Consider the following 91512-nt stretch of genomic DNA (forward strand, 5'->3'; position numbering starts at 1 on the left):
GGCCTGAAACATCTGGCCGATCAGCTGCATCGCGAAATCCTTGAACGCCAGCGTCGGCCCGTGGAACAATTCCAGCAGGTAATGATTGCTGTCCACCTGCACCAAAGGCGCGCGGGCGGCATGACCGAAACCGGCATAGGCGCGGCTGATCAGATCGCGGAACTGTGCATCGGTAAAGGTGTCGCCGATAAAGGGTCGCATCACGTCGAAAGCGACGTCTTCGTAAGATTTGCCCGCCATTGCCGCGATCTGGGCATGCGACAGGGTCGGGATGTCCTCGGGCACATAAAGCCCGCCGTCACGCGCCAGACCTGTCAGCATTGCCTGTTCAAAGGTCAGCACGGGCGCCGTGCCACGGGTCGAGATATAGCGCATGATCAGGCGTCCTTTGGCCGAAGAGTGCGGAGGATCAGGAAAAGGGACATAACGGCCCAGACGATGGCCAGCAAGAACCATGTGACGGCATAAGCAAAGTGGTCGTTCTTGATATCGGCGGTTGCGACAGGCAGCGCCGTCAGGCGCGGGTCGGCGGGGGTGGTCGCGGTGGCGACGACCATCACCGGCAGGCTGTCCATTGCTGCGGCCATCGTATCTACATTACGGGCGAACCAGATATTTGCGGGCAGGTCGGGGTCCGGCGTGCTGCTGGTCTGGTCATCGGGCCACACCAGGGTGCCGGTGACCTGCATCGGTGCCAGCAATGGCGCGGCGGCCTTGGCCTCCAGAGGCAACAGCCCCTGATCCAACAGAATCGTCAGACCGTCATCCGTCGCGAACCGTGAAATGACCCGGTAGCCGGTCCCTGCCGCAGTGCCGGACACCAGCACATGCAGCTCCTCGCCCGTGGGGGTGCCCGACAGGGTCACGCGGGTGTATTCATCCGCAGCCTCGGTCACATCAGGGGTGAAATGTTGAGGATCGGCGTCCAGTCGCGCGTTGATATTGGCAAGGATGTCTTGTTTCCACGCCAGCCTGTCGATTTGCCACAGCCCCAGCCAGAGCAGTACGCCACAGCCAGCCACACCGAGCAGCACGGGAAAGATGATCTTGCGCAGCATATCACGCCTTTGATGGAAAAAACGCGCGGGGATGCCGCGCGCTTGATTGTTTGGGGTGGGTCGGGGTGAACCCTGGCTTACGCGCCCCAGATATAGATGGCCGCGAACAGAAACAGCCAGACCACATCGACAAAGTGCCAGTACCAGATCGCAGCTTCGAAACCGACATGCTTTTCCGGTGTGAAATGGCCCCGTTCAGCCCGCAACAGGCAAATCAGCAAGAAGATCGCCCCAATGACAACATGTGCGCCATGAAAACCTGTCGCCATGAAGAAGTTCGCATAATGAATCTCGCCACCAAAGGTGTAGCCGTCCTGCGTCACGAGGATCCAGTATTCATAGGCTTGGAATGCCGTAAAGATCGCCCCGAAGATAATCGACAGTACCAGACCCAGTTTCAGATCCTTGCGGTTATTTTCATGGACCAGCGCGTGATGCGCCCAGGTCGCAGCACAGCCAGAGATCAGCAAAAGCAATGTGTTGATCAGCGGCAGCCCAAATGGATCAATCGCATAGATTTCCGGCTTGATGTATTCGGTGCCCATGTAGGTTTCCATCGGATACATCTGATGCTTGAAGAACGACCAGAACCAGGCCGCAAAGAACATCACCTCGGACATGATGAACATGATAAAGCCATAGCGCAGACCGATCCGCACCACGGGGGTGTGATCGCCTGCTTGGCTTTCGGCAACCACGTCGGACCACCATGCAAACATGACGTAAAGCACGGCAATCAGACCCATCAGGAAGACCCATGGACCCGATTCATGCATCCACAGAACAGAGCCAAACAACATCACGAAGGCCCCTAGCCCCCCAATGAAAGGCCAGATCGAAGGTGGCAGAATATGGTAATCGTGGTTTTTCGTATGCGCCATCTGGTGCGTTCCCTATCGGCTATCTTCAGTAAGTCTCTATGGCGTCTTGCGACGCCGGTGTCAAAGCTGTCGCGTCGGCCGAAGCCTGCATGTAATCGGACGGCAGGTCGATCTCGAAAAAGGTATAGCTCAGCGTGATCGTATGCACATATTGACCTTCGCGGTCATCGACGATGTCGGGATGCACGAAGAACGACACCGGCATCAGCACCGTTTCACCCGGCGCCAGCACCTGCTGGGTAAAGCAGAAACACTCGATCTTGTCGAAAAATCCACCCGCCTCATAAGGCGTCACGTTATAGGATGCCTGCCCTGCAATAGGAACGTCCAACGGGTTATGCGCCTCGTAGAACACCAATGCGGTTTCGCCGATGCGCAATTCGACTTCGCGCTGCACCGGCTTGAAGGTCCAGGGCATGTCGCGGGCAAGCGAGCCGTCAAAGCGCACCTTGATCGTTTCGTCCAGAATAATATCGCTGTCGCCTGCGGCAACGCTTGTTGTCCCGCCAAAGCCGGTGACACGGCAGAACCAATCATAAAACGGCACCGATGCCCATGCCAGCGCCCCCATGACGACGACAAGCGCCGTGGCCTGCGCGGCGCTGCGGTGAATACCTTTCAGGCGCGGGAACAAAGTCACTGGCCAACCTCCGTCTCAGGCACCAGTTGCGGACGCGGCGCGTGGTCAAAGGTTTCAAACTGACGGATATTGTCCAGCTGCAAAACCTTGACCACAGTCAATCCAAAAACGATGGCGATAAAGCCCACCAGCAGCAGACCGACACCGGCATTGCGCCCTTTGCGGCGCGTATGCAGTTCGTGTTCGACGCGGATTACCATGACCAGCCTCCTAAACCGTAAAGCCGCAACGCAGCCTCGACCAACAATGCGCCAAAATGCGCGAACAGATAGTAAAGAGAGACTTTGAAAACCTTGATCTCGACTGCGTGTTTGTCGGCCTCGCAGGCGGCATCGTCGCGCTGCCAGATGTCATAAGCGCCTTTCAGGAACCAAACATTCATCACCACGGCGACCGCCATGTAGAACGGCCCACCAATCGACGTCAGCCCCAGGCCCAGCGCCACCGGCACCAGCAACAGCGTGTAAACAAGCACATGCCGCCGTGTCACATCGCGCCCATGGGTTTCAGTCAGCATTGGCACACCGGCACGGCCATAGTCAGATTTCACAAACAGCGCGAGCGCCCAGAAATGCGGCGGCGTCCACATGAAGATCAGCGCGAACATCAAAAGCGATTCGATGCTCACCCCACCCGTGGCAACCGCCCATCCGATCATCGGCGGGAAAGCACCCGCTGCGCCACCGATGACGATGTTCTGCGGCGTCGCGCGTTTCAGCCACATCGAATAGACAACCAGATAGAAAAAGATCGTGAAGGCCAACAAGCCGGCGGCCAGAAAATTCGTCGCCAGCCCCAGCAGCACGATGGCGAACCCCGACAGCGCTGCACCAATTCCCAGCGCCTCGCCCGGTGCAACGCGCCCCGATGGGATGGGCCGGCCTACCGTGCGTTTCATCACGGCGTCGATATCGGCGTCCCACCACATGTTCAGCGCCCCTGACGCCCCTGCCCCGACAGCGATGCACAGGATCGCGACGAACCCAATGAACGGATGCACCGGCACCGGCGCGACCAGCAGCCCCACAAGGGCCGTGAACACGACCAGCGACATGACCCGCGGCTTGAGCAGGGCAAAGTAATCGCCCATGCCCGCCTCGTGGCCCGCCTTTTGGGTCGTGTGGTCGTTGGCGCTGAAATCAGTCATTGGCAGTCTGTCCTTGCAAAGTGCGGTACAATCACGCTGATGGCGGATCCGTCAGGTGAAAGGTGACCCGCCCGTCGATCAGGACAAGCCCTTCTCGTCGGCCAACCATGCGTCATATGTTTCCTGGCTGACCACTTTGACGGTGATAGGCATATAAGCATGTGCCTGACCGCAAAGCTCCGAACATTGGCCAAAGTAGATGCCCTCACGTTCCGCAGCGAACCAAAGTTCCGCCAGACGGCCAGGGATACCATCTTGCTTGACGCCAAATGCGGGGACAGTCCAGGAATGGATCACATCGGCCGCAGTCACCTGCATCACGACGGTGGCACCGACCGGCACAACAACGGCTGTATCAGTCGCCAGCAGATATTGGTCTTGCGTATAGCCAAACTGTTCCAGCTCTTCGCGGTTCAACAAAAAGCTCTCAAAGCTGACATCTTCGTCTACATATTCATAGCCCCAGTACCACTGGTAGCCCGTCACCTTGATGGTGATATCCGCCTCGGGGATTTCCTGTTGCTTGAACAGGATCGGCAGCGAAAAAGCACCGATGAACACAAGGATGACGATCGGCACCACGGTCCATGCGACTTCGAGCGGGGAATTATGTGTGAACCCTGCAGGGTTCGGGTTGCGGCGGGCATTGTAGCGCATGATGACATAGATCAGCAGGCCGGTCACAAAAACGGTGATCACCGTGATGATGACCAGCAGCATGGAATCAAGCCACACGACATCGCGTGCCAGTTCAGTCGCCGATGGCTGGAAACCCATCCCGCCGGGCAGCGGCTGGCCCACGATTTCGAGGTCCTGGCCAATGTTTTGTTGTGCCATCGCCGTGCTGCCTGCCAGAACCAGACCCAGCGTGGTCCAGACAGAGGTTGCAAAGGTGTTCAGTCGCATGTTGTACCCTAACTTCATAAAGCCTCGCGGCCCCGATCCCCGGTCAGTCCGCTCGGGCTACGGGCGGAATCCCATTGTCTTGATGCGCCCATGTCCCATATCCTGACGCACAACTCAAGAACTGCTGTTGCGGCAAACAGACGCTTTTGTCCCTGAATGTTGCCGCCAAAGGATATTGCTATGACCGCCACCCCTTTTCGCCCGTTCGAAACCCATCTGGATCAGGCGCGCGCGCTTGTTTTGCTGCGCGCGGCAACGGCGGGGGCTGATGATGGCGAATTGTTCATCGAAAGGCGCAAGTCTGAAATGCTGTCGCTGGATGACGGGCGCATCAAGACAGCCAGCTTTGATGCTTCCGAAGGATTCGGGCTGCGCGCCGTGCGCGGCGAGACCGCAGGCTATGCCCATGCAACCACGATCGACGAGCACGCATTGCACCGCGCCGTCTCGACAGCGCGGCTGGCAGTGGGCGATGGCGGCGGGGTGATGGCGGATGCACCAGCAGGCACCAACGCCAAGCTTTACAGTGATGATGATCCGATGCTGCAGGCCAGCTTTCCCGCCAAAATCGACGTTTTACGCGAAATTGACGCCTTTGCCCGCGCGCTTGATGCGCGTGTCGTGCAGGTGTCGGCCAGCCTTGGTGCTTCGCATCAAGAGGTGGTGATCCTGCGCCCCGAAGGTACGCTGGTTACCGATACCCGCCCGATGTCGCGCATCAATATCAGTGTGATCGTGGAACAGAACGGCAAGCGCGAAAGCGGCGGCATGGGCGGCGGCGGGCGCACCGGCCTGATCGGGCTGATCAGCCGCGACCATTGGGAACCGATCCTGCGCGAGGCGTTGCGCATCGCGTTGGTGAACCTTGACGCTGAACCTGCGCCTGCAGGGGTCATGGATGTTGTGCTTGGCCCCGGCTGGCCCGGTATCTTGCTGCACGAAGCCATCGGACACGGGCTTGAGGGTGATTTCAACCGCAAGGGAACCAGCGCCTTTGCCGGGCTGATGGGCCAGCAGATCGCGGCCAAGGGCGTGACCGTGCTGGATGACGGCACGATCCCCGACCGGCGCGGATCAATCACCGTCGACGACGAAGGCACGCCCAGCGCGCGCAATGTCTTGATCGAGGATGGCGTGTTGGTCGGCTATATGCAGGACCGCCAGAACGCCCGCCTGATGGGGGTTGCGCCCACCGGCAACGGACGGCGCGAAAGTTTCGCCCATACACCGATGCCGCGCATGACCAACACCTATATGCTGGCAGGCGACGCCAGCCCTGAAAGCCTTGTTTCGGAATTGAAAGACGGGATTTATGCGGTGGGTTTCGGCGGCGGTCAGGTCGATATCACCAACGGCAAGTTCGTGTTTTCCTGCACCGAAGCCTATCGCGTGAAAAACGGGATCATCGGCGCGCCGGTGAAAGGGGCCACGCTGATCGGCGACGGGGCGACCGCCTTGCAGCGGATCAGGGGGGTCGGCAATGATCTGGCGCTTGACCCCGGCATCGGCAATTGCGGCAAAGCTGGTCAATGGGTGCCAGTGGGCGTGGGCCAGCCCAGCCTGCTGATCGGCGGTCTGACCGTCGGTGGCGCGGCGGCCTGATGCGGGCCGATTCGGGTAAGCGCATGTTCAGGGCCGCAGTGCATGCGGCCCGCTGCATGTCAAAAAAACATTTAAATCAGATATTTAAAAGAATATCGGCTGGGGGCGCGATACGATTCACGGGTTATTAATTGCAAAGGCGTACCCCTTGGTCAGCAATAGGCGGAGCAAGGGATGACCCAACCGATTAAATCTTCCATCCCCCCCCGACACCCCCCCACCACGGAAGAGGATGTGATCAGCCATCTTCGCCTATTGCGATCCCGCCGCGTCGGCCCCGCCACCTATCGGCGCATGCTGGCCGAATATGGCACGGCCACCAACGCGCTGCATGCGTTGCCCGATGTCGCCCGCGCCGCCGGTGTCGCGGGTTACGAGATTTGCCCGATCGGTGTCATTCGCGCCGAATTGCAGGCCGCAAAGGCCGCGGGCGCGCGCCTGTTATGGGACAATGACGCACTTTATCCTGCGGCCTTGCGTGATATGCCTGATGCGCCAGCGTTTTTATGGTGTCTGGGGCAGACAGAATTGTTGACCCGCCCGATGATCGCCCTTGTCGGCGCGCGCAACGCGTCATCGCTGGGCACTCGCATGGCGCGCAAGCTGGCAAATGATCTGGCTGATGCGGGCTATGTCGTTGTGTCCGGCCTCGCACGTGGCATCGACACGGCGGCACATCTGGGCGCGCTGGCGGGTGGCACCGTGGCGGTGCAGGCCGGTGGCGTCGATGTGATCTATCCGGTCGAAAACACCCAGCTGGCCCATGACATTGCCAAACAGGGGCTGCGGATCGCGGAAATGCCGATGGGGCTGCAACCGCAGGCGCGGCATTTTCCGGCGCGCAACAGGATCATTTCAGGAATAGCGCAAGCCGTTGTCGTGGTCGAGGCTGCGGCGAAATCAGGCAGCCTGATCACCGCGCGCAATGCGCTGGATCAGGCGCGCGATGTGCTGGCGGTGCCGGGCCATCCGTTCGATGCCCGCGCGGCAGGCTGCAACATGCTGCTGCGCGACGGCGCGACATTGGTGCGATCCGCCGATGACGTGATCGAGGCGTTGGCATACAAACCGGTTATTACAACACCTGTCCCGCGACAGGCGCCGCAGGCCCGCCCTGCGCTGCGCAATATTGCAGCGCTGCACGCGATGATCCTGCAGCGACTTGGCCCTGCCCCCGTCGCCGAAGACCAGCTGTTGCGCGACCTTGCAGTGTCTGCCACCGACGTGGGCCCCGCCCTTGTCGATCTGGAGCTTGATGGCAAGATCACGCGACAGGCCGGTGGGTTGCTGGCACGCGCGGTGTAGCGACAGGACTTTCTGGCCTCCGCCGGGGATACTTCGGCTCTGAAGATGGGCGGAAATTTCGTGTCATTGACATTCACGTCGTCGTCGCCACATCTTGCGCCACTTGAACAAAGCCGCGCAGATAAAGGATTCCCATGCCCGTCGTCGTTGTCGAATCCCCCGCAAAAGCCAAGAAAATCAACGAATATCTTGGCAAGGGCTATATTGTTCTGGCGTCCTACGGCCATGTTCGCGATCTGCCGCCAAAGGATGGGTCGGTGCTTCCTGACGACGATTTCGACATGAAATGGGAAATCGCGACCGACAGCAAAAAGCACATCAAGGCCATCGTGGACGCGCTAAAAACCGACAATGAACTGATCCTTGCCACCGACCCCGACCGCGAGGGGGAAGCGATTTCATGGCACCTGACCGAAGCACTGACCGAGAAGAAAGCGATCCGCAAGGACACGCCCGTCAGCCGTGTGGTGTTCAACGCGATCACGAAAACCGCTATTCTTGAGGCGATGAAAAACCCCCGGCAGGTCGATGCGCCCTTGGTCGAGGCTTATCTTGCGCGCCGCGCTTTGGATTACCTTGTCGGGTTCAACCTGTCGCCCGTTTTGTGGCGCAAACTGCCCGGTGCGAAATCGGCTGGCCGCGTGCAATCGGTTTGCCTGCGCCTGATCGTCGAGCGCGAGATGGAGATCGAGGCATTTCGCAATCAGGAATACTGGACCGTCAAGGCCCAGCTGCAATCGCCGCGCGGCCAGATGTTCGAGGCGCGCCTGACCGCACTGGCGGGCAAGAAGCTTGATAAATTCGATCTGGGCAATGCCACGCAGGCCGAATTGGCGGTGCAGGCGGTCACTTCGCGCGATCTGAAAATCACATCGGTGGAGGCAAAACCCGCCATCCGCAACCCCAGCCCGCCCTTCATGACATCAACCCTGCAACAAGAGGCCAGCCGCAAATATGGCATGGGTGCCAAGCAAACGATGAGCGTGGCCCAGCGTTTGTACGAATCCGGTCTGATCACTTATATGCGGACCGACGGGATCGACATGGCGCCAGAGGCCGTGACCGGCGCGCGCGACGCGATCAAGGCGAAATTTGGCGCGCAGTACCTGCCCGATCAGCCGCGCATCTATAAAAACAAGGCCAAGAACGCCCAAGAAGCGCATGAATGTATCCGCCCCACCGACATGATGGTTGGTGCCGATCAGGCCGATATCAAGGATGTCGACCAGCGCAAGCTATATGACCTGATCTATAAACGCACGCTGGCCAGCCAGATGGCGGCGGCACAGCTGGAACGGACGGTCGTTGACGTGGCAAGCGCCGATGGGCAGGTGATCCTGCGCGCGAATGGGCAGGTCATGGTGTTCGACGGTTTCATCGCAATCTACGAAGAAGGCCGCGACGATACTGCCGATGACGACGACAAACGCCTGCCACAGCTTGCGCAAGGCGAAAAGGTCGTGAAGCAATCGGTCGATCCAGAGCAGCATTTCACCCAGCCTCCCCCTCGCTATACCGAGGCGACGTTAGTCAAGCGGATGGAAGAATTGGGCATCGGGCGGCCATCGACCTACGCCTCGATCGTGACCACGATTCAGGATCGCGGCTATGTCGAAAAGGACAAAAACCGCCTGATCCCGCAGGACAAGGGCCGATTGGTCACCGCCTTTTTGATGAATTATTTCCAGAAATACATCGGTTATGATTTTACCGCCGATCTGGAAAACCAGCTCGACGAGGTAAGCGCGGGCAACGCCGATTACAAAAAGGTACTGGACCGGTTCTGGCGCGATTTTTCCGCCGCCATCGGCGAAACCGCTGATCTGCGTATTGGTGAAGTGCTTGACAAGATCAACGAGGTGCTGGAACCGCATCTGTTTCCGCCCACCGCCGATGGCACCGATCCGCGCCTTTGCCCCAATTGTGGTGCAGGCCGCTTGTCGATGCGCACGGCGCGGTCGGGTGGTGCGTTCATCGGCTGTTCGAATTACCCCGAATGCCGCTATACTCGCCCCTTTGGCCCACCTGATCCAGAGGCTGAAAAATCCGCGATCCCGCCCGATGGCAAATTGCTGGGGCATGACGCGGGCGATGAAATCCGCATCTTCAAAGGGCGTTTCGGCCCTTATGTACAGCGTGGCGCCACATCCGAGGCCAACCCCAAACCCGACCGCACCGGCGTGCCCGAAGGCTGGCCTGCGGAAGAGGTCGATCTTGAACAGGCGCTGCGCCTGCTGCAACTGCCCCGCCAGATCGGGCTACACCCCGAAGATGGCATCATGGTCTGGGCAAATATCGGGCGGTATGGTCCTTATCTCAAACATGCGGCCAGCACGTCCGACAAGGGCGGCACCAATGCCAATCTGGACGGGATCGACGAGGTTTGGACCGTGGGCATGAACCGCGCCGTGCAATTGCTGGCCGAAAAGGTCGCCTCGCGCGGCGGGCGTGGCAAGGCCGCGGCCCCGATCCGCGAACTGGGCGACCATCCGCAGGCGGGTGGTGCGGTCAATATCTATGACGGCAAATACGGCCCTTATGTGAAATGGGACAAGATCAACGCGACGATCCCCGACACGATCACGCCCGATGACCTGACACTGGCGCAAGCCATCGACCTGATCGACGAACGTGCCGCCAAGGCCGGAAAAAAGAAGCCGTCGGCAAAGAAGCCTGCGGCGAAAAAACCTGCCGCCAAGAAACCTGCCGCGAAAAAGCCTGCACCAAAGAAAGCAGCAACCAAGTAACGGTGCTGCAGCGCGGCGATTGACTTTGCGCGGGGACCGCGACAGTTTTGCGCGAATGGCTAAGGGGAGCAGCATGAAAAAGATCTACGGCTCGGCACAAGAAGCGTTGGACGGGCTTTTGTTCGACGGCATGTTCATCGCGGCGGGAGGGTTCGGTCTGTGTGGCATTCCCGAACTGCTGCTGGCGGCGATCAAGGACGCAGGCACCAAGGACCTGACTTTCGCGTCCAACAACGCGGGTGTCGATGATTTCGGCATCGGCATCCTGTTACAGACCCGGCAGGTGAAAAAAATGATCTCGTCCTATGTTGGCGAAAATGCCGAATTCATGCGCCAGTATCTGTCGGGTGAGCTGGAGCTGGAATTCAACCCACAAGGCACGTTGGCCGAACGGATGCGCGCCGGTGGCTGCGGTATCCCCGGATTCTACACGAAAACCGGCGTCGGGACCGTGATCGCGGACGGCAAGGAACACAAGGATTTCAACGGCCAGACCTATATCCTGGAACATGGCATTGTTACCGACCTGTCCATCGTCAAGGCGTGGAAAGCGGATGAAACCGGAAATCTGGTGTTCCGCAAGACTGCGCGCAATTTCAATCCGCCGGCCGCAATGTGCGGCAAAATCTGTGTCGTCGAGGTTGAAGAAATCGTGCCGACCGGCAGCCTGGACCCCGATCACATTCATCTGCCCGGGATCTATGTGCACCGGATCATCGCAGGCACCCACGAAAAACGCATCGAACAGCGCACCACGCGCAAGCGGGAGGACGCATAATGGCCGAACAGATCAAAGGCTGGGATCGCAACCAGATGGCCGCCCGCGCGGCGGAAGAATTGCAAGACGGCTGGTATGTGAACCTTGGCATCGGCATCCCGACGCTTGTCGCCAATTATGTCGGTGACAAGGATATCACGCTACAATCGGAAAACGGGATGCTGGGAATGGGCCCCTTCCCGTTTGAAGGTGACGAAGACCCAGACCTGATCAATGCGGGCAAGCAAACGATAACGGAATTGGGCCGCACGGCCTATTTCGATTCTGCGACATCCTTTGGCATGATCCGTGGTGGCAAGATCGCAGCAGCGATCCTTGGCGCGATGGAAGTGGCGGAAAACGGCGATCTGGCGAACTGGATGATCCCCGGCAAGCTGGTCAAGGGCATGGGTGGCGCGATGGATCTGGTCGCCGGTGTCGGCCGCGTGATCGTGGTGATGGATCACACCAACAAACACGGCGAATCGAAGGTGCTGAAAAGCTGCACCCTGCCCTTGACTGGCAAGGGCGTGGTGGACCGGATCATCACCAATCTGGGTGTGCTCGATGTCGTCGAAGGTGGCTTGCGGATTGTCGCATGCGCCGACAATGTCACCGAGGCTGAATTGCGCGCCGCGACCGAGGCGACGATCGTCTGACATTATTGGGTAGCCCCGCAACAAGGCCCTACCGGATCATCCGGTAGGGCTTTTTTTATTGCAGAGCGTTGACGTTGAACACGCAGCCATCGGTGATCAGGTCAGGCGGCGTCTGGCACAGCCCCTTGGCGACCTGCCACGCCGCCAGCACCTTTGGCACATAATCCATCGTTTCTGCGAACGGTGGCACGCCTTGGTAACGCTGCACATTGCCTTCGCCCGCGTTGTAGCCAGCCAGCACCAACACCGGATCATTGCCGAACCGGTCCAGAAGCCAACCAAGATAGGCAACGCCACCCTTGATGTTCTGGGCTGCATCCATGCTGTCGCTGACGCCAAAGCGGGCGGCGGTTGTAGGCATCAACTGCATCAGCCCCTGCGCGCCTGCGGTGCTGACAACGTCAGTGCGCCCGGCGCTTTCGATGGCGATAACCGCCAGCACCAAGGCGGGCGACACATCGGTGCCGACCGTTTCGCGCAGGATATGCACCCCCTGCGCTGCGGCGATATTCTGCAAGGCTTGCAACCGTGGCGCAGGCATATGCTGTCCGGTCGGGGGATTGTTGATCCGGTTGATCGCCAGTTCCAGCCGCGCTGGGCTTGAACCGGTCAATGATGATGGGACATTATCCCAGAACCAGCCAAAACCCGATTGTGTCCGCGGTGATGCGGCGATAGCCGACACCGGTTCAGCGCGTGGCGCGGCATAGACAGGACCGCGACGGGGGGCATCGGGATCAATCTGCACCGTGATCCGGCCTGTCGTCTGACCCGCCGCCGGCACGCCGACCCGTTTAAAGGTAAAATCCGGCTGCAGACGCTCGACCTGCGCGAAAACTGTTGTCGCGCTCAAGAGCGCGAACGCGGCTGCAAAAGCCACCCTGATAAGATACATGGACTGTCCTGATCGACATTCTCGTTCATCGAAACATGGCAGAAACCGGTGAAAATGCCACAATCTTGTACAAAAATCGCGATTTTTCCTGTGGGTTGCGGGCCTTTTGGCAACTGGCGTTAGTGAATATGAATATTTGTTAATATTTTCTTTCTATATTTTTCAAAGACTTGCGGGCATTTTCTTGGCACCAGATGCAACAAAGCCCGAAACGCGCGAATATTGCCAAACTCCCGCCCCAATCATCCAACTTAATGGTGAAATCCAAGACGGACCGTGACGCCCAGGGGTTGTCACCATCCCCGGCGAGGAACGGCCAGACCATCAACGATACCCCAGGAGGATCATCAATGCTTAACTTCATCAAGACTTTCCACAAAGACGAAGACGGTGCTGTCACCGTCGATTTCGTGGTTCTGACCGCGGCAATCGTGCTGCTGGGTATCGCTGTCGGCACAGCGATCAGCGGCGGCGCCGGCCAATTGTCGAACAGGATCACAAACGATCTGGTCAACCAAGTCTGATAATAACGGCAGGCGACGTGCAAACGTATGGGCTGCGCTGACCAAAAGGCGCAACCCATACACCACAAATCCGCGGTGGTTAGACCGCCTGTCGCATCTAGGCCCATTCGGGCGCGAAAATGGCTCACAAAACACAGCCAGCAAGACTGATCCCATGTCTGATGACCAAACGGAAGGCTGATGAATGAAAAGCATCTTGCAAACGTTTCACACTGACGAATCCGGTGCAATCACCGTTGATTGGGTCACCCTCTCAGCCGCTGTCGTGGCGCTTATGTTCTTGATCATGTCGACAATTGGTGGCGCGGCCGAAGGTCATGCAACGTGGCTGCAAACCACCATGGCAAACATGATGTAATCGCCGCTGGCGATATCTTCATCACATATTTGCACCGTGGTCTTTTCAATCGCATCGCCGCGACAGGTCACACTGGGCGGGACACACACCATGGTGTGTAACGACATGCCAAGTTGATCAATGTGACTAAGTTACATCCACAAGATTGCGTGATTAACGTTTTAATCGCCTTTTGCTTGCAAAGCGGACAACCCATATTGTAAGTGGCCATGCGATAAAGTCGCATTGGTGCGCGCGGGTCACGGCCATGGCAGACCGTCACACGTGAACGGGCGCGAAACTCTATTCAAGGTTTGCATCATGCGCGCAGTTTTTGGTCTGGTCCTTCTGGTTGGCATGGGGCTGGCAGGTTTTGCCGTCTATATGGTGAACCAATATATGGCGACACAAACCGCCCAGCTTGACCGCGCGCGCCAGATCGCGGCGCAGGCTCTTGTCACCGTGGACGTCTATGTCACAACGCGATCGGTCACTTATGGTGAATATCTGACAGCGGATGATGTCCGTCTTGTCCCTTATCCGCGCGATTATTTGCCCGAAGGCACCTTTGCCACAGAACAGAGCCTGTTCCCGCAGGGGACACAGACGCCGCGCGTCGTTGTCCTGCCGATGATCGCAAATGAACTGGTCCTGACAACCAAAGTGTCCGAACCGGGGGCCAGCCGTGGTCTGACCGCCCTTGTCGAACCGGGCTTTCGGGCGTTTCCCGTCGAAGGGCGCGTGGCGGCCGGTTTCGGCATCCTGCGACCCGATGACAGAATTGACGTTTATTGGACCGGCAGATTGCGGGACGGCCGCGAGGTGACGAACCTGATCAAATCCGGCCTGCAGATCATCGCCGTGCTGGGCGATGCAGGCAACCGCGGCGGACCACAAAGCGTTGTGGTTCAGGTGACCCCAGAAGAAGTGGCCCTGTTGACGCAGGCGCAGAACAGCGGACAATTGACCCTTGCGCTGGTGGGCACTGGCGATTTGTCAGAAACCGGCCCCGTCACAATCGACAATTCCGCGTTGACTGGCGAGCAGGATATTGTCGCCGCCCCCACCCCCGTGGTCGAAGAGGCGCGACGCTGTTTCGTGACCCAGCGCAGCGGCACACAGAGCGTCCAAGTTGAAATCGAGTGTTCTGAGTGACGCGTTGATGCCAGAATCCGACCGCGATTCATGCCGGAGCAGGGTGCATTCTTTATCGGTAATTAATTTTTGCGACATCCGCTATATTGATCAAGATCACCGAAATTAACAGTTTCGGCACGACATGTAGACATAAACGCCGAATAAACGCATGACGTGTATTACTATAAAAATACACAACTTTTGCGCGATATACACATTCGGTTTGCCCTCCAAAGCACTGATTATTGCAATAAATGCAACCTTAGCGCATGTTCACCGCATCAAGGGCACCAAGACCCATTTCAATGAGGCGTGATCGGAGAGGCAGGTCACTTATGAATTATGACAGATTTCTGAAGGCCGCATTGGCGGGCGTTGCGTTGTCGATGACAGCGGCAGCACCAGCCATGGCGCAGGACAGCACGTTGCGCGTATTGCGCGGTGCCGCATCCAACGCATTGGATGTTCCCATGAACCGGGCCGTCGTCGTCGAAAGCGATGTCCCCTTTACCGAATTGTCGATCGCCAATCCCGGCATCGCGGATATTTCGTCCCTGTCCGATCGCACGATCTATGTGTTGGGCAAGGAACCTGGCCGGACCACGCTGACGCTTTTGAGTGCCGATGGCCGGTTGATCACCAATGTCGAGGTGCATGTCTCGCCTGACATGGCGGAATTCAAGGAACGGCTGACGCAGATCCTGCCCGGCGAAAATATCGAGGTCAGGACCGCCAATGACGGCATCGTTCTGTCCGGCACGGTCAGTTCAACCGCACGGCTGGACCGTGCGCTGGATCTTGCGCAGCGTTATGCGCCAGATCGGGTATCGAACCTGATGTCGGTCGGTGGCACGCAGCAGGTCATGCTCAAGGTCCGCTTTGCCGAAATGCAAAGGTCGGTCAGCAAGGCGCTGTCGTCGTCGCTGTCGTTGAACGGTACGTCTTTGCAGAACGGCCGGAATATCCGCGGCGGAAGCAACACAACCGTTGGCCAAGCAGGCATCACGAATACGTTGAACAATATTGTTCCAACGGCCAACGACAACAACGGCGCATTCCTGTTCGGTTTTGGCGCCGGTGGCGTCGAGGTGGGCGTGCTGTTGGAAGCACTTGAATCGCGTGGCGTTGTACGGTCGCTGGCGGAACCGAACCTGACCGCGCTCAGCGGGCAGCAGGCCACCTTTCTGGCGGGCGGCGAATATCCGGTGCCTGTGTCGAGCGAAGACGGTGCGATCAGCGTCGAGTACAAACCTTTCGGCGTCGAGCTGAACTTTACGCCACGGGTGGTGGATGGCGATGTCATCAACCTCGAACTTCTGGCAGCGGTATCGGCGATTGACCCCTCAAACAGCTTTTCGGCAAACGGTTTCGAAATCAGCGCCTTCAGTCGCCGCGAAACATCGACCACGGTCGAAATGCGCGACGGTGAAAGCTTTGCTATCGCGGGTCTGTTGTCGGATGACTTTACCGACCTTAGCGGTCAGGTGCCATGGATTGGCGACGTGCCGATCCTGGGTGCCCTGTTCCGCAGCGCCGAATATGCCCGTCGTCAGACTGAATTGGTCATTATCGTAACGCCGCATCTTGTTTCACCGACACGCGGTACCGCACTTGCCCTTCCGACAGACCGAGTGCGGCCGCCCAGCGAACAAGACCTGTTCCTGTTCGGTCGGGTGACTGCGGCCAGCGCGCCGACACGCGGTGGCGCAGGCGAAGTAGCGCGGCAGGACTTCATGGGGTCCTACGGCTACGTCATGGATGAATGAGTGGAGCGCAACAATGAAACGCTATATGAGCACTGCGCTTGTCGCAGCAACACTGTCCGCCTGCGGCCCATCCGGCCCGACATCCTCGTCCTTCTTTACGGAGGCCGGATCAGAAATTGATCAAGGCGATTTTGGCAATGCCACGATGAACAACGCCTTGGTGCAGACGCGCCAGCAGGATTACACCATCAACCTTGCCCGCCGGTTCAATACCGAGGTCGATGCGATGGTGAATTTCGAATTTGATTCGGCCATTCTGGACAGCCTGGCCCAAGCGACGCTGCGTCAGCAGGCTGATTGGATCCGGCAATTCCCCGAAGTCCGCTTCAAGGTATTTGGCCATACCGACCTTGTCGGTTCGGCAGAATACAACCGCAACCTTGGCCTGCGCCGCGCACAGGCTGTTGTGGGCTATCTGTCCACCCAGGGCATCAGCCGCGACCGTCTGGAAGCTGTCGTGTCCTTTGGCGCGACGCAGCCGTTGATCCCCACACCGGAACCCGAACGTCGCAACAGACGCACCGTGACCGAAGTATCGGGCTTTGTCGAAACCAGCCCGCTGTTGCTGAACGGCAAATACGCTGACGTGATCTTTCGCGAATATGTCTCAAGTGCTGAGCCCAACACGACGGTGCAAGACACCACGATCACGACCGGGAGCGGCGGCTAAGTCCGCAGATCATTGTTTACGCCAGCTATGTCTGGCGTAAACACTCTTCGGGATTTGGCAAGATCGTCGCAAAATTTCGTACAATGACGCTGTTTCGGCCCCATTCTCGACACGATTTCCCGCCATATTTATGAACGCGATGATATCGCCACCTGCCCTGCCCGCACGGCGGGTTGCGGGGGCCGTACATCATGCAGTCGGGACATCTGCAAAAATTGACCAAGGACGACCTTTATGACAACCAGCCCCGCCGTGCAGAATGACCCATCCCCGATCGTTGCCTGCACGATCAGTCGGGATGTGCAAATTTTCGATCTGCTGATTGAAGACATGGAATCGGCGCTGGGTGATTCATGGGGCAACCTGAGCTTCGAAGATGCGGCCGCGTTTCTGGCGCAACCTGACGCCCGGGCGCTGCAATTCGTCACCATCGCGCTGGATGCACAGGACGAAGACAACCTGCAACAAGTCTCTGACATTATCACCGCTGCCAAGGCCGCACGGATCAAGGTAATCCTGATCGCCGAAGACCTGACACCCGCTGCCCTGCACAGGCTGCTGCGGATAGGGGGCGACGAATTCGTCCCCTATCCGCTGCCCGAAAACGAACTGGCCCGCGCAATCGAACGTGTGCTGACCATCGACGATACGGCGCAGTTTTCGCCAACAGGCACGCAGTTCAAGGCGACCGGCACCAAATCGGGCGTTGTCATTCCGATCCACGGTCTGGCCGGGGGTACGGGGGCCACGATGATGGCTGTGAACCTGGCTTGGGAATTGGCCAATATCGACCCCAAAGACCCGCCAAAGGTCTGCCTGATAGATCTCGATTTCCAGTTCGGCACAGCATCGACCTACCTTGATCTGCCACGGCGCGAAGCTGTGCTGGAAATGCTGACCGATACAGCGGCGATGGATGCGGAAAGCTTTATGCAGGCGCTGCTCACCTATGGTGACAAACTGCATGTGCTGACCGCGCCGACCGATATGATCCCGCTGGACATGATTTCACCCGCCGACATCACCCGCGTGATCGAAATGGCGCGGATGAATTTCGATTATGTCGTCATCGACATGCCGTCCACGATGGTGGAATGGTCCCAGACCGTGCTGGAGGCCGCGCATGTCTATTTCGCGATGATCGAGCTTGAAATGCGCTCGGCGCAGAACACGCTGCGGCTGAAACGTGCGCTGCAATCCGAGGAACTGCCGTTTGAAAAGATCCGCTTCATCCTGAACCGCGCCCCCGGTTTTACCGACCTGAACGGCAAAAGCCGGGTCAAACGTCTGGCGGAAAGTTTGGGTATCTCGGTCGAGGTGCTGATGCCTGACGGCGGCAAGGCCGTCATGCAAAGCGCCGATCACGGCACGCCGCTGGCCGAAAGCAATCCAAAGAACCCCCTGCGCAAAGAAATCATGAAACTTGCAAAGTCGGTACATGAGGTCAACGTGACCGCGACCGCCGACGCCAAAGCATAAAGGCGATCCATGTTTTCAAAATACAAGAAACCAGGCGTTCCTGTTGCCGGTGTCACGCAAACGACAGGGCAGCGGGCCGTTGCATCAGCGCCCAATCCCGATAGCCCCTCGCTGATGAAAGCCATGCCGCAGCGCAGGCCAGCCGATGCAGGCCCCGCCGACAAGGACAAGCGCCGAAAGGACCGGTTGCAGGAACTCAAGCTCGACCTGCATAAATCACTGTTGGAAAACCTGAACCTTGCCGCGCTGGAAACCGCGACGGAACAGGAGTTGCGCACCGAAATCAACGCAATCGCCAATGAAACCCTAGAGGAAATGGGTGTCGTCCTCAGCCGTGAAGAACGCCAGACCCTCAGTCAGGATCTGTTTTTCGAGGTGACGGGCCTTGGCCCGCTGGAAACCTTGCTCAAGGATGACACGATCAATGATATTCTGGTCAATGGCCCGCAGCAGATTTTCGTTGAGCGCAACGGCAAGCTGGAACTGACCGATGTCACGTTCAAGGACGAACGCCACCTGTTGCGTATCATCGACAAGATCGTGTCGGCCGTTGGGCGCCGCGTCGATGAAAGCAACCCCTACGTCGATGCCCGCCTTGCAGACGGGTCGCGTTTCAACGCGATGGTGCCGCCGATTGCGGTGGACGGATCGCTGGTTTCGATCCGCAAATTCAAGAAAGACAAGCTGGGCGTCGATGATCTTGTGCGCTTTGGCGCCTTTACCGAGGAAATGGCCGCCTATCTGCAGGCCGCTGTTTCCACCCGGTTGAACATCATTGTGTCGGGCGGGACGGGGTCGGGCAAAACCACGACGCTGAACGCGCTGTCTGGCTTTATCGATGATGCCGAACGCATCCTGACGATTGAAGACACCGCCGAATTGCAGCTGCAACAAACCCATGTGGGCCGTATGGAAAGCCGCCCACCCAATGTCGAAGGCAAGGGCGGCGTGTCGCAGCGCGATTGTTTGAAAAACGCCCTGCGGATGCGCCCTGACCGGATTATCGTCGGCGAAACCCGCGGCGAAGAAGTCATCGACATGTTGCAGGCGATGAACACCGGCCATGACGGGTCGATGACGACGATCCACGCCAACTCTGCCCGCGACGGGGTCAGCCGGTTGGAAAACATGATCGCCATGGCCGGGATCGACATGCCGATCAAGGCGATGCGCAGCCAGATCGCATCGGCTGTGAACCTGATCGTGCAGGCATCGCGTCTGCAAGACGGATCGCGCCGCATGACCTCGATCACGGAAATCACCGGCATGGAAGGCGATGTGATCTCGATGCAGGAAATCTTCCGCTATCAGCGCGTCGGCCTGACCCCCGACAACAAGATCATTGGCCATTTTACCGCGACAGGCGTGCGCAGCCACTTTTCCGAACGGTTCAAATTGTGGGGCTATGACCTGCCGCCCGCCATCTTTGAACCGATGGTCGCGGAGTAGACCAGATCATGTCCATTGAACCCATCATATATATCCTGATCTTTGTCGCTGTGCTGGCGCTTGTCCAAGGCGCCTATCTTGTGATTTTCGGCAAGTCGATCAGCATGGATGGCAAGGTCAACCGCCGTCTTGAGATGCTCGACAAGGGTGGCAACCGCGAACAGGTGCTGGACCAACTCCGCAAGGAGATGACACAGCACATGAAATCGCAAAGCATCCCGATCTATTCATTGCTTGCGACCAAGGCGCAAAAAGCGAATATCGCTTTCTCGCCCACACAGATCATGATGGTGATGGCCGTGGTCAGCGTCGCTGCGTTTTTGATGTTGACGCTTTTCACGCAAGTGGCTCCGCCGGTGCGGATTCTGATCAGCGTGCTGATGGGCGTCGGTGGCGTCTATCTTTGGATCAGCCGCAAGGCGACCCAACGGATCAACCTGATTTCCGAACAATTGCCAGATGCGGTGGACCTGATGGTGCGGTCGCTGCGCGTGGGCCACCCGTTTTCAAGCGCGATCAACATCGCCGCCAAGGAAGTCCCCGATCCGCTGGGTACAGAGATCGGCATCATCGCCGATGAAACCGCATATGGGCGCGACATGGGCGAAACGCTCAAGGCGATGGCGGAACGGCTCGACAATCAGGATTTGCGCTTTTTGGCCGTGGCGGTGACGATCCAGCAATCTTCGGGCGGCAATCTTGCAGAAATCCTCGATGGTCTGTCCAAGGTGATCCGTGCGCGGTTCCGCCTGTTCCGCCGCGTCAAAGCCATTACCGCCGAGGCGAAATGGTCCGGCAACCTGCTCTCGGCTTTCCCGATCCTTGCACTGATCGGCATCAATCTGGTGCAACCAAATTATTTTGATGATGTGATGGAAAGCCCGATGTTCATCCCGGCCTGTTTCGTTGTTGCGGCGTTCTTGGTGCTGAACCTGATCGTGATGCGCGCGCTGACCAATATCAAAGTCTGAGAGACGCCGCATGCAAGCCATTCAAACCTTGATCATCGACATTCTTGGCCCGTTCGGCCCCTTGATGGTTATCGGGCTTGTTGGGTTTTTCATGATCCTGCTGACCTTGCCAGTTGTGTTCAGGCGCAAACAAGACCCGCTTGACCGGCTCAAGGCCGCGAACCGGCCGACCAACAAGACCGAAAGACTACGCGCAGCATCCAGCAAAGACACGCTAGAAAAGTATTCAAACTTTCTGGAGCCGCAGAACGCCGCAGAATATTCCGCGGTCAAGCTCAAGCTGCTGCAATCAGGATACCGCAGCAAGAATGCCGTTCGTATTTACCATTTCGTGCAATTTGCATTGGGGATCACCGGCCTGTTCGGCGGCGGCATCTATTCCTTGATCGAAATGGCGCAACGTACGGTCAATACGCAAGAACTGATCATGATGATCCTCGTGCCAGGCGGCATCGGCTATATGTTTCCCAAATACTGGGTCACCCGCCGTGTCGAGGTGCGCAAAGAGGCCATTATCAACGCCTTTCCGGATTCGCTTGACCTGATGCTTGTCTGCGTCGAAGCGGGGCAATCGCTGGACCAGTCGATCCTGCGTGTATCGAACGAATTGCGCACCGGCTTTCCTGAACTGGCCGAAGAATTCGAGATCGTCAGTCAAGAAGCCAAGGCCGGCAAGGACAAGACCACCGTTCTCAAGGATATGGCCGAACGTTGCGGCGTGCCGGATATTTCCAGCTTTGTGACGGTGATGGTACAATCGGCGCAATTTGGCACATCCATCTCGGATGCGCTGCGCGTCTATGCGTCGGAAATGCGCGACAAGCGCGTGATGCGCGCCGAAGAGGCCGCCAACAAGCTGCCGACCAAGATGACGCTGGCCACGATGATGCTGACCGTGCCACCGCTGATGGCGATCCTGATCGGACCGTCGATCTATGCCATCACAACAAGCCTTGGATAGAGGCTGAACCGGCGATGGGCATTCATCAGACCATGCTGACTGTTGCAGTCATCGCGCTGGCCGCCTGCAACGCGGGCGACCTGAACCAATCCAGCGATGGCACTTTTGCGCCGGGTGCTGTCGGGCTTGGCAATATCGACGGGCTGATCGTTGGCCATAGGCTGATGACGGCCGGTGAATTCGATCTGGCGCTGAAAGCCTATCATCGCGCCGCCGCCCAGCAAGGATTGAACGTGGATACGATGTCAGCAATCGGGTCGGCGAACCTTAATCTGGGGCGGCTTGGTCAGGCGGAACACTGGCTCCAACGGGCCGTCGCAGAAGACCCGACCTTTCCGCCCGCATGGAACAATCTGGGCGTTGCCCTGATGGAACGCGGCCAAGTCGGCGAAGCAAGCGAGGCTTTCCGTCGCGCCTTTGCTGCAGATAACGGCAATTCCGACGAAATACGCGAGAACTTGCGCTTGTCTCTCGCAAATCTTGCGGAAGCTGACGAAAATTTCGCAAAAGACGTTCAAAATTTCAGTCTGATCCGACGTGGTGCAGGTGACTTTGTATTGATGTCGGATCTCTAAGCAGAGCAGCAAGAGGACGCAGAAACATGCGCCATCCAGTTTTCATACCGCTTTTTGCGACACTCATCATCTTGTCCGCCTGTGACAGGTCCGGCGAAGCCGATTTGGAACAGGCGCTGCGCGACATCAATGTCGTTGATGAAACTAACCTCAACGACGTGATGCTGACGGTCGGCGACCCGGACGAGGCCGTCAACTACTTTGCCAACGCCAATGCTAGCGATCCCGGCCGCATTGATCTGCAACGCGGGCTTGCGCTGTCCTTGATCCGCGCGCGCCGCGTAACCGAGGCCGTCGCGGCCTGGCAGACCGTCACAGCACATCCTGACGCCACGGATCATGACCGCCTCAACCTTGCCGATGCCTATATCCGCGGCAATCTGTGGGACGAAGCAGCGGCGACGCTGAACACAATTCCGCCGACCTTTGAAAACTTTGAACGCTACCGCCTGGAAGCAATGGTCGCTGACAGCCGCCAGCAATGGGACAAGGCCGACAGTTTCTATGAAACCGCCGTCGGCCTGACCACGCGGCCCGCCCCAGTCTACAATAACTGGGGGTTTTCCAAACTGACGCGCGGCGATTACCCTGCCGCCGAACGGCTGTTTTCCGATGCCTTGCGGTTCAATCCAGCCTTGTTCACCGCCAAGAACAACCTGGTTCTGGCGCGCGGTGCGCAACGCAATTACACACTGCCCGTCGTGACAATGACACAGGTCGAACGCGCGCAATTGCTGCACACAATGGCGCTAACCGCGATCAAGCAAAATGACGTCACGATTGGCAAATCGCTGTTGAATGACGCGATCAACACCCATCCGCAATATTTCGACGCCGCCGTGCGCGCGCTTGAGGCGCTCGAAAACAATGCAGTGAACTGATCCGATGGGACTGACCGCCAGCGCCGCTCTGTGGTTTTTGCCCGCCGTCGTCCCGATTGCGATCTATGTCGCATGGAGCGACCTGCGGCAGATGAAAATCCCCAATGTCGCAGTCTATGCGCTGGTGATCAGCTTTGCCGTGCTGGGCCTGATCGCCCTGCCGTTTGGCCAATACCTGTGGCATTGGCTGCATCTGCCGGTCATGCTCGTGATCGGGTTCATTCTGAACATGGCGCGCGTTCTTGGTGCGGGTGATGCAAAATTCACCGCCGCGGCCGCACCATTCATTGCCACCACGGATCTGCCTTTGGTTTTGCCCTTGTTCGCAGCCTGTCTGCTGGCCGGTCTTGTCACGCATCGGCTGGTAAAGATCAGCCCCCTGCGCCGGTTGGTGCCACATTGGCAAAGCTGGTCCGAAACCCGCAGGTTCCCGATGGGATTTCCGCTGGCGATGACGCTGGTGTTTTATCTGTCGCTGGTCGCGGTCTATCGTTGAAACTTTGCGCAATACCTTTGACTGGCACGGCTTTGTTCACGATTTCGCCATAATGGGCTGTAATCTGGCAACCAAGCCCCGATCATCAGACACCCATGCTTTCAGCGGATAGGCAGAACAATGAACGTGCAAACATCGACTGTTATGGCCCCACCCGCCCCGCGCAGTCTGGATGCGATGTTGCTGCCCATGGCCATGATGCGCGACATCCTGATCAAGACGATGTTCCGGATGAACCTTGATCAGGTGTCCCAGATCAGCCGGGCCATCTGCCTGCCTGTGGCGGTCACGCAGGAGCTGGTCGATCTGGCGCGCGGCCAACTGCTGGTAGAGGCGACAGGCACTTTGAACGCCAACAGCAGTGCTGAAATGGGGTATCGGCTGACCGATGCGGGCCGCGCCCGCGCGCTGGATGCATTGCACCAATCCGAATATTACGGGCCGATGCCCGTGCCTTTGTCCGTTTACGCCGAACAGGTCAAACGGCAGTCGATCCGCAACACCCAGATCACCCGCGAACAGCTGACCACCGCGATGGGTCATCTGGTCCTGCCTGCGGACCTGTTGTCCCATCTTGGCCCGGCTGTCGGTGCCGGCCGGTCCATCTTGATGTATGGCCCGCCCGGCAACGGGAAATCATCAATTTCTAACGGGATCAGGGATGCGCTGGGGGACAAGATCTATGTGCCGCGCGCCATCGCGTATTCCGGTCAGGTCATCACGGTCTATGACCCGGTCGTTCATTCCGCCGCCGAAGATGACGTGGACGATCCCACCAGTTTGCGCCGCACCGCGGGGCGGTTCGACACGCGCTATGTCCGCTGCGAACGGCCCACGGTGATCACGGGCGGTGAATTGTCGTTGTCGATGCTCGACCTTGTTTATAACCCGACCGCGCGGACGTATCAGGCGCCTTTGCAGATGAAATCAACCGGCGGCATCTTTATCGTCGATGACCTTGGCCGCCAGACTGAGCCGCCGCAGATGCTGGTCAACCGCTGGATCGTGCCGCTTGAAGAAAACAGGGATATTCTGGCCCTGCAATCGGGCGAGAAATTCGAAGTGCCTTTCGACACGCTGGTCGTGTTCTCGACCAACTTTCACCCCAACGCGATCTTTGACAAGGCAGCGTTGCGGCGGATTTTCTATAAGATCAAGATCGACGGCCCCAATCAGGAAGATTACCTGAAAATCTTTGCCATGGTCGCGCGCAAGCGCCAGATGCCACTGGACGAAGACACGCTCGTCCACCTGCTGAATGTGCGCTATCCTGAGATAAACAACATCTATGCGAATTTTCATCCCACGTTTCTGATCGACCATATGATCTCGATCTGCGACTTTGAAGGGATCCCCTATCATATGTCGCCTGACCTGCTCGACCGCGCCTGGGCCAATATGTTCGTCACCGACGAAGACATCGTCCGCTAGATACCGGGCGACCTTTGCAATCCACGGGCTTCCACCTACCTAAGGGGAAATCTTTTGCATCGGGACATCCATGCCAGACGCCACGCGCCACCTGCCAGCCAAGTTCGACGCGTGGTTCGCAGGCCGCGGCTGGTTGGTGCATCCGCATCAGCAGGCCATGCTGGACCGCGCGAACGACCCCGCGCTTTTGCTGATCGCGCCCACAGGCGGGGGCAAGACGCTGGCAGGGTTCCTGCCCAGCCTCGTCGAACTGGCGGATGGGGCCCATCAGGGGCTGCACACGCTTTATGTCTCGCCGCTCAAGGCGCTGGCGGCGGATATCAAACGCAATCTGCGCCGGCCGGTCGAGGATATGGCCCTGCCCGTGCGGATCGAGGATCGCACCGGCGACACATCCTATACCCAGAAACGCCGCCAGCGCGCCGACCCGCCCCATATCCTGCTGACAACACCTGAATCGCTGGCCTTGCTGATCAGCTATGAAGATGCGCCGCGCATGTTTGCGGGGTTGCAGCGGGTGATCGTCGATGAAATCCACGCGCTCGCCGAAAGCAAACGGGGCGATCAGCTGATGCTGGCGCTCAGCCGGTTGCAGACCTTGGCCCCCGGCCTGCGCCGCGTTGGCCTGTCCGCTACGGTCGAAGACCCGCCTGCCATCGCGCGGATGCTTGCGCGCCACCCCGACCCCTGCCCTATCCTGCTGGCCGACCCCGGCCCCGCACCCGATATCGCCATGCTGCAAACGGATGCCCCCCCGCCCTGGGCCGGAGGTGGGGCGAACTATGCCATCCCCGCCGTACTGGAAGCTGTGAAACAACACAAAACCACGCTGATCTTTCACAACACCCGCGCGCAGGCCGAGATTTTCTTTCACAACCTGTGGCTGGCCAATACCGATGATTTGCCGATCGGCATTCACCACGGCAGCCTTGCCCGCGAACAGCGCGAAAGGGTGGAATCCGCGATGGTCGCTGGGCAGCTGCGCGCCATCGTCTGCACCGGCAGTCTGGATCTGGGCATCGACTGGGGTGATGTCGATCTGGTCATTCAGGTCGGCGCGCCCAAGAACGTCAAACGTCTGGTGCAACGGATCGGGCGCGCCAACCACCGCTACAACGCGCCTTCCAAGGCGCTGCTCGTGCCTGCCAACCGGTTCGAGGTGGTCGAATGCATCGCCGCATTGCAGGCGGTGCAAGCCCACGACCTTGACGGCGACCCCAAAGGTGCTGGCCCGCGCGACGTGCTGTGCCAGCACATTCTGATCGCCGCCTGCGCAGGGCCGTTCCACGCTGATGATCTCTTTGACGAGGTGTGTAGCGTGGGCGCCTATACCGGGCTGACACGGGCAGATTTCGACGCCTGTCTGGATTTCTGCGCCACTGGCGGATATGCCCTGCGCGCCTATGACCGCTGGAAAAGGCTGTTGCAGACGGCGGATGGCAAATGGCAATTGCGCGACCCCCGCGCCGCCCTGCGCATCCGCATGAATATCGGCACGATCCAGGATACCGACACGCTCAAGGTCCGCCTGAAAGGCAATTTCAAACCCTTGGGCGAGGTCGAGGAATCCTTTGCCGCCACGCTGACCCAAGGCGACACTTTCCTGATCGGTGGCCAAATCGTGCGCTATGACGGGTTGCGCGAGATGACGGTCGAGGTGACGCGCGACGCCAGCAAGACGCCGAAAATCGCGACCTTCATGGGCACCAAATTCGCCAATTCCACGCAATTGTCGCAACGCATCCTGCGGATGTTCGCGCAAGATGACTGGCCCCAATTGCCCGCCCACACCGCTGCGTGGCTGGGGCTACAACGGCAAGTGTCCAAACTGCCCGAGGTTGACCGGATACTGGTCGAAAGTTTCCCGCATGACGGCCGCCAGCATATCTGCGTTTACGGTTTTGCAGGGCGCAACGCGATGCAGACGCTGGGGATGCTTTTGACCCAGCGGATGGAAGAAATGGACCTGCAGCCTTTGGGCTTTGTCGCTACGGATTACGCGGTGCTGGTCTGGGGGCTCAAACCCGTGACCGACGCAGCACCTTTGTTCCGCGCGCCCGATCTGCGTGCCGGGTTCGAGACATGGCTGTCAGGCAATGCTGTGATGAAACGCACCTTCCGGGGGGCAGCCACCATCGCGGGGCTGATTGAACGCAATCTGCCGCAGGCGCGCAAATCGGGGCGGCAGGCGACGTTTTCGTCGGACATCCTCTATGACACTTTGGCCAAATACGACCCCGACCATCTGATGCTGCAAATCACCCGCGAAGAAGCCCTGCGCGGTCTGGTCGATTTCGGCCGGATCGAAGAGATGCTGGCCCGCACTGCAGGCCACGTCGATCACGTCGCGCTGGACAGGGTGACGCCGCTTGCGATGCCGCTTTTCCTTGAACAAGGTCGCATCGCACTGGCGGGTGCCGGCCGCGAACGGCTGATGGAGGACGAGGCCGCAGCCCTAATGGCAAAGATCGGGTTGCCCGCGGATTGAACCTTGCGCCTGCGTGGCAAATCAGCAAAGAAAATCGTATGAATAGCTATGCTTTCACCCTTTGCGGCACACGCTGCCAAGCACTGCCGTCTGGCGCGCTGTGGCTGCCAGAGGCAGGCACGCTCTGCGTCTCTGACCTGCACCTGGGCAAATCCGACCGGATCGCGCGGCGCAGCGGGGTAATGCTGCCACCCTACGAAGTACAAGAAACGCTGGACAAGCTGGCAGATGACATCGGCGCAACGGACCCGCGTCAGGTGATCTGCCTTGGCGACAGTTTCGACGATCTGGCCGCCGCAGGCAGTCTGGATCGCGCCATGCGCCTGCATCTGAGCAGCTTGCAGGCAGGGCGCAAATGGATCTGGATCGAAGGCAACCACGACCCCGGCCCCGTCGATCTGGGCGGCAGTCATCTGTCGCAGATAGAGGTTGGCACTCTGAGCTTTCGCCACATTGCGACCAGCGCAACTGCCGAAGTCTCAGGCCATTACCACCCCAAGCACCGGCTGGCAGGCCGCAGCCGGCCCGCCTTTGTGGTTGATGCCAAACGTATCGTCATGCCAGCCTATGGCGCCTATACCGGCGGGCTGGATTGCATGTCGCCCACGATCCGCCAGCTTTTCGGACCGCGCGCCATTGCGATCCTGACAGGCCACAAGGCGCTGGCCGTACCATTGGCGTGACCTTCGTCATCTTCCGAGCCCAAATATCCCTGCCAGAGGCTCCGTCTGCGCAGCAGGCGGATCAGACGGTCAACCCCTCAGGCTCTGCCAGCCCATTGGCACGACAACAGGCGGTGACCGTATTGGCAAGCAGACAGGCGATGGTCATCGGCCCCACACCACCCGGCACCGGCGTGATCGCCCCCGCTACGGCGGCGCAGCTGTCATAATCGACATCACCCACCAAAGACGTGCTGCCATCATCGGCCACAATCCGGTTGATGCCCACGTCAATGACCGTGGCCCCCGGCTTGATCCAATCGCCAGGCACCATCCGCGCGCGGCCCACGGCGGCAACAACGATATCCGCCTGGCGCACCATCGCGGGCAGGTCAGCCGTGCGGCTATGCGCGATGGTGACGGTGCAGCTGTCACCCAGTAGCAATTGCGCCATCGGCTTGCCCACGATATTGGACCGCCCGATCACCACCGCATGTTTGCCTGCCAACGACCCGTGATGATCCCGCAGCAGCATCAAACAGCCCAACGGCGTGCAAGGCACCATCGCCTTTTGGCCCGTCCCCAACAGCCCCACGTTCGAGATGTGAAACCCGTCTACATCCTTGGCCGGATCAATGCTGTTGATGACCAGATCGCTGTTCAGATGCCCGGGCAACGGCAGTTGCACCAGAATACCATGCACCGCCGGATCAGCGTTCAACTGCGCAATCAGCCCCAGCAAATCGGCCTCTGACGTGGTGTCGGGCAGGCGATGCTCGAAACTACGCATGCCGACTTCGACGGTCATCTTGCCTTTGCTGCGCACATAGACCTGACTTGCCGGGTCTTCACCGACCAGCACCACCGCCAGCCCCGGCACGATGCCGTGACCCGCCTGCAAGGCCGCCACATGGTCCGCAATTGTGATACGAAGCTTTGCGGCAAAGGCCTTGCCGTCCAGAACATGGGCATTCATCGGTTATCTTTCCTGTCACTGTCCGGCCCGAGCCGGGTTTTCTCGCAAGCAATCGACCATAACGTTGCAATCGTGCAGTGTGTTCACGTCCGGTCCTCTTTGTCCGCGGTCCGCCTGCCGGATACGCCGCGAACGACCCAATGACAACAGCACAGCTGGCCTAGAACAAGCCTTCGATCTGGCCATCCTCGTTCAGCATGATCGTTTCCGCCGATGGCACGCGCGGCAGGCCCGGCATGGTCATGATCTCGCCACAGATGGCGACGATGAAACCGGCCCCGGCGCTCAGCCGGACCTCGCGCACGGGGATGGTGAACCCCGTGGGCGCGCCGCGCCTTTCGGGATCAGTGGTGAAACTATATTGCGTCTTGGCCATGCAGACGGGCAGATGGCCGTATCCCTGATTTTCCCATTGCGCCAGCTGATCACGGATCTTGTCATCAGCAATAACGCCATCGGCGCGATAGATCTTTTGCGCGATGGTCTGCATCTTGTCGAACAGGGGCATCGCATCGGGATAGATCGGCGCGAAATTGGCAGCATCCAGATCCGCGATCTCGGCGACGCGGGTCGCAAGGTCGATGATCCCCGCAGATCCCTGCGCCCAGTGTTTGCACAATAAAGCCTCGGACCCCTGAGACGCTACATAGGCCTTGACGGCATCCACCTCTGCCTCAGTGTCCGAGACAAAATGGTTAATCGCGACGATGACAGGAACACCGAACGATTTGACGTTCTCGATGTGACGGCCAAGGTTGGCGCATCCCGCCTGCACTGCGGCGACATTTTCAAACCCCAGATCGGCCTTGGCGACACCGCCGTTCATCTTCATCGCGCGCACTGTGGCCACGACGACAACGCAGGCAGGTGCGATCCCCGCCTTGCGGCATTTGATATTCATAAACTTCTCAGCACCCAGATCGGCCCCAAAGCCGGCCTCGGTCACGACATAATCCGCCAGTTTCAGCGCGGTCGTCGTCGCCGTCACCGAATTGCAGCCATGCGCGATATTGGCAAAGGGGCCGCCATGGACAAAGGCGGGGTTGTTTTCCAAAGTCTGCACAAGGTTTGGTTGCAGCGCATCTTTCAACAACACTGTCATCGCGCCATCCGCTTTCAGGTCGCGGCAGTAAACGGGCGTCTTGTCGCGACGATAAGCGACGATGATATCACCCAGCCGCTTTTGCAGATCAGCCAGATTGCGGGCCAGACACAGGATCGCCATGACCTCGGACGCGACGGTGATGTCGAACCCTGCCTCGCGGGGGAAACCATTGGCAACACCGCCCAATGATGCCGTGATCTGGCGCAGGGCGCGGTCGTTCATATCCATCACACGCCGCCAGACGACACGACGGATGTCGATATCCAGCGTATTGCCCCAATAGACATGGTTGTCGATCATCGCCGCCAAAAGGTTATGGGCCGATGTGATTGCATGAAAATCGCCGGTGAAATGCAGGTTCATATCTTCCATCGGGATCACCTGCGCATAACCGCCGCCCGCCGCACCGCCCTTCATCCCGAAACAAGGACCAAGCGAGGCTTCGCGGATACAAACCACCGCCTTCTTGCCGATCGCGTTCAACCCGTCGCCAAGGCCCACAGTCGTGGTAGTCTTGCCCTCGCCCGCAGGTGTCGGGTTGATCGCGGTCACAAGGATCAGCTTGCCGTCGGGGCGGTCCTGCACGGCGTCAATCAGGCGCTGGCTGACCTTGGCCTTGTCATGACCGTAAGGGACAAGATCATCGCTGTGGATACCCAGCTTGGCGCCAATGTCCTGAATAGGGCGCTTGGTTGCCGCGCGGGCGATCTCGATATCGGATTTGACTGCCATGTGATCTTTCCTGTTGCTGGCCATGTCCTCTTTGTTAAAGAGGCGCTCTTGCCTGCTGTCCCCCGATTGCGACGCAATCCGTCCCGACAGCGGCGGGAGAGGGTCAGGGCTGCCAGCTTCGCTGGCCCGGCACATGCAGCGTGACCGCATCGCCGACACGCACAAAGCCTTCGCGTTCGACCCAGGCGGTGACACCGCGCCTGCCCTTGGCCGCCGCCTTGAACCGGTCGCCCGCCCCCGGATGGTCGGCGTTGATTGCCTTGGCAGGCAAATGGCAAGGCTGGTTTTCCATATCGACGACAATCACAGATCCGTCCGGAAATTGCAGGCGCGACGACGGCGGCAGATGCGTGAAATCGGGAATGCCGCGCACCACCAGCGACGCGCCCGCATAGGCCGGATCAAGATCGTCCAGCCCGCAATCAGCGGCGATCAGCGCCAATTCCTCGGCGGACATGACGCAAAGCTGGCGCACGTTGCGAATCTGCGTGCCGCGCGGATGCTGGCTGATCACGCGCGAACAGGACGGGCGGGTCAAACCGCCATGCGCCTCGCCGGGGATACCGGCATAGGTAAGCCGCGCATCCTGTACGGCAACGGATGTGAGGGCGGCATCACGGTCCGGCACAAGACCCAGCCAGACAACTTCGCCGATGGTCTCAGTCTTCTTTAACGCGGGCATCGCGGTCCTCCTGCTGCTGGCGCAACATTGGCCGCGCGGGGCGCGAAAAGACAAGTCATCTTCCGAGAAAAAATATCCCCGCCGGAGGCATCCGGCACCGCAAGGGCCGGAGCAGCAACGCAAAACGCCGCCCCGTGGGGCGGCGTTTGATGTGTCAGACCGAAGGTTCCGGTTCCAGCCCGCCATCAGGCGCGCGCGGCTTTTTCGGCTTGGTCTTGGGGATCGCCGTGACCGACGAGCCTGCGGACGGCGGCGTGCCACCCTTGTCGTCGCTTGCATGCGGCAATTCACCCGCCATGACGCGCTTGATCTCGTCTCCTGTCAGGGTTTCGTATTCCAACAGACCCTGCGCCAGACGCTCGAACTCTTCATTCTTTTCGGTGATGATCTTGTAGGCAAGTTCATAGCCATCCTGAATGAACCGGCGGACCTCTTCCTCGATCATGACCTTGGTATCGGCCGACACCGACAGACCGGCGGTGTTGCCCTGATAGCCTTCATGCGCCTCGGCATAATCGATATTGCCGATCTTGTCGGACATGCCCCAGCGCAACACCATTGCACGGGCCAGCTGGCTGGCCTGCTGGATGTCACCGGCTGGGCCGTTGCTGACAGAATCGGGGCCGTATTTGATGATCTCGGCCGCCTTGCCCGCCATCGTCATCGCAAGACGCTGGTGGCATTCATCCTTGAACATGTTCAAGCGGTCGATTTCCGGCAGGCTCATCACCATGCCCAGCGCACCACCGCGCGGGATGATTGTGGCCTTGTAGACGGGGTCGCATTTGGGCAGTGAAATCCCGACGATCGCATGGCCGGCCTCGTGATAGGCGGTCATTTCTTTTTGCTCGGCAGTCATGACCATCGACCGGCGTTCGGCCCCCATCATCACCTTGTCCTTGGCCGATTCGAAATCGACCATGGTCACGAAACGGCGACCCACACGGGCGGCCATCAAAGCAGCCTCGTTCACAAGGTTCGCCAGATCGGCCCCCGAAAACCCCGGCGAGCCGCGTGCGATGATCCGCAGGTCGACATCAGGACCCAGCGGAACCTTGCGCGCATGCACGCCCAAAATCTTTTCGCGGCCTTTGATATCGGGGTTCGGCACGGTGACTTGACGGTCAAAACGACCCGGACGCAGCAGGGCTGGGTCCAGCACGTCGCGCCGGTTGGTGGCGGCGACGATAATCACGCCTTCGTTCGCCTCGAACCCGTCCATTTCGACCAAAAGCTGGTTCAGCGTCTGTTCGCGTTCGTCATTGCCACCGCCCATGCCGACACCGCGCGCACGGCCCACAGCGTCGATTTCGTCGATGAACACGATACAGGGTGCGTTCTTTTTGGCCTGCTCGAACATGTCGCGGACACGGCTTGCACCGACACCGACGAACATTTCCACAAAGTCAGAGCCCGAGATGGTGAAGAACGGCACGCCTGCTTCGCCCGCGATGGCGCGCGCCAGCAAGGTCTTACCGGTACCCGGAGGACCGACAAGCAGCGCGCCTTTGGGGATCTTGCCGCCAAGGCGGCTGAATTTCTGCGGGTTGCGCAGGAATTCGACGATCTCTTCCAATTCTTCCTTGGCCTCGTCGATCCCGGCCACGTCGTCAAACGTCACGCGGCCCGATTTCTCGGTCAACAGCTTGGCTTTCGATTTGCCGAAACCCATCGCCCCGCCTTTGCCGCCGCCCTGCATCCGGTTCATGAAATAGACCCAGACACCAATCAACAGAACGAACGGCAACAGGCTGACAAGGAATGACTGGAACACGGATGTTTCCTGGCTCCGCGCCTCGAACGGGACATTGGCGCCGATCAACAGGTTGGTGATTTCCGCATCCGACGGTGCGATGGTGGAATAGGTCCGCCCGGCCTCGGAATAGCGGACACGCTCGCCGTCGATCACGGCATCGGTCACGCGGCCAGACTGAACGGCCTCGACAAAGGTGGAAAAGCTGCGCGCATCGCCGCCGGTGGCACCGGGGGGGCTGCTGAACAGGTTGAATAAGGCCAGGACCATCAAGAACATGACGACCCAAAAGACCATGTTGCGTGCGTTACCCAAGGGGGACTCCTATCACATCGTCAAACAGGCGACAGACTCGTGCCTGCGTGGTTACTCCTAGAATAGGGACAAACCGCCAATCTTCAATGCGCAAAGCCGCGCGCAGGGCTAGTCCGCGACAATCTGCGCGGACCAATCACCCCCGAAACCCGCCAAGGGTGCAGAAACCAGCGTCTGATCACGCCAGACGGCAGGTGTGGCCTGCAAAGACCGGCGCGGCAGACCGCTGCGGCGCCAGTCGCAACACAGCTCGATCCCCGCCCCCAGCGCGCGCAGTTGCAGGTCGGGGGCATGTGGTCCCGACAGCCGCCAGCGTGCATCCCAGAGCGCGGTCGTGGGGGTAACGATCTGCGCCACGGCCTGCGGCTCGCGGCTGACGCGCAGGACGGGTCCGTCAAAAGTCATCAGACAACCGCCAAGCGTGACGCCCTGCCCTTGCAGCAAGGCGTGCATCAGGCGCTGCTGTTCATCCTTGCGTGGCGGGGTGATCCGCCGATGCACCCGTTCCATCGCGGCCAACACCAGCCGGCGGGCCTGTTCGCGCGACAGATCGCGCAGGGCCAGCATGATCAGCACATCCCCGCTCTGCGGCATCATCACAGCGGCTGCCAGATCAGCGGTGCCACGGTCCAGCGCCTCGGTGGCTGTCGCCATATGCTGCGCGACCTGCCCCAGCGTCTGAGACGTCAGCCCCAATTCGGCCAATGTATCCGCCGCTTGCCTGATCCTGATCCGTTCATAAGCGGGGTCGTCATTGCTAGGATCATCGCACCAGACGCGGCCTGTCGCCACCAGATAGGCGCGCAATGCCACCCGTGTGACCTGCAACAAGGGCCGGTGATAATGCAGGCCATCGCGCGACATCACAGCCGCCATCCCCGCCAGCCCGCCGACCCCCGCACCACGCGCCAGTGCCATGACGATTGTTTCCGCCTGATCATCGGCCGTATGCCCAAGCGCAATATTGGCGACCCCCGCGGCGCGCGCCCAATCCGCCAACAAGCCATAGCGCGCGCGGCGCGCCTGATCCTGCAAGTTGCCGCGCCGGTCCCAGCCGGTCCATTTTAATGTCTGATGCGGCAGGCCGTAACTGGTACAAATATCTGCAACCATCCCGCATTCAGCCGCACTTTCAGGCCGCAGGCCGTGATCAACGGACGCCACGCTGATCCGCCCGCCAATCGCGGCGGCCAGATGCAACAGCGCAATGGAATCGCCGCCCCCCGACACCGCAAGCCCGACCGGCGTGCCGCCTTGCAGCAATTGGGCAAAACCGGGCGCAAGCATTGGAGGCAGCGGCGCTACTGACATCCCAGGTTTTGCATCGCGGTCTGCGCATCCCCGACAGCAGGGTTGCCTGCAAACCGCACGCCCACTTCGGCCAGCGTCAGGCAAGCATCCTGCGTTTGCCCGATTGCTCCCAACGACGCACCCAGCCGGACCAGTGATTGCGCGGCACGCTGTCCCGCAGGATCAGCCGAAAAGGATTCCAGAAAGGCGCGTGCTGCACCGGTGTCTTCACCCAAGGCCGCAAGCGCCTGTCCACGAATGAACGCAGCCTCTGGCGCTAAGGGGCTACCCGGATAGGTCGTGCCAAAGGTCGATAGCTGATCCACGGCGCCGCGAAAGTCACCCGAGGCGAGCGCCTCCTGCGCGCGCCGGATGTCATCTTGTTCGCCGATGGCCACGGCAGGGCCGCCCGTCACGGGCGGTGGATTGGCAACGGGCACGCCCGCCGAATTATCGACACCGCCCAACGACGGCGTATCGCCAAGATTGGCGATATCGCAGCCTTGTTCCAGTTCGCACAGCCGGAATTCCAGATCACCGATACGGTTCGTGCCGTCCACGGTGATGCGGTTTACCCGAAATTCAAGCTCCTCGGCTTTCGAGGTAAGGCGCTGCAACTCTGCCTCGATTGCGTCAAGCCGGTCCAGCGGTGTCGCCCCGGCAACACCTGTCGGTAAGGTTCCGGTCGTTGATAATTCTGTGCGCAGGCGCTGCACATCGACATAAAGTGCGGTCAGTTGCTGGCGGATATCCGCCAGCGTCTCGTCCTGTGCAGAGGCAGGCAGGGGGGCCAATAGAATGGCACAAACGGCAAGAATACGGTGCAGCATCATCGGCCCCCGGGTCTGGATCAGCTGGTCATCGCCGAGAACGACAAAACCGTGACGGCACGGCGGTTTTGCGAATAACACGCCTCGTTGGAACAAACCTCGATCGGGCGCTCCTTGCCATAGCTGGTCACTTCGAGACGGGCTGACGGGACGCCGCGCGACACGAGGTATTCGCGCACGGCATTGGCGCGGCGGAAGCCAAGTGCAAGGTTGTATTCACGGGTACCCTGTTCGTCGGCGTGGCCTTCGATAACGGCGCGGTAATCGGCATTGGTCAGCAGCCATTGGGCTTGCCCATCCAGAATGGTGCGCCCTTCGGGGCTGATCGTGGACTGATCAATGGCGAACAACACGCGGTCGCCGATGGTTTGGTTAAAAAACGCCGGGCTGCGCGGGTCGCTCGCGGAGCCTGCCATACCGGTCGTGGCGTCGAAACCGCCAGCACCAGCACCAGCACCGCCTGCGCCACCGGCACCAAAGCGGTTGGGATTGGTACAGGCTGCGGTTGCCAGCACCAAAAGCAAGAGTGTTGCCTTTGTCATCATCTTCATGGGGTAATCCTGTTTATCTGCTCATTTTCATCAGTATAGCACGGCTATCGGTGTCTGGGAACGGCTTGTGCCGTCCGGTCACGGCTGTAATGGCCCCCAAGACGCATCGGATGCAGCACTCTGGATCGGGACAGCCCGTAGGTTGCGCCCCGAAATATCGACCGAATAAAGCGCGCTCGCCCCATCGGCCCCCTGCGTTTCGCGGGTGAACATGATGACCCGGCCATTGGGCGACCATGTCGGCGCTTCGTCAAGAAAGGACGAGGTCAGCAAACGTTCCTCGGATCCGTCGGTGCGCATCACGCCGATGTGGAACCGCCCGGCATTCTGCTTTGTGAACGCCACCAGATCACCGCGCGGCGACCAGACCGGCGTGGAATACCGCCCCTCGCCAAAGGAAATCCGGCGCGCGTCGCCACCCGTGGATGACATGATATAAAGCTGCTGGCTGCCAGACCGGTCGCTTTCAAACACGATCTGCGATCCGTCGGGCGACAGGCTGGGGGCCGTATCGATCGAGGGTGTGGCGGTCAGGCGCACATGCTGGCCCGTGTCCAGATCGGTGCGATAGATATCGGTCGTCGCGCCATTCGACAGGCTATAGATCACCTGCCGCCCGTCGCGCGAAAACCGCGGGCTGAACGACATCTCGCCGGGGGCTGTCGCGATCTGGCGGCGCGCGACATCGGCGACATCCAGCAGGTTGATGCGCGGAAAGCCAGATTCAAAGCTGGTGTAAAGCACCTGATCGCCGCGTGGCGAAAACCGCGGGGCCAAAACGATGCTGCTGCTATCGGTCAGAAATTGGACGTTCGCACCATCATAATCCATCACCGCCAACCGCTTGAGCCGGTTATCCTTGGGGCCGCTTTCGGCGACAAACACCACGCGGCTGTCGAAATAGCCACCTTCGCCGGTGATCCGGCTATAGACGGCGTCGGACACTTTGTGACCCATCCGCCGCCAGCCCGCGGTCGTGCCCGCGAATTGCAATCCACCGCCCAGCTCTTGCCCGGAAAATACATCGAACAAGCGGAATTTCACGTTGACCTGATCACCAGTCATGCTGACCGCACCGATGACCAGCGCCTGCGCGTTCACAGCGCGCCAATCGGCAAAGGCGACCGGCTGCGCAAAAGACCCCACCTGCGAGATAAAGGCACTGGCCGGTACTTCGCGGAACAGCCCGGTGCCGGACAGGTTTTGCGCAACAAGGCGCGTCAGCTCAGAGGCAAGCTGGCCCGCCTGCGGCGTTTCCGCCTCGAACGACGGAACGGCAAAGGTGATCGGCTCGATCACCCCATCCGTGATCGTCAGGCGCAAAGGCCCCCCCTGCGCGAAGGCAGGACCCGCGAACATCAGCGCGATCAGCAACGTCAAAATTCTTTTCATCATCTTTGCCTCTTTCGCTGTCGGTACTGCATCCCGACAGCATCATTCCTGATCGTTGCGGGCGATCCGCAGACAGCGGCGTGTACCCATATTGGTCGTTCTTTTATCTCAATCGCATACCGCTTGGGTCGAATGTAATCACAACTTCACGCCACTGGTCATATTTATCAGCGGGGAGCTGATATCCGCCACGCTGACAGCGCAGGATCGCGCGGCGGGCCGCCTCGAATGCCGTGCTGGTAGCAGATTGGTCGCCGTCAGACGACAACAAGCGCGGTTCGCCGTCCAGTGTTCCGTCACGGTTCAGGGTAAAGCCTACCTCGACGATCACGCGCGCGGCCACTGACCCCGGGTCAACATTCCAACAGCTGTTGACCGCGATGCGGAAACTGTCGCGTTCGGACCCTGTCATCGGGGGGCCAGCCTGCACGGCAGGTGCCGCACTGCTTGCGACGGCCGCAGCAAGCGCGTCTGCCACGGCATCGCTGGTGTCGGGCACAGGTGCGGGTGTCGGCGCGGGGTCCGGCGTAGGTTCTGCGGTTGCAGTCTCTTGTTCGGGCGCGGGCGGCGCGGGGCGCGCCGGACGCGCGATAGGACGGATCGAAGTTTCGACCGCGCCGCGCGGGCGTTCGTCGGCGATGACGATTTCGGTCGCGGTCTGTTCGGGGGCGGTGGCCTGTTGTTCGGGAACGGCAACTTCGGCTGTGGCGGTTTCATCAGGCACGACTGCTTCGCGCGCGATGTCGGAGATCTGCGCATCGGGCGGGGGCGGCGCCGTTGGGGTCGAAGCGATCCGGTTCGCAGGGGCCTGCGTCGGGTCATCGCTGGGCGGCAGATCGGGCGCAGGCGCAGGCATCTCGGGCGGTGCAGGTGCTGCTGGGGCGGCATCTGTCACATCGGCAGGGGGCATTTCCGGCGCAGGCGGTGGTGGTGCTTCGCTCACGGGCGTTTCCACCGGTAGGGGCACCGGCGCGGGCTCTGGCGGGGTTTCCACGGCGGGCGGTGGCGGCGTCTGTTCGATCTGGGGCTGCACGGGAGCCGTGGGCGGGGCATCGCCGGGCGTCGGCGTGCGGGCCGCCATCATTTGTTCAAATTCCTCGCCGGACATGACGGAAACATCCATGACCTGCATCGGCAGCGGCTGCGATTGCATCCCCCACCCCAGCAAAAGCCAGCCGATCAACCCCAGATGGCCAACCGCAGAGATATACATGCCCGGCGTCTGCATCTTATCCGTCGGCACCGTCAAAGGTTGGGCCGCCGATATCCGTGACAAGGCCGATGTCGGAAAATCCGCCCGCGTTCAGCGCGCCCATCACCTCGGCCACGCGGTTCCACGCATTGGCACCATCGGCGCGCAGGAAAATCTTGTTGCTGGTGCGTTCCGCGGCGATGGCGCGCAGGCGGGTCACAAGATCGGCAGGCGGCACTTCGGTTTCCTGGATCATCACGACACCTTGCGCGGTGATCGTCACGGTCAGCGGTTCTTCTTCGTCACCGGGCAGCGCAGTAGCAGCCGTTTGCGGCAGGTCTACCGGCACGCCCACGACAGACAATGGCGCTGCGACCATGAAGATGATCAGCAACACCAGCATGATATCAACGAAAGGTGTGACATTGATCTCGGACATCGGCACGGCGCGGCGCTGGCGGCGGCGACCTCTGCCACCGCCGCCATCGCTAGATTTCATGGCACCGGCACCCATGTCAGCTGTCCAATTGACGGCTGAGGATGGTGGCGAATTCATCGGCGAAAGCCTCATAGCCCGCGACGATCCGTTCACTGTCGGCGGACAGTTTGTTGTAATAGATGACCGCCGGAATTGCGGCCAACAGGCCCAGACCGGTGGCCAGCAACGCCTCGGCGATGCCGGGGGCGACGACGGCAAGATTGGTGTTCTGCGCCTCTGCAATCTCGATAAAGGCGTTCATGATCCCCCAGACAGTCCCGAACAGCCCGACGAAAGGGGCCGTCGATCCGACTGTCGCCAGCACGGCAAGGCTTTTTTGCAGCCTTGCGGTTTCCTTGGCGATGGCCACATCCATCGACCGGTCGATACGCGCCGTCGCCCCCGCGATCAGCCCGCCATCCTGCCGGTGCGACCTGCGCCATTCCAGCATACCGGCGGCGAATATCTTTTCAGACGCGCCATCGGGGTCGGGGCCGATCTGGTCGAACAGCTGATCCAACGGTTCACCAGACCAGAAGGCGCGGTCAAATATCTCGGCCTCGGTGCGGGCGCGGCGATACTGGATCGTCTTGTCAACGATGATCGCCCAGCACCAGATGGATGCGAGGATCAGCATGATCATGACGAGTTTGACGATGATCGTGGCGCGCGCGAACAACGCCCACATTGTGAATTCGTGTGCTACTTCCATGTGCCTGCTCTGCCTGACGGCCCGGTTCGGGCTCAATTGAACCTTCAATACCGCAAAGCATAAGGCAAATCCAACCAAACCGGCATCACAAAGCCGAATTTGCCACTATTTTAGCCCATAGCTTGGCGGATCGCCGCCGGTAGCCGCGCAATCGCGCCATCGGTTGTCATGCAAATGATTGTCACCATGGCGGAAAACAGCGTCGCATCGCCACGTTTGACATCCTGTTGCAGGACCAACCGCGCGCCCGATCCCGGCAAAAGCTTCGTTTCAACGCAAAGCAGATCGTCATAACGGGCGGGCAACAGGTAATCCGCCGCGACCCTGCGCACGGCAAAGACCCGCCCTTCGGCTTTCATCTGCGCCTGATCAATGCCCAGATCGCGCACCCATTCGCTGCGCGCGCGCTCAATGAATTTGAGGTAATTGGCGTAATAGACGATCCCCGCCAGATCGGTGTCTTCGTAGTAGACGCGCAGGTTGAACAGATGCATCACATCGGCCTTTGCACACGGGCGGCCAGCCGCAGCGCATGGGCAGGGTCGCGCGCCGCGATTGGCATAACGCGATCATAGGCCGCACGGATCACATCCGCCACTTCTGGTCGCAGCACGGCCTTGCCATCAACCAGCGCCAAGGGCGGGGTGTCGGTAAAGGCAAGGTCCGACCACAGCACGATCACCTGCACCGCCTGGCTGAGCGCCAGCGTATCGGCAGGCACCTGATCCAGGTGCGCATCCAGTCGCAAGAAAACAAACGCCGCCTTGATCCCGCCGTGATCGTCAAAACGGAAAATCCGGTATTGGTTGGCATCCGCCTGCTGCAACCGCGCGACCAGCGGCGCAAGGTCCGGCACCAGCCGGTCCAGATGCGGCACTTCGGTCAGTTCCGCCCAGTCGCGGCAGAAAAACACCATCAGATTGGCGCCAAGTTCGGTATCGACCTCGTCCATCTTGTGGCATGCCAGCACTACGACAGCCTCGATCGCGCCTTTGAACACCGAAAGCGTCGCATCATCGACGCCAAACACGACCGGCACGATGGGCCGCCCCCAGCGGGCAAAGACATAGGCACCATCGGAGCGGGTGAAATAAGGCGAAAGGTCCGTCATCTATCCAAACAATTCCGATTGCGGCCTTGGCGCATCCAGCCCCAGATGGGTCCATGCCGCCTGCGCCAGCATCCGCCCGCGCGGGGTGCGCTGGATCAGGCCCTTTTGCAGCAAATAGGGTTCGATCACATCCTCCAGACTGTCGCGGCTTTCCGACAGGGCGGCGGACAGCGTCTCGATCCCCACTGGCCCGCCGGCATAGCTTTCCGCGATCAGCCGCAGATAGCGCCGGTCGGCTTGGTCCAGCCCCATGTCGTCCACGCCCAGCCGGTTCAGCGCCATATCCGCGATCTCTTGCGTGACAGTGCCGTCGCCTTCGACGATGGCAAAATCGACGACACGGCGCAAAAGCCGCCCCGCGATCCGCGGCGTGCCGCGTGCGCGGCGCGCGATCTCGCGCGCGCCTTCATCGGCGGCGGGTGCGCCCAGCAGGCGGGCAGCGCGGGTGACGATCAGGTGCAATTCGTCCTGCGTGTAAAATTCCAGACGTGTCGGAATACCGAACCGGTCGCGCAAAGGCGTGGTCAGCAAGCCCATCCGCGTAGTCGCCCCCACCAGCGTGAAAGGCTGTAATTCGATCCGCACAGTGCGCGCGGCAGGCCCTTCGCCAATCACCAGATCGAGCGCGAAATCTTCCAGTGCGGGATACAGCACCTCTTCAACCGCAGGGTTCAGCCGGTGGATTTCGTCAATGAACAGCACATCGCGGGCCTCTAGATTGGTCAGGATCGCGGCCAGATCGCCGGCCTTGGCCAACACCGGACCCGATGTCATGCGAAAGCCAACACCCAATTCGCGCGCCATGATCTGCGCCAGCGTGGTCTTGCCCAGACCGGGGGGGCCGTGGAACAACGTGTGATCCATCGCCTCGCCCCGACGCCGTGCGCTTTCGATAAAGACCTTGAGGTTCGCGCGCGCCTCGCGCTGGCCGATAAATTCGTCCAAGGTCTGCGGCCGCAAGGCGCGGTCAGCATCCTCGGGCTGCCGTTCAGGGCGCAGGGTGGGGTCGGGCTGGGTCATCCGCCCATCTAGCCTTTTGGCGCCAGCAGCTGCAAGGCGGCGCGGATCAGCACACCGGCATCCGCCTGCGGATCAGCGCCCAGCGCCTGCACCACGGCACTTGCCGCATCACCCGGCGCATAGCCAAGGTTCGCCAGTGCCGACATTGCATCGGCCTGCGCAGTGCTGGCGGGTTGCGGGGTGGCGCGCGGTGCGGGGGCGGGGTCTGCCTCGATCACCTCATCGCCGGTTGCGGCGGACAGGCCCGCACCCAGCGCCATCACGCCGGGGGCCTTGTCCTTTAACTCGATAATCACGCGCTGCGCGGTTTTCGGCCCCACGCCACGCGCCTTGGCCACGGCGTTCCAGTCGCCAAGTGCTATGGCGCGGCTGACGCCATCCGCCCCCAGCGCACCAAGGATGGCAAGCGAGGCTTTCGCTCCGATCCCTTGCACCGACATCAGCAGGCGGTGCCATTCCTTTTCCACCAGCGTGGTGAAACCGAACAGCTGCAACAGGTCTTCGCGGACAAGCAGGTCAGTATAAAGTGCCACCGCCTCACCATTGCGCGGCAGGCTGGCCATGACGCGGTCAGACACATAGACCAGATAGCCGACCCCGCGCACGTCAATCAGCACATGGTCGGTGCTGCGATATTCCAGCCGTCCGGCGATTTTCCCGATCATGCGCTCGCCTTTGCAAGGGCGGCGTTCAGCCGGTTCGCAGATTGCAGGTGATGGGCATGGCAGATCGCAATGGCCAGCGCATCGGCAGCGTCAGGCCCCGCCAGTTTCACACCGGGCAGTTGCAACTTGACCATATGCGCGATCTGCACCTTGTCGGCATGGCCCACGCCGACGACGGCCTTTTTGATCGCATTGGGCGCATACTCCCCGATCGTCAGCCCCGCCTGCGCCGTCACCAACAGCGCGATCCCGCGCGCCTGCCCTAGTTTCAAAGTACCGACCCCGTCTTTGTTGACAAAGGTCTGTTCGACCGCCGCCTGCGTCGGACGATGCAGCGCGATCATCGCAGCCAATTGGTCGTGGAGCGACAATAGCCGCATCGCCAGATCGTCACCCGTCGAATGGGCAATGCCGTTGGCAACATGGGTGATCCGTGATCCGGCCACGTCGATCAGCCCCCAGCCCATGTTTCGCAGGCCCGGATCTATCCCCAATACGCGCATTGCTCGCCCCTTATTCTTGGTTGTCAGGACGTTAGCACAAAAGGCGAACAAAGACCAAGCAGCTTTGCGATGGCAAGTCGTCGCAAAACGAAGCTGGGCCGCGTTCTACGTTCTGAAAGCAACCGACTGAAGCTCAATGATTAAAGGTGTTTTAGTGACCTAATGCGCAAAAATTAGTCATTCTATAAACGCATATGACCCATGCAAAAACAAATCTGGTGTAGTACTGAAAAGGCCCCTACATGCCGCTTATCAGATTTTCGCTGCACAGCAGCATGTACAAGGATCATGGCCATGGCCACTTTTGCAACCAACCGCACGACCGCCGGCATGTCCGCCGGATTCGTCGTTTATATCATCGGTGCCTTTGCCGCATGGAACGACGCCCGCATCACACGCAACGCATTGTCCAAGCTGTCGGCGCGTGAACTGGACGACATCGGCCTGTGCATCAGCGACATCGACATGATTGCAAGCCGCACCGCACGCTGAACCAACCGCATCATTGCAGATATGGCCGCGCTGGCGACAGTGCGGCTTTGTGTGTTTAGCGCAGGTCGCCCAGATAGGGTGCAAGGAAATCGCCAATCAGGACGGTCGCGGGGTCGATCTGCATCACCCATGCGCCTGCACGGTCCATCACGCCGCCCTGTGCCAGACTGGCGACACGCTCGGCATAGGCGACGTTCCCAATGCTGGCCAACAACAGTCCCTTGAACATAAACCCTAAAACCACAACAGCGATCATGGCACGCAGCGGGAACTTAGGCCGATAGGCGCGCGGCTTCATCACGATCAGGCCGTCCGACGTCACCGACTTTATCGCACCTTTGGCAAGCTGATCATGCTTGCGCGTGATTTGCTTCAAACGCTTTTCAAAAGGTAAATTGGCCTGTGCCATAAAACAGCCGTCCTCGGGAACAACATCATCAACAGCGTCAGGATCGCCAAAAATCCGACCTGAAACAACCCATTTAAGGCATAATCGCTATAAATTTGATGATATCAGTGACTGGCGCCGCACGATCAATGTTGCCCAATCCCCGATACGTGACATTTTGCACAAGTCGAAGCCGTTGCTGGCATAGGTGTGGATCACCTCGTCGGCCTGTTCATTCAGCAAGCCCGAAAGAATCAAATAGCCGCCGGGCTGCATGTTGCCGCTGATTTCAGGCGCAAGGCTGATCAGCGGGCCTTTGAGGATATTGGCGAAAATCAGATCGAACGGTCCGGTCATGCGCGGATCGCCACCACCAAAGCCCGCAGCGACAAGGCAGTCAACCTGCCCGTCAAGCGCGTTCGCGGTGACATTCGCACGCGCGACATCAATCGCGACAGGGTCGATATCGCTGGCCAGCACCGGCCCGCCCAGCACCTTGGCCGCTGCCATCGCCAGCACCGCAGTACCACAGCCCAAATCAAGGATACGCCCGCCGGTGAAACCCAGATCCAGCACCTGCTCAAACGCCAGCAGACAGCCCAGCGTCGTGCCGTGGTGGCCGGTGCCAAAAGCCATCGCAGCCTCAATCAGCAGCGGGATGCTGTCTTGAGGTACCTTGTCGGCATCATGGGATCCGTAAACGAAAAACCGGCCCGCAGGGACAGGGGCAAGATCGCGCTGGACCTTTGACACCCAGTCTTGATCGGGGATTTCGGAAATCGTGAATGGCTTGGCACCATGCAGCGCCGACAGCACAGCCAGCACGCCTGCATCGGGGCGGTCGGTCATATAGGCCGCGACTTCCCACAGGCCGGACCCATCCTCGATCTCGAACACGCCGGTACCGATAGGTTCAGGGTCCAGATGTTCCAGCGCCTCGGACAAGGCATAGGCCGCGTCTTCGCCGGGCATCGTTGTCAGGGCAGTATACGTCGTCATGGCTGTCGCTTTCGCAAAGGATGAGGCGGCTTAGGTCCGCATCACGCCGTGGTCAAGCGCCGACACCGATTGGGCAGGTCACGCCGGTCCCACCGATCCCGCAATAGCCATTCGGGTTCTTGGCCAGATATTGCTGGTGATAGTCTTCGGCGAAATAAAACGTGGGGGCGTCGATGATCTCGGTCGTGATGGCACCAAAACCTGCCTGCGTCAGACGCGGGGCGAAAGCATCGCGCGATGCATCGGCGGCCTGTTTTTGTGCAGCGTTGAACGTATAGATGCCGGACCTGTACTGCGTGCCACGGTCATTGCCCTGCCGCATGCCCTGGGTCGGGTCGTGCCCTTCCCAGAACACCTGCAACAACTGGTCATAACTGATCACGCCGGGGTCATAGACCACGCGCACCACCTCGTTATGGCCGGTCTTGCCGGTGCAGACTTCGTCATAGGTCGCGTTGGGGGTATAGCCGCCGGCATAGCCGACCATCGTCGATTGCACGCCGTCCAGTTTCCAGAACATGCGTTCCACGCCCCAGAAACAGCCCATCCCGAAAATCGCGACCTCCATCCCCGCAGGGACATCCGCGCTGATCGGTGTGCCATAGACGAAATGCGTGGCAGCTGTGGGGATCGGGTTTGCGCGCCCCGGCAGGGCGGCAGTGGGCGAGATCATTTCGGATTTGGCGCTTTTCATGAAAAACATATCAGGCTCCTGTGCTTTGGGTCAGATATAGGGCTGGCGGATGTAATTTCTACTCTGCCGCGGCCAGCAGGCGGTTTTGGAACACTGTTTCGTGGCCAGGTGCTGGATGGCGCGGGATCAGCAGCGACAGACCCAGCGACACCAGCGCCATGCCCGCCGCAAGCATGAACACATAGGCCGGCGAGGTCAGCCAGACATAGCCCAACAATGCGGGCAGAAATACCGCCGCGATATGGTTGATGGTAAAGGCGACCGCCGCTGTCGGCGCAATATCGGCGGGGTCCGCGATTTTCTGAAAATAGGTCTTCATCGCCAGCGCGAGGCTGAAGAAAATATGGTTGATAATATAAAGCCCCGTTGCCAGCGCGATCCCCCAGCCAAAATAATAAAGCCCGCCATAAGCGAAGAACACGCCCGTCAGCCCCACATATTCGACGACCATCGCGCGCCGTTCACCGAACACCTGCACCAGCCGCCCCAGAAAGGGTGCCGCGATCATATTCACCAGCAGCGTGAACATGAACAGGCGGGTGATGTCCGAGACGCTAAAGCCGAATCTCTCGACCATCATGAAGCCTGCGAAGACCACAAAAATCTGCCGCCGCGCGCCGGACATGAATTGCAGCGCGTAATATAGCCAATACCGTTGGCGCAACACCATCCGTTTGTTCTGCGGATGGGGCGATTCAAACTGTGGATAGGCCAGCAGGCAAAAGATGGCGACAACCGCCGTGAACCCGCCCGACACCCAATAGACAAGGCTGAAACTCAGCCCCAACCTGTCCCATGTCAGCACGATCAACAGATAAACCAGCAGCGTCGCCGCCGACCCTGCCGACAACAGCCAGCCCAGCGTCTGGGGCGCCTTGTTCTTGTCGATCCATTGCAATTGCAGCGACTGGTTGACCGTCTCGTAATAATGAAACCCGATAGACGACAGCATCGTCACCGTCAGAATGCCCGCCATCGACGGGAATTGCGCGGTCACCGCCGTCGCCGCCCCCAGCATGACCAAGGCCACCAGCCCCAGCACCTGTTCGCGGATGAACATGATCAGCGCGATCACCCCGATCGCAAAAAACCCCGGTATCTCGCGCACCGAATGCAGCCAGCCAATATCGGCCCCATCGAAACCCGCGACCTCGATTACGAAATTGTTCAACAGTGCGGACCATGTCGCAAAGGCCACCGGCATAGCCATGGCCATCACGAACAAAAGCGCGATGGGTCTGCGCCAGAACGGCAAGGACGGGGTGTTTTCAAGGCGGATGATCTGCATGGAATCTGACTTACGCCCGTTCAAAACCAAAAGCGAGCGCGATGCTTGATCCACATCAAGGATGTTTGCGCCCGAGTCTTTAGAACGAAGACTGCGAACAGACCCGTTTTGACAAGGTACTTCATGTCTTCCCCACAACCCCAACCGCTTTACGCACCGCGAGAGCCGATCTTTCCGCGCCGTGTGAAAGGCTTTTACCGCAACCTTAAATGGTGGGTGATGGCAGTCACGCTGGGCATCTATTACCTGACGCCCTGGATCAGATGGGACCGTGGGCCGAACCTGCCCGATCAGGCGGTGCTGATCGATATGGCGCACCGGCGGTTCTATTTCTTCTGGATCGAAATCTGGTCGCATGAATTCTATTTCGTGGCCGGATTGCTGATCATGGCGGGGCTGGGGTTGTTCTTGTTCACCTCGGCCCTGGGGCGCGTCTGGTGCGGCTATACCTGCCCGCAGACGGTCTGGACCGACCTTTTCATCCTTGTCGAACGCTGGATCGAAGGCGACCGGAACGCCCGTGTCCGGCTGTGGAACGCCAAGTGGGACGCGCGCAAAATCCGGCTGCGGGCCACCAAATGGAGTGTCTGGTTGCTGATCGCCGTCGCCACGGGTGGCGCATGGGTGTTCTATTTCGCAGATGCGCCAACGCTCGCGCGGGATCTGGCGACATTTCAGGCGCCATTCGTCGCTTGGGCCACGATCGGCGTGCTGACCGCCACGACCTTTGTCTTTGGCGGGTTCATGCGCGAACAGGTCTGCAATTACATGTGTCCTTGGCCACGCATTCAAGCCGCGATGATGGACCCCGAAACGCTGACCGTCGCCTACCGCGACTGGCGCGGTGAACCACGCGGCAAGCAGCGTGTCGAGGGGGCGGGCGATTGCATCGACTGCATGGCCTGCGTCAATGTCTGCCCTGCGGGGATCGACATCCGCGATGGCCAGCAGATGGAATGTATCACCTGCGCCCTTTGTATTGACGCCTGCGATGACGTGATGGCCAAGATCGGCAAGCCGCGCGGGCTGATCGACTATCTGGCGCTGTCCGACCAAGAGGCCGAAGCGAACGGCAAGCCTGCCAAACCGATCTGGGCGCATGTGCTGCGGTTTCGCACTGTGCTTTACACCGTGCTCTGGGCGCTGATCGGCGTGGGGCTGGTCTTTGCGATGTTCATCCGCGCCGATCTGGAAATGACCGTGTCACCCGTGCGCAACCCGACCTTTGTTGTCCTCAGCGACGGGACCGTGCGCAATATCTATGACATCCGCCTGCTGAACAAGCTGGGCGATGACCGGGTCTTTGCGCTGTCACTGGTATCGGATCAACCGCTGGATATCAGGCTGGAAGGCGCGGATCTGAACATCGTCACAGTGCCTGCGAATGAAACCATGCTGCAGCGCGTCTATGTCTCGGCCGTAGCTGGCACGCCTGCTGCAGTTGCCGACCGCATCGACCTGCGGTTCTGGGTTGAGGATGCAATCACCGGCGAACGGGCATTCACGGAGAGTATTTTCAACGGAAGGGCCGCGCAATGACTGCAAATCTGCAAAAACCACGCGAATTCACTGGCAAGCATATGCTGGCGGTCATGCTGGGTGGTTTCGGGATCATTATCAGCGTCAATTTAGGTATGGCCTATCTGGCGATTTCCACCTTTCCAGGTGTCGAAGCGCGCAGCACCTATGTCGCCAGCCAGACCTTCGAGGCGAACCGCACAGCGCAGGACGCGCTTGGCTGGGATGTGGTGGCAACGCTGGACGACGGTCTGCTGACGCTGGCGATCCAGGACGCGGATAGCATCCCCGTCCAGCCCAAGGTGCAAAAGGCAATCTTTGGCCGTGCCACCCATACCGGCGAAGATCACACCCCCGATTTCACATGGACCGGGACCGCGCTGATTGCGATGGTCCCATCGCGCGACGGTTACTGGAACCTGCGGCTGGAGCTGGAATCCGCGGACGGCACGATCTTTCGCCGCCGTATCCAGTTGCGTGACCGATGAGCGATACAGCCGCCTGCCCCGCCTGCATCGGCATCCCCGAAGGAGCGCTGAAAAAAGCGGCGTCGCGCGGGGCCGAACAGATCATGCTGTCCTTGCCCGCGATCCATTGTGTCGCCTGTATCACCGGCGTGGAACGCGCGCTGGAAAAGCTTGACGGCGTCGCCTCTGCCCGCGTCAACCTGTCGATGAAACGCGTGACAATTGGTCTTGACCAACCGCTTGCGCCAGAGGCGCTGATCGACGCGCTGGAACTCGCAGGGTTCGAGGCGCGCAGCCTTGATCAGAGCCTTCTGAGTGCAGAAAAAGACCCTGTCGGCAGCGCCTTGATGACCCGCATCGCGGTGTCAGGCTTTGCCATGATGAATGTCATGCTGATGTCGGTGGCCATCTGGTCGGGTGCTGTGGGCGCGACCCAGCATATGTTCCACCTGCTCAGTGCGGCGATTTCCATCCCTGCCGTGGCCTATGCGGGTCAGCCGTTCTTTCAGCATGCATGGTCGGCCTTGCGGGTGCGGCGGCTGAACATGGATGTGCCGATCTCGCTGGCGCTGATCCTGACCACCGGCATGTCACTGTTCGAAACACTCTATGGCGGCGAACATGCCTATTTCGAGGCGGCGGTGTCGCTCGTCTTCTTTCTGCTGATCGGGCGCTATCTGGACCACCGCAGCCGCAAGGCTGCTGCATCCGCCGCCGCACAGCTGGCCGCGTTAGAGGTGCCGCGCGTGATGCGCCTGCGGGATGGCGCGCGCGAAATGGTGGATTTCGCCGATCTTGCCGTGGGCGATCTGGTGCTGGTCCTGCCCGGCGGGCGGATTCCCGTGGATGGTGAAGTGACTGATGGCGCCAGCCAGATCGACCGGTCGATGCTGACCGGCGAAAGCCGCCTGCACCATGCCGCCACTGGCGGACAGGTGACGGCGGGCGAAGTGAATATGACCGGCCCGCTGACCATCCGCGCCGCGACAGTGGGCATGGACACCACCCTGCGCAAGTTGGTCACGATGGTCGATGCGGCCGAGGCCGTACGCAACAAATACACCGCCATCGCAGACCGGGCGGCGGCGCTTTATGCGCCGATGGTGCATCTGCTGGCGCTGGCGACCTTCACGGGCTGGGTATTGTGGTCGGGCGATGTGCGCCTGTCGGTGAATATCGCGGTCGCCGTGCTGATCATCACCTGCCCCTGCGCGCTGGGTCTTGCGGTGCCTGCTGTATCAACCATCGCCGCCGGAAGGTTGTTCCGCGCGGGTCTGCTGGTCAAGGACGGCACTGCGCTGGAACGGTTAGCCGAAGTGGATACCGTTGTGTTCGACAAGACCGGCACGCTGACGATGCCCGTCGCCGCGCGTGATACGCTGACCGCAGACGAACAGGCCATCGCCCTTGCCATGACCCAGAACGCCAGCCATCCCGTGTCGCAGGCCATTGCCGCCGCATTGGACGGGGTGACGCCCGCCACGGTTACCGACCAGAAAGAACATTCCGGTCAGGGCCTCAGCGCGGTCTGGAACGGCCAGATTATCCGGCTTGGGTCCGGTGCATGGTTGGGGGCCGGGGTCGGCACCTATCTGCAAATCGGACAGCTCACACCGCGCAAGATCAAACTGCTCGCAGGACTGCGCGACGGTGCGCAGGACCTCGTGATTGCCTGGCAAAAGGCCGGTCTGACCGTGCATCTGGTGTCGGGCGACGATAGGGCCGAAACGGAAAGGGTCGCCGATCTGCTGGGCATCACCCGCTGGCAGGCCGAAACCCAGCCGGAAAATAAGATTACCTATATCAACGCGCTCTCCGCCCAAGGGGCCAAGGTGCTGATGGTCGGCGACGGGCTGAACGATACCGGCGCGCTGACGGCGGCCTATGCATCGCTGTCGCCCGCAACCGCCGCTGATGCATCGCGCGCGGCATCGGATATCGTTCTGCTGAACGACAGCCTTGTGCCGCTGATCGAACTGCCGCTTGTTGCTCGCGCCGCCAAGAAACGGATCGTGGAGAACTTTGGCATCTCGGCCGCCTATAACATCATCGCGATCCCGATTGCGGTTGCCGGTTTCGCCACCCCGCTGCTGGCCGCGATCGCCATGTCCACCTCGTCGATCACCGTGCTGGTGAACGCATTGCGTATGAAAGGACGGGTATGAACGTTCTGGTGATCCTGATCCCCGTGTCGCTGGTGCTGGGGGCCTTGGGCCTTGCAGCCTTTCTTTGGAGCCTGCGGGCCAATCAATACGACGACCTTGAAGGCGATGCCTGGCGCATCTTGTCGGATGACGACAGCAAGCCCCCGAATTGATCTTTCAAAGCGACGCGCACAAGACTGCCGAGCCAAGATTTCGGCATCGGCCAAAACCAGCCGGAAATCTTTGGTACAATCGGCGCGGGCCTGTTGACAGCCGCGTGAACGGTTCATATCTACCTGCCGTTGGCACTCGGACTGGCTGAGTGCTAACATTATCGATAACCGAACTGGAGAAGTTCTGAAATGGCATTTAAACCACTTCACGACCGCGTATTGGTCCGCCGTATCGAAAGCGATACGAAGACCAAGGGCGGTCTGCTGATTCCCGACACCGCCAAGGAAAAGCCCGCAGAGGGTGAAATCGTCAGCGTCGGCGAAGGCGCGCGCAAGGACAGTGGCGAGCTGATCCCGATGGCCGTCAAGGCCGGCGACACGGTGCTGTTTGGCAAATGGTCCGGCACCGAAGTCCGCATCGACGGCGAAGAGCTGTTGATCATGAAGGAAAGCGACATCCTCGGGATCATGTGATCCCGGCGATACCGCCTTTCCCCTTTTCAATAATTCAAGGAGCACATGCAAATGGCTGCTAAAGAAGTAAAATTCGGCACCGACGCGCGTAACCGGATGCTCAAGGGTGTGAACATCCTTGCCGACGCCGTCAAAGTGACGCTTGGCCCCAAAGGCCGCAACGTGGTTATCGACAAATCCTTTGGCGCACCGCGCATCACAAAGGACGGTGTCTCTGTCGCCAAGGAAATCGAACTGGAAGACAAGTTCGAAAACATGGGCGCGCAGATGGTCAAAGAAGTGGCCAACCGCACCAATGATGAAGCCGGCGACGGCACCACGACTGCGACCGTTCTGGCACAGGCGATTGTCCGCGAAGGCATGAAATCTGTCGCCGCTGGCATGAACCCGATGGATCTCAAGCGCGGCATCGATCTGGCAACCTCCAAAGTCGTCGAAGCGATCAAGGCTGCCGCCCGTCCCGTCAACGACAGCGACGAAGTCGCACAGGTCGGCACGATCTCTGCCAATGGCGAATCTGAAATCGGCCGCCAGATTGCGGATGCGATGCAGAAAGTCGGCAACGAAGGCGTGATCACCGTCGAAGAAAACAAGGGTCTGGAAACAGAAACCGTTGTCGTCGAAGGCATGCAGTTCGACCGCGGCTACCTGTCGCCATACTTTGTGACCAACCCCGAGAAAATGACAGTCGAGCTGGAGGATGCGATCATCCTGCTGCACGAAAAGAAACTGTCGTCGCTGCAGCCAATGGTACCCCTGCTGGAATCCGTGATCCAGTCCGGCAAGCCTTTGCTGATCATCTCTGAAGACGTCGAAGGCGAAGCATTGGCGACACTCGTGGTCAACAAGCTGCGCGGCGGTCTGAAGATCGCAGCGGTCAAGGCCCCAGGCTTTGGCGATCGTCGCAAGGCGATGCTGCAGGATATCGCCATTCTGACCGGTGGTCAGGTGATTTCCGAAGATCTGGGCATGAAGCTGGAAAACGTCACCATCGACATGCTGGGGTCTGCCAAGCGGATTTCGATCACCAAGGACGAAACCACTATCGTTGACGGTGCTGGCAACAAAGCGGAAATCGAAGCACGCGTTGCCCAGATCCGTGGCCAGATCGAAGACACATCGTCCGATTACGACCGTGAAAAGCTGCAGGAACGTGTGGCCAAGCTGGCTGGCGGTGTTGCTGTCATCCGCGTCGGCGGCATGTCCGAAGTCGAAGTCAAAGAGCGTAAAGACCGCGTTGACGATGCACTGAACGCAACACGCGCTGCTGTGCAAGAAGGCGTTGTTGTTGGTGGTGGTGTTGCGCTGATCCAGGCCGGTAAGGTTCTGGAAGGTCTGAAGGGTGCAAACTCTGATCAGGACGTCGGCATCGCGATCATCCGCAAGGCGATCGAGGCACCATTGCGTCAGATCGCGGAAAACTCTGGCGTCGACGGGTCCGTCGTTGCTGGCAAAATCCGCGAAAGCAACGACAAGTCGTTCGGCTTTAACGCGCAGACCGAAGAATATGGCGACATGTTCAAGTTCGGCGTCATCGACCCGGCCAAGGTCGTGCGCACAGCCCTGCAAGACGCGGCATCCGTTGCCGGCCTGCTGATCACCACCGAAGCCATGATTGCCGATAAGCCGTCGAAAGACAGCGGCAATGGCGGCGGCATGGGTGACATGGGCGGCATGGGCGGCATGGGCGGCATGATGTAAGCGAAATCCGTCAGGATTTGACTGGCAGGTGGCAGGTGTTTGCTTGCAAATACCGACAGCCAGCCAAGTGCTACAACATTGCTACAAAGGGCGGTCCCATCGCGGGCCGCCCTTTTTCTTTACACATTTTTAAGATTTCTTGGGGCGCGAGCCTCAAAAAAGCCAGAAAGCCGGAATAGCGCTGGCCCTGACACAGTCTGTGTGTGGTTGCAGTGCGGGCATGGTTAATGGGTGAATTGTCGCGGTAAGTCTGTTCTTTGCGACGGTGAAAGGTGCGTCAGGTGGCAGATAAAAGTTTTACATACACAAACAATTTTGATGGCGGCGAGAACGTCTCTGGATCGCTCAGCGTCACCGTCCGCCCCGGACAAGCATCTCAGACAACCGGCACCAACACCCAGATCAGAGACAGCGCCAACGACGGCGACAATGACAACGAACTGATTGTATATAGCGGCAGGCAGGTTGGGGGCTTTGCCGAATTCGCTGACGAACGCTTTGACGCCGTGGGCGGCCAACCATCGGACGCGCGAGCCACCAGTTTCACGATGACCGCGAATGTCGATATCGTCCCCTCGAACGTGAATTCCTCTGGAAATGGTCAGATTGACGGTTTTTCATTCAACTTTGGCCGGACATCGACCCTGCCAGCGGCCGGTGACGGGGTCACATCTGCCCAGCAGGGTTCGTTGGAACAGGGTCTATCGACAGGTTTGTCGATCAGGGTCATGCCGTTTAATCAGTCCATTCAGATTGTCTGGAACGGCAATGTTCTTAATCAGCTGAACGGTCTGACGAACCTCGAAAACTTGGCTGCGGGCCAGATGACCGTCAGTGTTCAGGAAAACGGTCTGGTCAATGTCAATTTCAATGGCATACAGCTGAACGCCATGATCCCGTCGGTGGATGGCAAATCTGGCCTTACCGCCGCCGATCAGACCGATTGGGGCTTTTCCTTTGCGGGGCGCACCGGTGGTAACGCTGGCGAAATCTGGGTCGATGACATTGCGCTAACCGGGCGGATCGTCTGTTTCACCAAAGGCACGATGATCGCGACGGCATCTGGCGCGAAAGCGGTCGAAGACCTGCAGCCCGGCGATCTGGTCCTGACCCGCGATCATGGCTTGCAACCGATCCGCTGGGCCGGACATTGGCAGGCCGATGCAGCAAAACTGGCGTTGCAGCCCAGCTTGCAGCCAGTCCTGATCCGCAAGGGCGCGCTGGGTCGTGATATGCCGGCCAGCGATATGATGGTGTCAGGCCAGCACCGGATCATGGTGGCATCCGCTATCGTCGAACGGATGTTCGACGCTCAGGAAATGTTTGTCGCGGCAAAGCATCTGATCGGCCTTCCCGGCGTTGAAAGCGCCGCGCTGAACGATGGGGTCACTTATTACCACATCCTGTGTGACGCACATGAAATCGTCTGGGCCAATGGTGCCTGGGCGGAAACGCTGCTGATTGCGCCGGAAATGTACGAAAGCCTGCCCTGGTCCTCTGTCACGCGGATTTTCCAGCTGTTTCCCAATCTCAAGGCCCTGCTGGACAACCCGCAACCTGCCCGTCCCAGCATGACCCGCAAACAGGCAGCAAAAATGGTGCAACGCCATGTCCACAATGACAAGCCATTGGTCACAAACGATTTTGCCAGCCCCAAGGGTGTCCGCGCTGCCGGATAAAGGGTCGGACAGGCATCCTGCCCATTGTCGTGTCTTATGGATTGACCTAGTGCAATAGCGGTCAATCCCGCACGGCATATTGGACAGCGATGTGATCAGAATTTTCGTTTTGCTGGCCGTGACGATGTCTGCCTTTGCCGCCAATTCGGTGCTGAACCGGCTGGGTGTCGCGCGCTATGGCATGGACCCGATGGATTTTGCAGCGATCCGCGTGGTGGCAGGTGGCTTGATGCTTTGGGTCTTGGTCGGTTTGCGCGGCACCGCGCGCCCGCCGCTGTGGTCTGGCCGCAGGATCGGGGGCGCTGTCTGTCTTGCCGGTTATATGGTCGGGTTTTCATGGGCGTACCTGAGCCTTGATGCGGGCATCGGGGCCTTGATCCTGTTCGGTGTCATTCAGGTCGTGATTTTTGGCTGGTCGGTCGCCGCAGGGCAGGTGATCCCGCCACGGCGCTGGCTGGGGGCAATGGTGGCCTTTGGTGGGCTTTGCGTTCTGCTATGGCCATCGGGGGCGCAGGCCCTGCCTTGGGGTGGTGCCACCGCGATGATCATCGCGGGGATGGCATGGGCGGGCTATACGCTGCTGGGGCGTGGCGAGCCTGATGCGCTGGGGGCCAGTGCTGCGAATTTCGTGCTGTGCCTGCCTTTGGTGCTGTTGGTCCTGCCTTTGTCAGACGCGGGCCAGCTGTCCGTCGCCGGTGTCGCCACCGCCGCCATCGCAGGTGCGGTCACATCGGGGCTTGGCTATGCTTTGTGGTATCACATCCTGCCGCAGATCGCCGCAACCCTTGCCGGTATCGCGCAGCTGAGCGTGCCGGTCCTGACCGTCGCCGCCGGTGCGCTGCTGCTGGCAGAACCTGTGACAGCCCAGCTGATCATTGCGGGGATGCTGGTTCTGGGTGGGATCGCCATCGCGCTGCCCGCGCGACGTTAGGTTCTGGTATGTTCGGGGGTTCCGCATCGGCACAGCGATCCCTACTTATCAGGTCATGAAGACATTTGTCGCCTCTGTCATGATGGCCTTCGTGGCCGCGCCTGTGGTCGCGCAGGACTGCGTTGTCATGTTGCACGGCCTTGCCCGAACCGAAATTTCGATGACCGCCATGGCGTTGGTGCTTGAGGGTGAAGGCTACCGCGTTGTCAATCGCGGCTATCCATCCACCGAAAGCACGATCCCGAACCTTGTCGCCGATTATGTGACCGAGGATGTGGCCGCCTGCGGTGACAGCAGGGTAAACTTCGTGACCCATTCGATGGGTGGCATCCTTGTGCGCGCCTGGCTGACCAATAACCGCCCCGAAAAAATGGGCCGCGTCGTGATGCTGGGGCCGCCGAATGGCGGATCGGAACTGGTGGATATCTTTGGCGATTTCGAGCCGTTCCAATGGGTCAACGGCCCGGCAGGGTTACAGCTTGGCACGCAGGAGGACAGTTTTCCCAACTCGCTGGATTATCTGCCCTTTCAGATCGGTATCATCGCGGGCAACCGTAGCCTGAACCCCGTCTATTCTGCCCTGATCGAAGGGCCAGATGACGGCAAGGTATCGGTCAATTCGACACGTCTTGATGGCATGGCTGACCATATCGTGTTGCCGGTGACGCATACCTTCATGATGAATAATCCGGTGGTGATCACGCAGGTACTGGAATTTTTGCGCAATGGCCGCTTTGACCCGGACCTGACAATGACGGATGTGATCCTCGGGACTGAATAAGGTTTTGCCGCCCCTGCGGGGCGACAAGCCTCCGGCGGGGATATCTAGGCTCGGAAGATGCGGTTGACATGGCCCATCTTGCGGCCGGGTTTTACCTCGGCCTTGCCGTAAAGATGGATCGCCGCATCGGTTTTCGCGTAATCGCCCAGCCTGTCCATGTCATTCCCGATCAGGTTTTCCATGATCACATCGGCATGGCGCGACCCGTCGCCCAAAGGCCAGCCCGCCACGGCGCGGATATGCTGTTCGAACTGGCAGATGGTGCAGCCATTCTGGGTCCAATGCCCCGAGTTATGCACACGCGGAGCGATTTCATTGACGATCAGGCCCTGTGGCGTGACGAAAAGCTCGACCCCCATGACACCGACATAATCCAGCGCGTTCAGGATGCGCGCCGCGATCAGTACTGCATCGGTGCGCTGGCTGGCAGTTAGGTTGGCGGGGACCTTGGTCGTGCGCAGGATGCCATCCTGATGCACGTTCTCGCCAGGGTCATAGCAGGCGACCGACCCGTCCTGCCCACGCGCGCCGATCACCGACACCTCGTGGGTGAAGTTGACAAAACCTTCGAGGATCGCAGGCGCCTCCGCCATATCGGCCAAAGCGCGCGGCGCATCTTGGGCCGTCTTGATCCGCGACTGCCCCTTGCCGTCATAGCCCATGCGCCGTGTCTTGAGGATCGCGGGCGCGCCGATGCTCGCAATGGCCACATCGAGTGCCGCCATATCAGGCACATCGGCAAAGGGCGCAGTTTGCAGACCCAACCCTTGCAGAAAGGTCTTTTCGATCAGCCGGTCCTGGCTGGTCGCCAGCGCCTGCCGCCCCGGGTGGATCGGGGCCAGTGTTTCCAGCAGGTCGAGGGCAGAGGTGGGGATGTTCTCGAATTCATAGGTGATCACATCGACCGATTGGCCGAACGCGGTCAGTGCGGCATGGTCTTCATAGCTGGCCGTCGTCACGCGATGCGCCACATCGCCTGCGGGCGGGTTGGCGCTCGGCTCAAAGATATGCACTTTCAATCCCAACCGCGCTGCCGCCACCGCCAGCATCCGCCCTAATTGCCCGCCACCCAGAATTCCGATGGTGGCCCCGATTGGCAAAGCATTATTCATCGACAGGTTCTTCCGGAATAGCGGCAGAAAGGGCGGCGCGCCATGCGTCCAGCCGTGCAGCAAGGGCAGGATCTTGCAAAGCCAAGATACCAACGGCCATCAGCCCCGCATTCGCCGCACCCGCAGCACCAATGGCCATCGTTGCCACCGGAAAACCGCGCGGCATTTGCAAGATGGAATACAGGCTGTCCACACCGCCCAACGCCTTGGTCTGGACCGGCACACCGATCACCGGCACACGGGTTTTTGACGCCATCATACCCGGCAGATGCGCCGCCCCGCCTGCCCCTGCGATGATGACTTGCAAACCGCGCGTTGCGGCTGTTTTGCCATAATCCCACAACCGGTCTGGTGTCCGATGGGCGGAAACGATGCGTTTTTCATAGACCACGCCAAGCTGGTCGAGCATATCCGCCGCCTCGCGCATGGTGGGCCAATCCGACTGGCTGCCCATGATGATCCCGACCAAAGGGTGCGTCATTGTGCTGATCCCATACCAAAACTTGAAGCGGCACTATAGCCATGCGCGGGGCCACCGCAACGGGCGATCAGGCGATGATATCGGGGAGAATACGGTCTTCCAGCACGACGATCTGGTCCTTGAGCGCGAGTTTTTGCTTTTTCAGCCGCTTGATCGTCAACATGTCGGTCGATGCACGGTCATGCAGCGCGTCTATCGCGGAATCAAGATCGCGGTGCTGGCGCTTGAGCATTTCCAGCTTGACGCGCAAAACGTCGATTTCATCCATCTTGGCAAAGGTGGTCATTGATCCGCATCATCCCGCAGCTGATGCCCCTAGATAACCAAAGTCGGGCCAACATACTAATACTTCCTCTTGATCAGGTCATGATCGGCACCCATATTTCAATCAGGCCGCCGCACGCGGGGCCATACCGACAGTCGCTTGAACGAAGGGCATGTCTTATGACGAAAATGGCTTTGGGAACCCATCCGTTCCTTTTGGGCTTTGAACAGCTGGAACGGCTGGTCGAACGCACCGCGAAAACCGGCAATGACGGGTATCCGCCTTATAATATCGAACAAACCTGTGCCACATCCTACCGGATCACCCTGGCCGTGGCCGGTTTCGCCGAAAGCGATCTGGCGATCACGGTCGAGGATAATTCACTGGTGATCCGGGGCCGCCAGCGCGACGACAGCGAAGGGCGCATCTATCTGCATCGCGGAATCGCTGCGCGGCAGTTCCAGCGGTCATTCGTGCTGGCCGACGGTGTCGATGTCGGCGAGGCGGTGATGGAAAATGGCCTGCTGCATGTCGATCTGACACGGTCGGTTCCCGACCGCGTGGTCCAGACGATCAAGATCAGGAAAGGCTAGGCCATGAACATGAAATACGATTTGAAAACGCTGGGGCAGGATATCGTCTATGTCAAACCCGTGCTGACAGCCGATCTGCCCGACGAGGTGCGCGCCGAAATCGGCGACCTGCGCGAGGTGTTCGCCGTCCACAACACCAAGGGCGAGCAACTGGCGCTGGTTGCAGACCGCAAGCTGGCGTTTCATCTGGCGCGCGAAAACCACATGCATCCAGTGACGGTGCATTAAGGCGCGCAGACCAGCGCAGCCGCCTGTGGCCTGCATCATGATGCAGGCCACGCCACGCTTCAGCCCTTGATCAGCCCAAGGCTTTCGAGCTTGAGCAGCACCTGATGCGCGCAACCGTCAACGCTTTGGTTTTCGGTATCCAGCCGCAGTTCTGGATGGTCAGGCACATCATAGGGGTCGGAAATACCAGTGAATTCCGCGATCTTGCCGGCGCGCGCGAGCTTGTACAGCCCCTTGCGGTCGCGCCGTTCGCATTCCTCAATGGATGTGGCGACATGGACTTCTATGAAGGCGCCGAATTGTTCGACATCCTCGCGCACGGCGCGACGGGTCGTGGCATAGGGCGCGATCGGTGCGCAAATCGCGATGCCGCCATTCTTGGTGATCTCTGACGCGACATAACCGATGCGCCGGATGTTCAGGTCGCGATGTTCCTTGCTGAACCCCAGTTCCGACGACAGGTTCTTGCGTACGATATCGCCATCCAGCAAGGTCACCGGACGTCCGCCTATTTCCATCAGCTTGACCATCAGCGCATTGGCGATGGTGGATTTGCCCGACCCCGAAAAGCCGGTGAAAAACACGGTGAAACCCTGTTTCGCCCGCGCGGGGCGGCTTTTGCGCAGTTCTGCGACGACCTGCGGAAAAGAAAACCATTCGGGGATTTCCAGCCCTTCGGCCAGACGGCGGCGCAATTCGGTGCCGGAAATATCAAGGATCGTCACCTTGTCCTTGTCTGCAATCTCGTCAGCGGGTTCGTATTGGGCGCGGTCCTGCACATAGACCATCTGTTTGAAATCGACCATTTCGATGCCCATTTCGTCCTGATGTTCGCGGAACAGGTCCTGCGCGTCATAGGGGCCATAGAAATCCTGACCGGCAGAATTCTTGCCCGGTCCGGCATGGTCGCGGCCGACGATGAAATGTGTGCAACCGTGGTTCTTGCGGATCAGCCCGTGCCAGACCGCCTCGCGCGGGCCAGCCATGCGCATGGCAAGGTTCAAAAGGCTCATCGTGGTGGTGGCGGATGGATATTGGTCCAGCACCGCCTCGTAACAGCGCACGCGGGTGAAATGGTCGATATCGCCCGGTTTTGTCATCCCGACCACGGGGTGGATCAACAGATTCGCTTGTGCTTCGCGCGCGGCACGGAAGGTCAGTTCCTGATGCGCGCGGTGCAAAGGGTTGCGGGTCTGGAATGCCACGACCTTGCGCCAGCCCAGTTTGCGAAACAATGCGCGCAATTCGTTGGGCGTATCACGCCGACCACGGAAATCGTAATGCACCGGCTGCTGGATGCCGGTGACCGGCCCGCCCAGATAGACGCCGCCCGCTGTGTTGTGCAAATAATTCACCGCCGGATGGGCGCTATCGTCGGCGCCATAGACCTTTTCGGCCTCGTGCGCTTTGTTCGGCACCCATTTGTCGGTGACGGTCATGGTCGCAAGGATCACACCTTCCTGATCGCGCAGCGCGATGTCCTGCCCGATCGTCACCTTGTCGGCAAAGCCTTCGCTGACATCGAGCGTGACCGGCATTGGCCACAGCGCGCCATCAGCAAGGCGCATCGTGTCAACAACACTGGTGTAATCCGCCTCGGACAGAAACCCTTTCAACGGGTTGAACCCGCCGTTCATCAACAATTCCAGATCGCAGATCTGGCGCGGCGTCAGGTCGTGACTGACAAGATCGCCCGCCTCTGCCTTGAGTTTCTGGGCGCTCTCGTAAGAGACATAGAGTTCGGGGATTGGGGCCAAATCTGGTGGCATAATTTTCACTGACATCGCTGGTTACCGTTGCCGTGGCATAGACTCCGCGATGCGCCGTTGTCTAGTAATCCGCGCCGAAAAGACTGCTTTTCCGCCCCGTGCGGCAGGAACGGGACGCTGGAGCGATCTGCCACGCGATGCGCGAACAGATCAGCCCTGTGGTGCCGCAGGCCAGCATGTCTGGCCGGTCATTCCGCCGCTTTGATGTCCTGCATGTCATGCGCGGCAGCCAGAAACCTTTCGGCATCCAGCGCCGCCATGCACCCCATGCCAGAGCTGGTCACCGCCTGCCGGTAAACGTGATCGGTCAGATCGCCGGCGGCGAACACACCGGGGATCGCGGTGCGCGTGGTGCCGGGCTCGACCACGACATAACCGCCGTTATGCGTCTCAAGCTGCCCCTGGACCAGTTCGGACGCAGGCGCATGGCCGATGGCGATAAACACGCCCTTGGCCGCAATTTCACTGATGGCACCATTGCGCACATCGCGCACGCGGATACCTTCAACACCCAAGGGGCTGTCGGTGCCGAACACTTCTTCAACCTCGTGAAACCAGAGCGTTTCGATCTTTGGGTTGTTCTCCAACCGCTGTTGCAGAATCTTTTCTGCACGCAATTCGTCGCGGCGATGGATCAGCGTCACCTTGGAGGCGAAATTGGTCAGGAACAGCGCCTCTTCCACAGCGGTGTTGCCGCCGCCAACGACGACGATTTCCTGCCCGCGATAGAAAAACCCGTCACAGGTGGCACAGGCGCTGACGCCAAAACCCTTGAACTTGTCCTCGGTCGGCAGGCCCAGCCATTTGGCGCGCGCGCCGGTGGACAGGATCACCGCATCGGCGGTATACACCGTGCCGCTGTCGGATTGCGCGGTAAAGGGGCGGTTTTGCAGATCAAGCGATGTGATGATGTCCTGCACGATCTCGCAGCCCATGGCGCGCGCATGGGCTTCCATCCGCAGCATCAGGTCGGGGCCTTGGACTTCGGTGTCGCCGGGCCAGTTTTCGACTTCGGTCGTGGTGGTCAGCTGCCCGCCTGGTTCCATCCCCTGCACCAGCAAGGGTTCAAGCATGGCGCGCGCCGCATAGACACCCGCGGTGTAACCCGCAGGACCGGAGCCGATGATCAGAACGCGGGTATGACGGGTGGCAGACATGGCAGACCTCTTGCTGGATATTGTTTTGATATAACGCTCCGACCCGCCGGTTGGAAGGGCCAGACAGCGCGTTCTATTGTTGCTGAAATGTGAAATATTATTGCGCATCCGTGACAGAAAACGTAGTATTCGGCAAAATTGATGGGGAACCCGATGCCAGGTACGAAACTCGACGAAATTGACCGGATGATTCTGGCGCAATTGCAGGCCGATGGCCGCATGACCAATGTCGAACTGGCCAGCCGCGTCGGCATTTCCGCGCCGCCCTGCCTGCGCCGCGTGCGTACGCTGGAAGAACAAGGGTTCATCACGGGGTATCATGCCGATGTCAACGCGCGCGAACTGGGGTTCGAAGTGCAGGTTTTCGCCATGGTCGGGCTGGTCAGTCAGGCCGAGGCGGATTTGTCCGCATTCGAGCGCAAATGCATCAGCTGGCCGCTTGTGCGTGAATGCCACATGCTCAACGGCGAGGTGGATTTCATCCTCAAATGCGTGGCCCCTGATCTGCGCAGCTTTCAACGGTTTCTGACGGAAGAATTGACCAGCGCCGACAATGTGGCGTCCGTCAAAACATCACTGGTGATCCGTGGCGCCAAGGATGAACCGGGCGTGCCGTTTGACGTGTTAGAAGCGCGGCTGGCCCAGCAGGCCTGACGCATTGCCCCGCTGGGCGCGCGGCTGTCGATTAAGGGATGGGTAAAAGAAAGGCGTCCGGACATCCAGACGCCCTTCTCTTCACGGTGGGTTTCGCCGATGCGCGAACAGGTGACAAAACCCGTGTGAAGCCTTATTCGCCGCCGCCCAGCTGGTGGACATACGCCGTGACAGCACGGATTTCCGCCTCTGACAAACGGGGGCTCCATGGCGGCATAACGCCGAACCGCGCATAGCGGATCGTTTGTTCCAGCGTTTCAGGATCGCCGCCATAAAGCCAGATCGCGTCGGTCAGGTTTGGCGCGCCTTGATTGCGGTCGCCGGTGCCTGCATCGCCGTGACAGGCGGCGCAATTGTCCAGAAACAATGCGCTGCCAGCAGCAGCCAGCGTCGCGTCATAGGTTTGCCCTGAAATCGCCAGCACATGGTTTACGACAGCGTCAATTTCACCGTTAGACAGGATCTCGTCAAAGGCGGTCATCATGGAATAGCGCGCGTCCCAGTCTTCTTCGTTGCGGATGCCGTGACGGACCGTGTAGGCGATGTTTTCGAAATCACCGCCCCACAGCCAATCGTCATCCAACAGGTTGGGATAGCCCACAGCCCCTGCCGCACCGGACCCGTGGCATTGCGAACAATTGTTGCGGAACACCGCAGCACCCGCCGAAGTGGCAAAGCGCATCAATTCAGGGGTCTGGTCCAACGTGCCCAGATCGGCACTGGCCAGTTGCGCCATGATGGCGCTGTTGGCTTGTTCAAAACGGGCGATGTCTTGGGCGACTTCTCCGCGTGTCGAATAGCCTAGCATACCCGATGTCGCAGAACTGATCAGCGGCCAGGCGGGGAAGGCGATGGTATAGCCCACCCCCCAGACAATGGTGATATAGAACGTCCACAGCCACCAGCGCGGCAGTGGGTTATTCAATTCCTTGATCCCGTCCCAGCTATGGCCAGTGGTATCCGTGCCGGTGACGTCGTCGATGTCCGTGTGGTCATGGCTGCTCATGATTGCAGCTCCTTTGTGTCGCGGGCCACGCCATCGGCATCTTTGCGCGGGGCGGGCCGGTCCTCGTTACGGAAGGGGATGTTGGCGGTATCGGCATATTGCGTGCGACTGCCCGGCCGCAGCACCCAGAGAATCACGCCGATAAAAAACGTGCCCATCCAGACCAGCAGCCAGTTGTCGGCGATTTGCTGCAAAAGTGTTGGCGTTTCCATGCGCTGTCTCCTTACCGGCTGGCGTCAGGGGTGAAGGTCGAAAAATCGACCGTCGTGCCCAGCATTTGCAGATAGGCGATCAGCGCATCCATTTCCGACACGCCAGGGCGGCCGTCGAAATTGCGGATTTGCGCGCCCGGGTAGCGTGCCAGCAGATCGTCATAGGCATCGGTTTCAGGGTCCGCTTGTGCCAGCACATCGGTGGCCGCGACCGCGATCATGCCCTCGGTATATGGCACGCCGACGATCCGGTGCGTGCGCACCAGATCAGCGGTGTAGTCCGCGTTGACGTAAGTATCGAGCAGATAGGCATAGCCCGGCATGATCGATTCCGGCACCACGCTGCGCGGCGCGATCAGGTGGTCCAGATGCCAGGCGTCCGAATATTTGCCACCCACGCGGGCCAGATCGGGGCCAGTGCGTTTGGACCCCCATTGGAAGGGATGGTCATACATCGATTCCGCCGCCAGCGAATAATGGCCGTAACGTTCGACCTCGTCGCGCATCGGGCGGATCATCTGGCTGTGGCACAGATAACAGCCCTCACGGATGTAGACATCGCGCCCCGCCAGTTCGAGCGGCGAATAGGGCCGCACGCCTTCGACTTTTTCGATGGTGTTTTCCAGATAGAACAGCGGCACGATTTCCACCAGACCGCCGATGGCCACAACGACCAGCGACGAGACCAGCAGCAATGTGGGCGAACGTTCAAGGATCGCATGTTTGGCAAGGAAACCTTTGGTCGGTGTTGTTGGTGTTTCAGACATTGCTCTGCCCCTTTATTCTGCTGGCACGCCGAGCGCGGCAGTGACTTTGACGCCACCCCGGATCGTCATGTAGATGTTCCAGGCCATGATGATCCCACCTGCGAGGTACAGAACCCCGCCCAGACCGCGCACGATATACATCGGCAACTTGGCGGAAACGGTGTCGGCAAAGCTGTTCACAAGGAACCCGTTGGCATCGACTTCGCGCCACATCAGGCCTTCCATGATGCCGGTCACCCACATGGACGCGGCGTAAAGGATGATGCCAATCGTGGCCAACCAGAAGTGCCAGTTGATTGCCGACATCGAATACATCTGCGCGCGCCCCCAAAGTTTCGGTGTCAGGAAATACAGCGCGGCAAAGGTGATCATGCCGTTCCAGCCAAGCGCGCCAGAATGCACATGCCCGATGGTCCAGTCGGTGTAATGCGACAGGCTGTTGACCGCACGGATCGACATCATCGGTCCCTCAAACGTGGACATGCCGTAGAAAGCCAATGAGATGACCATCATCCGGATGATCGGATCGGTGCGCAGCTTGTCCCACGCCCCTTGCAGGGTCATCAGACCGTTGATCATACCACCCCAGCTGGGCATCCACAGGATGATCGAAAACACCATCCCAAGCGTTGATGCCCAATCCGGCAGCGCGGTGTAATGCAAATGGTGCGGACCCGCCCAGATATACAGAAAGATCAGCGCCCAAAAGTGGATGATCGACAGCTTGTAGCTGAACACCGGACGGCCCGCCTGTTTGGGGACGAAATAATACATCATCCCCAGAAAACCGGCGGTCAGGAAAAAGCCCACCGCGTTATGGCCGTACCACCACTGCACCATGGCATCCTGCACACCCGAAAAGATCTGCACGGACTTGCTGCCCCAGATGCTGACGGGGATGCTCAGGTTGTTAACGACATGCAGCATCGCCACAGTGACGATAAAGGCCAGCAGGAACCAGTTGGCGACATAGATATGCCGTTCCTGCCGCTTGAACAAAGTGCCAAGGAAAACAGCAAGAAACGCGATCCAGACCACTGTCAGCCACATGTCGGTATACCATTCAGGCTCGGCATATTCCTTGGACTGCGTCGCCCCCAGCAGATAGCCGGTCGCCGCCAGAACGATGAACAGGTTATACCCCCAGAACACGAACCACGCGAGGTTGCCGCCCCAAAGCCGCGCGCCGCAGGTCCGTTGCACGATATAGAATGACGACATGATCAGCGCATTGCCCCCGAAGGCGAAAATCACTGCAGAGGTGTGCAGCGGGCGCAAGCGTCCGAAATTGCCATAGGGCTGCAGCATTTCAAAGTTCAGCTGCGGAAAAGCCAGCTGGAACGCGATGATCACGCCGACCAGAAAGCCGATAACACCCCACAGCGTCGTCGCCACCACACCGGCACGGACCACATCGTCCATATAGCCGGTCGGCGTGGCCATGGCTGGTTGTTCCATCTGGCGCAAAACGCGGATGAACATGAATCCGGACACGCCCAGAATGATGATGGCATGCACGATATAGGCCGCGTCACGCCCCCAATTCGCCGCCATGGCTGCAAAAAGGGCGATGATCCCCAATGCCGCAAGCTTGAAATAATTCCCCATGGAATTCCCCTTGTCCATCGCACCACAACACGGCCCGATCTTTTGTCGATGATGGGGTTATGCGGGTGTCCGCCGATGCGGTCGTTGATGTGGATCAACCCGTCGTTTGACATGGATCAATGCATCACACCGCGCCACACGGCATGGATCGGGGAAGGGCCGGTTCGCGCGAACGATCGCTCCCTGACAAGGCTTATGACGGGGAAGGGCCAGACCGATGGCATATAAGATCATTTCGACTGTCTTGACGGATAGCGATGCATCGACCGAAGGGCTTGATGCCGCAATCACGCTGGCCGCGCGGATGGATGCACATCTTGAAATTTTCGTGGTCACCATCTGCCACAGCGAGACGCATAATTACTTCATGGGCGCCGAGGCGATGACGATCGAACGTCAGACCCGCGATGCCATGGCCGAACGCGAAAAGCTCGACGCTTGGGTGAACGACCGGATGCAGGGCGAACCCGTCCGTTGGGCGCTGCAATCGGCCACCGTGCAGGGGCCTGCGCTGACGCCTTATCTGGCACGCAAGCTGCGGTTTTCCGATCTGGTGGTGCTGCCCCGCCCCTATCAAGACAACCCCGATGCCGAAGCCTTGGTCGAGGCGTGCCTGTTCGCCGCCGAACGCCCCGTGCTGATGATCCCCAAAGGCTGCAAGGCGCCAGCGGCGGGCGGCCACATCGTGATGGGCTGGAACGACGCAGCCGAGGCGCTGGCCGCCGCGCGCGCCGCCCTGCCCTTGCTGCAACAGGCCGATGTCGCCGATATCTGTATCATCGACCCGCCGATGCATGGTGCCGACAGGTCCGACCCAGGTGGTGCGATGGCGCAATACCTGATGCGCCACGGCACAAGGTCCGAGGTCGCGGTGCTGGCCAAGACCGAACCGCATGTGGGTGAAATCCTGCTGCGCCGCGCGCGCGAGGTCGGCGCCCATCTGATCATCAGCGGTGCCTATGGCCATTCGCGCCTGCGCGAAGCGGTTTTCGGCGGCGCCACCCGCAGCCTGCTGGAACGGGCCGACCGCCCCATCCTGATGTCCCGCTAGGGCGAGGTTCACCCGCGCCCCCCGCAGTTCAGGACAAGCTCGGACAGATCCCCGACCGACGCGTCAGGAATAGACATCCTCGCCGGTTTCAGCCTTGAGCACGTCAATGTCAGGCACCTTGATATCGCGGCGGTCGTCAAAGGCGATGATGCCGTCTTTCTTGAGCGCGGTCATCTGGCGGCTGACGGTTTCAATCGTCAGGCCGAGGTAATTTGCCATCGTCTCGCGGGTGATCGGCAGGATGAACGATATCTTCTCGGGCGCGCCGGGCGTCAGCTTCACCATCCGCGTGGCGATCATGTAAAGCAGCGACGCGATCTTTTCACGCGCGGTCTTGCGGCCCAGGACCAGCATCCATTCGCGCGCCGCATCCAATTCGTCCAGCGTCATTTCCAGCAGGCGTTGGCCAACATGCGGGGTCTGTTCAATCAGTTTCTCAAACGGCTTGCGCCGGAAACAACACAGCATCAGGTCGGTTTCGGCGACGATATCGGTGTCGATGGTTTCGCGGTTCGGGCGTCCCATGAAATCGGCGGGCAACAGCAGACCGACCATCTGGACCCGCCCGTCCGGCAGGGTGCGCGTCAGGCTGGCGACACCCGACACGATTGATCCGACGAATTCCAGCAGATCGCCCGCGAAAAACACGGTCTGCCCCGCCGCAAAGGACCGGTAATATTTAATCTGCTCCAAGATTTCGATTTCATCGGGTTCGCATTTGGAACAGACCGCGTTGTAACGGATCGGACAATCCGTACATGATTTCATGTTCGGGACAGAGAATGTCATTGATTTCGTTCCTGGCCGGTCTGGCTGCCGCGATGATGCAGGAAAATGCCAACTTTATCTATGGGAAACTGAAAAAGCTGCGCCCGCGCTTATGGCAGGCGGCGCGGCGCAGGCTATGCGCGCGGTTTGTCCCACCGCCGCAGCATCCAGTACCACTGATCTGGACGCGCGCGAATCCGTGCCGACAGGCTGTCGTTGAAGGCCTGGGTCATCGTCACCGGATCACTATGCGGGATCGGTGCCTCGAAGATCACGTCGAAACTTTCGCCATCCGCGCGGCGCAATCCGTAGGCCGGTACCATCGGCAGATCGTATTTCAGCGCCAGTTCCGCCGCCGCAAGCGAGGTCAGCGCCGGATGGTCCAGAAACGGCAGCGCCACGCCATCGCCTTGTTTTTCGTCCAGCAGGATCGCCATGAAGCCGCCGGTCCGCAGGTGCCGGATCAGGGCTTTCGTCCCCGTCCGCCCGGTTTCAAGGATCGGCATACCCCCCGCTTCGATGCCAGCGCGCAGGCGGCGCTGGTAATGCGGGTTGGGCTGGCGGCGATAGATCGCGCCGGTTTCCATGCCGCGCGCCTTCAGCACGGCGCGCACGGCCTCCCATTGTCCGAAATGGCCCGAGACGATCAGCGCGCCCTTGCCCGCATCCCGCGCAGCAACCAACGCCTCAAGGCCCGGCCCTTCGGCGTGAAACTTGTCCCGACGCGACTGGAATTCGGCACAATGATAAATTTCGAACAGGGTCTGGCCCATGGCGCGGCCCATTGCCTGCCCCAGCTTTGCCCGCGCCTTGCGATCCATATCGGGAAAGACGCGCAGAACCTGACGGTCAAACCGCCAGCGGGCGGGCGGAAACCAGCGCATCACGAAACCGATGGCCGAACCCAGCGCGCGGGACCGTTTGTCAAACCGCCGTGCGCGCGACCACGTCAGCACGGACAGCAACGGCACATAGCGAAACTGGTTCCAGGCATATTTAAGAGGGCGGCGCATCATGCTTGTCGTTTGACCGCTCCGCGCGTCATTGCCAAGTGGCAAACTGCGACAGGCCCAGCATCGCGCGCCATTTCGGCGCGAACCAATGCCATGACGGCGTTACGCAAAGCGCGGCAAGTTATAGGGTGTGATGATCTGCAAATCGCTGGACGCGCTTGCTGTCTGATTGGCGGTCTTGTTGCCGCCAACAGCGGCTGCGAACAAGGTCGCCATGTCGCGTCCAAGGTCGTGGTGCAAAACGAAACCAATCGCGCCACGGCGCAACAATTGCGTATTTTCACGATCAAGATCATGCGCAACAAAAACCCGGGGCTGTTGGCCGTGCGCCGCCACGGTCCGCAGGATAGCCGCATTGCCGCCACCCATGGAATAGACGCCATCAATGCGGACGCGGCTGGTCAGGATCTTGTCCAGCTGCGCGCTGGTCGATGCCGTCATGCCTGCCCCGCCGGACGCATCAATGATCTGCACCGCGGGTTTTAGCGCCGTGATCAGATCACGAAACGCGGTAAAGCGGTCCGTTTCTCCGCGAAAGGCATCCTGACTGCGCGATGTCAGGATCGTGGCCCTGTCATCGGGCAGGCTTTGCGCCAGCAGATGGGCGGCGGTGCGCCCGGCCTCTGCATTGTCCAGCCCGAAATAGCCGTGCCGCGCGCTGCCGGGCAGGTCGGTGACCAGCGTAAAGACCGGAATCCGCGCGCTGGCCAGGTCTGCGATAGCCGCGCGCAGCAGTGGCGTGTCGCGCGCCTTCAGGCAGATACCGTTGCTGCCCCCCTTTGCAATGCGCGCAAGAGCGGCCAAGATCTCGGCCTCGGTCATGGTTTCTTGCAGCTGGAACCGCAGCCGCACGGCGACCCCCGGCATGGCGCTGGCGGCGGATTGCGCGGCGATCCGGATTTCACGACAAAACCGCAGCGGCGCTTCGGCGATCACATCCAGAATGACGCTGCGGCCCCGCGTGGCAAGCTGCGCTTCTTGCGCCTTTAATTCGCGCAAGGCGGTGGCAACGCGGTTACGGGTCTGCGGGCTGACATTGGCGCGGTTGTTCAGCACGCGGTCAATTGTCGCCGGTCCCAGCCCCGCCTGTCTGGCGATTTCCTTGATCGGGAAACGATGTGTCATTGATGTGTTTGTGATGTGTTTTTCGCATCGGCACAAGCCTGCATCCGCTACGCTGCCCCAGAACCCATAAACCAGCACTGGAGCGCGCGATGACCTTGGACACCACACCACAAGCAACAGGTTTTTATCACGAAGCCGCCTGCGATCTGGCGGATTTCGCCGCCTTGACCGCGCGGACAGTCGATATGTCGACCATCCCTAACGCAACTGCCGCGCCCAAGAATATTCCCGTCTATGACATGGCGGCATTGGCCGGACATCTGGACAACCCGCAAGCGCGCAACGTGTTGATGGTGGAATGGGCAGCGATTTTGCAATCCGGCGCAGGGGTGTTCGTGCTGAAACAGGCCTGCACAGATCACGCAGCAATTGATGCGGCGACGGTGGCTTACATGGAAATCATTGCGACCGAGCGCGCCCAGGGCGGTGCCGCCGCCGATCATTTCGCCGCAGCAGGCAGCAATGACCGGATCTGGAATTCCCTGCAAAAGCTGGCCATCACCGCACCCGATGTGTTTATTCGCTATTTCGCCACCCCCGCCATTGATGCCGCCTGCGAGGCATGGCTTGGACCGCATTATCAAATGACGGCGCAGATCAATCTGGTGCATCCGGGCGGACAGGCGCAACAGGCACATCGCGATTACCACCTTGGCTTTCAGACCGCCGATATCAGCGCCACCTATCCCGCGCATGTACATGACCTGTCGCCCTTGATGACGCTGCAAGGCGGGATTGCGCATTGCGATATGTCGATTGAATCCGGCCCGACCAAGCTGCTGCCGTTTTCGCAACTTTACCGCCCCGGCTATGCCGCGTGGCGCCGCGATGACTTCCGCGCGCATTTCGAGACGCATTGCGTCCAGCTGCCCTTGGACAAGGGCGATGCGGTGTTTTTCAACCCCGCCCTGTTCCACGCCGCGGGCAGCAATTCCAGCACGGATATTCACCGCATGGTCAACCTCTTGCAGGTGTCATCGGCCTTCGGGCGGGCGATGGAAAGCGTGGATCGCGGTGCGATGTGCCGCGCAGTGTTTCCAGCACTCTGCACGACCGACCTGCCACCCGCCGCCCGCGATGCCGTATTGAACGCCACGGCAGAAGGCTATTCTTTCCCCACCAACCTTGACCGCGATCCACCTGTTGGCGGGCTTGCCCCGCGCACGCAAAAGAACATCCTGCGCGATGCAGTCCTGCAAGGCTGGACGCCACAGGCGCTGGATGAGGCGCTCACTGCACTGGTAGAGCGGCAGATCCCATAACGCGACAGGGCCGCAGCTTGCCACTGCGGCCCTGCCATGTGACAAGGTGACATGCGCCTGATTGACCCGCACCATCCGTTTTATCGTCCCGCGTGGCGCCGCTATCTGATCGTAGCGGCGCCGTTTGTCTGGGCCGGGGTGGAATGGAGCAGTGGTAACACGACCTGGGCCTTTCTGTTCGCGGCCATCGGCGGTTATCTGGCCTGGCATCTGGTGCTGAACTGGCGACCAGACAGCAAGGATTAGGCGGCAGACAAATCCACGGGCTGGCCGGTTTCGCGCGACAGCGTCGCTGCATCTGCCAATATCTGCGCCTGCAACCCGTCCACGATCCCCGGATCGGCTGGTGTTCCACCTGTGGCCGCCGCGATGAAGGCACGCATTTCCGCCAGATAGGCCGCCTCGTAGCGTTCCAGAAAGAAATGCTGTGCAGGGTCACGACGGAAACCGGCTTTGGTCGCAATTTCGACGGTGGATTCCAGCTGGTTTTCGGCGCGCAACATGCCCAGCGCACCATGCACCTCGATCCGCTGATCATAGCCGTAGCTGGCACGGCGCGAATTGGATATCTGGCAGATCCGCCCGCTGGCGGTGGTCAGGATCACGGCGGCCGTATCAACATCGCCCGCCTCGCCAATCGCGGGATCGACCAGCGCGCTGCCCATCGCATGCAGGCGCACAAAATCTTCGCCCATCAGAAACCGCGCCATATCGAAATCATGGATCATCATATCGCGGAACAACCCGCCAGAGCGCGCGATATAGGACACAGGTGGCGGGGCAGGATCGCGCGATGTGATACAGACCAACTCGACCGCGCCAATGTCACCGGCCTTGATCCGCGCACGCAGGGCGGCGAAATTGGGATCAAACCGGCGGTTGAATCCGGTCAGGAACGTCACGCCCGCCTGCCCCACGATGTCGATACACGTGCGGATGTTATCGACGGACATATCGACAGGCTTTTCGCAGAAAATCGCTTTACCGCCTTTGGCCGCGCGCTGGATCAGGTCGAAATGCGTGTCGGTCGGGGTGCCGATCACGACAGCGTCGATATCGTCTGCATTCAGGATCGCGGCAACATCGCGGACCTGCGCGCCGGTGGCCTGCGCCAGCGCCTGTGCTGCCGCAGGCAGGGCATCGGCGACGGCCACGACCTCTGCGCCATCCAGCGCCTTGATGCTGCGGGCATGGACCTGTCCGATGCGACCACAGCCGAGTATTCCGATTTTCAGCATTTCACGCTCTCCCCGATGCGCCGAGCCCGCGAATGACGGCGCGCGCGGCGGACATCACGGGGTCATGTGTTTCTTTCAATATGCTCACCCGGTCAAAGCGCGCGGGGTCCGCGTTCACGGCATCGCGCAGCGCAGCACCAAAGGCCATGCGCAATTCGGTGCCGATGTTGAATTTGGCGATCCGCGATCCAGTGGCCAGCGCCAGACGCTGCGCATAGGGCACGCCTGATCCGCCGTGAATGACCAAGGGCACATCGGTCAGCGTCTCGATCGCGCGGATGCGGTCCTCGTCCAGCCCGCCTTCATGGTCGGTTTGCAAATGCACGTTGCCGACAGAAATCGCCATCGCATCAACCCCGCTGTCGCGGGCAAAGATCGCCGCCTCGGCCGGATCGGTACCGGCGGAATTCTCGCCACCGGAATAACCGACGAAACCAATCTCGCCCTCGCAGGATATACCCGCCGCATGGGCCAGTTCCGCGATGCGGGCGGTTTCGTCGATGTTCTGCGCAAGCGGCTTGCGCGATCCGTCATACATCAACGACGTGAAACCGGCATCAAGCGCCGCGCGGCATTCCTCGAATGTATAGCCATGGTCCAGATGCACGACCACGGGCACATCGACGCTGGTGGCCAGATGGCGCATCATGGCGCCCAAAACCGGCAACGGTGTATGCGCGCGACACGATGGCCCGGCCTGCAAGATCACAGGGGCGCGTTCCTCTTGGGCGGCCATCACATAGGCGCGCATGTCTTCCCATCCCAGACAGACCAGACCGGGGACGGCGTAATTGTCGCGCAGGGCCGGTTGCAGGACCTCTGCCAATGTTTTGAGGGTCATTTGAACTTTGCCACCATGTCCATGATGCCGGGGATCGTGTGCAATTGCGCGGCATGTGTAGGTTGGAAATATTGCTTCAGGCTACGCTGGGATTGCCCGCCAAGGATGGTGAAATAATACATCTCATATCCCGGCAGCACGCAGCAGGGGTGATAGCCCTTGTCAATCAGCACGGTGGACCGGTTCATGATGTGATAGGCATCCCCCGGTTCATTATCGATGCGTTGCAGCATTTGCAGACCTGAGCCATAATCGGGTTTAAAGCGGAAATTGTAACATTCGTCGTGCCGCGTTTCATCGGGCAAACGGTCGGTGTCATGTTTGTGGCTGGGAAAGCCTGACCAGCCACCCGCGCCAACGGTGTAAAGTTCCGACACCAGCAACCGGCCCACGCGGTCGTGGTGTGCGGCGCCAAGGATATGTTTGATCTTGCGATGGGTCTTGGTGTCGTCGCTGCCATATTGGACAAAGTCGATATCAGCAGCGCGCACGGCGAAGGGCGTCAGTGTTTCGCTGAACTGCGCGCCTGCGATGAACACCTCGCAATCGGTCAGCGCGGTGATCTGTGCAGTGGTGTCGGTCGGGATATAGACGCCTTCGGGTTCGCCGTCCCAGACATCGGCACCGCGATTGCCGATCTGGGCGAAAGTCTGGCCTGCGGTTTCGACCGTGACGGTGCCGGTCGCTGGCACGATACAGGTTTCATACCCCGCCACGCGATAGGGAAAGCTGGCCCCAGCCGCCAGCCTGACGATGTTGAAATAGACCAGCGGCACATGCGGGTCATTGATATCGACGATGGGTTGGTTGGCATTGTCGAAGGGGGCGATATGCATGGTCGTTTCCTTTCAGGCGGCGGTCGGGGCGACATTGGTGCGCAGAAAGCTGTCCAGGTCTGCGCGGGTCGGCATGGCGGGGGCGCAGCCAACACGCGAGACCACGATCGCCGCAGCAGCAGAGCCTTGCAGCACGGCATCGCGCACGGCCAAGCCATCGGCCAGCCCCGCAACAAAGCCACCCAGAAAACTGTCGCCCGCGCCGGTAGGTTTCAGCGCATCGGTGCTGTAAATGCCGGTCATGACCTCGCCCTGTGGGGTGATCGTAATCGCGCCCTTTTCACCCATCTTGTAGACCGCAAGGCTGGCCCCGCGGGCGACGAGTTCGCGGGCCTTATCAAGGCCGCGGTCATAATCCCCCGCCATGAAACCGAATTCCACGTCATTGCCGACGATCACGTCACACATGGCACCGGCGCGCGAATAGACCTCTGCCGCCTCGTCCGCCGAGGCCCATGAATAGGGGCGGTAGTCGATATCAAGGATCAGCGGCAATCCCGCCGCCTTGGCCAGTTCAAACGCCAGAAACGTCGCGCTGCGCGATGGTTCTGCAGCAAAAACCGTGCCGGTGGTGATCAGCGCGTCATAGGCGGTGTAATCCACCCCGCTAACGTCGCTATCGGTCATTTCAAAATCGGCAGCGCCGTTGCGATAGATCACCGACTGATGATCCTCGATCCGAGTTTCCACGACGGCCAGCGAATTGCGCGCCTCACCGCCGACAGACCGGACATGGGCACGGCCTATGCCGTAATGGTCCAGCTGGTTCAGCGCAAAGCGGCCAATGGCATCATCCGACACGCAAGTAACCAGATCCACCTGCCCGCCCAATTTGCAGATCGCGACGCCGATATTGGCGGATGATCCGCCAAGGCAGGCAAAGAACTGCGTGGCAGCTTCGGTTTTGGTGCCGGGGGGGTCGGGGTAGAAATCCATCCCTGCCCGCCCGATGATGACGAAACGGTTGCCGTCGAGTTTCATGTTACACCCCCTGCCGCTGGCGGTCGCGGCCGGCCTCGGTCTCGGCATGTTTGGCGCGGACGGTCGCGCTGTCTGATACCTGCGGCGTGCCGACCTCCCACCATGCATGGCCTTGGGTGGTCCAGCCGTCATAGGGGTCCACCTGCATCACGATCACGCAGGTCTTGTCCGATGCTTTCGCGCGCAAGAACGCCTCGCCCAGCGCGGCAGGGTTGGCGACAGTCACGGCATCGGCACCCATGGCGCGGGCATGAGCCTCGAAATCCACCGCGAAGGGGTCGGGGATCGTCGGGCAATCCGCGATCAGGTTGTTGAAACTATCCTGTCCGGTGTTGTTCTGCAGCTTGTTGATGACGGCGAAACCGCCGTTGTCCAAGACCAGCACGATCAGTTTTTTCTGCGTCAGGACGGATGAATAAATGTCGGAATTCATCAGCAGATAGCTGCCGTCGCCCACCAGCACGATGGTATCCTTATCCGGCTCGGCCTCGGCCTGTGCGATACGCGCGCCCCAGCCGCCTGCGATTTCGTAACCCATGCAGGAAAAGCCGAATTCGACATCAACCGTCCCGATATCCAGCGTGCGCCAGTTGGCCGTCACCTCGGCGGGCAGGCCGCCTGCCGCCGTCACCACACGATCACGCGGATCGCATAGCGCATTCACCACGCCGATCGCCTGCGCATAGGAATTGGGGCGGTTGCCGTGGGCGACGTTGCCTGCGACGTAAGTATCCCATGTCTTGCGGTGGTCCTGCGCTTGCCTGGTCCAATCGGCAGGGGTTTTATATGCGCCCAAGGCCGCGCCCAAGGCGGGCAGCGCGACCTTTGCGTCACCGACCACGGGCAACGAGAGATGCTTCATCGCGTCATGGCGGCCCACGTTGAGCCCGATGATCTGCGCATCCTTGGCAAAGGCGGTCCATGATCCGGTGGTGAAATCCTGCAGGCGCGTGCCGACGGCCAAGATCACATCCGCCTGCTGCGCAATTGTATTGGCGCTGTCCGATCCGGTCACACCAATCGGCCCGATATTCAGCGGATGATCGGCCAATAGATTGGCGCGCCCTGCGATGGTTTCGACAACAGGGATACCGTGGCTTTCGGCAAAGGCGGTCAATTCCGCCACCGCCCCACCATATTGCACGCCACCGCCGGCAATGATCATCGGGCGCTTGGCACCCGCCAATAGGGCGGCGGCATCGGCCAATTCACGCGCGTCGGGCATCTGACTGCGGATGCGATGCACACGGCGCATGAAAAAGCTGGCGGGATAATCATAGGTCCAGCCCTGCACATCCTGCGGCAGCGCAAGAAAGGCAGGCCCGCAATCGGCAGGGTCCAGCATCGTGGCCAAGGCCGCGGGCAGCGACTGGATGATCTGCGCAGGATGGGTGATCCGGTCCCAATAGCGGCTGACCGCCTTGAAGGCGTCATTCACGCCGATGGTCGGATTGCCGAAATGTTCGAGCTGTTGCAGCACAGGGTCCGGCAGGCGTGTCAGGAAGGTATCGCCACATAGCATCAACATCGGCAGCCGGTTCGCATGCGCCAGTGCCGCCGCCGTCAACAGGTTCGCCGTCCCCGGTCCGGCAGAGGCGGTGCAAAACATGAACCGCCGCCGCAGATGATATTTGGCGTAGGCGGCCGCGGCAAATCCCATGCTTTGTTCATTCTGCCCGCGATAGAGCGGCAGGACATCCCGAACCGGATAAAGCGCCTCGCCCAGACAGGGGACATTGCCATGGCCAAAAATGCCAAAGCCGCCGCCACAAATGCGGATTTCAACGCCGTCAATCTCGATGAACTGGTTCACAAGATACCGCACAATGGCCTGCGCGGTCGTCAGGTGAATGGTCGCGCCGGTTGTGGTCATATGATCCTCCCTCAAGGTGCTGCACGGATTGCTGGTTGCGAAGCCCTGCGACTCAAGATAACAATTTTGCAACCGGTTGCAACCGGATCATGTCGGGGGGGACACGAATCATGACACAGATCGGGATCGGCCTTGTCGGCGGCGGCTACATGGGCAAGGCCCATGCCGTGGCGATGTCCGCAGTCGGAGCGGTGTTCAACACGGCACTGCGCCCCAGACTTGCCGTTGTGACAGGATCAACACCCGAATCGTCTGAACGGTACCGCGCTGCTTTTGGCTTTGCCCATGCCGCTGACGATTGGCGCGCCCTTGTCGCCCACCCCGAGGTCGAGGCGGTCATCATCGCATCCCCCCAGACCACGCATCGCGCAATCGCCGAAGCCGCCTTTGCCGCTGGCAAGCCGGTGTTTTGCGAAAAACCGCTGGGCGCGTCACTGGAGGATGCGCAGGCGATGGTCGCAGCAGCCGCGGCATCCGGCCTGCCCAACATGGTCGGTTTCAACTATGTCCGCACGCCGGCCACGCAATTCGCGCGGCAATTGCTGGCCGATGGCGCCATCGGCGACGTGACATGGTTTCGCGGCGAACATACTGAGGATTTTCTGGCTGATCCGGCCATGCAGGCCAATTGGCGTTGTTTTGGCAGGCCCAACGGCTGCATGGGCGATCTGGCGCCACATATGATCAATTGCGCGGTGGCGCTGTTGGGCGATATCGCGGAATTGTCAGCCAAAGTCGAAACCATCCACCCCACCCGCCCCGGACCAGATGGGCCGGTCAGCGTCGATAACGACGACCACGGCCAGATGATGGTGCGCTTTGCATCCGGCGTGATGGGGCATCTGTATTTCAGCCGGGCCGCAACGGGGCGCAAGATGGGCTATGCCTATGAAATCCACGGCACCAAGGGGGCGATCCGGTTCGATCAGGAAGACCAGAACGCAGTCTGGCTGTACCGCGCGACAGGGCCAGAGGCCACGCGCGGTTTCACCAAGATCCTGACTGGCCCCTCGCATCCCGATTACCTGCCCTTCTGTCAGGGGCCGGGGCATGGCACCGGCTATCAGGACCAGATCATCATCGAAGCCCGCGATTTCCTGCAGGCGATCCAGAGCGGCCAGCCGGTCTGGCCCACCTTTCGTGACGGTCTGGCCGTAGCGCAGGTGATCGAAACCGCTTTTGCCTCGGCCGCTGATGGCCGCTGGCATTCTGTCCCATCCAACTGAAAAGGTCCCGTTCATGACGATCCGCATTGGCAATGCTCCCTGTTCCTGGGGCGTCGAGTTTCCCGATGATCCGCGCAATCCGCCATGGCGCAACGTGCTGCGCGAATGTGCGCAGGCCGGCTACAAAGGCATTGAACTGGGGCCTGTGGGTTTCATGCCCGAGGACCCTGCCCTGCTGGCCGATGCCTTGGCCGAAAACGAACTGGAACTGATCGGCGGCGTCGTGTTCCGCGCGTTCCATGACCCCGCGCAATGGGACAATGTGCTGGACGGTGCCGTGCGGACCTGCAAGGCGCTGGTCGCGCATGGCGCGCAGCATCTGGTGCTGATCGACAGCATCTCGCCCCGCCGCGCACCGACGGCTGGGCGTGCCGCAGATGCCGAACAGATGGACGCCGCCGAATGGGCCGCATTCCGCGACAGGATCGCGACTGTGGCGCGCATGGGGGCCGAGGAATATGGCCTGACCGTGGGCATTCATGCCCATGCGGCAGGGTTCATTGATTTCGAACCAGAGCTGGAACGCCTGCTGGATGACGTGCCAGAGGACATTTTGAAAATCTGTTTCGACACCGGCCATCATTCCTATGCCGGCTTTGATCCAGTGGCCTTTATGCGCCGCCATATCGACCGGATTTCCTATATGCATTTCAAGGATATCAACCCTGCGGTCAAAGCCACAGCCATCGCCAACAGCACCGGTTTCTACGAGGCTTGCGGGCAAGGAATCTTCTGCAATCTGGGCCAAGGCGATGTGGATTTCCCTGCTGTGCGGCAGATTCTGCTGGATCACGGGTTCAGCGGCTGGTGCACGGTCGAACAGGATTGCGATCCGACGCTCGATGTCTCGCCTGTCACGGATGCGCGGGCCAATCGTGAATATCTGCAAAGCATCGGGTTCTAGGGGGCAATGATGAAACTGAACTGGGGCATGATCGGCGGCGGCGAAGGTAGCCAAATCGGACCGGCGCATCGTTTGGGCGCGCAGGCAGACGGGAATTTCAATCTGGCGGCAGCGGCATTGGATGCTGATCCCGCAAAGGGCCGCGCTTATGCGCAATCCTTGGGTGTTCCCGCCGACCGCGCCTATGGCGACTGGCGCGAGATGCTGGCAGGCGAGACAGCGCGCGAGGACCGGATTGATCTGGTCACCGTCGCCACACCCAATGCCACGCATTACGAGATTACCAAGGCGTTTCTAGAGGCCGGCTTTCACGTGCTGTGCGAAAAGCCGATGACGATGACGGTGGAACAAGGCGAGGATATCGTGCGCACCGCCCGCGCCGCAGGGCGGATTTGCGCGGTGAATTACTGCTATTCCGCCTATCCGATGGTGCGCCAGATGCGCGCCATGGTCCGCGCCGGAGAGATCGGCAAGGTCAGGCTGGTCGTCACCAACTTTAGCCACGGCCACCACGGCGATGCGACAGATGCAGATAACCCCCGCGTGCGCTGGCGCTATGATCCGGCGATGGCGGGCGTGTCGGGGCAATTCGCCGATTGCGGCATTCACGCGCTGCATATGGCCAGTTTTATTGTGGGCGACGAGGTTGAAAAGGTCTCTGCCGATTTCGCCTCGACCATTGCCAGCCGCGTGTTGGAAGATGACGCCATGGTGAATTTCCGCATGGCGAGCGGCACGGTCGGGCGATTGTGGACCAGCTCTGTCGCCATCGGGCGGCAGCACGGGTTCGATATCCAGATCTTTGGCGAAACCGGCGGCATGCGCTGGGCGTCCGAACAGCCCAATCAGGTCTATTACACCCCCGTCGGCGGGCGCACGCAGATCATGGAAAAAGGCGAATCCGGGCTGTGTTCCGATGCCGCGCGCCTGAGCCGTGTGGCGATTGCCCATCCCGAAGGGTTCCCGCTGGCGGTCGCCAATATCTATGTCGATCTCGCCGCAGCAATCAGGGGTGGCAGCAATGATGGCCTGCCCCTGGCCGAGGATGGCCTGCGGTCGATGGCGGCGGTCTATGCCAGCGTCGCATCGGCCAAGGCGGATGGCGCATGGACAGACGCCCGCCCGCCGATGTTCCGCTAGGGAAAGGGCCGCAACGTGCCGCGTTCGACGATGCGGCACGGAAACAGCCTTGTTTCGGGGTGCCTTTCAGGCTGGTCGATGGTGCCGACCACCAAATCTACAGACGCGCCAATGATTTCGGCAATCGGCTGACGGATCGTGGTCAGGTTGATGTTTTCCCAACGCGCCATCGCCATGTCGTTCAGCCCGATCACTCCGATATCGTCAGGCACGCGCAGGCCCGCATCGGCGATCGCAGACAGCGCGCCAATGGACAGCACATCATCGCCGCAGAAATATGCCTCAGCCGGGGAGGACTCTAAAAGCCGCGCCATTTCTGTGCGGCCTGCATCAAAGGAATAAGCACTCGCATAGCTGACGCTGACAGCAATATCGGTGTGGCTGGCCATCGCTTCCAGAAAGCCGCGTTCTCGGTCTTGCGTCGATGTCGCATTTTCAGGACCGCCAAGGAATGCGACCCGCCGCGAACCGGTGGCGATCAGGCGCTGGGCCGCCATCCGACCGCAGGCGATATTGTCGATGCCGACGACATGCACCTGCGGGCTGGATGTATAACGGCCAAAGGAATGCACGACGGGGATGCCCACATCGCGAAACGCCTCGGCAAAGCTGGGTGGCAGGGTCGATGACGCGACGATCACCCCGTCCACCGAATATTGCCGCAGCATCCGCACCGAATTTGCGGGATCGGTTTCAGCGCTAAGATTGACCAGCAAAGGCCGCAATCCTCGTTCCTGCAGACCGCGCGTGAACAGGTCGAAAACTTCCAGAAAAAGCGGGTTGTGAAAGTTGTTGGAAACCAGCCCGATCATCTTGGTCCGACCGGTGGTCAACGACGACGCGAGCGCATTCGGACTATATTTCAGTTCAATGGCCGCTTTTTCAACCTTTGCACGGGTTTTGGCAGAGACCGACGCCCCTTCGGTGAATGTGCGCGACACGGCAGAGCGCGATACACCGGCGCGGAGCGCCACGTCTTTCAAAGTCACTGTCATATCCCGTTATCCATCTGGCTCAGAAGGGTTCTAATACATCTCGGCCATCTCAAGAATAAACATTTATCCACAGTTTTTTGCAACCGGTTGCAATTTGTTCAAAAGCCTCCTAACGTCTTGGATGGGCGTGATGGGAGGAACCAGATTCGCTCGCAACATGTTTGGGAGGACATTATGAAAGCAGTCATGAAAACAGTGACGATCGCTGCGGTCGCTGCCACCGCGATGATCAGTGCCAATGCCGCCATGGCCGAAGGCGAACGTTATGTGCTGGTCAGCCATGCGCCTGACAGCGACAGCTGGTGGAACACAATCAAAAACGGTCTCGCCCTTGGTGGCGAACAGATGGGCGTGACGGTCGAATACCGCAACCCGCCCACCGGTGACCTTGCCGATATGGCGCGGATCATCGAACAGGCCGCTGCCAGCGCACCTGACGGAATCATCACCACATTGGCAGATTTCGACGTTCTGTCCGGCCCGATCCGCAATGCGGTTGATGCCGGGATAGAGGTCATCATCATCAATTCGGGCACACCCGAGCAGGCGCGCGAAGTCGGCGCATTGATGTATGTCGGCCAGCCTGAATACGATGCAGGCTTTGCCGCAGGTCAGCGGGCAGCAGGCGATGGCGTCGCGTCGTTTCTGTGCGTGAACCATTACATCGCGCAGCCCGCATCGACCGAACGTTGCCAGGGCTTTGCCGATGGTCTGGGGATTGATCTGGGCAACCAGATGATCGACAGCGGGCAGGATCCGTCGGAAATCCAGAACCGGGTCATGGCCTATCTGAACGCCAATCCCGACACGGATGCAGTTCTGACGCTGGGGCCAACCTCTGCTGATCCGACCATTCTGGCGCTGGACCAGATGGGCCTTGCCGGTGACATCTACTTTGGCACCTTCGATCTGGGTGGTGATATTGTGCAGGCAATCAGTGATGGCGTGATCGAATGGGGCATCGACCAGCAACCATTCCTACAGGCCTATCTGCCGGTCGTCGTTTTGACAAACTACCACCGCTTTGGCGTGCTGCCCGGCAACAACATCAACTCTGGCCCCGGCTTCGTGACAGCCGATGCGCTGGGCCTGGTGGCGGATCTTGCTGGCGAATACCGCTAAACCGTAACATTTAGGCGAGCGCTGACACCAGCGCCCGCCTTTTTCAATTGCGCAAAAAGGAAGGGTCTTACGATGTCCAAGACGGACGCGACCGTTGACGAACGCATCAAGGAAACATCGAAGCTGCGAAAAGCGCTGATCCGGCCAGAGCTGGGCGCGATTGTCGGCACGATTGCTGTGTTCGCCTTTTTCATCATCTTTGCCGGGAACAGCGGGATGTTCAACGCGCAGGGCGTGCTGAACTGGTCCACCGTTTCTGCGCAATTCATGATCATCGCCGTCGGGGCCTGCATGTTGATGATCGCGGGCGAATTCGACCTGAGCGTGGGGTCCATGATCGGCTTTGCCGGCATGTCGATTGCGATCATCTCTGTAACGCTGGGCTGGCCGATCTGGGTCGCGATCCTGCTGACATTTGCGCTGTGTATCGCTATCGGAGCGCTGAATGGCATCATCGTCGTGCGCACCGGCCTGCCAAGCTTTATCGTCACGCTGGCATTCCTGTTCATCCTGCGCGGCTTTACCATCTTTTTCCCCCAATTGATCGAACGCCGTACCATCATCGGCGGCATTTCCGAGGCCGCAGAGGGCGATTGGCTTGCCCCGCTGTTCGGTGGCAAGGTGGGCGGCGGATTTTTCATCTGGCTTGGCGATCTGGGCGTGATCGAGGTGTTTTCGCGTGGCACCCGCGCCGGACAGCCCGTTGTTGACGGTATCCCGATGCTGATCATCTGGGCGCTGGGGCTTGTGGCCATTGCCCATATCATCCTGACGCGCACCCAGTTCGGCAATTGGATCTTTGCGGCAGGCGGCGATGCGCAGGCGGCACGCTATGTCGGCGTCCCCGTCAACCGTGTCAAAATCCAGATGTTCATGTTCACCGCCTTTTGCGCCTGCGTCTTTGCGACCTGTCAGGTGATCGAATTCGGATCGGCGGGGGCGGATCGGGGCCTGCTGAAAGAATTCGAGGCGATCATTGCGGTGGTCATCGGCGGCGCCTTGTTGACGGGCGGCTATGGGTCGGTCATCGGGGCGGCACTTGGTGCGCTGATCTTTGGCGTGGTGCAGCAAGGGCTGTTTTTTGCCGGTGTCGAATCGAGCCTGTTTCGCGTGTTCCTTGGGGTGATCCTGCTGTTTGCGGTGATCCTGAACACCTATATCCGGCGTATTATTACGGGAGAGCGTTGATATGACGACCGAACCCATCATCGAAATGCGCAATATCGAAAAGCATTTCGGCCCGGTGATCGCCCTGAATGGCGTAAGCTTCGACATCCGGCCAGGTGAATGTCACTGCTTGCTGGGCGACAACGGCGCAGGCAAATCGACCTTTATCAAGACGATGGCAGGGGTGCATAAACCCACGGGCGGTGAAATATTGTTCGGCGGTCAAGCGATGCATTTTGACAGCCCGCGCGATGCGATGGAGGCGGGGATCGCCACCGTCTATCAGGATCTGGCGATGATCCCGCTGATGAGTGTCACGCGCAATTTCTGGATGGGGCGCGAACCGGTCCGCAAGGTTGGCCCATTCAAGTTTCTGGACTTCAAGACCGCCAATGACGTGACGATGTCCGAGATGCGCAAGATGGGCATCAATCTGCGGTCACCCCAGCAGGCCGTCGGCACCCTGTCGGGCGGGGAAAGGCAAACAGTCGCCATCGCACGCGCCGTGCATTTCGGAGCCAAGGTGCTGATCCTGGATGAACCAACCTCTGCGCTGGGCGTGCGTCAGACAGCCAATGTGCTGTCCACAATCGACCGCGTCCGTAAGACCGGGATCGGGATCGTTTTCATCACCCATAACGTGCGCCATGCCATGGCTGTGGGCGACCGGTTCACGGTGCTGAACCGCGGCAAGACGCTTGGAACGGCCGCGCGCGGCGAAATCACGCCAGAGGCGCTTCAGGATCTGATGGCAGGCGGGCAGGAAATGGCCGCGCTCGAAGGATCTTTGGGCGGGACCGTCTGATGGCGAATTTGCTGCGCAAACCCTTGGCCCGCGACGGGCTGGTCCATGCGGTCACACCTGAAAATGCGGGCTGGCGTTATGTCGGGTTTGAACTGCACCGATTGGCATCAGGGGCTGTTGCCAGTGGCCTGACACAAGACCGCGAAGCGATCCTTGTCATGGTTGAAGGGCGCGCGCAGGTGCAGGCGGCAGGACAGGACTGGGGCGTTCTGGGCGACCGGATGGATGTGTTCGAAAAAACAGCCCCCCATTGCCTGTACATCCCCCCCGCACAAGATTGGCAGGTCACGGCAACGACAGATTGCACGCTGGCGATCTGCTGCGCGCCCGCCAAGGGCGGCTATCCAGCGCGCCGCCTTGGGCCGGATGGCATCACCCTGACGCAGCGCGGCGACGGGTCAAACACCCGTTGGATCAACAATATCGCGATGGAAGATGCGGATGTGGCGGAAAGCCTGCTGATCACCGAAGTCTTCACACCAGCGGGCAATTGGTCCAGCTATCCAAGTCATCGTCATGACGAAGATGATTACCCCCGCATCACCTATCTGGAAGAAAGCTATTATCACCGCCTGAACCCGCCGCAAGGTTTTGGCATCCAGCGTGTTTATACCGATGACGGCACGCTGGATGAAACGATGACGGTCAAGAACCATGATGTCGTTCTGGTGCCGCGCGGCCATCACCCCTGTGCGGCCCCGCATGGCTATGACATGTATTACCTGAATGTTATGGCAGGACCGTTGCGCAAGTGGCGCTTTGTGGCTGACCCGGATCATGCTTGGTTGATGTGATCCGGGTCATGGCGCGCCTTAGCCGCATTTTGAATAGCCGCAAGACGCGCAGGTCATGCAGCCTTCGATCATGCGCAGATCATAGGACCCGCAAGACGAACAGGCCTTGCCGCGCTTACCGCCCTGCAGCGTGACGACATCGGCGGTGGGGTCAGCCTTGAGACCCAGACCTTCGCCCGCCAGAAACCCGATCGCGACCATGTGCCGTTCGATCACCCCGCCGATCGCGGCAAGGATCGAAGGGACATATTTACCCTGCATCCAGGCCCCGCCACGCGGGTCGAACACGGCTTTGAGTTCCTCGACCACGAAGGTGACATCACCGCCGCGCCGGAATACCGCAGAGATCATCCGCGTCAGTGCCACGGTCCAGGCGAAATGTTCCATGTTCTTGGAATTGATGAAAATCTCGAATGGGCGGCGGTGACCTGCAACGACCAGATCATTGATCGTGATATAGATCGCATGTTCGCTGTCGGGCCATTTGAGTTTATAGGTCGCCCCTTCCAGTTCCTGCGGCCGATCCAGCGGTTCAGACATATAGATCACTTCGCCGCCGGGCGTGGTGCCATGAGACCCTTCCGGGTCGCCTCCGGCGGGAGTATTTTCGGAAATAAGAAGTTGTGGTTTTTCTTCCGAGACGGACAGCACCGAGCCGGTCACGTCATTGGGCCGATAGGTGGTGCAGCCTTTGCAGCCCTGGTCCCAAGCGGCCATATAGACCTCTTTGAAGGCATCGAAGCTGATGTCCTCGGGGCAGTTGATGGTTTTGGAGATGCTGCTGTCGATCCATTTCTGTGCGGCCGCCTGCATGCGGACGTGATCGAGCGGGGCCAGCGTTTGCGCGTTGACGAAATAGTCCGGCAAGGGCGCATCGCCTTTCAGGTCGCGCCACATCTGGACGGCGTAATCGACGACTTCTTCTTCGGTTTTGGTGCCGTCTTTTTGCAGCACCTTGCGGGTGTAGGCATAGGCAAAGACCGGTTCGATCCCCGATGACACATTGCCGGCATAAAGGCTGATCGTGCCGGTGGGTGCGATCGAGGTCAGCAATGCATTGCGGATGCCGTGGGTGCGGATCGCCTCGCGCACGTCATCGTCCATCTGCTGCATGGCACCACTGGCGAGGTACTTGTCGGCGTCGAACAGCGGAAAGGCGCCTTTTTCTTTGGCGAGATCGACCGAGGCCAGGTAGGCTGCCCGCGCGATGGCATGCATCCATGCGTCGGTTTGCGCTGCCGCCTCTTCAGAGCCATAGCGCAGCCCGACCATCAGCAGAGCATCGGCAAGGCCGGTGACGCCCAGCCCGATGCGCCGTTTGTTCATCGCCTCGTGCTGTTGGGCCGGCAGCGGAAAACGCGAGGCATCGACGACATTGTCCATCATCCGCACGGCGGTGGCGACCAGATCGGTCAGGGCGTTCGCGTCCAGTTTCGCGCTGTCGCTGAACGGATCACTGACCAGACGCGCCATGTTGATCGACCCCAGAAGGCAAGCCCCATAAGGCGGCAAAGGCTGTTCGCCGCAGGGGTTGGTCGCGGCGATGGTTTCGCAATAATTCAGGTTGTTCATCTGGTTGATGCGGTCGATAAAAATCACGCCCGGTTCGGCGTAATCATAGGTCGATTGCATGATCGTATCCCACAGGTCGCGCGCCTTGAGGGTCTTGTAGACCTGACCGTCGAACAAGAGGTCCCAATCGCCGCCTGCCTTGACAGCCGCCATGAACGGATCGGTGATCAGCACCGACATGTTGAACATCCGCAGGCGGGCGGCATCGGATTTAGCCGTAATGAACGCCTCGATATCGGGGTGGTCGCAGCGCATGACAGCCATCATCGCGCCACGCCGTGACCCGGCCGACATGATCGTGCGGCACATCGCATCCCAGACATCCATGAAGGACAAGGGACCCGAGGCATCGGCAGCCACGCCCAGTACCGAGGCGCCCTTTGGCCTGATGGTGCTGAAATCATAGCCGATGCCGCCGCCCTGCTGCATTGTCAAAGCCGCCTCTTTGAGCATGTCGAAAATGCCGCCCATGCTGTCCGGCACGGTGCCCATGACGAAACAATTGAACAATGTCACCGACCGCGCGGTGCCGGCGCCCGCCGTGATCCGGCCTGCAGGCAGATATTTGAAATCGGCCAGCGCGTCGTAGAATTTCGGCTCCCAGGCCTGCGGGTCAGCCTCTACTGCGGCGAGCGACTTGGCGATCCGGTGCCATGTATCTTCGACGCTGATGTCGATCGGCGTCCCGTCGGCCTGTTTGAAACGGTATTTCATGTCCCAGATTTGTTCGGCGATAGGGGCTGCGAAATGGGACATGGGTTTTGCTTTCTGACTGGCAGGCGTGGCACGGTTGCGCCATGCTACGGTCTGTGACTGGATTCGGGAATGGTCTTCTAGACCGCTGCATGTTGTGGTCGCAACCTATTTGCAGGGTATATTTTGCCGCAGGCTTGTCTTTGCGCTGGCCTGCCTTATTTCACGATTATCCCGGGGGGGAGAGATGACCAAGATTGTTCACCTGCTCAAGCTGTCGGTCGGCACGGATGATGTTGCCGATCTTGCCGCGTGGCAGGCGGACAGGCGCGCGCAGACCGAGGACGGGCTGCCGCGCCACATCACACGCATGTGGCCCAAGCGCGAAGACGAAATTCTGAACGGCGGGTCGATTTATTGGGTGATCAAGGGCGTGATCCTGTGTCGCCAGCCAATCGTGCGGCTTGATGAATATATTGGTGGCGATGGTATCCGCCGCTGCGCCATCACCTGCAAACCCGGCCTGATCCGTGTCGCGGCGACGCCCAAGCGCGCTTTTCAAGGGTGGCGCTATTTGCCTGTCACAGACGCCCCACCCGATCTTCCCGCAGGGCGCCAGCATGAAGAAGCGCTGCCGCCCGAATTGTCCAAGGCGCTGGCCGCCATCGGGGTGCGCTAATTCGCCCCGACTTGTGACTGGCTTTCGCATTCGGCCTGACGCATCCTGACCCCAGCATTTCTGGGGAGGAAAGCATGTCAATTTACCACACGTCTTTTGCCGATGTGCCGTTGCGCGCACAATCCATCACCGAACGCGTGTTTGACGGACTTGTCATGCGCCCCGACGACGTGGTGTTGATCGACGGGCCGACTGGGCGCAGCCTGACGGCGGCGGATTTCATGGACCAGGTCAAGCGGCTGGCGGGCGGGCTGAGCGCAGCAGGGTTAGGGCACGGCAAGGTCGTCGCCCTGATGGCCCCAAACATGCCCGAATATTGCATCATCTTTCACGCTGTCGCATGGGCTGGTGGTACAATCACGACGCTGAACCCGACCTATACCGCGACCGAAATCCGCCACCAGTTGGCGGATTCGCGCGCCGATGTGCTGTTCACCATCCCTGATTTTCTGGCCACAGCGCAGGCGGGCGCAGGCGATCTGGACGTGATCGCCATTGGCACCGATGCTTACGCCGCGCTGCTGGGTGATCCTCTGCCCGCGCAGGTGCCGGTCGATATCGTGGCGCATACGGTCGTGCTGCCCTATTCATCCGGTACCACCGGCCTGCCCAAAGGCGTGATGCTGTCGCATCGCAACCTTGTTGTGAACGTGGACCAGATCATCGCCGCTGCCGATTTCCGCGCGGGCGAGGTTGCGGCAGGGTTTTTGCCATTCTTTCACATTTACGGCATGACGGTACTGATGAACGTCCATCTGGCAGGCGGCGGCGCTGTGGTGACGATGCCGCGTTTCGATCTGCCGCTGTTCTTGCAGATCAGTCAGGACCACAAGGCGCGGCGCATGTGGATTGTCCCGCCGGTGGCGCTGGCGCTGGCCAAGCATCCGTTGGTGGACCAATATGATCTGTCCAGCATAGAACAGGTGTTTTCGGGTGCCGCACCTATGGGGGCTGAATTGTCCAATGCCGTGGGCAAGCGGCTGGATTGCATCAGCCTGCAAGGCTACGGGATGACCGAGCTGAGCCCGGTGTCCCATGTTACGCCTGCCACAGCGGCGGTTGCGGGGGCCTCTGGTCTGGCGTTGCCGAACACATCCTGCCGGATCGTCGATATCGACACGGGCGCCGATCTGCCTGCTGGCGAAGATGGCGAATTGTGGATCAAAGGGCCGCAGGTGATGCAGGGCTATCTCAACAACCCCACGGCCACCGCCGCGACAATCACTGATGATGGCTGGCTGCGCACGGGCGACATCGCGCGGATCGACGATCAGGGTTATATGTTCATCGTGGACCGGCTGAAGGAATTGATCAAATACAAGGGCTTTCAGGTCGCTCCAGCCGAGCTGGAGGCAGCATTGGTCGCGCTTGAAGGTATTACCGATGCCGCCGTGATCGGCCTGCCGGATGCAGAAGCCGGCGAATTGCCAATCGCCTTTGTTGTTGCGGGTAATGGCGCACCGGACGCCGATGCAATCATGGCGCATCTGGGCCGGACGCTGGCGCATTACAAACAATTGCACCAGATCCATATTGTGCCCGAAATCCCCAAATCGGCCTCGGGCAAGATCCTGCGGCGCATGTTGCGTGACCGGATCGCGGCGCAAGCAGAATGACGCCAGCCGGCGTCGGGACAAAAACGCCACGCGGCGTCGTATTGTGACAAGCCTGGGCGCGCGATGCGCCTAGGGTGGCGGCAATTGAAGAAAGCCGTCCGATGCACGAACGCCGAATACCCGAATGGTTGCGCCATGCTCCGGCGCCCGGTGTACGTGGGTTCGCCACCCTTGCAGGGACCGAGGCCGTCGCGCGCGGCATCCTGATTTCCGTGTTTCCGCTGGCGATGTACAACGCATTGCAGGACGCACAGCTGATATCAGAGGCGTATTTTCTGGTGGGCATCCTGTCGCTGGCGGTCGGGCTGATGGTACCTTTTACGACCCGTTATCTGCCGCGCCGCTGGGTCTATGTGATCGGGGCAAGCTTTTTCGTGACGGGGTCGCTTTTCGCGGCGACAGGCGACCCACTGGCCGTTGTGTTCGGGCTTGGGCTGAACACGATGTCCACCGTTATCACCTTCGTCTGCTTCAACGCCTATGTGATGGACTATATCTC

92 protein-coding genes and 1 pseudogene (1 of these 93 cut by a window edge) are annotated in these 91512 nt (G+C 60.1%); 46 read left to right on the forward strand and 47 right to left on the reverse strand.

Annotated elements, in window-relative coordinates; all coding sequences use genetic code 11:
- The 7 genes from thrC to coxB form a co-directional block, all read right to left on the reverse strand.
- Window positions 1–375 carry the 5' end (the start) of a threonine synthase gene (thrC, locus tag SKA53_RS08095; protein WP_007205630.1) on the reverse strand. 1011 nt of this gene lie to the left of the window's left edge, so the window shows 375 of its 1386 coding nt (coding positions 1–375); its start codon is at window positions 373–375; its stop codon lies beyond the left edge, outside the window.
- A 2-nt stretch (window positions 376–377) separates the two neighbouring features.
- The gene (locus SKA53_RS08100; protein ID WP_007205631.1) at window positions 378–1058 is read right to left on the reverse strand and encodes an SURF1 family protein; all 681 of its coding nucleotides are present in this window, start codon (window positions 1056–1058) and stop codon (window positions 378–380) included.
- A 77-nt stretch (window positions 1059–1135) separates the two neighbouring features.
- Window positions 1136–1939, reverse strand: coding sequence for a cytochrome c oxidase subunit 3 (locus SKA53_RS08105; protein WP_007205632.1), 804 nt, complete (start codon window positions 1937–1939; stop codon window positions 1136–1138).
- Window positions 1940–1964: 25 nt separating this feature from the next.
- Window positions 1965–2579 (reverse strand): cytochrome c oxidase assembly protein, encoded by a 615-nt coding sequence (locus tag SKA53_RS08110; RefSeq protein ID WP_007205633.1) that lies wholly within the window; start codon window positions 2577–2579, stop codon window positions 1965–1967.
- Complete coding sequence (locus SKA53_RS08115) at window positions 2576–2779, reverse strand: hypothetical protein (protein WP_007205634.1); 204 nt, start codon at window positions 2777–2779, stop codon at window positions 2576–2578. The genes SKA53_RS08110 and SKA53_RS08115 overlap by 4 nt, the downstream gene beginning before the upstream one ends.
- Entirely contained in the window at window positions 2773–3726 is a 954-nt protein-coding gene (cyoE, locus tag SKA53_RS08120; protein ID WP_007205635.1) for a heme o synthase, read from the reverse strand. The genes SKA53_RS08115 and cyoE overlap by 7 nt, the downstream gene beginning before the upstream one ends.
- Window positions 3727–3804: 78 nt before the next feature.
- Window positions 3805–4632 (reverse strand): cytochrome c oxidase subunit II, encoded by an 828-nt coding sequence (gene coxB / locus SKA53_RS08125; RefSeq protein WP_007205636.1) that lies wholly within the window; start codon window positions 4630–4632, stop codon window positions 3805–3807.
- A 180-nt stretch (window positions 4633–4812) separates the two neighbouring features.
- Here coxB and tldD point away from each other — a divergent pair, with 180 nt between their 5' ends.
- The 5 genes from tldD to SKA53_RS08150 all read left to right on the forward strand — a co-directional run bounded on the left by tldD (window position 4813) and on the right by SKA53_RS08150 (window position 11702).
- On the forward strand, window positions 4813–6234 hold the full coding sequence (gene tldD, locus SKA53_RS08130) for a metalloprotease TldD (RefSeq protein ID WP_007205637.1): 1422 nt from the start codon (window positions 4813–4815) through the stop codon (window positions 6232–6234).
- 174 nt (window positions 6235–6408) lie between these two features.
- The gene (gene dprA, locus SKA53_RS08135; RefSeq protein ID WP_207327932.1) at window positions 6409–7539 is read left to right on the forward strand and encodes a DNA-processing protein DprA; all 1131 of its coding nucleotides are present in this window, start codon (window positions 6409–6411) and stop codon (window positions 7537–7539) included.
- Between the two features lie 134 nt (window positions 7540–7673).
- Window positions 7674–10286 carry a type I DNA topoisomerase gene (gene topA, locus SKA53_RS08140; protein ID WP_007205640.1) on the forward strand — a complete coding sequence of 871 codons (2613 nt, stop codon included), beginning with the start codon at window positions 7674–7676 and terminating at the stop codon, window positions 10284–10286.
- A 73-nt stretch (window positions 10287–10359) separates the two neighbouring features.
- The gene (locus tag SKA53_RS08145; protein ID WP_007205641.1) at window positions 10360–11064 is read left to right on the forward strand and encodes a CoA transferase subunit A; all 705 of its coding nucleotides are present in this window, start codon (window positions 10360–10362) and stop codon (window positions 11062–11064) included.
- The gene (locus SKA53_RS08150) at window positions 11064–11702 is read left to right on the forward strand and encodes a 3-oxoacid CoA-transferase subunit B (protein ID WP_007205642.1); all 639 of its coding nucleotides are present in this window, start codon (window positions 11064–11066) and stop codon (window positions 11700–11702) included. Before SKA53_RS08145 ends, SKA53_RS08150 begins: the two co-directional genes overlap by 1 nt.
- A gap of 55 nt (window positions 11703–11757) precedes the next feature.
- Here SKA53_RS08150 and SKA53_RS08155 read toward each other — a convergent pair whose 3' ends face one another.
- Window positions 11758–12597 (reverse strand): lytic transglycosylase domain-containing protein, encoded by an 840-nt coding sequence (locus SKA53_RS08155; protein ID WP_007205643.1) that lies wholly within the window; start codon window positions 12595–12597, stop codon window positions 11758–11760.
- A 350-nt stretch (window positions 12598–12947) separates the two neighbouring features.
- Here SKA53_RS08155 and SKA53_RS15570 point away from each other — a divergent pair, with 350 nt between their 5' ends.
- From SKA53_RS15570 to pdeM, 15 genes are all read left to right on the forward strand, one after another.
- Window positions 12948–13121 (forward strand): Flp family type IVb pilin, encoded by a 174-nt coding sequence (locus tag SKA53_RS15570; protein ID WP_165474493.1) that lies wholly within the window; start codon window positions 12948–12950, stop codon window positions 13119–13121.
- Between the two features lie 184 nt (window positions 13122–13305).
- Window positions 13306–13479, forward strand: coding sequence for a hypothetical protein (locus tag SKA53_RS15575; RefSeq protein ID WP_007205645.1), 174 nt, complete (start codon window positions 13306–13308; stop codon window positions 13477–13479).
- 300 nt (window positions 13480–13779) lie between these two features.
- Complete coding sequence (cpaB, locus tag SKA53_RS08160; protein WP_007205646.1) at window positions 13780–14613, forward strand: Flp pilus assembly protein CpaB; 834 nt, start codon at window positions 13780–13782, stop codon at window positions 14611–14613.
- A gap of 317 nt (window positions 14614–14930) precedes the next feature.
- On the forward strand, window positions 14931–16361 hold the full coding sequence (locus SKA53_RS08165; RefSeq protein ID WP_007205647.1) for a type II and III secretion system protein family protein: 1431 nt from the start codon (window positions 14931–14933) through the stop codon (window positions 16359–16361).
- Between the two features lie 13 nt (window positions 16362–16374).
- Window positions 16375–17031, forward strand: a complete 657-nt coding sequence (locus SKA53_RS08170) for an OmpA family protein (protein ID WP_007205648.1) — start codon at window positions 16375–16377, stop codon at window positions 17029–17031.
- Window positions 17032–17265: 234 nt separating this feature from the next.
- Window positions 17266–18510, forward strand: coding sequence for an AAA family ATPase (locus SKA53_RS08175; protein ID WP_007205649.1), 1245 nt, complete (start codon window positions 17266–17268; stop codon window positions 18508–18510).
- Between the two features lie 9 nt (window positions 18511–18519).
- Window positions 18520–19959, forward strand: coding sequence for a CpaF family protein (locus SKA53_RS08180; protein ID WP_007205650.1), 1440 nt, complete (start codon window positions 18520–18522; stop codon window positions 19957–19959).
- 8 nt (window positions 19960–19967) lie between these two features.
- The gene (locus SKA53_RS08185; protein WP_007205651.1) at window positions 19968–20930 is read left to right on the forward strand and encodes a type II secretion system F family protein; all 963 of its coding nucleotides are present in this window, start codon (window positions 19968–19970) and stop codon (window positions 20928–20930) included.
- Window positions 20931–20940: 10 nt separating this feature from the next.
- Window positions 20941–21891: a type II secretion system F family protein gene (locus SKA53_RS08190; protein ID WP_007205652.1), complete on the forward strand. Its 951-nt coding sequence runs from the start codon at window positions 20941–20943 to the stop codon at window positions 21889–21891.
- A gap of 32 nt (window positions 21892–21923) precedes the next feature.
- A complete protein-coding gene (locus SKA53_RS08195; protein WP_110549086.1) occupies window positions 21924–22466 on the forward strand; it encodes a tetratricopeptide repeat protein in 543 nt (180 codons plus the stop codon).
- Window positions 22467–22492: 26 nt separating this feature from the next.
- Window positions 22493–23347: a tetratricopeptide repeat protein gene (locus SKA53_RS08200; protein WP_007205654.1), complete on the forward strand. Its 855-nt coding sequence runs from the start codon at window positions 22493–22495 to the stop codon at window positions 23345–23347.
- A gap of 4 nt (window positions 23348–23351) precedes the next feature.
- Window positions 23352–23843, forward strand: coding sequence for a prepilin peptidase (locus SKA53_RS08205; protein WP_007205655.1), 492 nt, complete (start codon window positions 23352–23354; stop codon window positions 23841–23843).
- Window positions 23844–23963: 120 nt separating this feature from the next.
- A complete protein-coding gene (locus SKA53_RS08210; RefSeq protein ID WP_040482865.1) occupies window positions 23964–25274 on the forward strand; it encodes an ATPase in 1311 nt (436 codons plus the stop codon).
- Between the two features lie 70 nt (window positions 25275–25344).
- Window positions 25345–27762: a ligase-associated DNA damage response DEXH box helicase gene (locus SKA53_RS08215; protein ID WP_007205657.1), complete on the forward strand. Its 2418-nt coding sequence runs from the start codon at window positions 25345–25347 to the stop codon at window positions 27760–27762.
- Window positions 27763–27800: 38 nt separating this feature from the next.
- Window positions 27801–28445, forward strand: coding sequence for a ligase-associated DNA damage response endonuclease PdeM (gene pdeM / locus SKA53_RS08220; RefSeq protein ID WP_040483221.1), 645 nt, complete (start codon window positions 27801–27803; stop codon window positions 28443–28445).
- A gap of 61 nt (window positions 28446–28506) precedes the next feature.
- On the opposite strand, the gene folD is transcribed toward pdeM, so the two are convergent.
- From folD to ruvC, 16 genes are all read right to left on the reverse strand, one after another.
- Window positions 28507–29400 carry a bifunctional methylenetetrahydrofolate dehydrogenase/methenyltetrahydrofolate cyclohydrolase FolD gene (gene folD, locus SKA53_RS08225; protein WP_007205659.1) on the reverse strand — a complete coding sequence of 298 codons (894 nt, stop codon included), beginning with the start codon at window positions 29398–29400 and terminating at the stop codon, window positions 28507–28509.
- 160 nt (window positions 29401–29560) lie between these two features.
- Entirely contained in the window at window positions 29561–31237 is a 1677-nt protein-coding gene (locus SKA53_RS08230) for a formate--tetrahydrofolate ligase (RefSeq protein WP_007205660.1), read from the reverse strand.
- Between the two features lie 103 nt (window positions 31238–31340).
- The gene (locus SKA53_RS08235) at window positions 31341–31919 is read right to left on the reverse strand and encodes an MOSC domain-containing protein (protein WP_007205661.1); all 579 of its coding nucleotides are present in this window, start codon (window positions 31917–31919) and stop codon (window positions 31341–31343) included.
- 154 nt (window positions 31920–32073) lie between these two features.
- Window positions 32074–33969 carry an ATP-dependent zinc metalloprotease FtsH gene (ftsH, locus tag SKA53_RS08240; protein WP_007205662.1) on the reverse strand — a complete coding sequence of 632 codons (1896 nt, stop codon included), beginning with the start codon at window positions 33967–33969 and terminating at the stop codon, window positions 32074–32076.
- Between the two features lie 126 nt (window positions 33970–34095).
- Window positions 34096–35274 carry a tRNA lysidine(34) synthetase TilS gene (tilS, locus tag SKA53_RS08245; protein ID WP_007205663.1) on the reverse strand — a complete coding sequence of 393 codons (1179 nt, stop codon included), beginning with the start codon at window positions 35272–35274 and terminating at the stop codon, window positions 34096–34098.
- A gap of 14 nt (window positions 35275–35288) precedes the next feature.
- A complete protein-coding gene (locus SKA53_RS08250) occupies window positions 35289–36110 on the reverse strand; it encodes a tetratricopeptide repeat protein (protein WP_007205664.1) in 822 nt (273 codons plus the stop codon).
- Window positions 36111–36127: 17 nt separating this feature from the next.
- Window positions 36128–36658 carry a peptidoglycan-associated lipoprotein Pal gene (gene pal / locus SKA53_RS08255; protein WP_007205665.1) on the reverse strand — a complete coding sequence of 177 codons (531 nt, stop codon included), beginning with the start codon at window positions 36656–36658 and terminating at the stop codon, window positions 36128–36130.
- Between the two features lie 78 nt (window positions 36659–36736).
- Window positions 36737–38053: a Tol-Pal system beta propeller repeat protein TolB gene (gene tolB / locus SKA53_RS08260; RefSeq protein WP_007205666.1), complete on the reverse strand. Its 1317-nt coding sequence runs from the start codon at window positions 38051–38053 to the stop codon at window positions 36737–36739.
- Between the two features lie 100 nt (window positions 38054–38153).
- The gene (locus tag SKA53_RS08265) at window positions 38154–39278 is read right to left on the reverse strand and encodes a hypothetical protein (RefSeq protein WP_040482866.1); all 1125 of its coding nucleotides are present in this window, start codon (window positions 39276–39278) and stop codon (window positions 38154–38156) included.
- A 1-nt stretch (window position 39279) separates the two neighbouring features.
- Complete coding sequence (locus SKA53_RS08270; protein ID WP_007205668.1) at window positions 39280–39756, reverse strand: ExbD/TolR family protein; 477 nt, start codon at window positions 39754–39756, stop codon at window positions 39280–39282.
- Window position 39757: 1 nt separating this feature from the next.
- A complete protein-coding gene (gene tolQ, locus SKA53_RS08275) occupies window positions 39758–40432 on the reverse strand; it encodes a protein TolQ (RefSeq protein ID WP_007205669.1) in 675 nt (224 codons plus the stop codon).
- Between the two features lie 110 nt (window positions 40433–40542).
- Window positions 40543–40926 carry a tol-pal system-associated acyl-CoA thioesterase gene (gene ybgC / locus SKA53_RS08280; RefSeq protein ID WP_007205670.1) on the reverse strand — a complete coding sequence of 128 codons (384 nt, stop codon included), beginning with the start codon at window positions 40924–40926 and terminating at the stop codon, window positions 40543–40545.
- Window positions 40926–41543: a hypothetical protein gene (locus tag SKA53_RS08285; RefSeq protein WP_007205671.1), complete on the reverse strand. Its 618-nt coding sequence runs from the start codon at window positions 41541–41543 to the stop codon at window positions 40926–40928. Before SKA53_RS08285 ends, ybgC begins: the two co-directional genes overlap by 1 nt.
- Entirely contained in the window at window positions 41544–42563 is a 1020-nt protein-coding gene (ruvB, locus tag SKA53_RS08290) for a Holliday junction branch migration DNA helicase RuvB (RefSeq protein ID WP_007205672.1), read from the reverse strand.
- A gap of 8 nt (window positions 42564–42571) precedes the next feature.
- Complete coding sequence (gene ruvA / locus SKA53_RS08295; protein ID WP_007205673.1) at window positions 42572–43228, reverse strand: Holliday junction branch migration protein RuvA; 657 nt, start codon at window positions 43226–43228, stop codon at window positions 42572–42574.
- A complete protein-coding gene (gene ruvC, locus SKA53_RS08300) occupies window positions 43225–43731 on the reverse strand; it encodes a crossover junction endodeoxyribonuclease RuvC (protein ID WP_007205674.1) in 507 nt (168 codons plus the stop codon). The genes ruvA and ruvC overlap by 4 nt, the downstream gene beginning before the upstream one ends.
- Before the next feature lie 288 nt (window positions 43732–44019).
- Here ruvC and SKA53_RS08305 point away from each other — a divergent pair, with 288 nt between their 5' ends.
- Window positions 44020–44223 (forward strand): DUF1127 domain-containing protein, encoded by a 204-nt coding sequence (locus SKA53_RS08305; RefSeq protein WP_007205675.1) that lies wholly within the window; start codon window positions 44020–44022, stop codon window positions 44221–44223.
- A gap of 55 nt (window positions 44224–44278) precedes the next feature.
- Here the strand turns inward: SKA53_RS08305 and SKA53_RS08310 are convergent, their stop codons facing one another.
- The 4 genes from SKA53_RS08310 to SKA53_RS08325 form a co-directional block, all read right to left on the reverse strand.
- On the reverse strand, window positions 44279–44599 hold the full coding sequence (locus SKA53_RS08310; protein ID WP_242601252.1) for a hypothetical protein: 321 nt from the start codon (window positions 44597–44599) through the stop codon (window positions 44279–44281).
- Between the two features lie 120 nt (window positions 44600–44719).
- Entirely contained in the window at window positions 44720–45610 is an 891-nt protein-coding gene (locus SKA53_RS08315) for a 50S ribosomal protein L11 methyltransferase (protein ID WP_040482868.1), read from the reverse strand.
- A gap of 52 nt (window positions 45611–45662) precedes the next feature.
- A complete protein-coding gene (gene msrA, locus SKA53_RS08320; RefSeq protein WP_007205678.1) occupies window positions 45663–46313 on the reverse strand; it encodes a peptide-methionine (S)-S-oxide reductase MsrA in 651 nt (216 codons plus the stop codon).
- A 49-nt stretch (window positions 46314–46362) separates the two neighbouring features.
- Entirely contained in the window at window positions 46363–47592 is a 1230-nt protein-coding gene (locus SKA53_RS08325) for an MFS transporter (protein WP_007205679.1), read from the reverse strand.
- A 123-nt stretch (window positions 47593–47715) separates the two neighbouring features.
- On the opposite strand from SKA53_RS08325, the gene ccoG reads away from it, so the two are divergent.
- The 9 genes from ccoG to SKA53_RS08370 all read left to right on the forward strand — a co-directional run bounded on the left by ccoG (window position 47716) and on the right by SKA53_RS08370 (window position 57460).
- Window positions 47716–49131, forward strand: a complete 1416-nt coding sequence (gene ccoG, locus SKA53_RS08330) for a cytochrome c oxidase accessory protein CcoG (RefSeq protein ID WP_040482869.1) — start codon at window positions 47716–47718, stop codon at window positions 49129–49131.
- Window positions 49128–49598, forward strand: a complete 471-nt coding sequence (locus SKA53_RS08335; RefSeq protein ID WP_007205681.1) for a FixH family protein — start codon at window positions 49128–49130, stop codon at window positions 49596–49598. Before ccoG ends, SKA53_RS08335 begins: the two co-directional genes overlap by 4 nt.
- A complete protein-coding gene (locus tag SKA53_RS08340; RefSeq protein ID WP_007205682.1) occupies window positions 49595–51742 on the forward strand; it encodes a heavy metal translocating P-type ATPase in 2148 nt (715 codons plus the stop codon). Before SKA53_RS08335 ends, SKA53_RS08340 begins: the two co-directional genes overlap by 4 nt.
- Window positions 51739–51894: a cbb3-type cytochrome oxidase assembly protein CcoS gene (gene ccoS / locus SKA53_RS08345; RefSeq protein ID WP_007205683.1), complete on the forward strand. Its 156-nt coding sequence runs from the start codon at window positions 51739–51741 to the stop codon at window positions 51892–51894. Before SKA53_RS08340 ends, ccoS begins: the two co-directional genes overlap by 4 nt.
- Before the next feature lie 189 nt (window positions 51895–52083).
- Window positions 52084–52368 carry a co-chaperone GroES gene (locus SKA53_RS08350; RefSeq protein ID WP_007205684.1) on the forward strand — a complete coding sequence of 95 codons (285 nt, stop codon included), beginning with the start codon at window positions 52084–52086 and terminating at the stop codon, window positions 52366–52368.
- A 51-nt stretch (window positions 52369–52419) separates the two neighbouring features.
- Window positions 52420–54069 (forward strand): chaperonin GroEL, encoded by a 1650-nt coding sequence (gene groL, locus SKA53_RS08355; protein ID WP_040482870.1) that lies wholly within the window; start codon window positions 52420–52422, stop codon window positions 54067–54069.
- A gap of 281 nt (window positions 54070–54350) precedes the next feature.
- The gene (locus tag SKA53_RS15045) at window positions 54351–55748 is read left to right on the forward strand and encodes a Hint domain-containing protein (protein WP_007205686.1); all 1398 of its coding nucleotides are present in this window, start codon (window positions 54351–54353) and stop codon (window positions 55746–55748) included.
- Window positions 55749–55842: 94 nt separating this feature from the next.
- On the forward strand, window positions 55843–56679 hold the full coding sequence (locus SKA53_RS08365) for a DMT family transporter (protein ID WP_040483225.1): 837 nt from the start codon (window positions 55843–55845) through the stop codon (window positions 56677–56679).
- 55 nt (window positions 56680–56734) lie between these two features.
- On the forward strand, window positions 56735–57460 hold the full coding sequence (locus tag SKA53_RS08370; RefSeq protein WP_007205688.1) for an alpha/beta fold hydrolase: 726 nt from the start codon (window positions 56735–56737) through the stop codon (window positions 57458–57460).
- 44 nt (window positions 57461–57504) lie between these two features.
- Here the strand turns inward: SKA53_RS08370 and SKA53_RS08375 are convergent, their stop codons facing one another.
- The 3 genes from SKA53_RS08375 to SKA53_RS08385 all read right to left on the reverse strand — a co-directional run bounded on the left by SKA53_RS08375 (window position 57505) and on the right by SKA53_RS08385 (window position 59339).
- Window positions 57505–58572, reverse strand: a complete 1068-nt coding sequence (locus SKA53_RS08375) for a 5-(carboxyamino)imidazole ribonucleotide synthase (RefSeq protein WP_007205689.1) — start codon at window positions 58570–58572, stop codon at window positions 57505–57507.
- Window positions 58565–59053, reverse strand: a complete 489-nt coding sequence (gene purE / locus SKA53_RS08380) for a 5-(carboxyamino)imidazole ribonucleotide mutase (protein ID WP_007205690.1) — start codon at window positions 59051–59053, stop codon at window positions 58565–58567. The genes SKA53_RS08375 and purE overlap by 8 nt, the downstream gene beginning before the upstream one ends.
- Before the next feature lie 67 nt (window positions 59054–59120).
- On the reverse strand, window positions 59121–59339 hold the full coding sequence (locus SKA53_RS08385; protein ID WP_007205691.1) for a YdcH family protein: 219 nt from the start codon (window positions 59337–59339) through the stop codon (window positions 59121–59123).
- A gap of 158 nt (window positions 59340–59497) precedes the next feature.
- Between SKA53_RS08385 and SKA53_RS08390 the strand changes: the two genes are divergently transcribed.
- Both SKA53_RS08390 and SKA53_RS08395 read left to right on the forward strand, forming a co-directional pair.
- Window positions 59498–59911, forward strand: coding sequence for an Hsp20 family protein (locus tag SKA53_RS08390; protein ID WP_007205692.1), 414 nt, complete (start codon window positions 59498–59500; stop codon window positions 59909–59911).
- 3 nt (window positions 59912–59914) lie between these two features.
- Window positions 59915–60139: a DUF1150 family protein gene (locus tag SKA53_RS08395; protein WP_007205693.1), complete on the forward strand. Its 225-nt coding sequence runs from the start codon at window positions 59915–59917 to the stop codon at window positions 60137–60139.
- Between the two features lie 59 nt (window positions 60140–60198).
- On the opposite strand, the gene SKA53_RS08400 is transcribed toward SKA53_RS08395, so the two are convergent.
- Together SKA53_RS08400 and trxB are read right to left on the reverse strand one after the other, a co-directional pair.
- A complete protein-coding gene (locus SKA53_RS08400; protein WP_242601253.1) occupies window positions 60199–61923 on the reverse strand; it encodes a bifunctional sulfate adenylyltransferase/adenylylsulfate kinase in 1725 nt (574 codons plus the stop codon).
- Window positions 61924–62096: 173 nt separating this feature from the next.
- Window positions 62097–63065 carry a thioredoxin-disulfide reductase gene (gene trxB, locus SKA53_RS08405; RefSeq protein ID WP_040482871.1) on the reverse strand — a complete coding sequence of 323 codons (969 nt, stop codon included), beginning with the start codon at window positions 63063–63065 and terminating at the stop codon, window positions 62097–62099.
- 153 nt (window positions 63066–63218) lie between these two features.
- Here trxB and SKA53_RS08410 point away from each other — a divergent pair, with 153 nt between their 5' ends.
- Window positions 63219–63719, forward strand: coding sequence for an Lrp/AsnC family transcriptional regulator (locus tag SKA53_RS08410; protein ID WP_040483226.1), 501 nt, complete (start codon window positions 63219–63221; stop codon window positions 63717–63719).
- A gap of 133 nt (window positions 63720–63852) precedes the next feature.
- Here SKA53_RS08410 and ccoP read toward each other — a convergent pair whose 3' ends face one another.
- From ccoP to ccoN, 4 genes are read right to left on the reverse strand one after another with little or no spacing between them, the layout of a single operon-like run.
- Window positions 63853–64725 carry a cytochrome-c oxidase, cbb3-type subunit III gene (gene ccoP / locus SKA53_RS08415; protein WP_007205697.1) on the reverse strand — a complete coding sequence of 291 codons (873 nt, stop codon included), beginning with the start codon at window positions 64723–64725 and terminating at the stop codon, window positions 63853–63855.
- On the reverse strand, window positions 64722–64937 hold the full coding sequence (locus tag SKA53_RS08420; protein WP_007205698.1) for a cbb3-type cytochrome oxidase subunit 3: 216 nt from the start codon (window positions 64935–64937) through the stop codon (window positions 64722–64724). The genes ccoP and SKA53_RS08420 overlap by 4 nt, the downstream gene beginning before the upstream one ends.
- Window positions 64938–64948: 11 nt before the next feature.
- On the reverse strand, window positions 64949–65704 hold the full coding sequence (gene ccoO / locus SKA53_RS08425) for a cytochrome-c oxidase, cbb3-type subunit II (RefSeq protein WP_007205699.1): 756 nt from the start codon (window positions 65702–65704) through the stop codon (window positions 64949–64951).
- Between the two features lie 12 nt (window positions 65705–65716).
- Window positions 65717–67312, reverse strand: coding sequence for a cytochrome-c oxidase, cbb3-type subunit I (gene ccoN / locus SKA53_RS08430; RefSeq protein ID WP_040482872.1), 1596 nt, complete (start codon window positions 67310–67312; stop codon window positions 65717–65719).
- 217 nt (window positions 67313–67529) lie between these two features.
- On the opposite strand from ccoN, the gene SKA53_RS08435 reads away from it, so the two are divergent.
- Complete coding sequence (locus SKA53_RS08435) at window positions 67530–68363, forward strand: universal stress protein (RefSeq protein ID WP_007205702.1); 834 nt, start codon at window positions 67530–67532, stop codon at window positions 68361–68363.
- 63 nt (window positions 68364–68426) lie between these two features.
- Here SKA53_RS08435 and fnrL read toward each other — a convergent pair whose 3' ends face one another.
- The 3 genes from fnrL to SKA53_RS08450 form a co-directional block, all read right to left on the reverse strand.
- Window positions 68427–69152 carry a transcriptional regulator FnrL gene (gene fnrL / locus SKA53_RS08440; protein ID WP_007205703.1) on the reverse strand — a complete coding sequence of 242 codons (726 nt, stop codon included), beginning with the start codon at window positions 69150–69152 and terminating at the stop codon, window positions 68427–68429.
- Window positions 69153–69265: 113 nt separating this feature from the next.
- Window positions 69266–70147 (reverse strand): lysophospholipid acyltransferase family protein, encoded by an 882-nt coding sequence (locus SKA53_RS08445; protein WP_007205704.1) that lies wholly within the window; start codon window positions 70145–70147, stop codon window positions 69266–69268.
- Between the two features lie 99 nt (window positions 70148–70246).
- Entirely contained in the window at window positions 70247–71269 is a 1023-nt protein-coding gene (locus tag SKA53_RS08450) for a LacI family DNA-binding transcriptional regulator (protein ID WP_007205705.1), read from the reverse strand.
- 89 nt (window positions 71270–71358) lie between these two features.
- On the opposite strand from SKA53_RS08450, the gene SKA53_RS08455 reads away from it, so the two are divergent.
- On the forward strand, window positions 71359–72531 hold the full coding sequence (locus SKA53_RS08455; protein ID WP_007205706.1) for a phytanoyl-CoA dioxygenase family protein: 1173 nt from the start codon (window positions 71359–71361) through the stop codon (window positions 72529–72531).
- Window positions 72532–72582: 51 nt separating this feature from the next.
- Entirely contained in the window at window positions 72583–72777 is a 195-nt protein-coding gene (locus SKA53_RS08460; protein ID WP_007205707.1) for a hypothetical protein, read from the forward strand.
- On the opposite strand, the gene iolG is transcribed toward SKA53_RS08460, so the two are convergent.
- From iolG to iolD, 5 genes are read right to left on the reverse strand one after another with little or no spacing between them, the layout of a single operon-like run.
- On the reverse strand, window positions 72774–73769 hold the full coding sequence (gene iolG, locus SKA53_RS08465) for an inositol 2-dehydrogenase (protein WP_007205708.1): 996 nt from the start codon (window positions 73767–73769) through the stop codon (window positions 72774–72776). The two genes, SKA53_RS08460 and iolG, sit on opposite strands and share 4 nt — an antisense overlap.
- A gap of 1 nt (window position 73770) precedes the next feature.
- A complete protein-coding gene (locus SKA53_RS08470; protein ID WP_007205709.1) occupies window positions 73771–74610 on the reverse strand; it encodes a class II fructose-bisphosphate aldolase in 840 nt (279 codons plus the stop codon).
- Entirely contained in the window at window positions 74607–75446 is an 840-nt protein-coding gene (locus tag SKA53_RS08475) for a 5-deoxy-glucuronate isomerase (RefSeq protein WP_007205710.1), read from the reverse strand. Before SKA53_RS08475 ends, SKA53_RS08470 begins: the two co-directional genes overlap by 4 nt.
- A 12-nt stretch (window positions 75447–75458) precedes the next feature.
- On the reverse strand, window positions 75459–76427 hold the full coding sequence (iolC, locus tag SKA53_RS08480) for a 5-dehydro-2-deoxygluconokinase (protein WP_007205711.1): 969 nt from the start codon (window positions 76425–76427) through the stop codon (window positions 75459–75461).
- 1 nt (window position 76428) lies between these two features.
- Window positions 76429–78300, reverse strand: coding sequence for a 3D-(3,5/4)-trihydroxycyclohexane-1,2-dione acylhydrolase (decyclizing) (gene iolD, locus SKA53_RS08485; RefSeq protein WP_007205712.1), 1872 nt, complete (start codon window positions 78298–78300; stop codon window positions 76429–76431).
- 110 nt (window positions 78301–78410) lie between these two features.
- On the opposite strand from iolD, the gene SKA53_RS08490 reads away from it, so the two are divergent.
- From SKA53_RS08490 to SKA53_RS08500, 3 genes are read left to right on the forward strand one after another with little or no spacing between them, the layout of a single operon-like run.
- On the forward strand, window positions 78411–79526 hold the full coding sequence (locus SKA53_RS08490; protein WP_007205713.1) for a Gfo/Idh/MocA family protein: 1116 nt from the start codon (window positions 78411–78413) through the stop codon (window positions 79524–79526).
- Window positions 79527–79539: 13 nt separating this feature from the next.
- Entirely contained in the window at window positions 79540–80430 is an 891-nt protein-coding gene (locus SKA53_RS08495; protein ID WP_040482874.1) for a sugar phosphate isomerase/epimerase family protein, read from the forward strand.
- A gap of 6 nt (window positions 80431–80436) precedes the next feature.
- Window positions 80437–81570 carry a Gfo/Idh/MocA family protein gene (locus SKA53_RS08500; protein ID WP_007205715.1) on the forward strand — a complete coding sequence of 378 codons (1134 nt, stop codon included), beginning with the start codon at window positions 80437–80439 and terminating at the stop codon, window positions 81568–81570.
- Here the strand turns inward: SKA53_RS08500 and SKA53_RS08505 are convergent.
- Window positions 81567–82565, reverse strand: coding sequence for a LacI family DNA-binding transcriptional regulator (locus SKA53_RS08505; RefSeq protein ID WP_007205716.1), 999 nt, complete (start codon window positions 82563–82565; stop codon window positions 81567–81569). The two genes, SKA53_RS08500 and SKA53_RS08505, sit on opposite strands and share 4 nt — an antisense overlap.
- Window positions 82566–82739: 174 nt before the next feature.
- Between SKA53_RS08505 and SKA53_RS08510 the strand changes: the two genes are divergently transcribed.
- The 4 genes from SKA53_RS08510 to iolB all read left to right on the forward strand — a co-directional run bounded on the left by SKA53_RS08510 (window position 82740) and on the right by iolB (window position 86453).
- Window positions 82740–83687 (forward strand): sugar ABC transporter substrate-binding protein, encoded by a 948-nt coding sequence (locus SKA53_RS08510; RefSeq protein WP_040482875.1) that lies wholly within the window; start codon window positions 82740–82742, stop codon window positions 83685–83687.
- 72 nt (window positions 83688–83759) lie between these two features.
- Window positions 83760–84875, forward strand: coding sequence for an ABC transporter permease (locus tag SKA53_RS08515; protein ID WP_007205718.1), 1116 nt, complete (start codon window positions 83760–83762; stop codon window positions 84873–84875).
- Between the two features lies 1 nt (window position 84876).
- A complete protein-coding gene (locus tag SKA53_RS08520) occupies window positions 84877–85659 on the forward strand; it encodes an ATP-binding cassette domain-containing protein (RefSeq protein ID WP_007205719.1) in 783 nt (260 codons plus the stop codon).
- The gene (iolB, locus tag SKA53_RS08525; RefSeq protein ID WP_007205720.1) at window positions 85659–86453 is read left to right on the forward strand and encodes a 5-deoxy-glucuronate isomerase; all 795 of its coding nucleotides are present in this window, start codon (window positions 85659–85661) and stop codon (window positions 86451–86453) included. Before SKA53_RS08520 ends, iolB begins: the two co-directional genes overlap by 1 nt.
- 18 nt (window positions 86454–86471) lie before the next feature.
- Here the strand turns inward: iolB and SKA53_RS08530 are convergent, their stop codons facing one another.
- The gene (locus tag SKA53_RS08530; protein ID WP_007205721.1) at window positions 86472–88781 is read right to left on the reverse strand and encodes an adenosylcobalamin-dependent ribonucleoside-diphosphate reductase; all 2310 of its coding nucleotides are present in this window, start codon (window positions 88779–88781) and stop codon (window positions 86472–86474) included.
- 184 nt (window positions 88782–88965) lie between these two features.
- Between SKA53_RS08530 and SKA53_RS08535 the strand changes: the two genes are divergently transcribed.
- From SKA53_RS08535 to SKA53_RS15700, 3 genes and pseudogenes are all read left to right on the forward strand, one after another.
- Window positions 88966–89397 carry a DUF1489 family protein gene (locus SKA53_RS08535; protein ID WP_007205722.1) on the forward strand — a complete coding sequence of 144 codons (432 nt, stop codon included), beginning with the start codon at window positions 88966–88968 and terminating at the stop codon, window positions 89395–89397.
- 74 nt (window positions 89398–89471) lie between these two features.
- Entirely contained in the window at window positions 89472–91013 is a 1542-nt protein-coding gene (locus SKA53_RS08540; protein ID WP_007205723.1) for an AMP-binding protein, read from the forward strand.
- A 101-nt stretch (window positions 91014–91114) separates the two neighbouring features.
- A pseudogene (locus SKA53_RS15700) lies at window positions 91115–91512 on the forward strand (MFS transporter); the annotation flags it as partial.

The sequence above is a fragment of the Yoonia vestfoldensis SKA53 genome, assembly GCF_000152785.1.
Classification (GTDB): domain Bacteria; phylum Pseudomonadota; class Alphaproteobacteria; order Rhodobacterales; family Rhodobacteraceae; genus Yoonia; species Yoonia vestfoldensis_A.

Excerpts from the sequence above, each read along its gene's own strand:
- iolD (WP_007205712.1), bottom strand. The coding sequence starts at position 78,300 with ATGACCACAACCGGCGCGACCATTCACCTGACGACCGCGCAGGCCATT.
- SKA53_RS08515 (WP_007205718.1), top strand. The coding sequence starts at position 83,760 with ATGTCCAAGACGGACGCGACCGTTGACGAACGCATCAAGGAAACATCG.
- SKA53_RS08520 (WP_007205719.1), top strand. The coding sequence starts at position 84,877 with ATGACGACCGAACCCATCATCGAAATGCGCAATATCGAAAAGCATTTC.
- SKA53_RS08335 (WP_007205681.1), top strand. The coding sequence starts at position 49,128 with ATGACTGCAAATCTGCAAAAACCACGCGAATTCACTGGCAAGCATATG.
- SKA53_RS08145 (WP_007205641.1), top strand. The coding sequence starts at position 10,360 with ATGAAAAAGATCTACGGCTCGGCACAAGAAGCGTTGGACGGGCTTTTG.
- fnrL (WP_007205703.1), bottom strand. The coding sequence starts at position 69,152 with ATGACATTCTCTGTCCCGAACATGAAATCATGTACGGATTGTCCGATC.
- iolG (WP_007205708.1), bottom strand. The coding sequence starts at position 73,769 with ATGCTGAAAATCGGAATACTCGGCTGTGGTCGCATCGGACAGGTCCAT.
- ccoO (WP_007205699.1), bottom strand. The coding sequence starts at position 65,704 with ATGTCTGAAACACCAACAACACCGACCAAAGGTTTCCTTGCCAAACAT.
- SKA53_RS08375 (WP_007205689.1), bottom strand. The coding sequence starts at position 58,572 with ATGAATAATGCTTTGCCAATCGGGGCCACCATCGGAATTCTGGGTGGC.
- SKA53_RS08410 (WP_040483226.1), top strand. The coding sequence starts at position 63,219 with ATGCCAGGTACGAAACTCGACGAAATTGACCGGATGATTCTGGCGCAA.
- iolC (WP_007205711.1), bottom strand. The coding sequence starts at position 76,427 with ATGAAACTCGACGGCAACCGTTTCGTCATCATCGGGCGGGCAGGGATG.
- SKA53_RS08340 (WP_007205682.1), top strand. The coding sequence starts at position 49,595 with ATGAGCGATACAGCCGCCTGCCCCGCCTGCATCGGCATCCCCGAAGGA.
- SKA53_RS15570 (WP_165474493.1), top strand. The coding sequence starts at position 12,948 with ATGCTTAACTTCATCAAGACTTTCCACAAAGACGAAGACGGTGCTGTC.
- SKA53_RS08305 (WP_007205675.1), top strand. The coding sequence starts at position 44,020 with ATGGCCATGGCCACTTTTGCAACCAACCGCACGACCGCCGGCATGTCC.
- SKA53_RS08420 (WP_007205698.1), bottom strand. The coding sequence starts at position 64,937 with ATGGAAACGCCAACACTTTTGCAGCAAATCGCCGACAACTGGCTGCTG.
- SKA53_RS08450 (WP_007205705.1), bottom strand. The coding sequence starts at position 71,269 with ATGACACATCGTTTCCCGATCAAGGAAATCGCCAGACAGGCGGGGCTG.
- SKA53_RS08350 (WP_007205684.1), top strand. The coding sequence starts at position 52,084 with ATGGCATTTAAACCACTTCACGACCGCGTATTGGTCCGCCGTATCGAA.
- pal (WP_007205665.1), bottom strand. The coding sequence starts at position 36,658 with ATGAAGATGATGACAAAGGCAACACTCTTGCTTTTGGTGCTGGCAACC.
- cyoE (WP_007205635.1), bottom strand. The coding sequence starts at position 3,726 with ATGACTGATTTCAGCGCCAACGACCACACGACCCAAAAGGCGGGCCAC.
- msrA (WP_007205678.1), bottom strand. The coding sequence starts at position 46,313 with ATGTTTTTCATGAAAAGCGCCAAATCCGAAATGATCTCGCCCACTGCC.
- SKA53_RS08495 (WP_040482874.1), top strand. The coding sequence starts at position 79,540 with ATGACGATCCGCATTGGCAATGCTCCCTGTTCCTGGGGCGTCGAGTTT.
- SKA53_RS08265 (WP_040482866.1), bottom strand. The coding sequence starts at position 39,278 with ATGCAGACGCCGGGCATGTATATCTCTGCGGTTGGCCATCTGGGGTTG.
- tolB (WP_007205666.1), bottom strand. The coding sequence starts at position 38,053 with ATGATGAAAAGAATTTTGACGTTGCTGATCGCGCTGATGTTCGCGGGT.
- ruvC (WP_007205674.1), bottom strand. The coding sequence starts at position 43,731 with ATGCGCGTATTGGGGATAGATCCGGGCCTGCGAAACATGGGCTGGGGG.
- SKA53_RS08455 (WP_007205706.1), top strand. The coding sequence starts at position 71,359 with ATGACCTTGGACACCACACCACAAGCAACAGGTTTTTATCACGAAGCC.
- SKA53_RS08170 (WP_007205648.1), top strand. The coding sequence starts at position 16,375 with ATGAAACGCTATATGAGCACTGCGCTTGTCGCAGCAACACTGTCCGCC.
- SKA53_RS08285 (WP_007205671.1), bottom strand. The coding sequence starts at position 41,543 with ATGACGGACCTTTCGCCTTATTTCACCCGCTCCGATGGTGCCTATGTC.
- SKA53_RS08325 (WP_007205679.1), bottom strand. The coding sequence starts at position 47,592 with ATGCAGATCATCCGCCTTGAAAACACCCCGTCCTTGCCGTTCTGGCGC.
- tldD (WP_007205637.1), top strand. The coding sequence starts at position 4,813 with ATGACCGCCACCCCTTTTCGCCCGTTCGAAACCCATCTGGATCAGGCG.
- ccoS (WP_007205683.1), top strand. The coding sequence starts at position 51,739 with ATGAACGTTCTGGTGATCCTGATCCCCGTGTCGCTGGTGCTGGGGGCC.
- purE (WP_007205690.1), bottom strand. The coding sequence starts at position 59,053 with ATGACGCACCCTTTGGTCGGGATCATCATGGGCAGCCAGTCGGATTGG.
- SKA53_RS08190 (WP_007205652.1), top strand. The coding sequence starts at position 20,941 with ATGCAAGCCATTCAAACCTTGATCATCGACATTCTTGGCCCGTTCGGC.
- SKA53_RS08390 (WP_007205692.1), top strand. The coding sequence starts at position 59,498 with ATGACGAAAATGGCTTTGGGAACCCATCCGTTCCTTTTGGGCTTTGAA.
- SKA53_RS15575 (WP_007205645.1), top strand. The coding sequence starts at position 13,306 with ATGAAAAGCATCTTGCAAACGTTTCACACTGACGAATCCGGTGCAATC.
- SKA53_RS08530 (WP_007205721.1), bottom strand. The coding sequence starts at position 88,781 with ATGTCCCATTTCGCAGCCCCTATCGCCGAACAAATCTGGGACATGAAA.
- SKA53_RS08505 (WP_007205716.1), bottom strand. The coding sequence starts at position 82,565 with ATGACAGTGACTTTGAAAGACGTGGCGCTCCGCGCCGGTGTATCGCGC.
- SKA53_RS08115 (WP_007205634.1), bottom strand. The coding sequence starts at position 2,779 with ATGGTAATCCGCGTCGAACACGAACTGCATACGCGCCGCAAAGGGCGC.
- SKA53_RS08540 (WP_007205723.1), top strand. The coding sequence starts at position 89,472 with ATGTCAATTTACCACACGTCTTTTGCCGATGTGCCGTTGCGCGCACAA.
- SKA53_RS08445 (WP_007205704.1), bottom strand. The coding sequence starts at position 70,147 with ATGATGCGCCGCCCTCTTAAATATGCCTGGAACCAGTTTCGCTATGTG.
- SKA53_RS08385 (WP_007205691.1), bottom strand. The coding sequence starts at position 59,339 with ATGACCACCTTTGCCAAGATGGATGAAATCGACGTTTTGCGCGTCAAG.
- SKA53_RS08500 (WP_007205715.1), top strand. The coding sequence starts at position 80,437 with ATGATGAAACTGAACTGGGGCATGATCGGCGGCGGCGAAGGTAGCCAA.
- SKA53_RS08100 (WP_007205631.1), bottom strand. The coding sequence starts at position 1,058 with ATGCTGCGCAAGATCATCTTTCCCGTGCTGCTCGGTGTGGCTGGCTGT.
- ccoG (WP_040482869.1), top strand. The coding sequence starts at position 47,716 with ATGTCTTCCCCACAACCCCAACCGCTTTACGCACCGCGAGAGCCGATC.
- SKA53_RS08105 (WP_007205632.1), bottom strand. The coding sequence starts at position 1,939 with ATGGCGCATACGAAAAACCACGATTACCATATTCTGCCACCTTCGATC.
- SKA53_RS08535 (WP_007205722.1), top strand. The coding sequence starts at position 88,966 with ATGACCAAGATTGTTCACCTGCTCAAGCTGTCGGTCGGCACGGATGAT.
- ruvB (WP_007205672.1), bottom strand. The coding sequence starts at position 42,563 with ATGACCCAGCCCGACCCCACCCTGCGCCCTGAACGGCAGCCCGAGGAT.
- SKA53_RS08155 (WP_007205643.1), bottom strand. The coding sequence starts at position 12,597 with ATGTATCTTATCAGGGTGGCTTTTGCAGCCGCGTTCGCGCTCTTGAGC.
- ccoP (WP_007205697.1), bottom strand. The coding sequence starts at position 64,725 with ATGAGCAGCCATGACCACACGGACATCGACGACGTCACCGGCACGGAT.
- SKA53_RS08150 (WP_007205642.1), top strand. The coding sequence starts at position 11,064 with ATGGCCGAACAGATCAAAGGCTGGGATCGCAACCAGATGGCCGCCCGC.
- dprA (WP_207327932.1), top strand. The coding sequence starts at position 6,409 with ATGACCCAACCGATTAAATCTTCCATCCCCCCCCGACACCCCCCCACC.
- SKA53_RS08200 (WP_007205654.1), top strand. The coding sequence starts at position 22,493 with ATGCGCCATCCAGTTTTCATACCGCTTTTTGCGACACTCATCATCTTG.
- tolQ (WP_007205669.1), bottom strand. The coding sequence starts at position 40,432 with ATGGAAGTAGCACACGAATTCACAATGTGGGCGTTGTTCGCGCGCGCC.
- SKA53_RS08165 (WP_007205647.1), top strand. The coding sequence starts at position 14,931 with ATGAATTATGACAGATTTCTGAAGGCCGCATTGGCGGGCGTTGCGTTG.
- ccoN (WP_040482872.1), bottom strand. The coding sequence starts at position 67,312 with ATGGGGAATTATTTCAAGCTTGCGGCATTGGGGATCATCGCCCTTTTT.
- coxB (WP_007205636.1), bottom strand. The coding sequence starts at position 4,632 with ATGCGACTGAACACCTTTGCAACCTCTGTCTGGACCACGCTGGGTCTG.
- SKA53_RS08370 (WP_007205688.1), top strand. The coding sequence starts at position 56,735 with ATGAAGACATTTGTCGCCTCTGTCATGATGGCCTTCGTGGCCGCGCCT.
- SKA53_RS08210 (WP_040482865.1), top strand. The coding sequence starts at position 23,964 with ATGAACGTGCAAACATCGACTGTTATGGCCCCACCCGCCCCGCGCAGT.
- SKA53_RS08490 (WP_007205713.1), top strand. The coding sequence starts at position 78,411 with ATGACACAGATCGGGATCGGCCTTGTCGGCGGCGGCTACATGGGCAAG.
- ftsH (WP_007205662.1), bottom strand. The coding sequence starts at position 33,969 with ATGGTCTTTTGGGTCGTCATGTTCTTGATGGTCCTGGCCTTATTCAAC.
- SKA53_RS08215 (WP_007205657.1), top strand. The coding sequence starts at position 25,345 with ATGCCAGACGCCACGCGCCACCTGCCAGCCAAGTTCGACGCGTGGTTC.
- SKA53_RS08470 (WP_007205709.1), bottom strand. The coding sequence starts at position 74,610 with ATGACCCTCAAAACATTGGCAGAGGTCCTGCAACCGGCCCTGCGCGAC.
- SKA53_RS08475 (WP_007205710.1), bottom strand. The coding sequence starts at position 75,446 with ATGCATATCGCCCCCTTCGACAATGCCAACCAACCCATCGTCGATATC.
- SKA53_RS08195 (WP_110549086.1), top strand. The coding sequence starts at position 21,924 with ATGCTGACTGTTGCAGTCATCGCGCTGGCCGCCTGCAACGCGGGCGAC.
- ybgC (WP_007205670.1), bottom strand. The coding sequence starts at position 40,926 with ATGCATCTGTTCAACCTGCGCGTCTACTACGAAGACACCGATCTGGCG.
- SKA53_RS08395 (WP_007205693.1), top strand. The coding sequence starts at position 59,915 with ATGAACATGAAATACGATTTGAAAACGCTGGGGCAGGATATCGTCTAT.
- folD (WP_007205659.1), bottom strand. The coding sequence starts at position 29,400 with ATGAATGCCCATGTTCTGGACGGCAAGGCCTTTGCCGCAAAGCTTCGT.
- SKA53_RS08185 (WP_007205651.1), top strand. The coding sequence starts at position 19,968 with ATGTCCATTGAACCCATCATATATATCCTGATCTTTGTCGCTGTGCTG.
- SKA53_RS08175 (WP_007205649.1), top strand. The coding sequence starts at position 17,266 with ATGACAACCAGCCCCGCCGTGCAGAATGACCCATCCCCGATCGTTGCC.
- tilS (WP_007205663.1), bottom strand. The coding sequence starts at position 35,274 with ATGCTTGCGCCCGGTTTTGCCCAATTGCTGCAAGGCGGCACGCCGGTC.
- SKA53_RS08510 (WP_040482875.1), top strand. The coding sequence starts at position 82,740 with ATGAAAGCAGTCATGAAAACAGTGACGATCGCTGCGGTCGCTGCCACC.
- ruvA (WP_007205673.1), bottom strand. The coding sequence starts at position 43,228 with ATGATCGGGAAAATCGCCGGACGGCTGGAATATCGCAGCACCGACCAT.
- trxB (WP_040482871.1), bottom strand. The coding sequence starts at position 63,065 with ATGTCTGCCACCCGTCATACCCGCGTTCTGATCATCGGCTCCGGTCCT.
- SKA53_RS08435 (WP_007205702.1), top strand. The coding sequence starts at position 67,530 with ATGGCATATAAGATCATTTCGACTGTCTTGACGGATAGCGATGCATCG.
- groL (WP_040482870.1), top strand. The coding sequence starts at position 52,420 with ATGGCTGCTAAAGAAGTAAAATTCGGCACCGACGCGCGTAACCGGATG.
- SKA53_RS08180 (WP_007205650.1), top strand. The coding sequence starts at position 18,520 with ATGTTTTCAAAATACAAGAAACCAGGCGTTCCTGTTGCCGGTGTCACG.
- SKA53_RS08235 (WP_007205661.1), bottom strand. The coding sequence starts at position 31,919 with ATGCCCGCGTTAAAGAAGACTGAGACCATCGGCGAAGTTGTCTGGCTG.
- SKA53_RS08315 (WP_040482868.1), bottom strand. The coding sequence starts at position 45,610 with ATGACGACGTATACTGCCCTGACAACGATGCCCGGCGAAGACGCGGCC.
- topA (WP_007205640.1), top strand. The coding sequence starts at position 7,674 with ATGCCCGTCGTCGTTGTCGAATCCCCCGCAAAAGCCAAGAAAATCAAC.
- SKA53_RS08270 (WP_007205668.1), bottom strand. The coding sequence starts at position 39,756 with ATGGGTGCCGGTGCCATGAAATCTAGCGATGGCGGCGGTGGCAGAGGT.
- iolB (WP_007205720.1), top strand. The coding sequence starts at position 85,659 with ATGGCGAATTTGCTGCGCAAACCCTTGGCCCGCGACGGGCTGGTCCAT.
- SKA53_RS08230 (WP_007205660.1), bottom strand. The coding sequence starts at position 31,237 with ATGGCAGTCAAATCCGATATCGAGATCGCCCGCGCGGCAACCAAGCGC.
- pdeM (WP_040483221.1), top strand. The coding sequence starts at position 27,801 with ATGAATAGCTATGCTTTCACCCTTTGCGGCACACGCTGCCAAGCACTG.
- cpaB (WP_007205646.1), top strand. The coding sequence starts at position 13,780 with ATGCGCGCAGTTTTTGGTCTGGTCCTTCTGGTTGGCATGGGGCTGGCA.
- SKA53_RS08400 (WP_242601253.1), bottom strand. The coding sequence starts at position 61,923 with ATGTCAGTGAAAATTATGCCACCAGATTTGGCCCCAATCCCCGAACTC.
- SKA53_RS08205 (WP_007205655.1), top strand. The coding sequence starts at position 23,352 with ATGGGACTGACCGCCAGCGCCGCTCTGTGGTTTTTGCCCGCCGTCGTC.
- SKA53_RS08460 (WP_007205707.1), top strand. The coding sequence starts at position 72,583 with ATGCGCCTGATTGACCCGCACCATCCGTTTTATCGTCCCGCGTGGCGC.
- SKA53_RS08250 (WP_007205664.1), bottom strand. The coding sequence starts at position 36,110 with ATGATGCTGCACCGTATTCTTGCCGTTTGTGCCATTCTATTGGCCCCC.